The organism is Aeromonas sp. EERV15 (assembly GCF_900079845.1).
GTDB classification, from domain to species: Bacteria; Pseudomonadota; Gammaproteobacteria; order Enterobacterales; family Aeromonadaceae; genus Aeromonas; species Aeromonas sobria.
On record NZ_FKKY02000001.1, the window covers coordinates 229354 to 343250 of the forward strand.

The 113897-nt window shown below is 57.4% G+C and carries 111 protein-coding genes and 1 other annotated feature (2 of these 112 only partly in view); of the genes, 39 read left to right on the top strand and 72 right to left on the bottom strand.

Going from position 1 to position 113897, the window contains the following annotated elements:
- A protein-coding gene (locus tag BN4575_RS01025) for a GGDEF domain-containing protein (RefSeq protein WP_068976779.1) crosses the window boundary here: on the bottom strand, window positions 1-1249 show its 5' portion. The gene continues 32 nt to the left of window position 1, outside the view; 1249 of the gene's 1281 nt are visible here — the first part of the coding sequence; it begins with the start codon at window positions 1247-1249; its stop codon lies beyond the left edge, outside the window.
- Between the two features lie 118 nt (window positions 1250-1367).
- Window positions 1368-2204, bottom strand: coding sequence for a helix-turn-helix transcriptional regulator (locus tag BN4575_RS01030; protein ID WP_068976780.1), 837 nt, complete (start codon window positions 2202-2204; stop codon window positions 1368-1370).
- A 233-nt stretch (window positions 2205-2437) separates the two neighbouring features.
- Between BN4575_RS01030 and BN4575_RS01035 the strand changes: the two genes are divergently transcribed.
- On the top strand, window positions 2438-3337 hold the full coding sequence (locus BN4575_RS01035) for a DMT family transporter (protein WP_068976781.1): 900 nt from the start codon (window positions 2438-2440) through the stop codon (window positions 3335-3337).
- 76 nt (window positions 3338-3413) lie between these two features.
- On the opposite strand, the gene BN4575_RS01040 is transcribed toward BN4575_RS01035, so the two are convergent.
- The 4 genes from BN4575_RS01040 to BN4575_RS01055 are packed head-to-tail and all read right to left on the bottom strand — an operon-like array spanning window position 3414 to window position 8588.
- Entirely contained in the window at window positions 3414-4109 is a 696-nt protein-coding gene (locus tag BN4575_RS01040) for a response regulator (RefSeq protein WP_042020115.1), read from the bottom strand.
- A gap of 3 nt (window positions 4110-4112) precedes the next feature.
- Window positions 4113-5681 carry an ATP-binding protein gene (locus BN4575_RS01045; RefSeq protein ID WP_068976782.1) on the bottom strand — a complete coding sequence of 523 codons (1569 nt, stop codon included), beginning with the start codon at window positions 5679-5681 and terminating at the stop codon, window positions 4113-4115.
- Window positions 5682-5698: 17 nt separating this feature from the next.
- Window positions 5699-7249: an oxaloacetate-decarboxylating malate dehydrogenase gene (gene maeA / locus BN4575_RS01050; RefSeq protein ID WP_068976783.1), complete on the bottom strand. Its 1551-nt coding sequence runs from the start codon at window positions 7247-7249 to the stop codon at window positions 5699-5701.
- Window positions 7250-7271: 22 nt separating this feature from the next.
- A complete protein-coding gene (locus tag BN4575_RS01055; RefSeq protein ID WP_068976784.1) occupies window positions 7272-8588 on the bottom strand; it encodes a 2-hydroxycarboxylate transporter family protein in 1317 nt (438 codons plus the stop codon).
- Window positions 8589-9561: 973 nt separating this feature from the next.
- Here BN4575_RS01055 and BN4575_RS01060 point away from each other — a divergent pair.
- The 5 genes from BN4575_RS01060 to BN4575_RS01080 all read left to right on the top strand — a co-directional run bounded on the left by BN4575_RS01060 (window position 9562) and on the right by BN4575_RS01080 (window position 13981).
- Window positions 9562-10074, top strand: a complete 513-nt coding sequence (locus BN4575_RS01060; protein WP_068976785.1) for a MarR family transcriptional regulator — start codon at window positions 9562-9564, stop codon at window positions 10072-10074.
- Between the two features lies 1 nt (window position 10075).
- A complete protein-coding gene (locus BN4575_RS01065; RefSeq protein WP_068976786.1) occupies window positions 10076-11131 on the top strand; it encodes an HlyD family secretion protein in 1056 nt (351 codons plus the stop codon).
- A gap of 19 nt (window positions 11132-11150) precedes the next feature.
- Window positions 11151-12248 (top strand): DUF2955 domain-containing protein, encoded by a 1098-nt coding sequence (locus tag BN4575_RS01070; protein WP_256028854.1) that lies wholly within the window; start codon window positions 11151-11153, stop codon window positions 12246-12248.
- 404 nt (window positions 12249-12652) lie between these two features.
- Window positions 12653-13525: a beta-1,6-N-acetylglucosaminyltransferase gene (locus tag BN4575_RS01075; RefSeq protein WP_068976787.1), complete on the top strand. Its 873-nt coding sequence runs from the start codon at window positions 12653-12655 to the stop codon at window positions 13523-13525.
- Between the two features lie 99 nt (window positions 13526-13624).
- A complete protein-coding gene (locus BN4575_RS01080) occupies window positions 13625-13981 on the top strand; it encodes an MliC family protein (RefSeq protein ID WP_068976788.1) in 357 nt (118 codons plus the stop codon).
- A 57-nt stretch (window positions 13982-14038) separates the two neighbouring features.
- Here BN4575_RS01080 and BN4575_RS01085 read toward each other — a convergent pair whose 3' ends face one another.
- The 5 genes from BN4575_RS01085 to nrdD all read right to left on the bottom strand — a co-directional run bounded on the left by BN4575_RS01085 (window position 14039) and on the right by nrdD (window position 17837).
- Entirely contained in the window at window positions 14039-14431 is a 393-nt protein-coding gene (locus BN4575_RS01085; protein ID WP_068976789.1) for a TonB family protein, read from the bottom strand.
- 178 nt (window positions 14432-14609) lie between these two features.
- Complete coding sequence (locus tag BN4575_RS01090) at window positions 14610-14780, bottom strand: YqaE/Pmp3 family membrane protein (RefSeq protein ID WP_005343870.1); 171 nt, start codon at window positions 14778-14780, stop codon at window positions 14610-14612.
- A gap of 64 nt (window positions 14781-14844) precedes the next feature.
- Window positions 14845-15354, bottom strand: a complete 510-nt coding sequence (gene nrdG, locus BN4575_RS01095) for an anaerobic ribonucleoside-triphosphate reductase-activating protein (protein ID WP_068976790.1) — start codon at window positions 15352-15354, stop codon at window positions 14845-14847.
- A 53-nt stretch (window positions 15355-15407) separates the two neighbouring features.
- On the bottom strand, window positions 15408-15704 hold the full coding sequence (locus BN4575_RS21590; RefSeq protein ID WP_141689680.1) for a hypothetical protein: 297 nt from the start codon (window positions 15702-15704) through the stop codon (window positions 15408-15410).
- Between the two features lie 15 nt (window positions 15705-15719).
- On the bottom strand, window positions 15720-17837 hold the full coding sequence (gene nrdD, locus BN4575_RS01100; protein WP_068976791.1) for an anaerobic ribonucleoside-triphosphate reductase: 2118 nt from the start codon (window positions 17835-17837) through the stop codon (window positions 15720-15722).
- Window positions 17838-18284: 447 nt separating this feature from the next.
- Here nrdD and BN4575_RS01105 point away from each other — a divergent pair, with 447 nt between their 5' ends.
- Window positions 18285-19259 carry an ABC transporter substrate-binding protein gene (locus tag BN4575_RS01105; protein WP_068976792.1) on the top strand — a complete coding sequence of 325 codons (975 nt, stop codon included), beginning with the start codon at window positions 18285-18287 and terminating at the stop codon, window positions 19257-19259.
- A gap of 82 nt (window positions 19260-19341) precedes the next feature.
- Here the strand turns inward: BN4575_RS01105 and ligA are convergent, their stop codons facing one another.
- From ligA to BN4575_RS01120, 3 genes are all read right to left on the bottom strand, one after another.
- Window positions 19342-21348 carry an NAD-dependent DNA ligase LigA gene (ligA, locus tag BN4575_RS01110; protein ID WP_068976793.1) on the bottom strand — a complete coding sequence of 669 codons (2007 nt, stop codon included), beginning with the start codon at window positions 21346-21348 and terminating at the stop codon, window positions 19342-19344.
- 100 nt (window positions 21349-21448) lie between these two features.
- The gene (gene zipA, locus BN4575_RS01115; protein WP_068976794.1) at window positions 21449-22648 is read right to left on the bottom strand and encodes a cell division protein ZipA; all 1200 of its coding nucleotides are present in this window, start codon (window positions 22646-22648) and stop codon (window positions 21449-21451) included.
- A gap of 15 nt (window positions 22649-22663) precedes the next feature.
- Window positions 22664-26038: an AAA family ATPase gene (locus tag BN4575_RS01120; protein WP_068976795.1), complete on the bottom strand. Its 3375-nt coding sequence runs from the start codon at window positions 26036-26038 to the stop codon at window positions 22664-22666.
- Window positions 26039-26148: 110 nt separating this feature from the next.
- Here BN4575_RS01120 and cysZ point away from each other — a divergent pair, with 110 nt between their 5' ends.
- Complete coding sequence (gene cysZ / locus BN4575_RS01125) at window positions 26149-26913, top strand: sulfate transporter CysZ (RefSeq protein WP_068976796.1); 765 nt, start codon at window positions 26149-26151, stop codon at window positions 26911-26913.
- A 146-nt stretch (window positions 26914-27059) separates the two neighbouring features.
- Window positions 27060-27674: a trimeric intracellular cation channel family protein gene (locus BN4575_RS01130; protein ID WP_042020091.1), complete on the top strand. Its 615-nt coding sequence runs from the start codon at window positions 27060-27062 to the stop codon at window positions 27672-27674.
- Between the two features lie 209 nt (window positions 27675-27883).
- Here BN4575_RS01130 and BN4575_RS01135 read toward each other — a convergent pair whose 3' ends face one another.
- Window positions 27884-29314 (bottom strand): alanine/glycine:cation symporter family protein, encoded by a 1431-nt coding sequence (locus tag BN4575_RS01135; RefSeq protein ID WP_068976797.1) that lies wholly within the window; start codon window positions 29312-29314, stop codon window positions 27884-27886.
- A gap of 701 nt (window positions 29315-30015) precedes the next feature.
- On the opposite strand from BN4575_RS01135, the gene tal reads away from it, so the two are divergent.
- Complete coding sequence (gene tal, locus BN4575_RS01140; RefSeq protein ID WP_068976798.1) at window positions 30016-30966, top strand: transaldolase; 951 nt, start codon at window positions 30016-30018, stop codon at window positions 30964-30966.
- 158 nt (window positions 30967-31124) lie between these two features.
- Complete coding sequence (locus tag BN4575_RS01145) at window positions 31125-31307, top strand: DUF3545 family protein (protein ID WP_042020087.1); 183 nt, start codon at window positions 31125-31127, stop codon at window positions 31305-31307.
- 222 nt (window positions 31308-31529) lie between these two features.
- Here the strand turns inward: BN4575_RS01145 and accA are convergent, their stop codons facing one another.
- From accA to rpsB, 17 genes are all read right to left on the bottom strand, one after another.
- Complete coding sequence (gene accA / locus BN4575_RS01150) at window positions 31530-32480, bottom strand: acetyl-CoA carboxylase carboxyl transferase subunit alpha (RefSeq protein WP_042020086.1); 951 nt, start codon at window positions 32478-32480, stop codon at window positions 31530-31532.
- A 16-nt stretch (window positions 32481-32496) separates the two neighbouring features.
- Window positions 32497-35976 (bottom strand): DNA polymerase III subunit alpha, encoded by a 3480-nt coding sequence (gene dnaE, locus BN4575_RS01155; protein WP_042020085.1) that lies wholly within the window; start codon window positions 35974-35976, stop codon window positions 32497-32499.
- Window positions 35977-36014: 38 nt separating this feature from the next.
- Window positions 36015-36605, bottom strand: coding sequence for a ribonuclease HII (gene rnhB, locus BN4575_RS01160; protein ID WP_141689681.1), 591 nt, complete (start codon window positions 36603-36605; stop codon window positions 36015-36017).
- Window positions 36606-36701: 96 nt separating this feature from the next.
- Window positions 36702-37841 (bottom strand): lipid-A-disaccharide synthase, encoded by a 1140-nt coding sequence (gene lpxB, locus BN4575_RS01165; RefSeq protein WP_068976799.1) that lies wholly within the window; start codon window positions 37839-37841, stop codon window positions 36702-36704.
- Entirely contained in the window at window positions 37834-38625 is a 792-nt protein-coding gene (gene lpxA / locus BN4575_RS01170; protein WP_082186752.1) for an acyl-ACP--UDP-N-acetylglucosamine O-acyltransferase, read from the bottom strand. The genes lpxB and lpxA overlap by 8 nt, the downstream gene beginning before the upstream one ends.
- Before the next feature lie 5 nt (window positions 38626-38630).
- Window positions 38631-39092 carry a 3-hydroxyacyl-ACP dehydratase FabZ gene (fabZ, locus tag BN4575_RS01175; protein WP_042020081.1) on the bottom strand — a complete coding sequence of 154 codons (462 nt, stop codon included), beginning with the start codon at window positions 39090-39092 and terminating at the stop codon, window positions 38631-38633.
- A gap of 24 nt (window positions 39093-39116) precedes the next feature.
- Window positions 39117-40136 (bottom strand): UDP-3-O-(3-hydroxymyristoyl)glucosamine N-acyltransferase, encoded by a 1020-nt coding sequence (lpxD, locus tag BN4575_RS01180; RefSeq protein WP_068976902.1) that lies wholly within the window; start codon window positions 40134-40136, stop codon window positions 39117-39119.
- 3 nt (window positions 40137-40139) lie between these two features.
- The gene (locus tag BN4575_RS01185; RefSeq protein WP_042020080.1) at window positions 40140-40652 is read right to left on the bottom strand and encodes an OmpH family outer membrane protein; all 513 of its coding nucleotides are present in this window, start codon (window positions 40650-40652) and stop codon (window positions 40140-40142) included.
- A gap of 149 nt (window positions 40653-40801) precedes the next feature.
- Entirely contained in the window at window positions 40802-43339 is a 2538-nt protein-coding gene (gene bamA / locus BN4575_RS01190; protein WP_068976800.1) for an outer membrane protein assembly factor BamA, read from the bottom strand.
- A gap of 34 nt (window positions 43340-43373) precedes the next feature.
- Complete coding sequence (gene rseP / locus BN4575_RS01195) at window positions 43374-44726, bottom strand: sigma E protease regulator RseP (RefSeq protein ID WP_068976801.1); 1353 nt, start codon at window positions 44724-44726, stop codon at window positions 43374-43376.
- A complete protein-coding gene (ispC, locus tag BN4575_RS01200; protein ID WP_068976802.1) occupies window positions 44726-45919 on the bottom strand; it encodes a 1-deoxy-D-xylulose-5-phosphate reductoisomerase in 1194 nt (397 codons plus the stop codon). Before ispC ends, rseP begins: the two co-directional genes overlap by 1 nt.
- Window positions 45920-45986: 67 nt before the next feature.
- Window positions 45987-46844: a phosphatidate cytidylyltransferase gene (locus tag BN4575_RS01205; RefSeq protein ID WP_042020075.1), complete on the bottom strand. Its 858-nt coding sequence runs from the start codon at window positions 46842-46844 to the stop codon at window positions 45987-45989.
- 27 nt (window positions 46845-46871) lie between these two features.
- Complete coding sequence (gene uppS, locus BN4575_RS01210) at window positions 46872-47648, bottom strand: polyprenyl diphosphate synthase (protein WP_068976803.1); 777 nt, start codon at window positions 47646-47648, stop codon at window positions 46872-46874.
- Window positions 47649-47720: 72 nt separating this feature from the next.
- Window positions 47721-48278, bottom strand: coding sequence for a ribosome recycling factor (frr, locus tag BN4575_RS01215; protein WP_042020072.1), 558 nt, complete (start codon window positions 48276-48278; stop codon window positions 47721-47723).
- A 101-nt stretch (window positions 48279-48379) separates the two neighbouring features.
- Complete coding sequence (pyrH, locus tag BN4575_RS01220; RefSeq protein WP_042020071.1) at window positions 48380-49114, bottom strand: UMP kinase; 735 nt, start codon at window positions 49112-49114, stop codon at window positions 48380-48382.
- A 71-nt stretch (window positions 49115-49185) separates the two neighbouring features.
- Window positions 49186-50067, bottom strand: a complete 882-nt coding sequence (tsf, locus tag BN4575_RS01225; RefSeq protein ID WP_042020070.1) for a translation elongation factor Ts — start codon at window positions 50065-50067, stop codon at window positions 49186-49188.
- A gap of 104 nt (window positions 50068-50171) precedes the next feature.
- A complete protein-coding gene (gene rpsB / locus BN4575_RS01230) occupies window positions 50172-50900 on the bottom strand; it encodes a 30S ribosomal protein S2 (protein ID WP_042020069.1) in 729 nt (242 codons plus the stop codon).
- Between the two features lie 371 nt (window positions 50901-51271).
- Between rpsB and map the strand changes: the two genes are divergently transcribed.
- The 4 genes from map (at window position 51272) to BN4575_RS01250 (ending at window position 56294) form a co-directional block, all read left to right on the top strand.
- Window positions 51272-52060 (top strand): type I methionyl aminopeptidase, encoded by a 789-nt coding sequence (gene map / locus BN4575_RS01235; protein WP_068976804.1) that lies wholly within the window; start codon window positions 51272-51274, stop codon window positions 52058-52060.
- Window positions 52061-52146: 86 nt separating this feature from the next.
- Window positions 52147-54783 (top strand): bifunctional uridylyltransferase/uridylyl-removing protein GlnD, encoded by a 2637-nt coding sequence (gene glnD, locus BN4575_RS01240; protein WP_042020065.1) that lies wholly within the window; start codon window positions 52147-52149, stop codon window positions 54781-54783.
- Window positions 54784-54957: 174 nt separating this feature from the next.
- Entirely contained in the window at window positions 54958-55785 is an 828-nt protein-coding gene (gene dapD, locus BN4575_RS01245) for a 2,3,4,5-tetrahydropyridine-2,6-dicarboxylate N-succinyltransferase (protein WP_005338581.1), read from the top strand.
- A gap of 125 nt (window positions 55786-55910) precedes the next feature.
- Window positions 55911-56294, top strand: coding sequence for a DUF3461 family protein (locus tag BN4575_RS01250; protein ID WP_042020063.1), 384 nt, complete (start codon window positions 55911-55913; stop codon window positions 56292-56294).
- Between the two features lie 277 nt (window positions 56295-56571).
- Here the strand turns inward: BN4575_RS01250 and ptsG are convergent, their stop codons facing one another.
- The 7 genes from ptsG to BN4575_RS22020 form a co-directional block, all read right to left on the bottom strand.
- Complete coding sequence (gene ptsG / locus BN4575_RS01255; protein ID WP_068976805.1) at window positions 56572-58002, bottom strand: PTS glucose transporter subunit IIBC; 1431 nt, start codon at window positions 58000-58002, stop codon at window positions 56572-56574.
- A gap of 425 nt (window positions 58003-58427) precedes the next feature.
- Window positions 58428-59399 carry a MalM family protein gene (locus tag BN4575_RS01260; RefSeq protein ID WP_068976806.1) on the bottom strand — a complete coding sequence of 324 codons (972 nt, stop codon included), beginning with the start codon at window positions 59397-59399 and terminating at the stop codon, window positions 58428-58430.
- Between the two features lie 91 nt (window positions 59400-59490).
- Window positions 59491-60852, bottom strand: coding sequence for a maltoporin (locus BN4575_RS01265; RefSeq protein WP_068976807.1), 1362 nt, complete (start codon window positions 60850-60852; stop codon window positions 59491-59493).
- A gap of 542 nt (window positions 60853-61394) precedes the next feature.
- The gene (locus tag BN4575_RS01270; protein ID WP_068976808.1) at window positions 61395-61835 is read right to left on the bottom strand and encodes a flavodoxin; all 441 of its coding nucleotides are present in this window, start codon (window positions 61833-61835) and stop codon (window positions 61395-61397) included.
- Between the two features lie 103 nt (window positions 61836-61938).
- The gene (truC, locus tag BN4575_RS01275; RefSeq protein ID WP_068976809.1) at window positions 61939-62727 is read right to left on the bottom strand and encodes a tRNA pseudouridine(65) synthase TruC; all 789 of its coding nucleotides are present in this window, start codon (window positions 62725-62727) and stop codon (window positions 61939-61941) included.
- A complete protein-coding gene (locus BN4575_RS01280) occupies window positions 62724-63059 on the bottom strand; it encodes a YqcC family protein (RefSeq protein ID WP_042020055.1) in 336 nt (111 codons plus the stop codon). The genes truC and BN4575_RS01280 overlap by 4 nt, the downstream gene beginning before the upstream one ends.
- A 56-nt stretch (window positions 63060-63115) precedes the next feature.
- Window positions 63116-63262: a hypothetical protein gene (locus BN4575_RS22020; protein ID WP_172953935.1), complete on the bottom strand. Its 147-nt coding sequence runs from the start codon at window positions 63260-63262 to the stop codon at window positions 63116-63118.
- A gap of 21 nt (window positions 63263-63283) precedes the next feature.
- Here BN4575_RS22020 and BN4575_RS01285 point away from each other — a divergent pair, with 21 nt between their 5' ends.
- From BN4575_RS01285 to BN4575_RS01305, 5 genes are all read left to right on the top strand, one after another.
- Window positions 63284-64336, top strand: a complete 1053-nt coding sequence (locus BN4575_RS01285) for a DUF3549 family protein (RefSeq protein WP_068976810.1) — start codon at window positions 63284-63286, stop codon at window positions 64334-64336.
- 105 nt (window positions 64337-64441) lie between these two features.
- On the top strand, window positions 64442-64741 hold the full coding sequence (locus BN4575_RS01290) for a DUF3301 domain-containing protein (RefSeq protein WP_042020053.1): 300 nt from the start codon (window positions 64442-64444) through the stop codon (window positions 64739-64741).
- A gap of 73 nt (window positions 64742-64814) precedes the next feature.
- Window positions 64815-65051, top strand: a complete 237-nt coding sequence (locus BN4575_RS01295) for a DUF2789 family protein (RefSeq protein WP_068976811.1) — start codon at window positions 64815-64817, stop codon at window positions 65049-65051.
- An 84-nt stretch (window positions 65052-65135) separates the two neighbouring features.
- Window positions 65136-65432, top strand: coding sequence for a hypothetical protein (locus BN4575_RS01300; protein WP_068976812.1), 297 nt, complete (start codon window positions 65136-65138; stop codon window positions 65430-65432).
- A 3-nt stretch (window positions 65433-65435) separates the two neighbouring features.
- A complete protein-coding gene (locus BN4575_RS01305) occupies window positions 65436-66221 on the top strand; it encodes a Zn-ribbon-containing protein (RefSeq protein ID WP_068976813.1) in 786 nt (261 codons plus the stop codon).
- 94 nt (window positions 66222-66315) lie between these two features.
- On the opposite strand, the gene BN4575_RS01310 is transcribed toward BN4575_RS01305, so the two are convergent.
- A complete protein-coding gene (locus BN4575_RS01310) occupies window positions 66316-66864 on the bottom strand; it encodes a SecY-interacting protein Syd (RefSeq protein WP_068976814.1) in 549 nt (182 codons plus the stop codon).
- A 206-nt stretch (window positions 66865-67070) separates the two neighbouring features.
- On the opposite strand from BN4575_RS01310, the gene queF reads away from it, so the two are divergent.
- The 7 genes from queF to BN4575_RS01345 all read left to right on the top strand — a co-directional run bounded on the left by queF (window position 67071) and on the right by BN4575_RS01345 (window position 76237).
- Complete coding sequence (queF, locus tag BN4575_RS01315) at window positions 67071-67919, top strand: NADPH-dependent 7-cyano-7-deazaguanine reductase QueF (protein ID WP_068976815.1); 849 nt, start codon at window positions 67071-67073, stop codon at window positions 67917-67919.
- A gap of 170 nt (window positions 67920-68089) precedes the next feature.
- Entirely contained in the window at window positions 68090-70369 is a 2280-nt protein-coding gene (locus BN4575_RS01320; protein ID WP_068976816.1) for a tetratricopeptide repeat protein, read from the top strand.
- Window positions 70370-70452: 83 nt separating this feature from the next.
- Window positions 70453-72051, top strand: a complete 1599-nt coding sequence (locus BN4575_RS01325; protein ID WP_068976817.1) for a GGDEF domain-containing protein — start codon at window positions 70453-70455, stop codon at window positions 72049-72051.
- 148 nt (window positions 72052-72199) lie between these two features.
- Complete coding sequence (ppnN, locus tag BN4575_RS01330; protein WP_068976818.1) at window positions 72200-73555, top strand: nucleotide 5'-monophosphate nucleosidase PpnN; 1356 nt, start codon at window positions 72200-72202, stop codon at window positions 73553-73555.
- Between the two features lie 150 nt (window positions 73556-73705).
- Window positions 73706-74494 (top strand): flap endonuclease Xni, encoded by a 789-nt coding sequence (gene xni, locus BN4575_RS01335; protein WP_068976819.1) that lies wholly within the window; start codon window positions 73706-73708, stop codon window positions 74492-74494.
- A gap of 159 nt (window positions 74495-74653) precedes the next feature.
- Complete coding sequence (locus tag BN4575_RS01340) at window positions 74654-75661, top strand: isocitrate dehydrogenase (RefSeq protein ID WP_068976820.1); 1008 nt, start codon at window positions 74654-74656, stop codon at window positions 75659-75661.
- Between the two features lie 117 nt (window positions 75662-75778).
- Window positions 75779-76237 carry a hypothetical protein gene (locus BN4575_RS01345; RefSeq protein WP_068976821.1) on the top strand — a complete coding sequence of 153 codons (459 nt, stop codon included), beginning with the start codon at window positions 75779-75781 and terminating at the stop codon, window positions 76235-76237.
- A gap of 81 nt (window positions 76238-76318) precedes the next feature.
- Here the strand turns inward: BN4575_RS01345 and rlmM are convergent, their stop codons facing one another.
- The 6 genes from rlmM to dinB all read right to left on the bottom strand — a co-directional run bounded on the left by rlmM (window position 76319) and on the right by dinB (window position 82937).
- Window positions 76319-77413 carry a 23S rRNA (cytidine(2498)-2'-O)-methyltransferase RlmM gene (rlmM, locus tag BN4575_RS01350; RefSeq protein WP_068976822.1) on the bottom strand — a complete coding sequence of 365 codons (1095 nt, stop codon included), beginning with the start codon at window positions 77411-77413 and terminating at the stop codon, window positions 76319-76321.
- Entirely contained in the window at window positions 77406-77792 is a 387-nt protein-coding gene (locus tag BN4575_RS01355) for a DUF423 domain-containing protein (RefSeq protein WP_068976823.1), read from the bottom strand. The genes rlmM and BN4575_RS01355 overlap by 8 nt, the downstream gene beginning before the upstream one ends.
- A 51-nt stretch (window positions 77793-77843) precedes the next feature.
- A complete protein-coding gene (locus tag BN4575_RS01360) occupies window positions 77844-78473 on the bottom strand; it encodes an alpha/beta family hydrolase (RefSeq protein ID WP_068976824.1) in 630 nt (209 codons plus the stop codon).
- Entirely contained in the window at window positions 78466-79386 is a 921-nt protein-coding gene (locus tag BN4575_RS01365; protein ID WP_042019998.1) for a transcriptional regulator GcvA, read from the bottom strand. Before BN4575_RS01365 ends, BN4575_RS01360 begins: the two co-directional genes overlap by 8 nt.
- Window positions 79387-79669: 283 nt before the next feature.
- The gene (locus BN4575_RS01370) at window positions 79670-81811 is read right to left on the bottom strand and encodes a methyl-accepting chemotaxis protein (protein ID WP_068976825.1); all 2142 of its coding nucleotides are present in this window, start codon (window positions 81809-81811) and stop codon (window positions 79670-79672) included.
- 61 nt (window positions 81812-81872) lie between these two features.
- Window positions 81873-82937, bottom strand: a complete 1065-nt coding sequence (gene dinB / locus BN4575_RS01375; RefSeq protein ID WP_068976826.1) for a DNA polymerase IV — start codon at window positions 82935-82937, stop codon at window positions 81873-81875.
- 131 nt (window positions 82938-83068) lie between these two features.
- On the opposite strand from dinB, the gene BN4575_RS01380 reads away from it, so the two are divergent.
- A complete protein-coding gene (locus BN4575_RS01380) occupies window positions 83069-83275 on the top strand; it encodes a hypothetical protein (protein ID WP_042019992.1) in 207 nt (68 codons plus the stop codon).
- 111 nt (window positions 83276-83386) lie between these two features.
- On the opposite strand, the gene BN4575_RS01385 is transcribed toward BN4575_RS01380, so the two are convergent.
- Together BN4575_RS01385 and BN4575_RS01390 are read right to left on the bottom strand one after the other, a co-directional pair.
- On the bottom strand, window positions 83387-83947 hold the full coding sequence (locus BN4575_RS01385) for a DJ-1 family glyoxalase III (protein WP_068976827.1): 561 nt from the start codon (window positions 83945-83947) through the stop codon (window positions 83387-83389).
- Between the two features lie 38 nt (window positions 83948-83985).
- Window positions 83986-84951, bottom strand: a complete 966-nt coding sequence (locus BN4575_RS01390; RefSeq protein WP_068976828.1) for a ketopantoate reductase family protein — start codon at window positions 84949-84951, stop codon at window positions 83986-83988.
- Between the two features lie 199 nt (window positions 84952-85150).
- Between BN4575_RS01390 and BN4575_RS01395 the strand changes: the two genes are divergently transcribed.
- Window positions 85151-85633, top strand: coding sequence for a YajQ family cyclic di-GMP-binding protein (locus BN4575_RS01395; protein ID WP_042019988.1), 483 nt, complete (start codon window positions 85151-85153; stop codon window positions 85631-85633).
- Window positions 85634-85738: 105 nt separating this feature from the next.
- Here the strand turns inward: BN4575_RS01395 and BN4575_RS01400 are convergent, their stop codons facing one another.
- The 5 genes from BN4575_RS01400 to BN4575_RS01420 form a co-directional block, all read right to left on the bottom strand.
- A complete protein-coding gene (locus BN4575_RS01400; protein ID WP_068976829.1) occupies window positions 85739-86599 on the bottom strand; it encodes a nucleoside-specific channel-forming Tsx family protein in 861 nt (286 codons plus the stop codon).
- Between the two features lie 156 nt (window positions 86600-86755).
- Window positions 86756-88129, bottom strand: coding sequence for an AmpG family muropeptide MFS transporter (locus BN4575_RS01405; protein ID WP_068976830.1), 1374 nt, complete (start codon window positions 88127-88129; stop codon window positions 86756-86758).
- 178 nt (window positions 88130-88307) lie between these two features.
- Window positions 88308-88895, bottom strand: coding sequence for a peptidylprolyl isomerase (locus BN4575_RS01410; protein ID WP_042019982.1), 588 nt, complete (start codon window positions 88893-88895; stop codon window positions 88308-88310).
- Between the two features lie 2 nt (window positions 88896-88897).
- Entirely contained in the window at window positions 88898-89482 is a 585-nt protein-coding gene (locus tag BN4575_RS01415; protein WP_042019980.1) for a YajG family lipoprotein, read from the bottom strand.
- A 17-nt stretch (window positions 89483-89499) separates the two neighbouring features.
- The gene (locus BN4575_RS01420) at window positions 89500-90633 is read right to left on the bottom strand and encodes a methyltransferase (RefSeq protein ID WP_068976831.1); all 1134 of its coding nucleotides are present in this window, start codon (window positions 90631-90633) and stop codon (window positions 89500-89502) included.
- A gap of 203 nt (window positions 90634-90836) precedes the next feature.
- Between BN4575_RS01420 and BN4575_RS01425 the strand changes: the two genes are divergently transcribed.
- From BN4575_RS01425 to nqrM, 9 genes are all read left to right on the top strand, one after another.
- Complete coding sequence (locus BN4575_RS01425) at window positions 90837-91151, top strand: BolA family protein (RefSeq protein WP_068976832.1); 315 nt, start codon at window positions 90837-90839, stop codon at window positions 91149-91151.
- A gap of 437 nt (window positions 91152-91588) precedes the next feature.
- Window positions 91589-92932: a Na(+)-translocating NADH-quinone reductase subunit A gene (locus tag BN4575_RS01430; protein ID WP_042019975.1), complete on the top strand. Its 1344-nt coding sequence runs from the start codon at window positions 91589-91591 to the stop codon at window positions 92930-92932.
- A 3-nt stretch (window positions 92933-92935) separates the two neighbouring features.
- A complete protein-coding gene (locus BN4575_RS01435; RefSeq protein ID WP_068976833.1) occupies window positions 92936-94165 on the top strand; it encodes an NADH:ubiquinone reductase (Na(+)-transporting) subunit B in 1230 nt (409 codons plus the stop codon).
- Window positions 94155-94943, top strand: a complete 789-nt coding sequence (locus tag BN4575_RS01440; protein ID WP_042019969.1) for a Na(+)-translocating NADH-quinone reductase subunit C — start codon at window positions 94155-94157, stop codon at window positions 94941-94943. Before BN4575_RS01435 ends, BN4575_RS01440 begins: the two co-directional genes overlap by 11 nt.
- Window positions 94936-95568 carry an NADH:ubiquinone reductase (Na(+)-transporting) subunit D gene (locus BN4575_RS01445; RefSeq protein ID WP_042019967.1) on the top strand — a complete coding sequence of 211 codons (633 nt, stop codon included), beginning with the start codon at window positions 94936-94938 and terminating at the stop codon, window positions 95566-95568. The genes BN4575_RS01440 and BN4575_RS01445 overlap by 8 nt, the downstream gene beginning before the upstream one ends.
- A gap of 3 nt (window positions 95569-95571) precedes the next feature.
- The gene (gene nqrE, locus BN4575_RS01450) at window positions 95572-96168 is read left to right on the top strand and encodes an NADH:ubiquinone reductase (Na(+)-transporting) subunit E (RefSeq protein ID WP_042019965.1); all 597 of its coding nucleotides are present in this window, start codon (window positions 95572-95574) and stop codon (window positions 96166-96168) included.
- Window positions 96169-96200: 32 nt separating this feature from the next.
- Window positions 96201-97424 carry an NADH:ubiquinone reductase (Na(+)-transporting) subunit F gene (nqrF, locus tag BN4575_RS01455; RefSeq protein WP_068976834.1) on the top strand — a complete coding sequence of 408 codons (1224 nt, stop codon included), beginning with the start codon at window positions 96201-96203 and terminating at the stop codon, window positions 97422-97424.
- Window positions 97425-97427: 3 nt separating this feature from the next.
- On the top strand, window positions 97428-98465 hold the full coding sequence (locus BN4575_RS01460; protein ID WP_068976835.1) for an FAD:protein FMN transferase: 1038 nt from the start codon (window positions 97428-97430) through the stop codon (window positions 98463-98465).
- Between the two features lie 9 nt (window positions 98466-98474).
- Complete coding sequence (gene nqrM / locus BN4575_RS01465; protein WP_042019960.1) at window positions 98475-98699, top strand: (Na+)-NQR maturation NqrM; 225 nt, start codon at window positions 98475-98477, stop codon at window positions 98697-98699.
- A 71-nt stretch (window positions 98700-98770) separates the two neighbouring features.
- On the opposite strand, the gene BN4575_RS01470 is transcribed toward nqrM, so the two are convergent.
- From BN4575_RS01470 to BN4575_RS01550, 17 genes are all read right to left on the bottom strand, one after another.
- Window positions 98771-99310: a DUF3833 domain-containing protein gene (locus BN4575_RS01470; RefSeq protein WP_068976836.1), complete on the bottom strand. Its 540-nt coding sequence runs from the start codon at window positions 99308-99310 to the stop codon at window positions 98771-98773.
- Window positions 99311-99324: 14 nt separating this feature from the next.
- Complete coding sequence (locus BN4575_RS01475) at window positions 99325-99867, bottom strand: chalcone isomerase family protein (RefSeq protein WP_068976837.1); 543 nt, start codon at window positions 99865-99867, stop codon at window positions 99325-99327.
- Entirely contained in the window at window positions 99824-100042 is a 219-nt protein-coding gene (locus BN4575_RS01480; RefSeq protein WP_068976838.1) for a TIGR02450 family Trp-rich protein, read from the bottom strand. Before BN4575_RS01480 ends, BN4575_RS01475 begins: the two co-directional genes overlap by 44 nt.
- Window positions 100039-100518 (bottom strand): DUF2878 domain-containing protein, encoded by a 480-nt coding sequence (locus BN4575_RS01485; protein WP_068976839.1) that lies wholly within the window; start codon window positions 100516-100518, stop codon window positions 100039-100041. Before BN4575_RS01485 ends, BN4575_RS01480 begins: the two co-directional genes overlap by 4 nt.
- Before the next feature lie 2 nt (window positions 100519-100520).
- On the bottom strand, window positions 100521-101777 hold the full coding sequence (locus tag BN4575_RS01490) for an SAM-dependent methyltransferase (protein ID WP_068976840.1): 1257 nt from the start codon (window positions 101775-101777) through the stop codon (window positions 100521-100523).
- Window positions 101777-102529 carry a DUF1365 domain-containing protein gene (locus BN4575_RS01495; RefSeq protein ID WP_068976841.1) on the bottom strand — a complete coding sequence of 251 codons (753 nt, stop codon included), beginning with the start codon at window positions 102527-102529 and terminating at the stop codon, window positions 101777-101779. Before BN4575_RS01495 ends, BN4575_RS01490 begins: the two co-directional genes overlap by 1 nt.
- Window positions 102526-103785, bottom strand: coding sequence for an NAD(P)/FAD-dependent oxidoreductase (locus BN4575_RS01500; protein WP_068976842.1), 1260 nt, complete (start codon window positions 103783-103785; stop codon window positions 102526-102528). Before BN4575_RS01500 ends, BN4575_RS01495 begins: the two co-directional genes overlap by 4 nt.
- A complete protein-coding gene (locus BN4575_RS01505; RefSeq protein WP_068976843.1) occupies window positions 103782-104516 on the bottom strand; it encodes an SDR family NAD(P)-dependent oxidoreductase in 735 nt (244 codons plus the stop codon). The genes BN4575_RS01500 and BN4575_RS01505 overlap by 4 nt, the downstream gene beginning before the upstream one ends.
- The gene (locus tag BN4575_RS01510; protein ID WP_068976844.1) at window positions 104513-104941 is read right to left on the bottom strand and encodes a nuclear transport factor 2 family protein; all 429 of its coding nucleotides are present in this window, start codon (window positions 104939-104941) and stop codon (window positions 104513-104515) included. Before BN4575_RS01510 ends, BN4575_RS01505 begins: the two co-directional genes overlap by 4 nt.
- A 1-nt stretch (window position 104942) precedes the next feature.
- Window positions 104943-106379: a deoxyribodipyrimidine photo-lyase gene (gene phrB, locus BN4575_RS01515; RefSeq protein ID WP_068976845.1), complete on the bottom strand. Its 1437-nt coding sequence runs from the start codon at window positions 106377-106379 to the stop codon at window positions 104943-104945.
- Window positions 106376-107263: a MerR family transcriptional regulator gene (locus tag BN4575_RS01520; RefSeq protein WP_068976846.1), complete on the bottom strand. Its 888-nt coding sequence runs from the start codon at window positions 107261-107263 to the stop codon at window positions 106376-106378. Before BN4575_RS01520 ends, phrB begins: the two co-directional genes overlap by 4 nt.
- A 69-nt stretch (window positions 107264-107332) precedes the next feature.
- A complete protein-coding gene (locus BN4575_RS01525) occupies window positions 107333-108280 on the bottom strand; it encodes a YbgA family protein (RefSeq protein WP_005338692.1) in 948 nt (315 codons plus the stop codon).
- Window positions 108281-108460: 180 nt separating this feature from the next.
- The gene (locus BN4575_RS01530; RefSeq protein ID WP_068976847.1) at window positions 108461-109108 is read right to left on the bottom strand and encodes an autotransporter; all 648 of its coding nucleotides are present in this window, start codon (window positions 109106-109108) and stop codon (window positions 108461-108463) included.
- A 189-nt stretch (window positions 109109-109297) separates the two neighbouring features.
- On the bottom strand, window positions 109298-109870 hold the full coding sequence (locus tag BN4575_RS01535; protein WP_068976848.1) for a DUF3157 family protein: 573 nt from the start codon (window positions 109868-109870) through the stop codon (window positions 109298-109300).
- Between the two features lie 106 nt (window positions 109871-109976).
- Window positions 109977-110813 (bottom strand): hypothetical protein, encoded by an 837-nt coding sequence (locus BN4575_RS01540; protein ID WP_068976849.1) that lies wholly within the window; start codon window positions 110811-110813, stop codon window positions 109977-109979.
- Between the two features lie 79 nt (window positions 110814-110892).
- Window positions 110893-111171: a DUF6482 family protein gene (locus BN4575_RS01545; RefSeq protein WP_068976850.1), complete on the bottom strand. Its 279-nt coding sequence runs from the start codon at window positions 111169-111171 to the stop codon at window positions 110893-110895.
- An 18-nt stretch (window positions 111172-111189) separates the two neighbouring features.
- Entirely contained in the window at window positions 111190-111801 is a 612-nt protein-coding gene (locus BN4575_RS01550) for an HAD family hydrolase (protein ID WP_068976851.1), read from the bottom strand.
- Between the two features lie 170 nt (window positions 111802-111971).
- Window positions 111972-112093 (top strand) — a sequence feature (Phe leader region).
- 38 nt (window positions 112094-112131) lie between these two features.
- On the opposite strand from BN4575_RS01550, the gene pheA reads away from it, so the two are divergent.
- On the top strand, window positions 112132-113304 hold the full coding sequence (pheA, locus tag BN4575_RS01555) for a prephenate dehydratase (protein WP_068976852.1): 1173 nt from the start codon (window positions 112132-112134) through the stop codon (window positions 113302-113304).
- A 100-nt stretch (window positions 113305-113404) separates the two neighbouring features.
- Here pheA and BN4575_RS01560 read toward each other — a convergent pair whose 3' ends face one another.
- Both BN4575_RS01560 and BN4575_RS01565 read right to left on the bottom strand, forming a co-directional pair.
- Window positions 113405-113830: an LPP20 family lipoprotein gene (locus BN4575_RS01560; RefSeq protein WP_005349622.1), complete on the bottom strand. Its 426-nt coding sequence runs from the start codon at window positions 113828-113830 to the stop codon at window positions 113405-113407.
- Between the two features lie 10 nt (window positions 113831-113840).
- Window positions 113841-113897, bottom strand: the final stretch of a protein-coding gene (locus BN4575_RS01565; RefSeq protein WP_068976853.1) for a FlgO family outer membrane protein. It continues 564 nt past the right edge of the window; only the last 57 of its 621 coding nucleotides appear in the window; its start codon lies off the right edge, out of view; it ends in the stop codon at window positions 113841-113843.

Below are 113897 nucleotides of genomic sequence, written 5' to 3' on the forward strand. Positions count from 1 at the left end.
TTTTGGCCTGATAGAGCGCCTCGTCGGCGCGCTTGAGCAACAGCTCCAGCGGATCCCCCTCACGCTCGGCCACCCCGAACGAGGCGGTGACCCGCAGGGCTAAAGGCCAATGGGGATAGGCGGCCAGCATGACCCGGAGCCGCTCGGCCAAGCTGGCGGCTCGCAGTTTATCGTAGTGGAAGCAGACCAGCACGAACTCCTCCCCACCCCAGCGCACCAGATGGCAGAGTGCATCACAGTGGCGCAGGATTTCGCTCACCAGATGCTTGAGCACCTCATCCCCCACCGGGTGGCCATGGGTGTCGTTAATCTGCTTGAAGTGATCCACATCGAGATAGATAAAGGAGCAAGCCAGCTCGTCTATCTCGGCTAACAAGTGTTCACCCCCCAACCGGTTGAGCGCGCCAGTCAGCGGATCATAACAGGCAGCCTCACGGGATCTGCGGCTCTCTTCGCTCAGGGTGAGGTTAAGGGCCTCCATCTCCAGTCGGGCCTGATTGGCATGCTGCAAGCGCCGGGTCATCGAGAGCTGATGGATGACAAAGACCGCACAACCATAGAGAAACCAGACCAGCAGGATCAACCGATAAAAGAGGCTGGCCTCAAGCCAGGGGCCATGAAACTGCAGCTCTTCGACCACCACCCCGTGCTTGCCGGGTAGCATATCGGAACCCGCTACCACCTCGATGGCATAGACCCGAGTCAGATTCGCCCCCTGCTGATGCAGTGGCACATTGTAACGCTTGATCCACCAGGTCGCCGGGGTGAAGACATCCAGCGGCACCTCATGGGTCTTACCGTAATCCGCCTGACGGAAGATTATCTCGTTGAATTTGGGTGCCAACGGATCGCCGGGAGGATTGTACTCCGGGGCATAGTTGCGCAGGTAAAAACGCCAATCCTGCTCACCCTTCCCGGTAAACCCCAGACGCACCCGCAGCGTGCCAAACCGGGCAAGATTGATCCCCTGCGCCGGAGGGGTCAGCGTGAGGATTAGGCCGCAGCCAGGATAGCTTTCCTGGCGGGCAGACAAGACACATTGCACACCGGGATGGCCAGCCGCAGACGGGGCATAACGGGCCGACCCCGGCGCAGCATCCGCGTCCTGCTGCACTGTGATAGAGAGTGGCCACGCCTTGATATCCAGTACCCGCTCCGGACCAAACTCGAACAGCAAGATACAACAGCCGGTCAGCATCAGCAGACACCAGAACAATGACTCGGTAAAACGGGAACTGAACCTGGCCATGCTGACCCCATTACACCTTTTATGGATGCATCCATTCATTATTGACCAGCAATGATCTGTGCCAGCCACCATGAACGAACCTGAAAAGACCATTAACCTCAGTCAAATATTAATAGCATCAATATGTTAGCATCCCATCTGCTGGTTTACCCACCACTACTGGTGGATGCCGCCCGGCAGACTGCAGGCGATAACGTTGCGGCGAGCACCCCAACTCCCGGTTGAACATGGCGATAAAGGCCGAGGTAGAGCCGTAACCGAGCCGCCAGCTGATCTCCTGAATAGGCATGTCTCCCTTGAGCCAGGCCAGCGCCTTGAGTAGTCGCAAGCGCGACCGCCACTGACCAAAGCTCATCCCCAGCTCCCGCAGGCAACGCCGTGCCAGGGTACGCTCGGTGGTGTGCAGTTGCCCGGCCCACTGCGCCAGGGTGCGGGGATCGGCAGGATCGCTGTGCAGCACTGCCAGCATGGGGGCCAGCAGCTTGTCCTGACTCATCGGCAGGTAATTCTCCTGACTGCGGGTACGGGTCAGTTTTTCTACCAGTAACTCGGCCTGATGCTGATCCCATGCATCCGCCATATGGCCTATCTTGCGTTCACAAAAATCGGCCAGCAGGGCCCGGATTAACGGTGTGAGCAACAGCAGCCTTGGCTCTGGCGGCAGCTTGGCCGCCAGCTGGTGGCTGACGTAGATGGAGGTGTAATCGAGGGCCTGCTCGTTGTAGGAGGTGTGATCGAGATCCGCCGGTACCCAAATCAGGTAGTCGGCAGGGGCCACCAGCCGCTGCTCCCCCAGCACTATCTCCATGATCCCCAGACTGATCATATTGAGCTGACCCCAGGGGTGGGAGTGCAGCACGGTCGCGCTGTCGGCCAGCACCTGTTGATAACTGAAATAGAGCGGATTGGGGGCGGGCAGATCGACATCTACCGGCTGATAGTGATGGGTTGCCATCAGCACTCCTTGTCAGCAAGAGAGAGGAGAGTCATCGATGCAACGCCCCTCGGGCATGGCGTCTGGACAAGATAAGTGGCAACAACAAGGTTCGGGTGAAACCAACGCCATTGAGTCGGGATAAGCAGTATCAGAAAGAGTTGTCTTTTCTGCTGGGTCATCTGTCTGTTTTACGCTACTTGATAATATAAAGACAATAGTAGACTTGGCCTCCTGATAATAAGGAGCATTTAATGCGAGTCTTTTCCCCCCTTCTCTTTCCGCTGATGGCGGTACTGATCTGGGCTACCAATACTGTGGTTTCCAAAGCCGCCGCCAGTGTCATCGACCCGGCCGCCATCTCTTTCTACCGCTGGCTGATCGCCGCCCTGGCGCTGACGCCATTCTGCCTGCCCCAGTTGTGGCGCCGCCGCCACGAAATCCGCCCCTGGTTTGGCAAGCTGCTGGTGCTGGCCGCGCTCGGCATGGTGCTGTTCCAGTGTCTGGCCTATTACGCGGCCCACAGCACCTCGGCCACCAACATGGGGGTGATCGGCTCGCTCATCCCGATGCTGACCCTGCTGTTGGGGGCCATGTTCTTTAGCCAGCACCCCGGCAAGCAGGCACTGGCTGGCATGCTCATCTCCCTGTTCGGGGTGTTCTGGCTGCTGAGCAAGGGCCAGCCGCTGGCGCTGTTGCACGATGGCATCAATCCGGGGGACGGCATGATGTTGCTGGGCTCTGTCAGCTATGCCCTCTATGGTCTGCTGGTTCGCCGCTGGCATCTGCCGTTCGGCCCCTGGCTCAACCTCTATATGCAGATCCTGTTGGCGGTATTGCTGCTGATCCCGGTCGCACTCTGCGCCGACTCGCTGGCGGTGCCTGCCGAAGGGTGGGGTCTGGTGCTGTTTGCCGGGCTGATCTCCTCCCTGATCCCCCCCTACTGCTGGATGCGCGCCATCGTCTGCCTCGGAGCCGCCCGTACTTCGGTCTTTATGAACCTGCTGCCGCTCTGTACCGCGCTCATCGCCGTCATCAGTCTGGGGGAGCCGATCCACGGCTATCACCTGCTGGGTGGCGGTCTCATCCTGGGTGGGGTCATGGCCTCCCAGCTCAAGAGACGTGCGCCGGTGGCCGAACGGGAAGCCGCTTGAAATTGCACTGCGTCCAGAAACAACAAGGGAGCCAATGGCTCCCTTGTTGTTGCTGCAATGCTTGCCAGTGGGCGCCTCAGCCCGCCCGGCGCCAGCGGTAGCGCCGCTCCGGCCGACCCCGCTGACCATAGTTGAGATCCACATCCACCCGATCTTCCGACTCCAGATACTCCAGATAGCGGCGCGCCGTGGTGCGGCTGAGGGACAGCCGCAGCGCCACCGTATCGGTGGAGAAGACGTTGTCCGGTTCACCGGCCAGCAAATCCAGCACCTGACGCAGGGTGATGCTGTCGATCCCCTTGGGGGTGATACGCACCTCCTTGGGCTGGGAGCGGCCACCTTTGCCCAACAGCTTGTCGAGATCTTCCTGCTCCAGCCGTCCCCGTTCACCCAGCTTGCGGTGCAGTTGCAGGATCTCGTCCAGACTCTGCTGGATGCGAAACAGCCGCAATGGCTTGATGACGTAGTCATGAACCCCCAGATTGAGGGCCTGCTGGATGGTCTCTACATCCCGCGAGGCAGTCACCATAATGACGTAGGCTTCGCGGTTGTGGCTGCGCAGACGGCTCACCCACTCAAGGCCGGAGCCATCGGGCAGGGAGACATCCACCAGCAGCAGTTGGGGCACAGCACCGGCCATCATGGCATCGGCCTGGGCCAAAGTACCGGCCCGGCCCAGCAGCGCGAAGCCTGACGTAGCCGCCACCAGCTCTGCCAAGATGGCACCGATCCGATCATCATCTTCAATAACAAGCGTGATTATTGGGTCCATGGCTCACATTAATTGGTTTTTATTCAAGTAGATACCAAACAGGGTGGTCTGCTCGGCGGTTCGTCGCCATTCTATCACACCCTCACGTCGCCCCACGGTCTCCTTGACCAGGAACAGGCCAACCCCGTGATCACCACTCTGGCGGCTCACCCCGTAATCGAACAGATGATCGGCCAGCTCTTCATCCACCCCTTCGCCGCTGTCCTCTACCTCAATCACCAACCGCCGCCCCACATCGCACAGAGAGAGCAGCACCCGGGGCGGCCGCTGCTGCCGATTGCGCCAGGCCGCCTGCAGGCCGTTGTCCAACAAGTTACCAATGAGCGTGATGAGATCGGCCGAGACCGAGGCCGGATACTCCGCCAGCGCCGAGTCGGGATCGAGCTCCAGGGTCACCCCCAGCTCGCGGGCCCGGCTGAACTTGCCAAGAATAAGCCCCGCCACCGGTTTGTTGTCGATTAACCGCAGCAACTCCTGCAACATGGTCTGGCACGCTTCGTTCTCCTGCTGGATCAGCTCCACCGCCTGATCCACATGACCCAGCTGCAACAGGCCAGAAAGGCTGCTCAGCTTGTTGGCAAACTCGTGGCTCTGCATCCGCAGCATCTCGGCATACTGACGCAAGTGGGTCACCTGCACCCCCAGACTGGCGGCCACTTCAGGTCGGCTGAAGATCAGCAGCCGACCCGGTACCTTGCCCTGCACCGCCTGCCAGCGACCAACGAAGGACTCCCCCTGAATGGTGAAACTCACCTCCCCGGCTTCCTGATCCAGACAGGGGGCAAGCGGCGGCACCAGCTCCGCCAGTGACTGCCCCAGCAGAGCGTGACGCCCAGTGGCCGGCAACCGTAGCTGATAACTGGCGGTACTGTTGATCATGCTGATATGGCCGTGGCCATCAAGGGCAATCACCCCTTCGGTGATGTGCTCCAGCACCAGATCCTGCAGGGTGAAGCGCCGCACAATGGTCTCTGGCTCCAGATCCAGCAAGGTCTTGCGCAGCAGGTATTGCACCCAGAGCGCCAGCAGCAGGCCGCACCCCAGCACCGCTACTATGGCGCTGATAAGCAGGGCCACCCGCTCCATATAGATACCCTCCACCTGCTGCATCAGATAACCGACCACCACAGCCCCCATGGTGCGGCCATCCGCCCCCAGCACCGGCGAGAAGCAGCGGATCGCCAATCCCATGGTACCCCGATCCTTGGAGCAGTAGCTGCGCCGCTCCTGCAACGCGGGCCAGATATCCTCGCCACGGAACTTCTGCCCCACCAGCTCCGGCTTGGGATGGCTGAGACGACGACCATGTTCGTCGGTCACCACCATATAGGTGGCGTCGGTGCGGCTACTGACGCCCTCCATATAATCCCGCAGAGTAGGATCACCCCCCTTGCGCAAGGCTGCTACCACCCGGGTGTCGGCCGCCATGACCCGGGCCAGATCGCTCCCCTTCTCCTGCAGGTTGCTCTCCAGCAGATGGCGGATAAAGAGGGCGAGCAGACTACCCAGGATGAGGATCAGCAGCAGGGAGAGCCCGAGTGAAAGGGTGACCAGCTGATGGCGAAGTTTCATGCAAGAACCTTAAAACGTCAGGATGCGACCCAATAGTGCGGATGCCACCAGGTCTGGTCAATCAAAGGTGCCGGATCGCCACTAAAATCGGCCAATCCCTCCTCGCGGGCAACCAGTGCCACCGCGCTGGCGACCGCCCGGGCCACCTCCCCAACCTGTTCGATGGGGGGTAACAACCGCCCAGCCAGCAACGGATAGGCTCCGACCGCCCGCACTGCGGCCAGCAACATGCCATCGCTGATGCGGCGCGCCTTGACCGCGCAGGCCCCCAGACCAATACCCGGAAAGACATAGACGTTGTTGCACTGGGAAACCACCCGCCGATCCCCTGCCACAATCACCGGCGCAAAGGGGCTGCCTGTGGCCAGCAGAGCGCGGCCAGCGGTGGCCTCCCATACCTGCTCGGGTGTTGCCTCGGCGCTGCGGGTCGGGTTGGAGAGCGGCAGGATCACCGGCTGCTCGCACACCTCCCCCATCGCCTGCAACACCTCACGGGTAAAGAGGCCACCCTGGCCGCTCACCCCGATCAAGACCGCCGGGCGCACTTGGCGGATGGTCTCCAGCAGCGAGCTGTTGGCCTCCTCCACGGCGCGGGCAAATGGCTGCTGGGCACGGGTCAGAGTGGGACGATCGCCACAAACCACCCCATCCTGATCAAACAGCCAGACGCCATCGCTGCCCCCCGCCAGCTGGGCCAGCATGGCGGCGATGCCGCAACCGGCAGAGCCCGCGCCGACAATCAACACAGGGGCATCACGCAAAGAGGTGCCCGCCTGCTGCAAACCGGCCAGCACGCAGGCAGAAGCCACCGCCGCCGTGCCCTGGATGTCATCGTTGAACATGCAGAGCTCATCCCGATAGCGGGTCAGCAGGTTGGCGGCATGTTTGCCGGCGAAATCCTCAAACTGCAGCACAACTTGCGGCCAGCGTTTGCGAATGGCAGCCACCACCTGATCCATGAAGTGGTAATAGCTCTCGCCATCGATGCGCTGGGATTGCCAGCCAAGGTAGGAGTCATCCTCCAGCAGCTCGGGGTTGTTGGTGCCCACATCGACACAGAGCGGCAGGGTGCGCGCTGGGTTGATGCCGCCAGCAGCAGAGTAGAGCGCCAGCTTGCCGATGCAGATCCCCATGCCACCGATGCCGAGATCGCCAAGCCCCAGCACCCGCTCCCCATCGGAGATGACGATCACGTCCACCTCCTGCTCCACCGACTCGAGGATATCGTCCAGATCATCCCGATCGTGCCAGGAGAGGTAGAGGCCGTGGCTGCGCAGATAGAGGTCACTGTGGCGCTGGCACGCCTCCCCCACCACCGGGGTATAGATGATCGGCAGCAGTTCCGGCAGGTGGTGGCGCACCAGATCGTAGAAGAGCACCGGGTTGTCCTCCTGCAGCTGGCGCAGCAGCAGGTGTTGATCGAACGGGCTCTGCATGGCACTGACCAAGCGATAGATCCGGCGCCGCTGCTGGGAGAGGGACTCCTCTTTGTGGGGCATGCGACCGCGCACACCTTGGCGCTTGCGTTCTGCATAGGGCAGGCTGGTGCCCATCATGATGTCGTTCATGTCTGTTTCCTGTATTCGGTGATCACGCGATAAGAGAGATAAGGGCAGTGGCCAAAATCAGCATCACAGCACCGCCAAGACGAGAGGAGATCTGGGCAAACGGCATCAGCTTCATCCGCTGGGCCGCAGAGAGCACCGCCACATCGCCGGTGCCGCCCATGTTGGCCATGCAGAGCCCGCCAGTGATGGCCGCCTCGATGGGATAGAAACCGATCATCCGGCCCACCAGCGCCGCACCGAGGGCGCCACCGATCACGGTGACCATGACCAGCACGAAGTAGCTGATGGAGAAGGCGCTAACAAGCTCCGGAATACTGGTGTAGGCGACCCCGATCCCCACCAGCAGGGAGGGGGTAAGATTGCTCACCACAAACTGATACCAGTCGGCCGCCGCCTGCTCATAACGGCGCGGCAACAGGCCGCTCACCTTGATAAAGGCAACCGCCAGGATCATCAGGGCGAAGGGGTGCATGGGGATGAAGTTGCCCAGCAATGAACCCAACACGAACATGCTGGAGCTGATAAAGAGCCCCATCCCCAAACTCTGCAGGGTCGGTGCTTCCACCTGCTCGTCAGCAAGGCTCTCGCCATTATCCTTGATCATCAGCTTGCCGTTGCCGGTCAGGGAAGGGTAACGGCGACCGAGCCGCACCAGCAGGGAGCCCACCAGAATCGCCAGGGTATTGGCGATCACCACCGCTGGCACCATCCGTGACAACAGATCGGCACTGGACATCTGCATCGGGCCGGAGAGGATCTCTACCAGAGGCACAGCTCCCGCCCCCATGCCGCCCCCCATGATCGGCAGGCCAATCAGCAGCACGGCATTCTTGAAGCCATAGCCCATCAGGGAGCCGACGAAGCCAACACTCAACAGTGCCAGCGTCACGCCACCGAGGATCACCGGCAGATAGCGCATGGCAGCATTTTTCAGCAACGCACTGCTCATGCCAAACACCGAACCGGTCACCAGACTAGCGATAAAGAAGTTGAGAAAGCCCCCCTCCTTCATGAAGTTGGTGATGACCTGCCCCGCCTGCACCGGCAGCAGCTGATATTCAAACAGGGCGGCGCCGCCAAAGATGGCGAGAATGGTGCCGCCCCCCAGATATTCGCGGATCGGCATGATCCGCTCACCCAGCTCGGTCAGCAGGGTGCCCAGCACGAACATCAGTGCCAGCGCACCGACCATGCCAAGGGGCAATGAGCCATTCCAGCCGGAAAATAGAACGCAGGTCGCCAGCCCGAGAAATATAAAGAGCGGCATACCGGCAATTTGTTGGCCGCCCAGCAGGGCGGCCTTTTCTTGTGTGGTTTGTAGGGTCGAGAGGTTTTTCATTGTTATGTGCTCTGCGTGTGATTGTGGCTGCTACTTTATTGATCCCCCATCCCGCTGTCGGTTAGCCAGACTGCAAAGCCATATAAAAACATTAAAAACTTAAACATCATGACGCTGCCCGACCCCGTAATCCAATACCCTGCAAGTCACGGCGGCGATACCCGGCAAAGGGCTTGGGGGATAAATCGAGCGACGCGAATGACCGTTGTTTTATTGCAAAGTACTAATAGCGCCAGAATGGTCTGGTTATGTTGAAGCAATAACAGAGCCAGATGAAAAGCCTCGCGACCATGCCCTCCCATCAACCACCATGAGTGACATTCAGCGGGTTTAACCATAAGAACGAAGTGACTGTAACCGCTGGCTACACTGGGTTTTCAAGGCAAAGAGGGGGGGCGCGGCGGCAGGAGGGGAGAGCAAACGGAGATAATTAACATAACGATGAGCCAAGCCAGCGAATACCACAGCACTGGCTTGAACTCACAAGGCTTGCACACGATCAGGTCTATTCTGCCAACAACAGTGGAATATTGGCGGGGTCAAAATCATGACTGATATCGGTACTTCTGACAGTGCCCTCCCGATTCATCCCATGATGTGACTCTGCACCGTATTCCCCATCACTCAACAGCGTTTCAATTGCCAGATACACACATCCACTGTCATATCCATCCACAACCGGTTTCCCCTTATTTTATAACCCCATCAATATTAGCGGATAAAAAAAGCGCTGCTCGCTGAACCTGAAAATTTCATGAAAATATCCGCCGGATATCCTCCATTCATGGCGCTATCTCGGGAGCGATAAAAGAGCCACAAGCGGATAAGTGCCGCAAATAATATCAGGGGCTCGAATGCCACTTACCCACCCCGACGAAAGATCCGACCAGAAACATGATCCGAATCACACTATTTACTTAGCCTGCTAAACAAGTAGAATACTTAGCAGGCTAAGTACGTTAAGGATGAGAAGATGACGGATCTGGAAAGGTTGCGCGAGCTGTCGCTCGCCGAGCAGATAGCGCGGATGCACCGGCTATGGCGTACTGCCGCCGATCTGGAGCTGGCCCCCCTTGGCCTCACCCATCCCCGCTGGACCGCACTGTGGAAGCTCTCCCGCATGGGAAACCATGTCAGCCAGAAGACCCTGGCCGAAGCCCTCGAAATAGAACTGCCCTCCCTGATGCGCACCCTGGGCCAGCTGGAAGAGCAGGGGCTGATTGAACGCCACTGCTGCAGTCAGGACAAGCGGGCCCGCATCGTCTGTGTGACCCCGGCTGGCCAGACCCTGCTCGATCAGATCGCCGACCGCATCATGAATATCCGCCGGGAGCTGCTGGGGGGCATCGACGAACAGACCCTGCAACTGTTTGAAGCCACGGTGCAGCGGATCTCGGCCAACGCCATCAGCAAAATTGAACAGCACCACGACCGACAGGCAGGAGGCGATACAAGCCCTCCCGAGACCGACACAGAGAGAGAATAAGATGACCCCGGATCAACAATTTACCCGCTGGATCAAATGGTCCATGGCCGGCTTTGCCGCCCTTTTTGCCTATTTTCTGATAGCCGATCTGCTGATGCCCCTCACCCCTCAGGCGATGGCGACTCGGGTGGTGACCAAGCTGGCCCCCCAGGTGAGCGGCAAGGTGATCGAGGTCGCCGTGCACAACAACCAGCAGGTCAAGAAAGGGGATCTGCTGTTTACGCTCGATCCCGAGCCCTTCGCGCTGGCAGTGGAGCAGGCCCGCCTGGCTTTGGCACAGGCCGAACAACAGAACAGTGAACTTGATGCCGCGCTGACGGCCGCCGTTGCCGACATCAACGCCAAGGAGACCCTGGCCAACCAGAAGTGGCGCGAGGCTGAGCGCACCGATGCCCTGTTTCAACGCCATATGGTTTCGCTACAACAAAAAGATGAGGCTGACAGCACCCTGCGCAGCGCGCAGGCCAACCTGCGCGCCAGTCAGGCCAAACTGGCCCAGATCCAAGCCAGCCGTGGTGTGATGGGCGATGGCAACCTGCTGCTGCGCCAGGCCAGCAACAAGCTGGCGCAAGCGGAGCTGGCCCTCTCTTACAGCCGGGTCCACGCGGATCAGGATGGCACCATCACCAACCTGCAGCTCAAGCCGGGCAGTATCGCCAGCGCGGGCAACCCGCTGCTGGCGCTGGTATCGGAACAGGTGGATGTCATTGCCGATTTTCGGGAGAAGAGCCTGCGCCATGTCGGCGAGCAAACCCGCGCACTGGTCGCCTTCGATGGCGAGCCGGGTCAGATCTATTCTGCCCGGGTGAGTAGTCTGGATGCCGGGGTGAGTGCCGGTCAGTTTGATGCCAATGGTCGGCTGGCTGCACCGGTGGAGTCGGATCGCTGGGTACGGGATGCCCAGCGGATGCGGCTGCACCTTGAGCTGGACCAGCTCCCCGACCATCTGCCAGCCGGTGCGCGGGCCACGGTGCAACTGCTGCCGGACAATGCCCTGACTGCCATGCTGGCACGGGGCCAGATCCACCTGCTCAGCCTGCTGCACTATGTCTATTAAGCAAGTGTCTACTAACAACGTGTCTACTCATCACGCCATTCAGCCGTCGGCCAATACCGCCTCGGCCCACCCCAGCGGCGGGGCTGCCTCCCACCTCTGGTATCGGCCCCTCACTGGTAACGAGCTGCGCCAGTGCCTGCGCATCGCCTTTGGCTGCACCACGGGCTTTCTGCTCTGCAAGCTGTTTGGCTGGGGTTACGGGGTCTTCTACACGGTCACTCCCGTGCTGCTGCTGGGGATGGTGCCGGTGATGAATGGCCATGCAGCGCGCCAGCTGATCGCGGCGGCGGTGGTCTGTGGTGTGGAGGTCGGCCTGTTGGGAGGGCTGTTTGGCAGCCATCCGGCGCTGATGACCCCCATCGCCTTTCTGCTGTTTCTCTACCGTTTCGCCGCCATGTCGCGGGGTAGCCTGTTTCTGTTCGGGGCCAACGGGGTGCTGAGCCTCAGCATCATGCTGCACTTTGCCAGCTATCCGCAGACCGACCTCAACGATCTGATCCTCAACAATACCTGGGCGAGCGTGCTGTCAGTGCTGATCGCCTATCTGATGACCATGCTGATCCCCGATGTGGAAGCCAGACCCAAGCCCACCTCTGCCCCCAAGGCGCCGCACCGGATGCGCCACGAGGCGCTGCTGGGAGCCACGGTTGCCACCCTGTCGTTTCTGGTGTTTCAGGTGTTTGACCTGCGCGACTCCATGTCTGCCCAGGCCACCACCTTGCTGGTGCTGTTCCCCATGCACTGGAACGGCGCCCTCAGTTATGCCCGCAAACGGGCGATGGGCACCTTGCTGGGGGTCACCTTCGGCCTACTCGGCCAGCTGGTGCTCTATGACTGGTCAGGACAACTGTTGCTGGTCGCCCCGCTGCTGTGGCTCGGCGCCATGCTGTTCAGCCATGCCCACGTCAAGGAGGCAGGCGGCTCGGGGGTCGGCTTTGGCGCCCTCACCACCCTCGGCATTCTGTTTGGCCAATACCTCACCCCGGGTAACGATCTGGTGTTCAGCGCCCTCTACCGGGTGAGCAGCATCCTGTTTGCCATCGTCGTCACCCTGCTGGCCTGCTACCTCGTCCACCGGCTGCTCAACCGCTGCGAGGCGACCCGCTTTGGCTATTGATTTCCGGTCGGGATGTAGAGGCCAAACCCGGACTCCATTGAACAGTTTTCATCCGGCAGCGGCGATATATGACGCCGCCCGCCCGAACCGTGCTACTGTGCCCCCTCACTTACCGGCTGCTTGCGCTCTGCACCTGATGACAGGCTTGTCATGCAAAAGAGTCACCCGCCTGGGCACCCCTTGCCTCCCTCTCATCCTCAACCTGACGTTGCCAGATCGGCTGTATTGACCCGATGCCATAAGGCGCATCTCCCCCTGTCGCAGCCTGCTCTCACTGTTGCCATATGCGTTTCACTCTCTTTTATTGCGACAATGGTCAGCCCGACGGTAACCCGCTTCAAGCCATTCGCCTGAGGCTGCCTGCTGTTTGGCGCTGCCCTGCCGCCAACACAGGACACACCGCCATGATTGCCTACCTCATTCTGGTTCATCGCTATCCCGACCAGTTCAAGCGCCTGTTCAAGGCGATTTACCACGACAGTAATCACTACCTGATCCACGTCGATAAAAGCTCGGGCCCTGAGCTGCAGCAGGAGATCGCCGGATTCCTTAGCGACTATCCCAATGCCTCGCTGCTCGCGAGCAAGAATGCGCTGTGGGGAGGATACAGTCTGGTGGATGCCGAATTGCGCGGCATAGCGGCACTGCTGAAACAGGGTGTGGAATGGGAGTTCTTCATCAATCTGAGCGCCCAGGACTTTCCGCTGCGCACTCAGGAGCAAATCCACCGCTTCTTGCGCGACCACAGCGGCAAAGATTTCCTCAAAGTGCTCGATCAACGCAAACTGCGCCCCGATACCCTGCACCGCATCGATCACTATGTGACCGAGACTGAGCGGGAACTGATCTGTGAACAGGTCGCCACCCGCCCCTATCTGGAGGGGGTCATCCCCTACATTGGCAACCAGTGGATGATCCTGAGCCGCGCATTCTGTGAGTTTGTCAGCCACAGCCCCGAGGTGGATCGCTTCAAAAGCTTCTACCAGAACACCCTGATCGCCGATGAGGGGTTCTTCCAGACAGTGATCATGAACACCAGCTATCAGGGCCGCATCGTCAACGACGACAAGCGGGCCATCGACTGGATCCCCATGGGAGACATCAAGCTAAGGCCGCGGGACTATCTGGCGGAAGATGCCACGGCCCTGCTGCAAAGCGATCATCTGTTCGCTCGCAAGTTCGATGAGACCATCGACAGCCAGATCCTCGACATTCTGGAAGGGGTGCTGGCCCAACCGGTGGCAGATACCGCCCGAGCCGAGCCTGCGCTGGCGTGAGGCTCCGGACAACTACCGACGCAGACGCCAGAGCAGCCATTGCAGATCATCATCAAGCTGTTAGTCTCATGCTCGGATGACATAAATGGGACTGCAATCATGAAAAAAGCTCATATGATGACCATCGGCATGCTGGCGATCGGGGGGCTCGCTGGCTGTAATCAGGGTAATTCCCTCTCCGTCACCGGTGGCGAGCCGGTCAGCTACCAGTGCGAGCAGGGCAAGAAGGTGCAGGTGCGCTACTTCTCCCTCTCCGACGAGAGCCTCGGCTTTATCAAGTTGTCGCTGCCCGATGGCAAGGATTACACCCTGCCCCAGGCCATCTCGGCCTCCGGTGCCCGCTATACGGACGAGCATGAGGCCGTCTGGTGGAACAAGGGGAGTGAGGGCTTTGTCGAGATGCGTGACAAAAACGGTGAGTGGCAGACCGTCTATCGTGACTGCAAACAGCAATAAACGTAACCCCGGCCTGGCCGGGGTCTCTGTTTCGCTGGTATCAGAGTGCCGGGGGGATCAGTTGATCTCGATGTCGAAGCGGTTGATCACCTCGACCGGAATGGCATCCGGGTTGCCCTCTGCCGGGCTATAGCGGATCCGCGAAAGGGTCGCCAGCGCGCTCTGCTCCAGCTCGCCGGGGGGATCAGCGGCCACCACTTGCGGCTTGATTGGCGTACCGTTGGAGTCGATCTGGTAACGCACTTCCACGAATCCCTTGACTGGTTTGGCAGGCAATACCGGTTGATCATCACCGAACCATGACCACTTATTTTCCTGAATCCAGTAGCTGGAAAGCTGCTCAAGGGGGATAACGATCGGAGCGCGCTCGCGCGCCACCTCCTGACGGGATGAGCACCCCAACAACAGTGTCACTGCCAGACCTGACCATACTGCGACTTTCCACTTCATATAACGCTCCCTGTTCTTTGCCGGCTCTTGTTGCCGGACTGCAGGACGCTCAACGCGCGCCCCAATTGGTCAGTCACCCATCCTAACGAAAAAGTATTCGTATGAACATGAACAAAAGGGCCAACCCCGAGAGGTTGGCCCTTTTATCGTCAATGGGCTCATTAGTCAGCCGGTGGCATCAGCCGCGCTTGTCGCTCACCACCAGCCAGAGCGCATGGACCATGCCAGGCAGACCGCCCAGCAGGGTCAGCACAATGTTGATTAAAAAGTGCAGGCTAAAACCCACCTGAATAAAAGCACACACAGGGGGCAGGAAAATGGCCAACAGGATCTTGAGCAGATTGTTCATCTCGGCTCTCCTCGTCAATGATGTCGTCGAAACAGGGATGGGCTAACCATAAACATCCCGGTCTTCAACTGCAAACCAGACAGGGGATCCGCTCACCCGTTTCACGCCAGGCGTTGAGGTCGTGGATCTGCTGATTGCTGCTGCCACGCCACAGCAGACCCGGGTCCGCCAGCGCTTTTTCAAAGCGGCCATCCACCAACACATCCAGCAAGGCAACCAGCTCGCGCTGGGCAGCGGAGAGCTCGCCCAGCCGATAGCCGGTCCAGCACCAGATATCCTTGCCCGGACACTCGGCGCGCACCCGCTTCACCAGCGCCAGCACGTGGGGCACGTTGGCAGGGTGGAGCGGATCGCCGCCGGAGAGCGACAGACCTCGCCGTTTGATGCGGCTGTCGTTGAGATCCGCAATGATGCGATCGCTCATCGCCTCATCGAACGGCTGGCCGCCATCGAGCCGCAAGGTGCTCTGGTTATAGCAGCCCGGGCACTGATGCTCGCAACCCGAGACAAATAGGGTGGCGCGGGTGCCGGGGCCGTTGATCACATCGACCGGGTAGTACTGGTGGTAGTGCATCTCAATTTTCCAGTGCGCTATAAAATCGCAGTAAATCTGAAGCAGCTCATTCCCTAATCGTCAGAATCCATCTCTAGGTATGAAAAACCTTTATGCTGATAGAGTCTTAACACTGGTTTCGCATCACAAAACTCACAATCAAAATAGACCTTAAGCCCATCTCTTCTTCTACTTGGATTCCCTTCCAAAGTCGTATCAGTAGACATGCTCAAATGTTCAACCGTCACCTTTAAGCCTGTTGCAGCATCTTCTTCTCTAGAAAAGACCTCAACCTTCCTATGATGCAGATAATTGCCTCCACAACCGGGACATAAAAGTTCAAGGTCTATATTGCTAAATTTTGGTGTCACTCTAAGCCTCCTTGCTCACATATGTTTGACGCGGCGCTTCACTTCTTCCTGCTTGCCCGCATTGAAGGGGCGCGCATCCGGGCTGCCGAGGTAGCCGCAGACACGGCGGGTCACCGACACCTTGGCGGGGTCGTGGTTGCCGCAGCGCGGGCAGGTAAAGCCCTTGGAAGTGCACTCGAACTCGCCGGTAAAGCCGCAGTCGTAGCACTCGTCGATGGGAGTGTTGGTACCGTAATAGGGCACCTTGTCATAGCTGTAGTCCCAGACGTTTTCCAGCGCTTCCAGATTGTGCTGGATGTTGGGGTACTCGCCATAGCAGATGAAGCCGCCGCTGGCGATGGGCGGATAGGGCGCCTCGAAGTCCAGCTTGTCGTACGGGTTGACCTGCTTCTCCACATCGAGGTGGAAGCTGTTGGTGTAGTAACCCTTGTCGGTCACGCCGGATACCACGCCAAACTCTTTGGCATCGATGCGGCAGAAACGGGTGCAGAGGTTCTCGCTCGGGGTGGAGTAGAGGCTGAAACCGTAGCCGGTCTCGTCCTTCCACGCATCGGTCGCCGCCTTGAGACGCTCGATGATGGCGATCGCCTTTTGGCGCAGCATCTCGCTATCGAACAGATGGGTATCGCCGCCAAACAGGGCATTGATGGTCTCGTGCACCCCGATATAACCGAGCGAAATCGAGGCGCGGCCGTTCTTGAAGATCTCGCTGACGTTATCGTCTGCCTTCAGACGCACACCGCAAGCCCCTTCCATATAGAGGATCGGCGCAACCCGGGCCTTGACCCCGTCGAGCCGCTCGATACGGTACATCAGCGCCTTCTTGGCCACCCGCAAGGCAGCATCCAGACGATCCCAGAAGTCCGCTTCATCACGGGATTTCAACGCGATACGCGGCAAGTTGAGGCTCACAACGCCAATATTGTTACGGCCTTCGTGGATCAGCTCACCATTCTCCTCGTACGCGCCAAGGAAGGAGCGGCAGCCCATGGGGGTCTTGAAGGAGCCGGTTACCTTCACTACCTGGTCGTAGTTGAGGATATCCGGATACATCCGTTTGGAGGCACACTCCAGCGCCAGCTGCTTGATGTCGTAGTTGGGGTCCCCGACCTTATGGTTGAGGCCATCCTTGATGGCGAACACCAGTTTCGGGAACACCGCAGTTTTCTTGTTCTTGCCAAGGCCAGCGATGCGGTTGCTGAGGATGGCGCGCTGGATCAGGCGCGACTCCCAGCAGTCGCCCAGGCCAAAGCCGAAGGTGACAAACGGGGTCTGACCGTTAGCGGTGTGCAGGGTGTTTACTTCGTATTCCAGCGACTGGAAGGCGTCGTAGCACTCTTTCTCGGTGCGGGCCATAGCGTAGGCGTCCACATCGGCAATGCCCCACTCTTCGGCCACTTCACGGTGCTTCTGCCAGCTGATGGTCACATAGGGAGCCAGCACCTCGTCGATGCGGTTGATGGTGGTGCCGCCATAGATGTGGCTCGCCACCTGGGCGATGATCTGGGCAGTCACGGCAGTGGCGGTGCTGATCGATTTCGGGGTATCGATCTCCGCATTGCCCATCTTGAAGCCGTGGGTCAGCATCCCCTTCAGGTCGATCAACATGCAGTTGAACATCGGGAAGAAGGGAGAGTAGTCGAGATCGTGGAAGTGCAGATCACCGCTCTCGTGAGCCTGAACCACATCACGGGGCAGCATGTGGCTGGTGGCATAGTGCTTGGCGACAATACCGGCCAGCAGGTCGCGCTGGGTCGGGATCACCTTGGAGTCTTTGTTGGCGTTTTCGTTGAGCAGGGCGGCGTTGGTCTGCTCGACCAGACCACGGATCTCCTGCGCCAGACGACCGCGCGCCTCACGGGCCTGATCCCGATCGTGGCGATATTCGATATAGGCACGGGCGATGGCCTTGTCGTCGGAGGCCATCAGGTGGTTTTCGACCCGGTTCTGGATCTCGTGGATATCGACTTCACCACGCCCTTCCAGCTCCTGACTGACCGCGCTTGAGATACGCAGTGCCAGAGCCGAACTGGCCTGATTGACCGCGTCTGCCGCACGGCTGACCGCCTCTGCAATCAGCTGGGCATTGAATGGTGCGCGACATCCGTCACGTTTGATCACAACCGGTTTCATCGATTTTCCCCGTTAAAAGGCCAGGCAACCTGCCCTTGGCTCACCCTTGTTGGGCCCCCCTCCCGGCGTCTCATCCTGGACACAAATAAATTCAGCCGAGGCTTGACAAACCTGGGCTGAAGATAGGAAGGGAACAGCTTATGCACAGCTTAATAACACAACATATAGGGATTAAAAACGAATGCATGCCCATATGTGGTGTCTATTAGGCACCAAAGCGCCTCCTCATTTCTTGATCCAGAACAGGTTTTTCAGCGAGCGGGACAGTTCACGACCAACCACAAAAAGCTCCAATCGAATCAAACCTCAAGCGTGGTGCGGGCTGGCGTCCGATCCTGAGACCTGAAAAAAAAATCGCGTCTCGCTGCACCAATTTCGGGATGACAGTGCCAGCTAAAACCACACATACTGAGCAGGTACACACTATCCCTTGATACCGGAGCCGTTATGCTCAAGTCGCTGCTGTTACTGCTGCTGACCAGCCTATCTTTACCGCTCTATGCCGCCCATATTCTGGTGATCAGCAGTTACCATCCCGAATACCGCTGGGACCAGAGTTATAACAAAGGCTTGCTGGACGGATTAGATGGGGAACATCAGATTTCTCACTTCTATATGGATACCAAACGCCATCCGCGGGAGGAGTTTGATGAAATCGCCCAACGGGCCATCGACTTCTATCTCAAGAGCAAACCGGATCTGGTGGTACTGGGGGATGACAATGCCATCAACTATCTGGCCAACGAGATCGCCTCACTGGGCACCCCAGTGGTCTTTCTCGGCATGAACGAGAACCCCCGCCTCAAGGGCTTTGTCGGCCACCCCAAGATCACCGGCGTGCTGGAACGCCCCCTGCTCAAACGCAACATCAGCGAGATGAGCCAGCTGATGGGTGGTATCAAGAAGGCGCTGGTGCTGTTTGATTCCAGCAATGTCGCGCTCACTGCCATCGAGGATGAATTCAAGACCCAGACCGAACTGCGGGTCGGCCAAACCCGGGTCAATAGCCAGCTGATGGGCGACTACAGCCTCTGGCAGGAGGCGGTGCTCAACGCCAAGAAGAACGGCTATCAGGCGATCTTCCTCGGCCTCTACCACACGCTCATCGACGAGCAGGGCAAGCATGTGAGCGAACAGACGGTGCTGGAGTGGACCAGCGCCAACAGTCCGGTACCCGTTTTCTGCTTTTGGGAGTTTACCGTCGGCAAGGGGATGGCCATCGGCGGGCTGGTGCTGGACGGCCACGATCAGGGGATGCAAGCGGCCTCCCTGATCAACACCATACTGGCGGGCACCCTGCCCCGCACCCTCTCCCCGCGCGCGGCCCTACGCGGCGAGTATGTCTTCAGCAAGAGCGAACTGGCCCGCTGGCAGCTCACCGTGCCCGACAAATGGCGCCACAAGATCCTCTGGCGTGAGTGACCGCCCAAACAAAAAAGAGAACCCGGCCATGCCGGGTTCTCTTTTATCGGGTGCTGCGGTCAGCAGGCTTGGTGAGGGCTATTCAGCCCTGCAATGCCTGTTGCAGCTCCTCTTCGGTCCAGATGGTGATGCCGAGCTCCTGAGCCTTGATCAGCTTGGAACCGGCGGCTTCCCCCGCTACCAGCACATCGGTCTTGGCAGATACCGAACCCGCCACCTTGGCACCCAGCGCCTGCAGCGCCGCCTTGGCATCGTTGCGAGAGAGGATGGTCAAGGTACCGGTCAGCACAAAGGTCTTGCCAGCAAAGGGCTGCTCGCTTGCCTCTTTCTGCTCGATCACTGGCCAGTGGATGCCTGCGGCCAGCAAGGCCTCCAGCACCTCCACGTTGTGGGGTTGGCGCAAGAAGTAGTAAACATGCTTGGCTACCACGTCCCCCACATCGGCGACCGTTAGCAGCTGCTCTACCGAAGCGGCGCGCAGGGCATCCAGGGTGAGGAAGTGATTGGCCAGATTAAGCGCGGTCGCCTCCCCCACCTCGCGGATCCCCAAGGCAAACAGGAAGCGCGGCAGGGTGGTGCTGCGCGCCTTGTCGATGGCAGCGACCAAATTGAGCGCTGACTTTTGCCCCATCCGCTCAAGACCGGCCAACTGGATGGCGTTGAGGCGAAACAGATCGGCCGGGGTCTTCACCAGTCCCTTGTCCACCAATTGATCGACAATCTTGTCGCCGAGGCCATCCACATCCATGGCGCGGCGCGCCGCGAAGTGCTTGAGCGCCGCCGCACGCTGCGCCTCGCAGAACAAACCACCGGAGCAGCGGGCAACCGCTTCCCCTTCCAGCCGCTCGACCGCAGAGCCACAGACCGGACACTCGGTCGGGAACAGGATCGCGCGGGCATCAAAGGGGCGCTGCGCCTCCACCACGGCGACGATCTGCGGGATCACGTCACCGGCACGGCGCACGATCACCGTATCGCCGATCATCACGCCGAGACGCTCAATCTCGTCGGCATTGTGCAGGGTGGCGTTGGAAACGGTGACGCCGCCAACGAACACAGGTTTGAGTTTGGCCACCGGGGTCACGGCGCCGGTCCGGCCAACCTGAAATTCGACGTTCTCCAGCTCCGTCATCTCCTCTTGGGCTGGGAACTTGTGGGCGGTCGCCCAGCGCGGTGCGCGGGCGACAAAGCCCAGCTCCTCTTGCAGGGCGATGGCATCGACCTTGTAGACCACCCCATCGATCTCATAGGGCAGCTCGCCACGGCGGAGCAGAATGTCGTCGTGGAACGCCTGACAACCGGCGGCCCCCTCTTTGAGCTTCACCTCAGCGCTGAGCGGCAGCCCCCACGCTTTGAGCTGATTGAGACGACCAAAGTGGGAGTCGCCCAGCTGATCGCCACCCACGCCAACCCCGTAGGCATAAAAGCTCAGGGGACGGCTGGCGGTAATGCGCGAATCGAGCTGACGCAGGCTGCCAGCAGCCGCGTTACGCGGGTTGACGAACACCTTCTCGCCAGCAGCCAGCGCCTTGGCGTTCATCGCCTCGAAACCGGCCTTGGGCATAACAACTTCGCCACGCACTTCCAGCCGGGCGGGCCAGCCAGTACCACGCAAGACCAGCGGAATGGCCTTGATGGTACGCACGTTTTCGGTGATCTCCTCACCGGTGGCGCCATCACCCCGGGTGGCAGCCTGCACCAGCTGACCATCCACATAGAGCAGGCTTACCGCCAGACCATCGAGCTTGGGCTCGCAGCAGAAGGTGAAACGCACCTCACGCTTGAGGCGATCGCTCATCCGCTGCTCGAACGCCTGCAGCTCTTCGCTGCTGAATACGTTGTCCAGACTGAGCATGGGGATCTCGTGGCGCACCTGACTAAAAGCAGTCAGCGGCTGGCCGCCGACCCGCACGCTGGGTGATGCCGGGGTTTTCAGCTCGGGGTGGGCCGCTTCAAGTTCAAGCAGTTCGCGCATCAGGCGATCGTATTCGGCATCCGGTACTGTGGGGTTATCCAGCACATAGTACTGATGACCATATTCGGTAAGCAGTTCACACAATTGACGGTGGCGGGAGAGGGTTTCGCTCATGGAGAAGTCTCGAGGTGTGATTGAAAATCCAGCCAGGGGTAGAAATAAAAATGCGGCACCTGGGTACCGCACTTTTTATTCATTCGACCCGTATGGCGTATTAGTCGCGACTGGCCTCATAGGTAGCCAGTTCGTGACGGTAGCGGGCGATGGTTTCATCGCTCAACGGGCTACGATGCATATCCGTCAGCATGGCATCGAGATCGCTGGCCAGCTGGTCAGCCGCCTGCAGCATATCTTCGAACGCAAAGGCGGTATTGCTACGCAGCGGCAGTTGCATGAACAGCGACACGCCCGGGGTAGTAAATTGCTCCATCCGATACGGATTGAAGGTACCCGGCTTGACCATATTGATCATCGAGAAAAGCACTTCACCCTTGCCATTGGGATCTTCGTGACGGTGGAAAATATCCATCTCGCCGAATTTGAAGCCCAACGCCATCAAAGAGGCCAACAGGGTTGCCCCTTGCAGATCATGACCCGGACGGCCCATCAGGTTGATGACATAGACATCCTGCCAAATTTTCTCAACCGGTTGCGGCGCCATGCGCGGCTCTTCGACTACCGGAGCGGGAGCAACATAGACCGGCTCTTCATATACCGGCTCAGGCGCCACATAACGGGGCTGCGGCTGATATTGCGGCTCGGGGGCACGGAGCGGTTCTGCACGCACATTTTCGCTGCGCACACTCTCGGTACGGGCAGTCTCGGTTCTGGCTGCCTCGCTACGAACCCCAAAGGTCGGGGCGGTAGCATAAGCAGGCTCGACCAGCGGTTCGTCATCCAGTGACTGGATCATCGGTTCGCGCTGGGGACGAGTACGGTGTACCGGGGTGCGGCGGATCACCTGAGCGGGCTTGCGCACCGGGGCTGCAGGCACCTCGTCGGCAAGCTCTGGCAGAGGCTCGTCAAATTCGTCCTCTTCTTCCTGATACACAGGGGGTGGCGGAACCGGACGGGCAGCAGGCTTGCGAAGCACTGGCGGCGGCAGATCCTCTTCCTCGTCTTCATCATCAAACGCAGGAACAGTGGCACGACGAGCGAGCTCCGGCTGGCGGCTCTCTTCGCTGTGCAATTTGGGTTCGGCACGACGGCCAGCAGCGACCACGCGCACCTGGCCGATGCCATCGCTGTCGAAGCTGTCGTTATCACGATCCCGTGATTTCGAGTCCATTCGTCCGGCCGGTTTCTCTTTGATCGGCGCCTGACGATTCTTTTTGTTGCTCCACAACCCGTGAATGAGCAATGCCGCAATAGCAATACCGCCCAGGGCAACCAAGATGTAACGCAATTCCTGCATTAGCTGCTTCTCTTTCTAGTTTTGCTCAGCCAAAGCGACGGCGGCACCAATATCGACCGACACAATGCGAGAAACCCCGGGCTCTTGCATCGTGACGCCAACCAGCTGCTCAGCCATCTCCATGGAGACCTTATTATGACTGATGTAAACGAACTGTACTGTGCTCGACATCTCTTTGACAAGAGAACAGAAGCGACCGACGTTCACTTCATCGAGCGGTGCATCCACCTCATCCAGCAAACAAAATGGTGCTGGGTTGAGTCTGAAGATGGCAAAAACCAGCGCAAGCGCGGTTAACGCCTTCTCCCCCCCGGAAAGCAGGGCAATGGTAGCATTCTTCTTACCCGGAGGTCTCGCCATGATGCTCACTCCAGCCTCCAAAAGATCATCGGAGGTCAACTCAAGCCAGGCGCTGCCCCCACCGAACACTTTCGGAAACAGGGATTTTAAATCTTCGTTGACCTTATCGAAAGTATCCCGGAACCGTATTTGTGTCTCTTTATCAATTCTTTTAATGGCTTGGCTCAGTGTTTCCAGCGCTTGTTCGAGATCCTGACACTGGTTTTCCAGGTAAGTTGCCCGGGTTTTCGCCTCTTCATACTCCGCCAGCGCTGCCAAATTGATGGCGCCAAGTGCCTCCACTTGCGCCTCCAGGGTCTGGATCTCCTGACGCAATTTGCCCCGATCGGCGGCAATCAGTACCGCCTGATCGAGATCCACCAACCTGACCCCCAGCTCTTCAAACTGTTCGTGCAGCCCTTGCCGACGGGTGAGGTTGCGTTCTCGCTCCAAACGCAGGGTCGCCAGTTTCTCCTGCAGGGTCACCAGCTGCTTGTGATCTCGACTTCTGGCCTGCTCCAGCTCGCTCAGCTGACGCTCCAGCTCGCTCAAGCGTTGCTGGCAAGCCAGCTGCAGCGCTTCCAGACTGCGTTGGTCTGCCAGCAACGGGCCCAGATCAGGCCCAGCATCACTCGCAGGCCCCTTAAGCCCGGCCAGATCCAGCCCAAGCCTTGCCAGCTCCTCTTGGCCCAAAGTGAGCAACTGGCGCAAGTTAACCAGCTCCAGCTGCAAACGCTGGCTGGCAGCCTGTTGCTGTTCGCGGCGCAAACGCGCCTCCTCCACCGCCCGCTCGCAGCGGGTCACCCGCTCCTGAGCGGCCTGCAACCCTTGGGTCAGCGGTTCCCCCTGCTCCTGCAACTCGGCAAGGCGCGCCTCATCGAGCTCCAGTTGCTCGCGGGCGCTGGCCAGCCGCTCAGCCTCCTCGGCCTGCTCCTGATCGAGCCGGATCAGCTCTTCGCCAAGCTGGCCCAGCCGCTGCAACCGCTCCTGCCGCTGGCCTTGTTGCAGGCTCCAGGCTTCCCGCAGTTGTTGCCATTTTTGCTCCTGCTCGCGCAGAGTTCGCTGCGACAACTCCTGGGCACTGGCGTGTTGCGCGCGCCTGGCATCGGCAGCAACAAGTTGCTCAGCCAGTTGCGTCAGCCCCGCGACAACGTTCTCCTGCTCGGTATGCAACCGCTCACGCTCCCCCAGCAGCGCCATGGTGCCGAGCGCCGCGCCCTGCCCCAGATCTGTCCAGTTGGGACCGAACCAGTCGCCCGCACGGGTCAGCAGTGACTCACCGGCGGCAAGGGTATGCTGGCGGGCCAATGCGGCCTCGCGGCTTTCGACCAGCCAGATAGCATTGAGGAAGGCGGGAATGTGCTCGCCGCCCAGTTGCGCCGCCAGAGTGCCGGCAACCGCCGGTTGCGCCGGGCCAATCCAGAGTCCTTCTTGAGCCAGATTGCACTCGTCAGCAGGGGTGGCGGTCAGCCAGCGGCCAAGCACCTTGTCGAGCGCCGGTGCCCACTCGGGAGCAACCTGCAGCCGATCGGCCAGGGTCGCCCCCTCCATCTGCTCGCCGAGGATCTGGTCCAGCGTCCCCTGCCGCGCCTGCAGCTCCCGTTGCAGGCCTAGCTGCTGGCCATGATGCTGCTTGAGTTGCTCATGGGCTTCGACGACCAAGGCCAGCTGCTCGGTCAGCTCGCCGGTGGCGGCCCGCGTCAGCTCCAGCTCGCCACTCAAGGCATCGAGGGCCGGTTGCAGATCGTTAGCCTCTGCGCCAAGGGGGCCGGAGCGCTCATCTTCCAGTTTGAGACGGGCCAGCCGGGTCTTGGCTTGCAGCTCCTGCAAACCACCCAACCGGGCACGAGTCTGGTTGAGTTGGCCCTGTAACAGGGTCACCTGCTGCTGCCACTGCTGCTGGGATTGACGGGCCCGCTCCAGTTCCTCGCTGGCCTGCTGGCGGGTCTCCTGCTGTTCGGTGAGCAACTGCTCACACTGCTCCAGCCGGGCGTCTTCCTGCTCGCCGCGCAATACCCCTTCGGTCAACTGCTCCTGCTGGCTGGCAAGCTGCTCCTTGCGGGTGGCGATCCGCTCGCCCAACGCTTGCGCACGAGCTTGCCAGTCACGCCCCAGTTCGCTCTGGTGCAGTTGCTGTTGTTCCAGCCGGGCGATGGCTTGCCCCCCGAGAAATATCTGTTGCTGGCGGCTCGCCTGCTCGGCTTGCGCCTCTTGTCTGGCGACCGACAGGGTGACGTGGCGCCCCTCGTCGGCGGTGCGCTTGGCATCCAATGCGGCCAACGCCTGCTCGGCCTGCGCCAGCTCGGCTTTCGCCTCGCCCAGACGGGTCTCCAGCGCCCACAACTCGGAGCCGATAAGCTCGGCGCGCGCGGCGCGTGAACGGCTCTTGAGCTGCTTATAGCGCTCGGCCGTTTCGGCCTGGGATTTAAGGTGATCGAGACGAGCGCCCAGCTCGCCGCGAATATCGCCGAGCCGCTCCAGATTCTCGCGAGTGTGGCGAATCCGCTGCTCGGTTTCGCGGCGTCGCTCCTTGTAGCGAGAGACGCCAGCCGCCTCCTCCATAAAGAGCTTGAGGTCGGCAGGGCGCGACTCCACCAGTCGACTCACGGTGCCCTGCTCGATGATGGCGTAGCTGCGGGGGCCAAGACCGGTGCCAAGGAAGAGGTCGGTCACATCCTTGCGGCGGCACTTCTGGCCGTTGATTTGGTAATAGTTGGAGCCGTCACGCAGCACTTCGCGGCGCACCGAAATTTCGGTAAAACGGCCAAATTCACCGGGGACCCGATTATGGGGATTGTCGAACACCAGTTCGACCGAGGCGCGACCATGGGGGCTGCGATTGATGGAGCCATTGAAGATGACATCGGTCATGTTCTCGCCACGCAGATGGCGGGCAGAGCTCTCTCCCAGCACCCAGCGCACCGCATCGATCACGTTGGATTTGCCACAGCCATTAGGGCCCACCACGGCAGTCATGTCTGCCGATAATTCAATGCGGGTCGGCTCGACGAACGACTTGAAGCCGGCGAGTTTGATCAGTTTCAGACGCATGGCGACCTGTATCAGTGGCGAAATAAAAGGAAGGCGGGCAGGCGACTTTACCAAATCAAAGGGATGTTTGTAATATGCTGGCTGTTCTCCCATGCATAGATGGAGCTCACATGAGCCAATCCCCCCATATGGTCAAAGAGTCAATCAGTGGTGCAGACTACTTCCTGCGCGGTTTTTCCCTGATCCGCCAACCGGGCATCCGCACCTTCGTGTTGATCCCGTTGTTAGTCAACTTCGTGCTGTTTGCCGGGGCCTTCTATGCCCTCCTGTTGCAACTTGACGGTCTGTTCGCCTGGCTCCATCAGCAGATCCCGGCCTGGCTAGACTGGCTCGATTACCTGCTGTGGCCCATCGCGCTCATCACCATCCTGGTGGTCTTCTCTTTTATCTTCAGTTCGGTCACCAACTGGATCGCCGCCCCGTTCAACGGCCTGCTGGCGGAAAAAGTGGAGCAGATCCTCACCGGCCAGCCCGCCAATGACAGCGGCATGCTGGATATCGTCAAGGATGTGCCGCGTACCTTCGGCCGTGAATGGACCAAACTGAAGTATTACCTGCCCAAGGCCATCGGCTGCCTGATCCTGTTTTTCATCCCGGTGGTCGGCCAAACCCTGGCGCCGGTGCTCTGGTTCCTGTTCAGTGCCTGGATGATGGCAATCCAGTATGTGGATTATCCGTTCGACAACCACAAGATCGACTTCATCACCATGCGCGATGCCTTGAAGCAACGCCGTGGCAAGAGCCTGAGCTTCGGCGCCCTGGTCACCCTCTTCTCCGCCATTCCGGTGGTAAACCTATTTGTGATGCCCGTCGCCATCTGTGGTGCTACCGCCATGTGGGTCGATCACTACCGTCAGGAGCAGTTGGGGCGCTAACCCTTGAACGTTGATTAGAAAAAGGCATCCTAAACGGTGCCTTTTTACTATTTAGCATGAATTAAATTCATGTATAGGTTGGATTACTTGTCCCATATAACACGAGTAGGTAGGATACGGGCCTTTCTCGTACCCTGGAATATCTCATGTTACATGCTCTCTTCTTGATCGGCCTGGTAGCCGAAGGGATGACAGGCGCGCTGGCCGCGGGCCGGCGACGGATGGATCTGTTTGGTGTGGTGATCATCGCCTCGGCGACGGCCATCGGGGGCGGTACCATTCGCGATGTGCTGCTGGGCCACTATCCGCTGCTCTGGATTGAACACCCGGAATATGTGCTGCTGGTTGCTGCCGCGGCGATGGCGGGAGTGGTCTCGGCCCCCTTGATGCGCTATCTCGGCAAGCTGTTTCTGGCGCTCGATGCGCTGGGGCTGGTGGTGTTCTCTATCTTTGGCGCTGCCCGTGCGCTGGAGATGGGCCACGGAGCCGGTATTGCCTGCATCATGGCGGTGGTGACCGGGGTATTTGGCGGGGTGCTCAGGGATCTGCTCTGCCAGCGGATTCCGCTGGTGTTTCGCCGCGAGCTCTATGCGGCCATTTCACTGATCACTGCCGCTCTCTACTGTCTGGCGCTGGATCAGGGCTTGCCGACCAACTGGGCAGCTTTCGGCTCCATCGGCATCGGCTTTGTGCTACGACTGTTGGCGGTACGCTTCAAGTGGGGACTGCCCACCTTCAACTACCAGTACGCGACCCACTGAGTACGCTGGCTCCTGGCGAGGCGGTATGGATTGCGAGCAACAAAAAAGCGCCCGAGTGGCGCTTTTTTCATGAGCATATTGATGGCTATGCCCCCATTACCTGTTGCACTCAGCCCTTGCAACCGCCCAGCTAATCGGGACATAGCCAATAAACAGGGGGCGCCATCCGAGCCCCCCCCCCCCCCCCCTTTCATAAACGTTGCAGATTATTATTTTTGGGGTGGATTGTCCCAAATCCCCGCTTCCAGCTGGGAGCGGATCTCCGGGTATTTGTTGGCATCGAAGGTCGGTACCTTACCCAGTCTGAGCTGATCGTTGTAATCCTTGGCCAGCTTGATCGCCACACCAGAGAGCAGCAAGATCGCCACCAGGTTGACGATGGCCATCAACCCCATGGAGACATCGGCCATGGCCCACACAATCGGCAACTCACCCACGGCACCGAACATCACCATCCCCAGCACGAACACCCGGAACAGCATCAGGCCACCCTTGTGGTTGTGCTCGAGGAACACCAGATTGGTCTCGGCATAGGAGTAGTTCGCCACGATAGAGGTGAACGCGAAGAAGAAGATGGCTGCCGCAATGAAGATATTGCCGCCGTTGCCAATCTGGGAAGAGAGTGCCCGCTGGGTCAGCTCCACCCCTGTCACACCGGAACCCGGCTCAAACTGACCGGACATCAGGATGATGGCGGCGGTACAGCTACAGATGACGATGGTGTCCATAAAGACCCCCAGCATCTGTACATACCCTTGAGAAGCCGGGTGCGGCGGATAGGGCGTCGCTGTCGCGGCGGCGTTGGGGGCAGAACCCATCCCCGCCTCGTTGGAGAAGAGACCGCGCTTGATGCCGTTGATCATCGCCTGGGAGATGGCATAACCCATGGCGCCTGAACCCGCCTGCTCAATCCCGAAAGCGGACTTGATGATCAACATGAAGACATGGGGCAGCTCGGTGATATTCATCGCCACGATCACCAGCGCCAGCAGGATATATGCCAGCGCCATCACCGGCACCACCAGCTCGGCAAAACGGGCAATGCCACGAATGCCGCCGAAGATGATGAGGCCGGAGAGTACCACCAGTGCCAGACCGCTGACCCAGTCAGGAATACCGAACGCCACCTTCATCGCCAGACTGATGGAGTTGGCCTGCACCGCATTGAATACCAGACCGAACGCGAGGATCAGACAGAGCGAGAACAGCACCCCCATCCAGCGCATGCCAAGGCCCTTCTCCATGTAATAAGCCGGGCCGCCACGGTAGTTGCCATCCTCATCCTTAACTTTGTAAAGCTGGGCCAAGGTGCTTTCGACAAAGGCGGTCGCCATGCCGATAAAGGCGATCAGCCACATCCAGAAGATGGCACCGGGGCCACCCAGATAGATGGCAACAGCCACACCGGCCAGGTTACCAGTGCCCACGCGGGCGGCAAGACTGGTGCAGAGCGCTTGAAAAGAGGAGATGCCAGCATTGTCAGATTTACGGCTGTTTTTCAGCACGGAAAACATGTGGCCAAAGTGACGGATCTGGATAAAACCCAGTCTGAAAGTGAAAAAGATCCCGACCCCGATCAGCAGGTAGATGAGCACAGCTCCCCACATCAGGTCGTTTAGCATCGCAATCAAGGTGTCCATAATTCTCTCGTTGTTATTCACATCCATGGCCAGTCTGCGCTGACCGTTTTCTGTCTGTTGTTTAATTAGCGTTTCGCTAAAGGGGCGGAATCTAGCACAGCGGGAGAGCCCGGAATAGTGATCCCGATCACTCGGGACACAAAAAACGAACGGTAAACGCTCATAAAGCGCCATTTAAATCGCAAACTTTCAACAAATCCAATAATTTAATCAGGCACGCCAGGGTAGAGCCTCATAAGAAAACCATTTTTATCTCGCGCTGATGAGTTATTCACAAAGGCAAACGCTTGCCTGAAATGGCTTTCAAACGGGGATATTTTGCCAAACGTTTTCCTAGTAATAAAATTACAAGTAGGTGATGTAGTAATTTATGTGATCGGCGACACAAATATGAATATTGGCTAAAAAAGTTCATCTGCAAGCAAACCGGGAACGCCCCGCAGAAAAACACAAAAAACCTTATTAATCATATAGTTTCTGGCACTAAAACGGGATGACCCAACCGCGTGGATATTTAACAACCAAGCGCCCCTATTGCAGGATGCACCACATAAGTATTAATTAGGCAGGCAATGACGATGGGTCACCCCCATCGCGCTTTTCTGAGCCTGAGGCATCAAGATCCTGTAATTTTATTTCAGAACCACCGTCTCAAGCCCGCAACCCAGGGATGACTCCCTCATTAAGAGATGATATTCGCTATGGCCGATAAATTAACCCAGCTGAAAGCCCTGACCACTGTTGTTGCCGACACCGGTGATATCGAAGCCATCAAACGCTATCAGCCCATCGATGCCACCACCAACCCCTCTCTGGTTCTGAAGGCCTCCGAGATCCCCGAGTACGCTCCGCTGATCGAAGACGCCATCAAGTGGGCCAAAGCCCAGAGCCAGGACAAGGCACAGCAAATCATCGACGCGGGCGACAAGCTGGCCGTCAACATCGGTCTGGAAGTGCTGAAGATCGTTCCGGGCCGTATCTCTACCGAAGTCGATGCCCGTCTCTCCTTCGATACCGCTGCCAGCATCGCCAAAGCACGCAAGCTGATCCGTCTTTACAACGAAGCGGGTATCAGCAACGACCGCATTCTGATCAAGCTGGCCTCCACCTGGGAAGGGATCCGCGCCGCCGAGGTACTGGAGAAAGAGGGTATCCAGTGCAACCTGACCCTGCTGTTCTCCTTCGCCCAGGCTCGTGCCTGTGCCGAAGCCGGTGCCTTCCTGATCTCCCCGTTCGTGGGTCGCATCCTCGACTGGTACAAGGCCAAGCACAACCGTGACTACACCCAAAGCGAAGATCCGGGCGTCGTCTCTGTCACCGCCATCTACGACTACTACAAGCAGCACGACTACCCGACAGTGGTAATGGGCGCCAGCTTCCGCAACACCGGCGAGATCCTGGAACTGGCTGGTTGTGACCGCCTGACCATTGGCCCAGCGCTGCTGGAAGAGCTGAGCAAAGCCGAAGGCGCCGTGGTACGCAAGCTGAACTACACCGGTGAGCGCAAGGCAAAACCGACCCCGATGACCGAAGCCGACTTCCGCTGGGAACTGAACCAGGACGCCATGGCCCACGAGAAACTGGGTGAAGGCATCCGCATGTTTGCCATCGACCAGGGCAAGCTGGAAACCATGCTGGCAAGCCGCCTGTAATCGGTTCATTTTTCTGGTAAAACCGGGTGCCTGGTAAGGCACCCGGTTTTTTTTATCGACTTTTCCAACCTTGTCATAACCCCGTAAAGAAAACGTTTTACTTTCAACTTCGTTATGTTATACGGGTGATGAAAACGATAAAAACCAAGGAGGGAGCCATGGAAATGTTCAACTTCGATTATGACGAGGTAGTTGAGCTCGGTTCACGTAGCCGCGGGACAACGGGAAAGAAACGTAAATGGCGTGAAATCGAAGCGCTCAAAGACAAACAGCGCTTGCAGAAGGAGCTGCAATCTATTGATATCGCGTATGAAGGTCTGACAGACGAGTTTCAACTGTAACAGCACCTGACACCGACAAAAGCGCCCCTATCAACGGGGCGCTTTTTTATGTCTGCTGGGTAACATCCAATCCCTCTCACACAGGCCTGCTGCAGCTGTCATGAAACACTGACAAACGGGTGACAAGCCACCCGCAACATTGAGCAGGATGGGCGGCTGCCAGTAATAAAAAACCCCCGTTGATAACGGGGGTTTCTGTGCTTGATGTGCTAACGGCAGAGCTTAACAGTAACCGTAGCCCAGCAGGCGCTGGTAGCGCTGCTCCAGCAGTTGCTCGGTATCGAGCGGACGCAGGGCATCCAGATCCTGCTTGATGCGCGCCTTGAGATTCTTGGCCATCTTTGCCACATCGCGGTGAGCACCACCCAGAGGCTCATCGATCACATGGTCGATCAGCTTGAGCTCTTTCAGACGCGGGGCAGTAATGCCCATGGCTTCAGCCGCCACCGACGCCTTGTCGGCGCTCTTCCACAAAATGGAGGCGCACCCTTCCGGCGAGATGACGGAGTAGGTGGAGTACTGCAGCATATTGACGCGATCACCCACGCCGATAGCCAGGGCACCACCCGATCCACCTTCACCGATCACGGTGCAGACCACCGGCACAGTCAGGCCAGCCATCACTTTCAGGTTGCGGGCAATCGCTTCGGACTGGCCACGCTCTTCTGCCCCCACACCCGGGTAGGCACCCGGAGTGTCGATAAAGGTGATGATCGGCATCTTGAAGCGCTCGGCCATCTCCATCAGACGCAGGGCCTTGCGGTACCCTTCCGGACGCGGCATACCAAAGTTGCGCTTGATCTTCTCTTTGGTCTCGCGACCTTTCTGCTGACCAATCACCATCACCGGCTCGCCATCAAGACGGGCGATGCCGCCAACGATAGCCTTGTCGTCGGCATAGGCGCGATCACCAGCCAACTCATCGAAGTCAGTGAAGATGTGCTCGATATAATCGAGGGTGTAAGGACGCTGAGGATGACGCGCCATCTGGGATACCTGCCAGGCCCCCAGATCGCTGAAGATCTTCTTGGTCAGCTCTTCGTTTTTCTTCTCCAGCCGGCGAATGTCGTCGTTGAGATCGACAGCACTGTTGTGCTCACTCACATGACGGAGTTCATCAATCTGCGCCTGCAGCTCGGCAATCGGCTGTTCAAAATCCAGAAAAAGACTCATAGGGCCTATAGATCCTCTAATCAAAAACCAATTCCACCCGCTCTCGTCCAAGCAGGACGCGCAAGTCATCTATCAGTTGATCGGTGGGCGTCACCCGCCACTCGGTACCGAGCGTCAATCGCACCCGGGAACCGGGGCGACGATAGTTTACCTGAACCGGACAGACTCCGGCACGGGCGGGCTCCAAAATCTCGCACAAACGCGGGAAAAAGCGATCATCAATTCGCTGTTCATCGAGGGAGATACGAATTGCTCTGGCAAAACGCTCCCTCGCATCGTTGATATCCAGTAATTCACGGGCCGACATTTTAAGGCCACCGGAGAAGTCATCAAAGCTGACCTGTCCAGAAACCACCAAAATACGGTCTTTTTGCATCAATTCTTCATATTTTTCCAGCGCTTCACTGAACAGGGTCACATCAAGGCGACCGGAACGGTCGTCCAGGGTGAAGATCCCCATCTTATTACCGCGCTTGGTCACCATGCTGCGCGCCGCAATCACCAGCCCCGCCGCCGTGGTCACGGTATCGCGGGAGGTAGGATGCAGATCGCACAGGCGACCAGAGGTATAACGCCGCAACTCGCTGCTGTACTGGTTGATGGGGTGGCCGGTGAGATAAAGCCCGAGGGTCTCGCGCTCCCCTTCCAGCCACACCTTGTCAGGCCAGTGCGGCACGTTGGCAAACGCCTTCTTGACGTCGTCAATCTCTTCGGTGAGCACGCCGAACATATCAACCTGACCGACAGCTTGCGCCTTGGCGTGTTGCTCGGCAGCGCGCATCGCCTCCTCCAGCGTCGCCATCAGGGCGGCACGGTGGGGGCCGAGCCGATCCATGGCGCCAGAGTAGACCAGCTTTTCCATCACCCGTTTGTTGATCTTCTTGATGTCGACCCTATTACAAAAGTCGAACAGATCACGAAACGGGCCATCCTGATCGCGAGCGCTGAGAATGGCATCGATAGGGCCTTCCCCCACCCCCTTCACAGCCCCAATACCGTAGACGATATGGCCATCTTCGTTAACGCTAAAGCGGTAGCGACCGGTGTTCACATCCGGCGGTATCACGGTCAGCCCCATCCGCTGGCACTCGTCCACCAGGGTCACTATCTTGTCGGTGTTGTCCATGTCGGCGGTCATCACCGCCGCCATAAACTCAGCCGGGAAGTGGGTCTTGAGCCACAAGGTCTGGTAAGAGACCAGCGCATAGGCGGCGGAGTGGGATTTGTTAAAGCCGTAGCCGGCAAACTTCTCCACCAGATCGAAGATCTTCACCGCCAGCTCGCCATCAACACCGTGTTTAATGGCCCCTTCCTCGAAACCGGCGCGCTGCTTGGCCATCTCGGCCGGATTTTTCTTACCCATAGCCCGGCGCAACATGTCGGCGCCACCCAGGGTATAACCCGCCAGAGTCTGGGCAATCTGCATCACCTGCTCTTGATAGACGATGATGCCGTAGGTGGGCTCGAGTATCGGCTTGAGGCTCTCGTGCTGCCATTTTTCATCGGGATAAGAGATAGCTTCCTGGCCGCGCTTGCGATCAATGAAGTTATCCACCATGCCTGACTGCAGCGGGCCCGGTCGAAACAGCGCCACCAGAGCGATCATGTCTTCAAAACAGTCTGGCTGCAGCCGTTTGATCAGATCCTTCATGCCACGGGATTCCAGCTGGAATACCGCGGTGGTCTCGAACCGCTGCAACAGGGCGAACGACTTTTTGTCATCGATGGGAATGGCGGCGATATCCACCGGCGGTTTGCCCTCTTTGGCAAGGCGCGGGTTGATCATCCCCAAAGCCCAGTCGATGATGGTCAGGGTACGCAAGCCCAAGAAGTCGAACTTCACCAGTCCGGCGTACTCCACATCGTTCTTGTCAAACTGGGTAACCGGGTGATTGCCCGAATCATCGCAGTAAAGCGGCGCAAAATCGGTGATCTTGGTGGGCGCAATCACCACGCCACCGGCGTGCTTGCCGGCGTTACGTACCACCCCTTCGAGGCGCCGTGCCATGTCGATGAGGTCTTTGACCTCCTCATCCTGCTCATAGAGCTCGGGCAACTTGGGTTCTGCCTCGAACGCCTTGGCGAGCGTCATGCCCGGATCAGGCGGAATGAGCTTGGAGATCCGATCGACAAAACCGTAGGGGTGGCCCAGCACCCGGCCCACATCCCGCACCACCGCTTTGGCCGCCATGCTGCCGAAGGTGATGATTTGCGACACTGCATCCCGGCCATACATCTCGGAGACGTGCTCAATCACTTCGTCGCGTCGATCCATACAGAAGTCGACGTCGAAGTCGGGCATGGATACCCGCTCGGGGTTCAAGAAACGTTCGAACAGCAGGTCAAATTCCAGCGGGTCGAGGTCGGTGATCTTGAGGGCGTACGCCACCAGAGAACCCGCCCCCGAGCCGCGGCCAGGCCCCACAGGAATGCCGTTGTCCTTGGACCACTGGATAAACTCCATCACGATGAGGAAGTAACCCGGGAAGCCCATCTGATTGATCACTTTCAGCTCGATATCGAGGCGCTCATCGTACTCGCCACGCTTGGCGGCCCGTACTGCGGGATCTGGGAACAGAAATTCTAGACGTGCCTCAAGCCCCTCTTGCGACTTGGCCACCAGAAAATCTTCGGTGGTCATATCGCCGGTCGGGAAGTTGGGCAGGAAGTATTCGCCCAGACGCACAGTTACGTTACAACGCTTGGCGATCTCGACCGTGTTCTCCAGCGCCTCAGGGATGTCGGCAAACAGCTCGCACATCTCCTCCTGACTACGCAGGTACTGCTGGGGGCTGTAACGGCGCGGGCGACGCTTGTCCATCAGGGTGTAGCCATCGTGGATGGCAACCCGGATCTCGTGGGCATCGAAGTCCTCGGCGTTGAGGAACACCACCTCGTTGGTGGCCACCACCGGCAAGGCGAACTCGGTGGCAAGGGCCACCGCCATGTGCAGATAGGCCTCTTCGTCGGGGCGACCGGTACGCAACAGTTCAAGATAGTAAGCATCGGGAAAATGGGCTTGATAGAAAGCCAGCGACGACTCGGCCATCTGCCGGTTGCCCTTGAGCATGAACTTGCCTACATCTCCCTCACGGCCACCGGAGAGAACGATCACCCCCTTGGCGTGATCTGCCAGCCAGGCTTTGTCGATGACCGGACGCCCTTGCACATGACCACGCTGATAACCATGGGAAATAAGCAAGGTGATGTTCTGGTAACCGTCATTGTCCATGGCAAGCAGGGTCAGACGAAACAGCTCATCTCCCAGCTCATCGCTCTGCACCAGAAACTCGGCACCGACGATGGGTTTGATCCCCTTGCCGTGGGCCGAGCCATAGAAGCGCACCAGACCACACATGTTCATCTGGTCGGTCAGTGCCAGTGCCGGCATTTTGTTGGCCGCAGCAGCCCCGACGATGGGGCCTATCTTCTGCAGCCCATCGACCATAGAGAAGTCGGAGTGGACCCGCAGGTGGATAAAACGGGGTTCAGCCATCGTCATACCTTCTCGTTGCTCAAGCTAAATTGCATGGTCTACTCGATCCCCAGTGCGCGGCGCACCGGTTTAAAACTTTTACGATATTGCGGCAAAGGGCCAAGCCTGGCCAGAATGGCGAGATGCTCAGGGGTAGGGTAGCCCTTGTGGCGGGCAAAGCCATAGTCGGGATGACGGCTGTCCAGCTCGGTCATCTCGCCATCGCGGGTCACCTTGGCCAGAATGGAGGCGGCGCTGATGGCAGCCACCAGGCTATCCCCCTTGACCACGGCGCGCGCTTCCATCGGCAAGTCAGGGCAGCGATTACCATCGATAAAGACCAGCTCGGGCGTCACCTTCAGCCCAGCCACGGCACGCTGCATCGCCAGCATGGTGGCATGCAGGATGTTGAGCTGGTCGATCTCCTCCGGGCTGGCACGACCGATGGCCCAGGCCAGCGCCTTCTCCTTGATCTCGTCAAACAGGGCAAGACGTTTCTTCTCGGAAAGCTTCTTGGAATCAGCCAGCCCGATGATCGGATTGGCCGGATCAAGAATGACCGCAGCGGTCACCACGTCACCCACCAGCGGGCCGCGGCCCACTTCGTCCACACCGGCAACCAGCTTGTCGTCAGGAATATCGATCATCATCTTGCCACCTTGAATCAAAACAGGCCCCGCAGGGCCTGGCATAACGTCGACGATGTGCCGCTGCGACGCGCAGCACAATCGGCCGTCTGGAGAGGGTTATCTACCGAGCAACTCGGCTACCGCGTCGGCGGCCTGCAGATCCGCATTGCAGCGAATGCGCTGGTGCAACTCGGTGAAGGTATTGACCAGTTGGCTATTGTCATGCTCAAACAACTTGCTCACTTCAACCACCAGGTTTTCAGGGGTGCACTCGTGTTGCAGCAACTCGGGCACCAGCATGCGACCCGCCAGCAGGTTGGGCAGCGAGACAAACTCGGTCTTTACCAAGCGCTGGGCCAGCCAGTAGCTGAACGGTTTGAGCTTGTAGCCCACCACCATCGGCTTTTTCACCAACATGGCTTCGAGCGCGGCAGTGCCGGAGGCCAGCATCACCACATCGGCGGCGATCATCGCCTCGCGCCCCTGCCCCTCTAACAACACCATGTCGAGATCCGGCGCCAGCTCGGCCTTAATGGCCATAAACTGCTCACGTCGTTGCTGGTTGACCAGTGGCACCAGAAAACCGAGATCAGGATAACGTACCGTCAGGTGCTTGCACGCTTCAAGAAACAGGGGGGACATAAAGCCCACCTCGGCGCTGCGACTACCCGGCAACACTGCCAGCCAACGGCGATTGGCATCGATTCCCAGATGGCGGCGAACCGCGGCCTGATCCGGCACCAGCGGAATATCATCCGCCATGGTGTGGCCAACAAAGCGACAAGGGGCATCGAAACGGTCGTAGAAGGCTTTCTCGAACGGCAGGAAGGCGAGCACCATGTCGGTGGCGGCCTTGATCTTGTGAATACGGTTCTGGCGCCAGGCCCACACAGAGGGGCTGACATAGTGAACCGTCTTGATACCGGCGCGGCGCAGTTTCAGCTCCACCCCGATATTGAAATCCGGTGCATCCACGCCGATGAAAATATCGGGCGGATTGGCAATAAAGTGGCGCAGCAGCTCGCGACGGACCTTGAGGATGCGTGGCAGACGACCAAGTACCTCGGTGATCCCCATGACGGAGAGCTCTTCCATCTCGAACAGCGCTTTGACGCCGAGGGCCTGCATTCGCGGCCCGGCGATCCCTTCGAACTGCGCATCCGGATAGCGCGCTTGCAGCTCGCGCACCAGACCGGCGGCCAGAATATCGCCGGAGACTTCTCCGGCGACGATACCGATGCGAACGGGATCAGGCACGGATAATCCCGCGCTCGTTATCTTTGAGGAAATCGACGTACAGCTGAACCGCCGGTTCACTGGCCGCCATCTCGATCAACACCGGCAGCACCTCTTCGATGGTCTTGCCAGAGCGGAAGATCTCTTTGTAGGCGCGCTTGACGGCGGAGATCGCCTCTGGCGAGTAACCACGGCGACGCAACCCTTCGGAGTTGACGCCAAACGGCTTGGCATAGTTGCCCGCCGCCATCACATAAGGCGGTACGTCTTTGTTCAGGGCGGCGCAGCCACCGACAAAAGCGTGGGAGCCAACACGGCCGAACTGGTGGATGGCAGAAAGCCCACCAAAGATCACGAAGTCACCGATCACCACATGGCCCGCCAGAGTGGCGTTGTTGGCGAAGATGCAGTTATCACCGATGATGCAGTCATGGGCAACGTGAACGTTGACCATAAACAGGTTACCACTGCCCACCTTGGTCAGGCACTGATCCTGAATGGTGCCACGGTGGAAAGTGCAGTTCTCGCGAATAACGTTGTTATCGCCAATCTCGAGAAAGGTGCGCTCGCCAGCGTACTTCTTGTCCTGGCAATCCTCACCGATGGAGGTGTGCTGGAAGATCTTGTTACCGCGACCAATCTTGGTCGGGCCCTTGATCACCACATGGGAAGCGACCCAGGTGTTATCGCCGATTTCAACCTCGGCACCGATGACAGAAAAGGGGCCAATTTCAACCCCTTTACCAATCACGGCAGACTCATGGACGATAGCAGTATCGTGAATGATGGCAGTCTGGTCGATCACGTGTATTAAACCTCGCGTTTTGCGCACATCAGTTCGGCGGTACAGACCACTTCACCATTGACGGTGGCAACACCGGTGAATTTGGCAATGCCGCGACGCTCTTTCAGAAACACCACATCCAGCACCAGCTGATCACCGGGGCCGACCGGACGCTTGAAGCGAGCGTTATCGATTGAGGCGAAGTAATAGAGTTCGTTGGGCGACGGTTTGCCCACCATGGTAAAGGCCAGGATACCGGTGGCCTGCGCCATCGCTTCCAGGATCAATACACCGGGGAATACCGGCTTGGCCGGGAAGTGCCCCTGGAAGATCGGCTCGTTGAACGAGACGTTCTTGATGGCACGCAAGGTTTTGCGCTCATCACTGATTTCGTAATCGTCAACCCTGTCCACCATCAAAAATGGATAACGGTGGGGCAGCAATTCCATAATTTCCTGGATCCCCAGGCTCTTCTTTTCAGTAGTCAAAACAGCACCCTATGCCAATCGTGATTATTCTTGAACCAGCTTCTTCTCAAGCTTGCTTAACCGCTTGTGCATCTCTTCGATACGCATCACCCGGGCGGCGGTCTTGCGCCACTCTTTATTGGGTTGCAGAGGAATACCTGAGGAGTAGACACCGGGCTCGGTGATGGGTCGCATTACCATGGACATACCGGTAATAGTGGCCTGGTCGCAGATCTCCATATGCCCGTTAAAGACAGCAGCGCCGCCAATGATACAGTATTTGCCGACCTTGAGACTACCAGCCATAGTGGTCGCACCCGCGATGGCGGTACCGTAACCGATTTCGACGTTGTGAGCGATCTGGCACTGGTTATCGATGATAACGTTGTCGGCGATACGGGTATCTTCCAGCGCACCGCGGTCAATGGTGGTACAAGCACCAATCTCGACCCGATTACCGATGGTCACACCACCGATTTGGGGGATTTTGATCCACTCGCCACGTTCGTTGGCATAGCCGAAACCATCGGCCCCGATCACTGTGCCGGATTGAACCAGACAGTCGGTGCCCATAGTGACATTGTGATAGAGGGTCACATTGGCCCATAGCCGGGAGCGTGCTCCCAGCCGGGTCTGTTGACCAACAAAACAACCCGGACCAATGCGTACATCATCTCCCAGCACCACGCCAGATTCGATCACTGCATTGGCCCCGATGGCCACTCTCTCGCCCAGCTGCACATCCGCCGCAATCACCGCGCTCGGATGGATATCCGTGGCCGGTTGCGGGGTGGTGTCCAGCAGTTGGGCTACCTTGGCAAAGCCCACATAAGGGTCTTTGAGCACCAGTGCATGGGTGGGACAAAAGGGCAAATCCGCCTCTGTAATAAGCACGGCGCTCGCCTTGCTCTGCTCCAGATAATGCCGGTATTTTGTGTTGGAAAGGAAGGTAATCTCACCCTTCCCGGCCTTTTCCAGTGTCGCTACCTTGCAGATTTCCACGGTTCCATCGCCATGGATCTCGGCCCCCAGTTGCTGGGCCAGCTGTGCGAGAGTGAATGCCATCAATTAGTTGCTCTTGCTTACCTGAGAAATAACCTGACCAGAGATGTCCAGCTTGCTGGCGGCGAACGGGGCGGCATTGCGCTCCAGCACCAGATCGTAACCATTGCTCTTGGCGATGGAATCGATGGCAGCCTGTACCTTGGTCAGGATCTTGTTGCGCTCTTCAGACTGACGGCGACCGTTGTCCTGTTCAAACGCCTGACGCTTCTGGTTGAACTCCATCTGCAGCTTGGCCAGTTTCTCCTGATTCTGCTTCTTCTGCTCGGCGCTCATGAAGGCTTCATCTTTGCGGAACTTTTCAACCAGCTTCTGGCCATCCTGTTCCAGCTTTTGCAGCTCACGCATACGCGGCTCGAATTCGCCTTTCAGCTTGGCGGCTACCGCTTCACGCTGGGGCAGCTTTTGGAAAACTTCACCCATATCAACCACGGCGATCTTGGTCTCAGCGAAGGCAGAACCCATGCCGGCAGCCATCAGTGCAAAGCTCAAACCAGCTACTTTCAACGCTTTATTCACACTTACTCCTTGTTCCCTCATGGTGAGGGCTACCTGATTTACCTGATTATGCAAGCGGCGTTAAGACCGTCTTGTTACCTGCTGAGGCACGCATAGCGCGCGTCCCATCATTACATGCCCCCACCCCATGGCTGGGGGCGATACACGATTTAGAAGGTACGACCGATGTTGAAGGAGAAGACTTCGGTGCGATCCCCCTCGTATTTCTTGATTGGCTTGGCCAGGGCGAATACCAGCGGGCCCATCGGCGACAGCCACTGCAGGGAGACACCGGCAGAGACCCGAATATTGCCTGGGCTGGAGTAGTCCTGGCTCGTATAATTGCAGTCAAACCCATCTGCACATGAGTATGCCCCATTGGCAAAATCGGTGCTCCAGACGGTGCCTGCATCAACAAAGGCAGTGGTACGGATCTGCGGACGATAGGTCTCGGAAACGAACGGGGTTGGGAAAACCAGCTCCAGTGATGCAACAGCCAAGGCGTTGCCCCCCACCGAGGTATCTGAACCTTCGTATTTACCCGTAGCCTTAGGGGGTTCGCATGTGGTCTGACCATTAACTACCGTACAGACCGGCTTGTTGTAAACGCCATAGATCGCCTTGGGACCGATTGTATTGCTCTTGAAGCCGCGCACCGTATCGAAACCACCGGCATAGTAGTTCTCGAAGAACGGCAGCATGGAGTCGTCGCCATAACCATTGCCGTAGGAGACGCGCCCCTTGCCGATCATCACCCAACTGTGATCTGCATCGAGCGGGAAGTAGTGGGCATCTTCGGCAGAGAGCTTGTAGTACTGCAACTCCATGCCCGGCACGGTCACCTTGGCGTTAACTCGCTGACGCTCACCGGCTGTCGGGAACATCCCCTTGTTCAGGGTGGAGCGGGTCCAGCCAGCGGTCACATCGACGGTGACGAAGTCGAGGTTGGCACCATCTTGCGAATAGGCATTCCAAAACTGATCCATCTGCACCGACTGACGGTTATCGTTCCACTGATCCCAACAGTAGTCGGGATTACTTTGGTTCTCATTTACACACTGTTGATAGTTCTGGGCGTTGAACGATGGACGGCTCAGCTTGGTGCTCTCGATACCGGTACTGAAGTCCAGCCGGTTGAATTCATTGACCGGGAAGCCGCTAGATAGACGGAAACCGATGGTCTCGTTCTCATAAGAGACGATATCGGCATCATCGGCACGGAACTGGTTGTAGTAGACCCGGCCACCCAGGCTGACACCATCCACGGTGAAGTAGGGATCGTTGTAGCTCAGGTCAACGTTCTTGGAGTAGTCGTTGGTGCTGGCGTTGATAGAGACCTTTTTGCCGGTCCCCATAAAGTTGTCCTGGGAGATCCCCGCCTGCAGGCTCAGACCTGACTCGGTGCCGTAACCGATACCGGCGTTAATGGAACCGGCCGGCTGCTCCTTGACCTTGAAGTCCAGATCGACCAGATCGTCGTTACCCGGTACCCGCTTGGTATCCACTTCCACACTCTCGAAATAGCCAAGACGGTTGAGACGGCTCTTGGACTGCTCGATGTTGTCGGAGGAAAGCCAGGTGCCTTCCATCTGGCGCATCTCACGGCGCAGCACCTGATCTTCAGTGGTGGCGTTGCCGTTGAAGTTGATATTGCGCACGTAGACACGGGGGCCCGGTTCCACGTTGACAATCAGCTCCACTTCTTTGGTCTGGTCGTTAACTTGCGGGAAGGTAACCACTTTCGGATAGGCATAGCCATAACGGCCGAGGAACTTGGAGAGCACCTCTTCGGTGTGAGTCACTTGACTGGCGGAGTAGGTGCTGCCAGCAGTGATTGGGATCAACCCTTTCATCTCGCTGCCGCGATCGATGAGATCACCCTTGATTTGCACGCCAGAGACCTTGTACTGCTCCCCTTCCTTGATGTTGAGGGTGACATAGACCCCCTTCTTGTCCGGGGTCATGGAGACCTGGGTGGACTCCTGGCTAAAGCGGATATAGCCACGATCCATGTAGTAGGAGCGCAGGGTCTCGATATCACCGGCCAGTTTCTGCTTCTGATAGCGCTGATCGGCGGTGAAGTTCCACCAGGGCACTTCGTCGCGCAGGGAGAGTTGGGCAATCAGCCGCTCTTCTGCAAACGCGCTGTTACCGACGATGTTGATCTGTTCGATCTTGGCCGCTTCCCCTTCCACGAAGGTGAACTTGAGGTCGACCCGGTTGCGCGGCAACGGGGTGACGATGGCCTTGACCTTGGCGGAGTATTTGCCCACGCCGTAGTAGAAATCTTCCAGCCCCTTCTCGAGGGAGGTAAGCACGGTGCGATCAAGCGGATCACCCACACGGATACCGGAGGACTCCAGACTCTGGGTCAGTTGCTCCTCTTTGATATCCTTGTTGCCGGCAAACTCGATGCTGGAGATGGTTGGACGCTCCTTGACCATCACCTGCAATACTTGGCCATCCCGATAAACCTTCACATCCTCGAAGTTACCAGAGGAGTAGAGTTTTTTGATGGCGCTGGCCAGGGCCATGGAATCGACGGTATCGCCGACCCGGATCGGCAGATTCAACAGTGCGGCACCCAGAGTCACCCGTTGCAAACCGTCGACCTGGATATCTTGCACCACAAAAGAGGCAGGGGCCGCCTGGGCCAGGAAACTGGCACCCAGCAGGCAACTCAACACCAATGCTTTTTTAACAGCCATTTTGTTCTTATGTGTCCTTGTTGATGCTCTGGCCTCAGAGGCGAGCGAAATCGTTAAACAGCGCAATGCCCATCAATAACATCAGAATGGCGGCGCCAATCCTGAAACCCACTTCCTGTATTTTGTCTGATACCGGCTTGCCGGTGACCGCTTCGATCAGGAAATAGACCAGATGACCACCATCGAGTACCGGTAAGGGGAACAAGTTGATGATCCCCAGATTGACGCTGATCAGCGCCAGAAAACTCAAGAAATAGACCAGACCATAATCGGCACTGCTACCAGCGCCTTTGGCAATGGAGATGGGACCACTGAGGTTATCCAGCGACACTATGCCAGCAACCAGCTTGCCAATCATGTCAAAGGTGAGGGTGATCAGACTCCAGGTCTTGTCAGCCCCCTGCCACAGCGCCTCTAACGGCCCATACTGTAACAGAATTCGATATTCATCCGGTAATGGAACCAGTTGCGGCGAGAGACCGACGAAACCGACCATTTGACCCTGTACCTTCTTGGTATCCGGGGTCACGGTCACGGCCAGATCACTGTTATTGCGCTCGACCACCACTTGCAACGGTTCACCTGGTGCCTGTTGCACCCGTTCGACAAACTGGGCCCAAGCAGTGATCGGCTCATCACCAACCTGCTTGATGCGATCGCCGACCTGCAGCCCAGCCTTTTCACTGGCACTGTTGGCCACCACGGCGGCGACCACCGGCAGCACTTTGCCACTGAGGGGGACTATCCCCAAACTGCCGATGGGCGACTCTTTATCCGGATCAAAGGTCCAGCTAGCCAGTGACAACACTTTGTCAGTGGTATAGCTGGTATCGGGTGACTGCACCTTGAGGGTGACAGCATCGTCCCCAAGATGGCTGATAAGGGCGTAGGTGACGCTCTCCCAGTCACCGGTCTGCTCATCACCGACCCCGACAATTTCCATCCCGGGCAACACGCCAGCCTCGGCCACGATGGAGGCAGGGCGAACCTCGCCAATCACCGGCTTGACACTCGGCACCCCGATGAGAAACATCAGCCACAAGGCAAACAGGGCGAACACAAAGTTGGCAAACGGGCCCGCCGCGACAATCGCCATCCGCGCCCAGACACTCTTGTGGTTGAAGGCGTACTGCTCGTCACCGGGCTTGAGCTCATCGACCCGGCCATCAAGCATCTTGACGTAACCGCCAAGGGGAATGAGTGCCAGCACATACTCGGTGCCATCTTTGCCCATCCGGCGCCAGATAGCCTTGCCAAAGCCGATGGAGAAGCGCTCAACGCGAACACCGCAACGGCGGGCAACCCAGAAATGGCCAAACTCATGAACCGCAACCAATAAGCCAAGGGCGATAACAAAAGCACCAATATTCCACAAAACTCCGCCCATCAGCCAAGCTCCTCAATCAGGTTGTGAGCACGGGCTCTGGCCGCACCATCCAGGGCAAACAGATCATCGAGCGAACTGACGGCACTGCTTTCCAGCGCCAGCATGACGGTTTCGTTGATCCGGGCTATCTCCATAAAACCGATACGCCCGGCCAGGAAGGCGGCAACAGCCTCTTCGTTGGCGGCATTGAGCGCAGTAGTCGCCGCTTGCCCCTTCTGGCAGGCATTGATGGCCAGCGCCAGACAGGGGTAGCGATCGTAATCAGGCCGGATAAAGCTGAACTCTCCGACACTGAAGAAATCCAAAGGTTCCACACTGGAGGGGATGCGATTGGGGTAAGCGAGTGCATGGGCAATGGGGGTGCACATGTCAGGGTTGCCAAGCTGGGCCAGCACAGAGCCATCCTTGTACTGCACCATGGAGTGGATCACCGACTGCGGGTGGATCACTACCTGGATCTGCTCGGGGGCGGCATTGAACAGCCAGCGCGCCTCGATATATTCGAGCCCCTTATTGATCATGGTGGCGGAATCCACCGAAATCTTGGCCCCCATCGACCAGTTGGGGTGCGCGATGGCCTGCGCTGGCGTCACCTTGGCCAGCTCGCCGATCTCGGTGTAACGGAACGGGCCGCCGGAACCGGTCAGCAGGATCTTGCTGATCCCTGCCGCCGCCAGATCGCAAAAACCGGGTTCACGCTGCACTGCCGTCGGCAGGCACTGAAAAATTGCATTGTGTTCGCTGTCGATAGGCAGCAGTTCAGCGCCGTACTCACGCACAGCGTTCATAAAGAAAGCACCGGACATCACCAGCGCCTCTTTATTCGCGAGCAGGATCCGCTTGCCAGCCCGCACCGCCGCCATGGTCGGCGCCAGACCTGCGGCACCGACGATGGCCGCCATCACGCTGTGGGCATCGGGGTGAGCCGCCACATCGCAAAGAGCAGCAGCGCCTGACATCACACGGGTGGCACTGCCGTGGGTCTTGAGGCGACTGGCCAGTTCACGGGCAGCCTCTTCATCGACCATCACCGCAAAACGGGGAGCAAATTCGAGGCAATCCCGCAGCATGGCATCCACGCTGCGGGCAGCGGTCAACGCCAGCACTTGCCAACTGCCCGGATTATGGCGCAGCACCTTGAGGGTACTCTGACCGATGGAGCCGGAAGCTCCCAGAATCACCAGGTTGCGCATCAACACTCCTGCGTCAATAACAGTTCAATAGCGCTCTGTGCACGCGACACCATCAGCAAGCTGAACATCAAAACTCCTGACCAAGTAGCAGATAACTGAGCAGAAATACCGGCAGGGCAGCAGTCAGGCTGTCGATCCGGTCGAGAATACCGCCGTGACCAGGCAGCAAGGTGCCAGAATCTTTAATGCCCGCTTCCCGCTTGAACATACTTTCCGTCAGATCGCCGAGCACCGACGCCAACACCGCCAGCAGGGAGCAAAACAGAATAATCCCCATCTTGGCAGGCACAAACCCCATCCACCAGGTCACACCGATGGCCAGCAGGCTGGCGGTGAAGAGGCCACCACACATTCCTTCAATGGTTTTACCCGGGCTGACGGCTGGTGCCAGCTTGTGTTTGCCAAACGCCTTGCCGAAAAAATACGCGCCAGAATCTGCCGCCCAGACCAATCCCATCACGAACAACAGGATCCAGGCCCCCATCATGGGGTCATGGTAAAAGTTGTAACCACGAATGGCGACCAGCGACCAGAAGAAAGGCACCAGGGTCACCAGACCAAACAGCGACTTGAGCCAAATCGACTCTTTCCACAGTTTGGCGCTCTGGGGATAGCGCAGCACCAACAGCAGACCCAGCAACCACCAGCTGGCCGCAGTCCAGAGCACTCCCATTACGATGGGATGCAAGTGAGGTGCCCAGAGTTGCTCAACCGGCAACCAAAAAAGGCTGGCACCGAGTAACAGGCAAAACACTATGGGTAACCATTGCTGCGGGGTAGCAAAGACAAACCCGCTCCATTCACGACTGGCCAACAAAAACACCAGCGCAGCCAACAGGGCAAAAAATTTCAATGGCAGAAAGAAAAGCGCCCCCAACACCAGGGGGATCAACATCAAAGCAGTAATAATTCGTTGTTTTAGCAAAAGAAACCTCTCTCTTGGGAGCGGGGTTTAGCCGGTCTGCTGCTCGGCGATCAATTCCCGTATCTGTTCACCCGTACAGCCAAAGCGACGCTCGCGGGCCACGAAGGAGGCAACTGCCTCACTGAACTCGGCCTCGTTGAAGTCAGGCCACAATACCGGGGTAAAATAGAGCTCGGCATAAGCGAGCTGCCATAACACAAAGTTGCTGATGCGATGATCACCACCGGTACGGATCAACAGGTCCACCGGCGGTAAATCGGCCATGCAAACCTCGCGGGTCAACATGGACTCATCAATATCATCGGCAGCCAGTTCACCGGCTGCCACGGCCTTGGCCAGCCGGCGGGCCGCTTGAGCGATATCCCACTGGCCGCCATAGTTGGCCGCAATATTCAGGGTCAAGCCCTTGTTATTGGCGGTCAGGGCCTCCGCCTTGGCGATTTTGGCCTGCAACCGCTCACTAAAGCGAGCAGTATCACCAATCACCTTGAGCCGGATCCCGTTGTTGTGCAGTTTCTGCACTTCCCGGCTCAATACCGCGATGAACAGCTCCATCAAGGCACTCACTTCCCCCGCCGGACGACGCCAGTTTTCGCTGGAGAAGGCAAACAGGGTCAGCGCATCTATTTTGGCCCGCGCGGCAAAGGTGACGGCCTCGCGCACCGACTTGACGCCCGCCTTGTGACCATAAACCCGCATCTTGCCACGGTTTTGGGCCCAGCGGCCGTTACCGTCCATGATGATGGCCACGTGACGGGGCAAAGACGAGTTGGCACAATCACCCAACGCAGCCAAAAGTGACATGTAATTCTCCTACAAAGACAAAAGCGCCGTGCAGGGGCACTACACGGCGCTCGTAATATACCTTTCGAAGGCTTAGATTTCCATTAGCTCCTTCTCCTTTACGGCAAGGGCCTCATCGACCAGCTTGACGTAGGAGTCGGTCAGCTTCTGGATCTCTTCCTGGGCACGACGGTCGTCATCCTCGGAGATCTCTTTGTCTTTCAGCAGCGCTTTCAGATCAGCGTTGGCATCACGACGGATGTTGCGCACCGCAACACGGGCATTTTCTGCTTCGCCACGAACGATCTTGGTCAGGTCGCGACGACGCTCTTCAGTCAGCGCAGGCAAAGGAACGCGCAGGGTCTGGCCATTGCTGGACGGGTTCAGGCCCAGATCAGAGGTCAGGATTGCCTTCTCTATCGCCTGGATCATCGAGCGGTCAAAAATGGAGATGGAGAGGGTGCGAGCATCTTCCGCAACCACGTTGGCCAACTGCTTCAGCGGAGTGGCAGAACCGTAGTACTCAACCTGAATACCATCCAGCAAGCTTGGATGAGCGCGGCCAGTGCGGATCTTGGACATCTGGGTCTTGAGCGACTCTACGCTCTTGCCCATACGGTCCTTGGCATCGTTTTTAATCTCGTTGATCACAGTGATTTTCCTTTTGGCGAACGAGCCGTCACACGGCTCGTGTCTATCTTATTTACTGACGTGATGGATAGGATAAGAGCGCCTGGTGGCTTGCCGTTATCTTACTTACCAACGTGGTGGATCAGCGTGCCTTCCGGCTCACCCATGATAACCCGGCGCAACGCACCCGGTTTGTTCATGTTGAACACCCGGATCGGTAAATTGTGGTCACGCGCCAGGGTAAACGCAGCAAGATCCATTACCTTGAGCTCTTTTTCAAGAACTTCATCATAACCCAGTTCATGATACAGCACGGCATCCGGATTCTTAACCGGATCCTCGTTGTATACACCATCGACCTTGGTGGCTTTCAGCACCACGTCAGCTTCGATCTCGATACCACGCAGGCAAGCCGCAGAATCGGTGGTAAAGAAGGGGTTGCCAGTACCGGCAGAGAAGATCACCACTTTGCCGGCGCGCAGCTGGCTGATGGCCTCGGCCCAGCTATATGAATCACAGACGCCCTGCAGGGAGATGGCCGACATCAGACGGGCATTCACATAAGCACGATGCAGGGCATCACGCATGGCCAGACCGTTCATCACGGTAGCCAGCATACCCATGTGGTCGCCCACCACGCGGTTCATGCCCGCTTTGGCAAGACCGGCACCACGGAACAGGTTGCCACCACCGATGACCAGACCGACCTGAACACCCAACTCAACCAGTTCCTTGATCTCTTGGGCCATCCGCTCCAGCACCGCTGGATCAATGCCAAAACCCTCGGATCCTTGCAGGGCTTCACCACTCAACTTCAGAAGAACACGTCTGTATGCAGGCTTGGGATTGGTACTCATGTCACTGATTCCTGGTCATATAAAGACCGCGACATAAGTCGCGGTCTGGGGAAACGGAAAAACCGGTTCGATTAAGCCTTCTGAGCGGCCGCGACTTGAGCTGCTACTTCAGCAGCGAAATCGTTCTCTTGCTTCTCGATGCCTTCGCCCACTTCGAAACGGGTGAAGGAGACAACGTCAGCGCCTTCTTTCTTCAGCAGCTCGGCAACGGTCATGGAAGGATCCTTCACGAACGGCTGACCAGTCAGGGAAACCTCACCGGTAAACTTCTTCATGCGGCCTTCAACCATCTTCTCGGCGATCTCTTTCGGCTTGCCAGAGTTGATGGCGATGTCGATCTGAATTTCGCGCTCTTTGGCAACGACGTCAGCAGACACGTCTTCAGGCTTGACGAACTGTGGGCTGTTGGCAGCAACGTGCATGGCCAGATCTTTGGCCAGCTCGCTGGAACCACCGGTCAGCTTGGTGATAACACCAATGCGGGAACCGTGAACATAGGTACCCAGGTTGTCACCTTCAACCAGCATCACGCGACGCAGGTTCATGTTCTCACCGATCTTGGCGATCAGGTTGGTAACGGTCAGCTCGACGGATTCGCCGTTACCGAAGTCAGCAGCTTTCAGCGCATCGATGCAAGAAATTTTCTGAGTTGCAGCGATATCAGCGATCTTCTGGCCCATTGCCATGAAGCTGGCATCTTTGGCGACGAAGTCGGTTTCGCTGTTCAGCTCGATCATGGCAGCGATGTTGCCTTCGGTACGGGCGAAAATAACGCCTTCAGCAGCGATACGACCGGCTTTCTTGGCGGCTTTGGCCTGACCAGATTTACGCATGTTTTCGATTGCCAGCTCGATGTCGCCATTGGCTTCAGTCAGTGCTTTTTTGCAATCCATCATGCCAGCGGCGGTGCGCTCGCGCAGTTCTTTTACCAGGGCGGCGGTAACGATAGACATTCCAGTTTCCTCGGTCTTCAATTGACAAGAAACAGGGGCCACAAGGGCCCCTGCTAACCAATTTACATCAGCTTGGTTAATAAGGGCTTTACAGTCCTTATCACTTACTGAGCTTCAACGAAGCCATCTTGTTCAGCTTGAACAACGATGTCCTGCTCGCGAGCTTCCAGTACGGTGTCAGCAGCAGCATTCAGATACAGCTGTACGGCACGGATAGCGTCGTCGTTACCCGGGATGACATAATCAACGCCGTCCGGGTTGGAGTTGGTATCAACGATGGAAACGACCGGGATACCCAGGTTGTTGGCTTCTTTGATAGCGATGTGCTCGTGGTCGGCATCGACAACGAACAGAACGTCAGGCAGGCCACCCATGTTCTTGATACCACCCAGGCTCTTCTCCAGCTTTTCCATTTCGCGAGTACGCATCAGCGCCTCTTTCTTGGTCAGCTTTTCGAAGGTACCGTCCTGGCTCTGGATTTCCAGATCTTTCAGGCGCTTGATAGACTGACGAACGGTTTTCCAGTTAGTCAGCATACCGCCCAACCAGCGGTGGTTTACATAGAACTGGTCGCAACGCTCAGCGGAATCTTTGACGGCTTCAGCGGCGGCACGCTTGGTACCAACGAACAGTACCTTGCCTTTCTTGGCAGCTACGGAGCTGATGAAGTTCATAGCATCGTCAAACAACGGAACGGTTTTTTCCAGGTTGATGATGTGAACCTTGCTGCGGGCACCGAAGATGTAGGATTTCATTTTCGGGTTCCAGTAACGAGTCTGGTGACCGAAGTGAACGCCGGCTTGCAGCATGTCGCGCATAGAAACTTTAGCCATTTTATACCTCTGTATTGGGGTTAGGCCTCCACACATCCCATATAACCGACCCGTTAAGGCACCCCGGTATATGTGTCGATGTGTGTGTGTTATTGATTAAGGGTGATGAAATGCGGACGCAAGTTCCCCATTCCGGCGCGCTTTATACCATAACTTTGCTCGAGACACCACCAAGTGACCACCAAAACAGGTGTAAAAATGGATCCCGCCCGAACAGGCTGCAGTGCCGATTTGACGTTGTGATGACAATCACACTGGAAGTACGCGGGGGTTGCGGATAAAATTTTGCCCTGATTGCAAACGCATCTATTTTTCATTACCTGTCCTGTCTGCCGTGTTCGGCACCAGCGGCAGGCCGCAAGAGAGATCCCATGTCCATTAAAATCAAGACACCGGAAGAGATTGAAAAGATGCGCGTTGCCGGCCAATTGGCCGCCGATGTGCTGGTCATGATTGCGCCCCATGTCAAAGCTGGCGTCACCACCGATGAACTGAACACCATTTGCCACGACTATATGGTTGACGTGCAGCAGGCGGTTCCGGCCCCGCTCAACTACCACGGCTTCCCCAAATCCATCTGCACCTCGGTCAATGATGTGATCTGTCACGGCATTCCGAACCACAAAAAATTGCGTGATGGCGACATCATCAACCTGGATATCACTGTCATCAAAGATGGCTACCACGGTGATACCTCGGCCATGTTTGTGGTGGGCGAGACCACCCCGCTACGCAACAAACTGTGCAAGGTCGCACAGGAGAGTCTGTACGCTGCCATCAAGAAGGTGCGTCCGGGTGCCTGCATCACCGAGCTGGGTGCAGTGATCCAGCCTATCGTCGAGCAGGCTGGTTTCTCGGTGGTACGTGACTATTGTGGCCACGGCATCGGTAGCGATTTCCATGAAGAGCCGCAGATCCTGCACTACCGCAACAGCGGCAAGCTGGAGCTGAAAGCGGGCATGTGCTTCACCATCGAGCCTATGGTCAACAGCAAGAAGTATCACTGCAAGGTCAATCCGAAGGATGGCTGGACCGTGACCACCAAGGATGGCGGCGACTCCGCCCAGTGGGAGCACACCCTGCTGGTGACCGAGGATGGCTGTGAGGTGCTCACCCTGCGCCCCGATGACACTATCGACCACATCATCAAACACAGCTAACATCGAACCCCGGCCCTGAACTCCCAAAGCGCCGGGGTTTTTACTTCTGTTTCAGCCATTTGCCTGCCACTTGCGTGTGAGATGCCATGGACGCCAGCCTGCTTTCCCCCCATTTGTTGCCCGATGATCAGCTCACCCGCGACAACTGCAAAGAGTATCTCAGCCGCTTTCTCGTTTGGTTGCACGCCCGTTTCGATGCCGGTGACAATATCATCGAGCTGGTCGCTACCCGCTCCGAATATATGGATCAGCTGCTCATTCGGCTGTGGCAAAAGTTCGGCTTCGACAAGAGCGAGCTGACCCTGATTGCGGTGGGGGGCTATGGCCGTGGTGAGCTGCACCCCCACTCCGACATCGACCTGCTGCTGCTCTATGAAGAAGAGGAGTTGGACGAGGTGCTGGGCTTGCGGATCGGTGAGTTCATCACCTTGCTGTGGGACCTCAAGCTGGAGGTGGGTCAGGCCGTGCGCAACGTGGCCGAGTGCCTTGAACAGGGCCGCGCCGACATCACTGTGGCCACCAACCTGATCGAGGCCCGTTACATTACCGGCCGTAAAGAGGGTTTCTTGCAGCTCAAGCAGGCGACCAAACCCCAGCACTTCTGGCCGAGCGAAGCTTTTTTTCGCGCCAAACGGCAGGAGCAGGCGGAGCGTCATCGGCAATTTCTCGGCACGGCTTACAAGCTGGAGCCCGATCTCAAGAGCAATCCGGGCGGTCTGCGGGATATTCAGACCCTGGCCTGGGTCGCCCGCCGCCACTTCGGTGCCACCACCTTGTTCGAGATGACCAGCCACGGCTTTCTCAACCGCGCCGAGTACCGCGAGCTGCTCGACTGCCAGAATTTCCTGTGGAAGGTGCGCTTTGCCCTGCACATGGCCATCAACAAGGGGGATAACCGCCTGCTGTTCGATCGCCAGCGCACCGTGGCCCAGATGCTGGGGTTCGAGGGGGACGGCAACAGCCCGGTCGAACAGATGATGAAGCGCTTCTACCAGACGGTGCGGCGGGTCTCCGAGCTTAACGAGATGCTGCTGCAGCTGTTTGACGAGGCGATCCTCGGCAACACCGCCATGGATGTACGCCGCCTATCTGACGAGTTCCAGATCCGTGGCCGCCTCATCGATGCGGTGGATGCGGAGCTGTTTAGCCGTGAACCGGCCGCCATCTTGCGCCTCTTCTACCAGATGGCCCAGCATCCCGAGATAGCGGGTATTCACTCGGCCACCTTGCGCCAGCTGCGCGAGGCGCGCCGCAAGCTCAACAACTGGCTACAGGATTTGCCTGATTGCCGCCGCCTGTTTATGGCGCTGCTGCGCCACCCCAACGGCATCGGCCTGCCGCTGACCCTGATGCACAAGTACGGCATCCTTGCCGCCTATCTGCCGCAATGGAACCTGATCGTCGGCCAGATGCAGTTCGACATGTTCCACGCCTACACGGTAGATGAGCACACCCACCGGCTGCTCAAGAACATTAACCAGTTTCCCAATCCGGCCAGTCGCCAGAGCCACCCGCTCTGCCACGAGGTATTCACCCGGCTGCGCAAACCGGAACTGCTCAGCATCGCCGCCCTGTTCCACGACATCGCCAAGGGGCGGCGTGGCGATCACTCGGAACTCGGCGCCGTCGATGCGCTGGAGTTCTGCCAGCTGCACGGTCTGGATCGCTACGAGAGTCGACTGGTCGCCTGGCTGGTGCGCCACCACCTGTTGATGTCGGTCACCGCCCAGCGCCGCGATATCTACGACCCCGACGTGGTCACCGATTTTGCCCAGAAGGTGCGCGACGAGCAGCATCTTGACCTGCTCTACTGCCTCACCGTGGCCGATATCTGCGCCACCAACGACACCCTGTGGAACGACTGGAAGGGCACCCTGCTGCGGGAGCTCTACTTCGCGACTCAGAAGGCGCTGCGCCAGGGGCTGGAGAACCCGCCCGACATGCGGCTGCGCATTCGCGAAAACCAGCGTCAAGCCAAGCAATTTATGGCGCAGCGGGATGTACCGGAAGAGGCGATCAACCAGCTCTGGGCCGATTTCAAGGCAGATTACTTCCTGCGTCACAGCCCGGAGCAGATCGCCTGGCACTGCCGCCACATCATCGAGCATGGCGACAATCCGGCGCCGCTGGTGATCATCGGCAAACACCCGACCCGCGGTGGCAGCGAGGTGTTTATCTACTGCCGCGATACCCCGAATCTGTTTGCCACCGTGGCCTCGGCGCTCGATCAGAAGAACCTCAACATCCACGACGCCCAGATCATGAACTCGCGCAGCAACTTCGTGCTCGATACCTTCGTGGTGCTGGAGCCGAGCGGCGAACCCATCAGCCCCAACCGCACCGCCACCATCAAGAAGGCGCTGGAGAAGGCGCTGCAGGAACCGGGCAAGCTGGTGCTGCGCAACAAGCCGCTGTCGCGGCGCCACCGCCAGTTCAGCGTACCGACCCGGGTGGTCTTCCTGCCTCATAAAGGGGAAAGCCGCCACACCCTGATGGAGCTGACCGCCCTCGATACCCCCGGCCTGCTGGCCCGGATCGGCGCGGTATTCCAGCAGTGCGGACTGTCGCTGCATGCCGCCAAAATTGCCACCTTTGGCGAGCGGGTCGAGGACTTTTTCAGCCTGACCAGCCTCGATGGCGAGCCATTGACCACCGAGCAGCAACAGCAGTTGGAAGAGCGGCTGGTACACCAGCTCAACCCACAGCAGTCGGTGCTGGATTAAGCGGACTGTGATTCGAAAGAGGCTGGTTATCGGGCGTTTTTTGCCATGCCAAACAAATGGTTGGCGCACACTCGATGAAGAAATGGTCGCTGGCCGGAAGAATTCCGGTCAACCCCTTAAAAACAGTCGGAAAAGTGTGATACAACAAACAGAATTTTTTAAAGGAAACCTGTCATGACCGAGTTGCAACAGATCATTGAAGCGGCCTTCGAGCGCCGCGACACCATTACTCCGGGCTCCGTGGATAGCGCCACCAAGTCCGCCATCCTGCAAGCCATCGACCTGCTGGACTCCGGCAAGGCGCGGGTTGCCGAGAAGATCGCCGGTGAGTGGGTTGTCCATCAGTGGTTGAAGAAAGCGGTACTGCTCTACTTCCGCATCAACGACAACGGCATCATCAAGGGCGACGATGCCCAGTACTACGACAAGGTTCCCCTCAAGTTCTCCAACTACACCGCCGAACAGTTCAAGGAAGCGGGTGTGCGCGTGGTACCGCCGGCAACGGCCCGCAAAGGCTCCTTTATCGCCCCCAATACCGTGCTGATGCCCTCCTACGTCAACATCGGCGCCTTCGTTGATGAAGGCACCATGGTCGATACCTGGGCCACCGTCGGCTCTTGCGCCCAGATCGGTAAAAACGTCCACCTCTCCGGCGGAGTCGGCATCGGCGGCGTACTGGAGCCGCTGCAGGCCAACCCGACTATCATCGAAGACAACTGCTTTATCGGTGCCCGCTCCGAAGTGGTTGAAGGGGTGATCGTCGAGGAAGGTTCCGTGATCTCCATGGGCGTCTTCATCGGCCAGTCTACCCGCATCTATGACCGCGAAACCGGCGAGATCCACTACGGCCGCGTACCGGCTGGCTCAGTAGTCGTCTCCGGCTCCCTGCCCTCCAAGTGCGGCAAGTACAGCCTGTACGCTGCGGTGATCGTCAAGAAGGTCGATGCCAAGACGCGCGCCAAAGTCGGCATCAACGCTCTGCTGCGCTCCATCGACGAGTAATAAGCGTTGCTGTGATGAAAGGGCGCCTGATGGCGCCCTTTTGATTTTGGCGCCCCTGTCACAGGCAAGCCATCAGGCTTCGGTTAAGATTGACGGGACAGGATCGTTTCAACCGAGGAAGCCTGATGTACGAGAATCTGAAGAGCCTGGGGATCCAGGAGCCCACCTCCGTCGACAGCTACACCCTGCGCCAGGAGGCCAACCACGACATCCTCAAGATCTACTTCAAGAAGCAGAAAGGGGAGTTCTTCGCCAAGAGTGTCAAATTCAAGTACCCCCGCCAGCGCAAAACCATGCTGGTCGACTCCGGTACCCATGAGTACAAGGATGTCACCGAGATCAATGCCAACCTCAAGTATGTGGTGGATGAGCTCGACAACCTGACTCAAGGCGTCCATCAGCAGGCCGATCCGGATATCAAACAAAAGATCCTGCGCGATCTGCGCCATCTGGAAAAAGTGGTACAGAACAAAATCAAAGATATTGAGCGGGATCTGGAGAAACTCTAACCCCTGCCCCACGATTATCCGAGCGCCACTCTGGCGCTCTTTTTATTGGCGAGCACTTTCATTGGCAGACTCGGCCTTTGCACACTCACGACCAACAGGATAAGCCAGTTACAACCAGCCTGTGCCTGCCCCCCCCCCAGAATCATAAGGTCAGTTGTTGGCAGGCCAATCCTTGCCTCTGTGCAGATCGAACAGCGCCAAGTCGCTGGGCGGCAGAAATAGCAAGAGGGAGGCTTTCGCCTCCCTCTTCAAACACGCAGATATTCAGGCAACAGAATTAGTTGCTCTTAATCCAGATGTCCATATCGGTTTTCAGGTTGTCGGACTTGGTACCGAAGATGGCTTGTACGCCGGAACCAGACACGACCACACCGGCAGCACCCAGTTTCTTCAGACCAGCCTGGTCAACCTTGGCAACATCGTTCACGCCAACACGCAGACGGGTGATGCAAGCATCCAGAGAAGCGATGTTCTCTTTACCACCGAAGGCGGCAACCAGTGCAGCAGACAACTCGTCTTTGCTTTGGCTAACGGTCTCTTCAGCAGTTTCGTCTTCACGACCTGGGGTTTTCAGGTTCATGGCACGGATAACGAAGCTGAAGACTATGTAGTAGATGGCAGCGTAAACCAGACCCAGACCTACCAGCAGCAGCATGTTGTCGGCACGCGGAGATTGCACCACGAAGTCGATGAAGCCGTTGGAGAAGGTGTGACCATGTACCACGCCCAGGGAGTTGGTCAGCACATAGGCCAGACCAGCCAGTACAGCGTGGATTGCGTAAAGTACCGGAGCGATGAACAGGAAGGAGAATTCAATCGGCTCGGTGATACCGGTCAGGAAAGAGGTCAGGGCGGCAGAGGCCATGATACCAACGATCTTGGCGCGGTTTTCCGGCTTGGCAGCGTGAGCGATAGCAAACGCAGCAGCAGGCAGACCGAACATCTTGAACAGGTAGCCACCAGCCAGCTGACCAAAACCGTTACCGGCAGCGCGGGAAGCGTCATCAGCAGTCAGGAAGCAGGTCATGATACCGTGAACAGTTTCACCGGCAGCGTTAACACAGGTACCAGCCTGATAGAAGAAAGGCACGTTCCAGATGTGGTGCAGACCGAACGGGATCAGTGAACGCTCAACTACGCCGTAGATACCGAAAGCCAGTACCGGGTTCTGGTTGGCAGCCCAGTCAGAGAAGGCACCGATGGCAGCGCCAACTGGCGGCCAAATTACCGACAGGATCACACCCAGGCCGATAGATACGAAACCTGTGATGATGGGTACGGCACGCTTGCCCGCGAAGAAGCCCAGATACTCTGGTAGCTGGATCTTGTAGAAACGGTTGAACGCCCAGGCGGCGACACCACCGGCGAGGATACCGCCCAAGACACCGGTGTCGATCTTGTCAACACCCATCACTGGCGCCATCACGGACAAGGTAGCGGTCATGATACCGTAGCCAACGATGGCTGACAGACCGGAAACACCGTCGTTATTGGTAAAGCCGAGGGCCACACCGACGGCGAACAGCAGGGCCATCTGACCGAATACAGAGCCACCGGCCTGTTCCATCAAATGGGAAACAATTTCTGGCAACCAGCTGAAGTTTGCAGCACCGACGCCGAGCAGAATACCTGCTACTGGCAATACGGATACCGGCAACATCAGCGATTTACCAACCTTTTGCAGATTAGAAAACGCATTTTTCATCATGTGTGTATGCTCCTGAATGGATCGTCTTCCCTGAACGATTTATCTGGATGAGATAGCAATATTTACATCCAAACATCTTCGAGTCGGGTTTGTTTATTTTGACCATCAGAATATAACCCAGCGAGTCGTAAATTGCTGCTTTCGAAGAAGGGGGAATATTGAATTTGGAGGGGAGATCACAACTTGTCTAAAGGCTAAATAACCATAAAATTATAAGTTAAAAACCCTCATGATTACTCTATTACAAATAAATATAAACTACAGTTTCTGATTGTATTTTACTTAAACCAATTAAGTCGCAATGATTCAAAACGTAACCAAGTGTAACTGACTGGTTTTATTTATTACAGTCTACCGATTAAAAAGGCCTCCAACAAGGGAGGCCTCTTCATAAATATATTGTGCTAACAGAGAACACTGAAACACTATTTTTGCGAGCGTTTTACCGCATCGACAAACACCGCTTTCGCTTTGGTTGAACCGGCCCGCTCGGCCTCGTTAACCAGCTTCATCGCCTTGTCGATATCCCCCGCCTTGACCGCTTTTTCGATCTGGCTCTGATAGAAGGCTTCGGTTTCATTCAGCATGACAGGAGCAGGCTTGGCAGCAACAGTAACGGCAGCAGTCGTGGTGACAGCGGCTGTTGCAGTGATCCCCGCAGCCTGTTGACCTTGGCTCATGGCAACCTTGTCGGCATATTCGGGTTTGAATACAGCTTCAAGGCCACTTCCTTTTGCCATGTCTTTTACTTTGATCTGCACCAGCCCCCAAGGAGAATGCGGGATCACCGGATCCTTGATATCTGGCTCCACGGTACCATTAGCTCGAGCAAAAGCTTTTGAGGGGTGTAGGATTGTGGTGCTACCAGCGAGCTGATCCGCGGACGCATAGACGATCATGTATGTTTCGCTGGCAGGGTTGCCAGGCATGCTGCGGTCAACAAAGATACGCCCTTCGATACGGTCGTTATCGAGCAAGTGAGCAGGCTGATAACTGAATACTGACTCACCTAGGACGCGAGTCACCTTGAACTCGGAATCCAGCATAATGACCTTGGGAACCATCACGGTTTTGCTCACCTGTGATGCCAGGCTGATCGCCAGATTACCGGTGTTGGTCGGCAGGCGATAAGCCGCAAAGTAACTCATCCCCTCATCAAACTGAAAAGTGGGTTGCTTGCCATCAATGGCCAGCAAGGTCTCACCTTCAGACAAGGGGGCATAACTGAAATCTTTAAATACCACACAGCAGCTTGAGGCTTTGGCCAACGCTTGCTTGGCTTGATCTGCATCGCTCAAGATCGAGCCATGCTCTTGCAGAGGAACCACCATGTTCCCGGCACAACCGGTTAGTAGCGCAGTAATTACGGCTGCGATAGACATTTTTACCCGTTTCATTTTTCTTATCTCCATAATCCGGTGGCCGTGATCCGGCGAAACAAAACTGCCCCCATAAGGGGGCAGTCACTAACTTAACTTAAACTTTTGCTTACCACCAAGCTTCTGCTTGAACACCAACTTGGTAGGTGTCTTTGGAAGTATTGCCTTCGAAGACTTTCTTGTCTTCGTCGTTAGCCAGGTAGGAGGCGAACACACGGATTTCCGGACGGGCCCAGAAGCTGGAACCGGCAGACCAGGCTTGTGCCAGAGTCAGCTTGTAACCGGAATCATCTTCGGTAGTACCGTTGGTGGACTTGTTCTTGTCCTTGAAGTAACCACCTTCAAAGATGGTCTTGTTGAAGTCATCCCACTTGTACATCGGGCGAACAACGGCAGACATGGTTTCATACTTGTCGTTGGTATCCCACATCTCGTTGCCTACACCGTAGACCAACTGGTGCCCCATCTCCCAAGAGTTACCCATCGGGATCACACCCCAGTTGATCAAGCGATAACCATCAGCACCATCTTTGGCTTCAGCACCGTACCAGGAACCATCACCGTAGAAAGCCATGTTTTTGGAGTAGCCTTCGGTACCGTATTGCAGCACAGTCTTGTTAAAACCACCCAACACGCCTTGAGTCAGCTCAGCTGTCAACATGACACCATTTTTCGGGTCTTTTTTCAGCGCTTTCTGATCATTGGTTTCATTAACCAGAGCGTAATCTACGCCCAATTCCAGAGAAGCTTCATTCCACAACGGGATGCCGGCATAACGCAGGTCCAGGGTGTTGACATTCAGATCTTCGTTCTTGGTATAAGTAGACTCTTCAATGTAATTACCAGTCTTATTACCATTGGCATCCAAAACATCTTTCTTGGTTACGCCGGTTTTGGTGTACTCGCCGAATACATCTTTTGCACTGCGGTCATTACGTACCCATGCGAAAGAGACTTTACCCGGACCAGCCTGGATGCCTTCGATACCAGCGCCAGCACCGGAGATGTTCCAGTAGTAGAAGTCGGAAATGTGGATGTCATGGCGTTGATAGTAACGCTTACCAGCCCACAGGGTTGCTTCAGGTGCAAAGTTCAGCAGGCCTTTAGCTTGTACGTTGAACTGACGCAGAGCGAAGTCGGAATCACCGTTGCACTGCTTGGCATCAAAGTTACAAACGGTACCGGTACCTTCCCAGTCGTTGGAACCGTTGGAGGTCATGGCAAACATGGAGTCAACATAGAAAGTCTTGCCATCTTTGTTGAAAACTTCCTGACCCAGCTGAACTTCACCATAAGTATCGTTTTCGTTACCCAGACGGCCAACTTTATTGACGTTGTATTTGACCATGTCGCCATCGCCAGAAACACCGACACCGGAACGCATGTAACCGTGGAAATCTACGGCAAAGGCGGCTTGGGAAGCCAGGGCGGCAGTAACAGCTGCTGCAATCGGGAGCCACTTCATTTTCATTGTCATATTCCTTATTTCCCGCAGTGAGGAGTGTGATCCTTAATATTTAACTTCTTATCACCACGTAATCCTGTTGGTGATAACCGAGGTCGATTATAGGGAGTGGGGCACACCACAAATATGAGCAGACTCACAAAATGGCGACAAATCGCTCGGCAAACGATCGCCACAACACCAGCCAGCAAAAAACCAACAATCAATGCAACGAGTAACCAATAAAAACACAAACCAAGCAATCCCAATAAACTTGAAAGCGTTACCAACAATTAATTCGCGGCAGAACCAAAGTCGTTATTTTACGATTGAATGACAAAAACATGACTGAGATCGCTTTCAAGATTGAACTTTTATTTGGACGACGGGTCCGCGGTGCGCTTGAAACCATTACGCCGATGGAATACAAAAAGGGGAAAATATCCATCCGCCACTATCGACAATAAGAATGGGAAATATGCTTGCTGAGTGAGATGACATTTGTGCAAATAACAATCCCCTGCCGGGTAAAGATCAGGGGATTGATATGGCTCTATTTCAGAGAATATTCAGGGTTGAATATCCCAGTTTTGCAACCAGCCGAGCGCCACCCGTTCGGGTTCATCGTGCAGGGTGGCATCCAGTTCCAGTGGGGGGACAACCCGCGCGGCCCCCAGTTCCTGCAGCAACCCGTCGAGGTGGCGGCCAGCGCCGCAAAAATGGGTGTAGCTGCTGTCCCCCATGGCAATCAGGGCATACCGCAACCCCTTGAGCCAGGGCGCATTGTCAGCGAGCTCAGTGGCAAAGGGTTGCAGGTTGGGCGGAATATCCCCCTGCCCTGTGGTGGCACTGATCAGCAATAAAAAACGGCTGGGGTCGATGTCCGTCAGCCGTGCTTCTTCATACAGAGTGCAGTGATGGCCCTTGCGTTCCAGCTCATCTGCCAGCGTCTCGGCCACCAGCATGGCTGCGCCATAGACACTCCCTACCACGATATCGATCTGTGCCATTTTCTGCTCCCTGCTTTAGTCGCTATCTTGAGCAACGCTCTTGAGCAACTCTATCAGCAAGCTGGCGTCAGATGCCACCCGATAGGGGCCGGGTAACAGGGGTTTAGTAATCGCTCTCGCTGGCGGGCCAGCCCAGTTCCGCAAAAAGCTGCAACAGCTGCGGGCCAAGGGGGGCCTGAATACGCATCGGTACCTTGAGCACCGGATGGGTAAAGCTTAAGGTGCGGGCCACCAGCAGCAGTCGCTCACAGCCATACTGCTCGCGATAGAAACGGTTATGCCGGCCATCACCGTGGCTGGTGTCGCCAACAATGGGATGGAACAAGTGAGCCATGTGGCGACGCAGCTGATGCTTGCGGCCGGTTTTCGGGAACAATTTGACCAAGCTGTAGCGACTGGTGGGGTGCTTTTTGGAGACCGCGTGAGGCAGCTCGACCTGATGCAGGCGACGGAAGGTGGTGACGGCATCTTGCGCCGGACGATCGGGGGCGCTCATGGCATCGGCAATTTTATCGAGCTGCTCCTTGAGGGGATAGTCGATCACCCCCTGCTCGGGCGCCCAGCCCCGCACCAGCGCCAGATACTCTTTGTGTACCTGACGATGGGTAAACGCCTCGGTCAGGGTTCGCGCCACAGCGGGACTGAGGGCAAACAGCAGTACCCCGGAGGTGGGGCGATCGAGCCGGTGCACCGGATAGACATGGCGACCGCCGATCAGATCCCGGGTCATCTGCATGGCAAAACGGGTCTCCGCCTTGTCGAGCCAGCTGCGGTGCACCAGCAGACCAGAGGGCTTGTTGACTGCCACCAGCCACTCATCCTGATAGAGCAGGGTTAATTTGAGTGATGGCTCTTCCACGACTGGCTCAGCGGTCACGGCTGCAACACTCATTGCTCAGCCACTTTGCCGGAGAGCAGCAGATCGAAGCGGGCGATCAGGCGCAGCAGCGCTTCTGCCTCGACCAGATCGTTTTTATAGACTTCGCTGGCCATGGGATAGAGGGAGACGCTGGTCGGTAACGGTGCCTGCAGCATCACCAACTGCTCCATGCGCGGGATCAGCACAAACTGCAGCCACTGGTCAAAGCTCAGGGTATCGACACAAAACGGCAGAGTGCTTGCCAACGCATCGTCAGCGGGATGTTCAGCTTGCCAGCGTTCGAGGCGTTGCAATTCGGCGGTGAGTTCCCCCAACAGGCCGGCTACCAGCAAATATTGATTCATCTCGTACTCATCCTCATTACCACAGAGTGATCCGGTATGGCTGGTAAGATGCCAGCTCAAGCGACGACCTTGGTGGCCAGCTGCCGGTAAAAAAGGGCGCTACTATACACCGCCCCCCGCAGCGCTGCCATGCTGATCTCTGCCGTATCCAGCGACTGCTGCCACTGGCTATCCACGGCAAGGGCCTTATAATCGGCCCGCATCACCCTTAGCTGGATCTCACCATGTCTGCGACGCCAACGCCCATCAATACCCCCATCAATACTCTGACCGAATTTTTGACCCAGGCTGGCACCCAGTTCCAGCTGTTTGACATGGGCCGCCAGGTGCGGCCACTGGCAAGCGATACCTTTGTCCGCATCGAACAACAGCAGGAACCCTACCCCTGGCCGCTACAACAGCACGCTTGGCTTGGCGTGCACTTCTTCCAGCCGAGCGAATCGCGCCACTACCTCTGGTTCCTCAAGTTTGCCCTCGATGAGCGCGGCCTGCTGATGTCAAACGGCCCCAAGCTGTTTATGGATCAGGTGGTGGAGACCCTGGGCTACCAGCTCACCGGCGAGCTGGATGAAGAGAAGGCCCAGCGCCTGGCTGACAATCCCTACACCTTCCGCCCGGCAGAGGCCAAGATGGCCAGTCTGCACGCCAAGCTGGCCCGCCAGCTGGAGCAGGCACCGTCAGCCTATTTCGATGCCCTCTGCCACTATCTGGCCGCCCCCAACGACAGCGGTTGGCAAGCGCTGGGGCTGCAGGGCTTTGCCGATTTGGCCGAACGGCTGCATGACGAACGCAATCTGGCGCTGGTCTGCAAATCGTTGCCCAAACTGCCACACGAGCCGCTCTATGCCTTGTGCCAGAGCCTTGAAAACGCCCCACTACCACCGGCAGTACAAGGGGCCTTGCTTGAGCGGATCGGCAAGGAACAGGAGTGCGCCTCCCCCAATCCAGAGACCCTGGCCTATCTGTGCCGCGCCATGGCCTCCTGCCCCGGTAGCACCTTGCGCAGCAACAAACTGCTGACTCTGCTGCAAACCCAACCGAGCCCGGCACTGCTGCTCGCCATTGCTGGTCGACTCTGGACCGATCTGAAAGATGCCAATCTGCTCAGCGACTATCTGGAACAGCTGGCACTGCAACCGACCCAGTTCTTCAATCAGGTTTTTGCCGAGTTGGTCACTTTACCGGCCCTGCGCAATGATATGCTGGCCAGACTGCGCGACCCCGACCGTAGCGATGCGCTGGGCAAGGCCATTGGCCGCCTGTTTGCTTCAGCCTGATCCCCTGGCACCACGGGGAATGGCGACGGAATAAAAAATAACAAGGAAACCGGGTGTGCCAAACAGGACTCCCGGTTATCGACATCACGATAAGGAAGCCCGCCTATGGGAGATATGCTCGCCATTTTGTTGCTAATTGCCGTTGCCGGTCTGTTCTGGCTGCAACGCCGTCAGGCTGAATTGGCCTGGCAATATATGCGCCGCTACTGCCAGCACCATGATCTGCAACTGCTGTCACTGGCCCGCAGCCGTCGTGAGTTGGCGCGCCATCCCCTGCGGCTGCTGACCCACTACCAGTTTGAATTTTCCAGTGATGGCGAGAGCCACTATCAGGGCACCCTCAAGATGCAGGGTCTGCACGTCGTGGGAGTCGATCTACCACCACATCGCATGCCCTCTGTCTGATCCCCCGTCTCGTCTCTGCGCCAAGGGGGCGCGCCTGACTATAATCTCAGCAATGAGTTAAGGGAGAGACGAGATGGAACCCCTTGTCCACGATCTGCCAGCCCTGTTTGCCCAGCTCGGGATGGCCAACGACGAGTTGAGCCTGCACCGCTTTGTGCACGACCATCACCTCGACAATCAAACTCTGCTGCCGGAGGCGAATTTCTGGAGCGCCGCTCAGGCCAGCTTTCTGCGCGATGCCCTGTGGCACGACTCCGACTGGTGCGAGGCGATCGACCTGCTCGATGTGATGCTGCGCCAGCCCCGCTAAGCCGCCCACCCCTTTCCTCCCCAGCCGGCTTTGGTTAAGATCCCGCCCCGATATCGCCCTCCCCTTCTCACCCAGAGCATGCTTATGTCCGCCCACGAGATCATCCGAATTGCCAACGAGTTGGCCGCCAAAGGGTTCACCCCCACCACCGCAATGGTCAAAGCGCGCTTAAGCCAGCCGGTGCCGATGGCCGAGTTGCTGAAAGTATTGAGCCAGTGGAAGCAGCAGCCAGCCGCGTCTCACGAGCGTGAGAGCCTACCGGAAGTTGCGCCCCAGCCAGCACCTGAGCTCACCCTGCAACAGCTGAGCGAGCAGCTCGCGCGCATCGAACAGAAGGTGGATCGGCTGACCGACCTGCTCATCCAGCAGGGACAGCGCTGAGCCATGTATATCGTCGAACTCTGCTTTGAGTGCTACCGCGATACCTCCCTTGGCGAGGCCGAACGGGCCATCGTCAACTACCTCGACATGCTGCGCTATCAGGGCCAGATCCTCGGGCGGGAGTTCCCCACCAGCATGCAAGAAGGCTATTTCGTCAGCCGGGTGGTCTGCCCGGAGCAAGATAGCCTGCACCCGGACAACCAGAGCGATCAGGTAAAACTGGCTGAACAGCAGCTCAATCAGGCCGGACTGCTGGCACCGAAACTGCAGTTGCAGGGGGCAGATTTACTTTCAGACAGTACCGACCCTTGTGGCGAGCAGGGTGAGCGGCCGAGCTGGATGCTGCTCTACACCAGCTTTTTGCACACCTGTTCACCGCTGCGCTGTGGCGATCACTTCGCCCCCATCCCGCTCTACCAATTACCCGCCGTCGCCAATGGCGATCAGAAACAGATCATCAAGTGGCAGGAGGATTGGGAAGCCTGCGATCAGCTGCAGATGAACGGCTCCATCGCCGAACATGCGGCGCTGCACGAGATTGGCGAGGTGGGCAGCCGCCTCTACCGGCGTGGTAGCGATCTTGCCAAGCGGCTGGAAGTGCTGAGCGGCATCCCCACCTACTACTACCTCTACCGGGTCGGTGGTCTGAGCGCCGCCGAGGAGAAGGCGCGCCCCTGCCCCAGCTGTGGCGGTGAGTGGGCGCTGGATGCGCCGCTGCACGAGATCTTCGACTTCAAGTGCGACAGCTGCCGACTGGTCTCTAATCTATCTTGGGATTTCAAGGATTGAGCCTCGCTCGCACGGGCATCGACTCACTCCGCTAACAAAAAGGCCTTGCCATTCGGCAAGGCCTTTTTCATTGACCAACAGGTAACGGGCGCGCTTATTGCGGCAAGGTCTCCAGCCGCTCAAGAAACGCGGGCAGAGAGGGGGCCAGCGGCAGGCGACGGCCAGAATCGAGCCACTCCAACCACACCTGACCACTCTCGTTATCCAGTGAGATGAGCGTCATCTCGTTGCGGGTGGTGGCAATAAAGATGGAGGGGGCGCGCTTGAGCTTGCGCAGCATCAACAGGTGGCCAATGAGGTTCTCCCTGAGCAGGTCGAGATCCGCGTCGTTCCATGGCAGGATCAGTTCAAGGCGCAGCCCCTTGAAGAGGCAGGGGATGGGGCGGCTGAACCAGTGACCAAACAGGGCGATGGCACCGGGGTGAATCGTCAGCTCAAGGGCTGCGGCCATGGCGGTAAAATCGGCAGGCTCGGGGCGATGGTGCGGGCGCCAGGCCACCCGACCATCAGCGGGCTCACCAAGCTGGCAGGGGGAACGCCAGTCCGCCTCCCACTCGCACAAGGGCAGGCCTCTTCTGGCCTCGCCATCCCGTTGCCAGCGGGCAAAAAAGTGCTCCAGGGCAGACAAAACTTGATCCGACATCGAAAATCCCCACAATTGCTGGCAAAGTCCGCTATTGCACCATCAATCAGGGTGACAGACAAGGCTGCCCGACCACAGCCGTTCGACGCCCGATAACGGGGCATGCTTCATCCCTTACCAGCTCAAAATCGCTTGGTATCAGTGCAATAGCCCCATTTCACCTTCCGTTCATCCACGCTTTATGAGCACATTACGTGAGTAAATCTGTGAACAAACAAGATAGATACGCCGGGGCCAGCGCCCTGACCGGCCTGAGCCTGGGCCAGCAAGCCGACTACATCAGCCAATACACCCCCTCCCTGCTGCAGCCGGTGCCCCGCAGCCTGAACCGGGATGACCTCCAGCTGGGCGATGCCCTGCCCTTTAGCGGCTGCGATGTCTGGACTCTCTACGAACTCTCCTGGCTCAATGCCAAGGGCAAGCCGATGGTTGCGCTCGGTGAGGTGACCATTCCGGCCACCAGCATGAATCTGATCGAGTCAAAATCCTTCAAGCTCTACCTCAACTCGTTCAACCAGACCCGTTGCGACTCCATCGATGCGGTGGCTGCGATGTTGACCAAGGATCTGAGCGCCTGTGCGGGGGAGACCGTCAAAGTCACCCTGTTCCCCCTCGATCAGGCACCGCATCAGATTGCCCTGCTGCCCGGCGAGTGCATCGATGAGCAAGATATCGAGGTAGACAACTACCAGTTTGACGCCGCCCTGCTGCAAGGGGCGGCTGGCAGCGAGCAGGTAGAAGAGACCCTGCACAGCCACCTGCTCAAGTCCAACTGTCTGGTGACCAGCCAGCCAGACTGGGGATCTGTGGTGATCCGCTACAAGGGGCCCAAACTCGATCGGGAGAAGCTGCTGCGCTACCTCATCTCGTTTCGCCAGCACAACGAGTTCCACGAGCAGTGCATCGAGCGGATCTTTATCGACCTCAAGCACTACTGCCAGCCAGCGCAGCTCACCGTTTATGCCCGCTATACCCGTCGCGGCGGTCTGGATATCAACCCGTTCCGCTCCGATTTTGAAGTGGTGCCTGCCAACCTGCGCCTGATCCGTCAGTAACCACTGACTGCGCGGATGGGGCCAGATACTGGCCCCTCTATCCCCCTGGTGCCCCCGGCCACGCGGGGCGAACAGTGACAGGTGCAACCACAACCTGCCCACAGTAAACACTGGACTCGCAGGGGGAGGCTTGGATAACATGCCTTCACCTCCGCGCCGTCCATAATCCAATGAATCAACTGTTTTTTCTGGCCATGATGATGTCTTCTCTGTCCGCCCCCAATCTGGACCTGGACCGAGAACAGCTATCTATCGATCTGCAGCAAGCACAATCAATGGTACTGACCGACCCAGCCAAATGTGTCCAGATCACCTCAGCCTTCCTGACCCGCGCGGCCAATAATTCTCAGCAAATCATCAACAATCGCCAAGAGTTTGGCTATCGAGAGCCGATCCTGAGCTATAGCACGGTTGCCCAGACTATCGGGGCTCACCTGCTCAAGGGGGAGTGTCTGCTGCAACTGGGCCAGTACCAGGCTACCCAGCAAGCGCTCGATCAAGCGATGGCACTGGCTGACAAAGAGCAGCAACCAGAGCTCAAAGCCCACGGCCTGTACCTGAAAATTCGCAGTCAGGGACTCCGTCAAAATAGCCAAAGCACCAGCCACAGCTTGCTTGCCGAACTGGAAACCCTGCTGGCGAAACCCAATCTAAAACAGAGTCGGTTGCAGGTGTATAGCCGCCTGCAACGCACCAGCTACGATATCGACACTCAACATTTTGATGATGCCAAAGCCCATTTGGCCGAAGCGCGGATCTGGGCAGCCAAAACCCCCGATCCCCTTGCCAGCGCCTGGGTCAGTGCCATCAGTGGTGACCTTTATCGCTCGCTGCAACAGCCACAACTGGCGCTGGGGGAATATATTGATGCCCTGCAGCAGGCCAAGAACCTCAGTGATCCGCTGTTTCTCGGTCTGCTATCGAACCAGATCGTCAAACTCTATCAGCAGGAGCATGAACCGCAGAAAGCGCTGCAATATGCCAATGAGGCGGCCAACTATTTTCACTCCATCGGCAACCCGTCGCTGCTTTGTGACTCCCTGATGGTGCTGGCGCGACTCAACCGTGATCAGGGCGACCTCAATATGGCGCTGGTCTATTTTTTCAATGCGCTGGACTTGCTCAATGACGAGACGAGTCGGCCAAAAAGCTCGCTGCTCAAATACGAGATCGGCAAAACCTATCTGCAGAGTGGCAATCTCTCGCTGGCCAGCAACTACCTCAACGCCGCACGTCAATCCCATGAGCTCAATGATGCCAAAGAGCCACTGATCGACACCCTGCTATTACTCGGTGAGCTCTATCTCAAGAAGCAGGAAGCGGCCATCGCCATCTTGCAGCTGGAAAACGCGCGAGCACTGGCCAACCAGATTGGCGATACCCGTCGTCAGTTCGAGGTATTCCGCCTGCTCTCGCTGGCATATGAACAGAAAGGGTATGTACGCCAAGCCCTCGACAGCTACAAACGTTTCCACCGGTTGGGTGAAGAGGTGCGCCAACAAGAGATTGCCCTGGAACAAGCCGCAATCCGTGATAACTATGTCCAGGTCGAGCGGGTACAACATATCAAGGAACTGGAGCAGCAACTTAACCACAGCAAGCACCAGCAGGAACGCTATCTCTGGTCAAGCATCACCACCAGCCTGCTACTGGCGCTCTTTATCTACCTCTTCTTTACCCTCTGGCTCAAGTTGCGTACCACCCGCCTGCAACTCAAACGAACCGGGGAGGCCTTGCTGATCGAGCCACGATCCGGGCTAGCCAACTGGCAACGATTGATGAACCGCTGGCCGAGGGAGATGGCCAAACGCCAGCTGAAATCAGATCGCTGGTATCTCAGTGAACAGCCCTCCAGCGAGTTTGATGACAAGCTGCATTATCTGCTGTTCCGCGTCCCCTTTCTGAGCAACACGCTCGAGCAGCATGGTTATCAGGCCAGCAGCGAGATTGAGCTGGCGTTTGGGGCTTATGTCGATACCTTAACCCCGCAAGATGGCCGTATCTATGACCTGCGGGAAGGGCACCTCCTTTATGTCGTACCGCAGCGCCATGTCGCCAACCTGCATCAGTTGGCCAGTGACCTGCTACTCGCTATCTCAGCCTTCCCGTGTCACTACCTACTCGATCGCCGGGTAAGCCTGGGGATTGTCAGTCACCCCTTCCTGCCCAAGGCGGCAACAGCGCTTGATCACAATGGCCTGTTTGATCTCTGTTACCTTGCCCTGTCGGGAGCCATTCAGCTCAGTGAAAAACACCAGCAAAACGCCTGGCTGGAGCTCGCCGCCATCGATTGTCAACAGGCAGCATTTTTTAATGGGGATGTGTGGCAATGCGGCCTGATGGCAATTGACAAGGGGCTGGTAAAAGTCAATTCTTCTCATGAAAAGCAATGGGTTAATTGGCATCAGCTTGCAAGGAAGCAAGTCATTGATGACCGACCAGCAATATAGATAACAGCCAGAGCTCGACACCGGGTTTTACTACTGTTGCTATCAAACACCAAAAACAATAATGACAACAGGGCGACCTGATAATGAATGACATCGCTGCCGTAGCAGGACAATTAGCCAGGCTCAGGGAATCCCTTCAGCAAAAACAGCTGGAACTAGACGGTGTTCTCTCTTTCTCCGATGCTGAGCGGGCTCGCGGCATCCTGTTTATCAACAAGTTGATGCTCTCCTGCCGTGGCTTCGATCGTGAACTGGACAACCGTTTCGCCAAACTCAAATCCAAACTCGATAGCAATCCGGCCTTCACCGCGTTAGAAACCGATCTGCTGGCCATTGAAAAATTGCTGCAACAACACAGTAATGCGCTGGAAGAGTCGATAACCCTGACCCAGAGCGCCATCGAACTTGGCTCCAAACAGCTGAAAACCATCAAGGGCTTCCCCGAAGATACCCGCAAATCCCTCAAGGAATTTCTGGCCAGCCCGACGGGCTATGGCATTGCCGATCATCAGCGCAAGGTGATCAAATTGCTGGAGTTTTACCAGCAAGCAATCAAGATCCAGCTACTGCCCTCCGCTACCGAGCAATCAGCCGCCAGTCATCCCTCCGGTAACGACATCACGCCGGATCCAGATCCCTTTGATCTTAAGGATCACGCTCGCATTGCCGATGAGCTGCAGCGGCTGATCACCGAACTCGATTTTGCCGGATCCATCGGTGAAAGCCTGGCGGATATCCGTCGCCAACTGCTGGTCGGGGTCAATCCCGGTCTGTTGGCCGAAACCTGTTTGCAGGTGATCGAACTTATCATCGAAGGCACCCGTGAGGAGCGCACAGCTTCCCGCGCGTTCCTGAGCTCCCTCAACGAGAGTCTGTCAGCAGTCCATGTCGGGTTTACCGAGTCACTCGATGAAGGCCGGGCGCTGCAAAATGAGACCACGGAAACGCGCAAAGCGCTGGTCAACCAGCTGCAGGCTATCGACCATTCGCTGGCTCACCAACACACCTTTGATGCACTCAAACAGGCCATCTCCGGCCATATGGGTGCCATCAATTTGCTGTTGCAAGATCGCGATAACACAGCCACCAGAGAGCGCCATCTGCTCACCCGCCTCTCGAGCATGGAGTCCAAGTTGCGGTTGATGAAGGATGAGACAGCCGAATACAAAAAGCGGCTGACCATCCAAAAACACAAACTGTTCCTCGACAGCCTGACTCAGGTCCACAACCGGGCCGCACTCGATGAACGGCTTGAGCAGGAATACAAACGTTGGCTACGTTACGGCAGCCCGCTATGCATGGCGATCATCGACATCGACCACTTCAAGAACATCAATGATAACTACGGCCATCTGGCCGGCGACAAAGCTTTGAAAGTGGTCGCCAAGGCCCTGCAAAGCGCCCTGCGTGATACCGATTTTATTGCCCGCTTTGGTGGAGAAGAATTTGTCGTGCTGCTGCCCAACATCAACCCAGACAAATTTCAAACCCCCCTTGAAACCTTGCGTCAGACCATCAAGAGCATCCCGTTCCGTTTTCGTGATGCCAAGGTAGAGATCACCATCTCTATCGGTGCCACCCTGTTCAAGGAGGGTGATAATCCGTCCGATGTATTTGAGCGAGCAGATCAGGCGCTCTATCACTCCAAACACGGCGGACGAGACCAGGTGACACTGGCCTGATCGGTGACTAAAAAAACAGCGATCAGTCCCCCCCCTATTTCCCTCACCCCACCCTTGCCACTACTATCAACTTCAGGGGATGCAACATGGCGTCCCCTTTTCTCCCCAGGGAAAAACACAACGATAACAAGATGAGTAAGGGGAACCTATGATTACGCACATCAATCCCGTCGGCAGCATGGACTTGCTGTCGCAGCTTGAGGTGGACCGCCTCAAGCAAACTGCCTCCAGCGATATCTATCAACTGTTTCGCAACTGCTCGCTGGCAGTGCTCAACTCCGGTAGCCATACCGACAGCTCCAAGGAGATCCTGGAGCGCTTCAAATCGTTCGATATTCATGTGATCCGGCGCGAACGCGGGGTCAAGCTGGAGCTGTTCAATGCTCCCGAGCACGCCTTCGTTGATGGCGAGATCATCCGCGGCATTCAAGAGCATCTGTTCTCGGTACTGCGCGATATTCTCTATGTCTCCAATCAGCTCGAATCCAACCGCCTGGTCAACCTGACCAACTCTACCCATATTTCCAACGTGGTGTTCGCCATCCTGCGCAACGCCAAGGTGATCCTGCCGGGTGCCGATCCCAACCTGATCGTCTGCTGGGGTGGTCACTCCATCAATCAAATTGAGTATCAGTACACCCGTGCAGTGGGCAGCGAACTGGGGTTGCGCGAACTCAATATCTGTACCGGCTGTGGCCCCGGCGCCATGGAAGGGCCGATGAAGGGTGCAACGGTTGGCCATGCCAAGCAACGGGTACGTAACGGTCGCTACATAGGTCTGACCGAACCCTCGATCATCGCCGCAGAACCGCCCAATCCCATCGTCAACGAGCTGGTGATCCTGCCGGATATTGAAAAACGGCTGGAGGCCTTTGTCCGTCTGGGCCATGGCATCATTATCTTCCCGGGTGGGGTCGGTACCGCCGAAGAGCTGCTCTATCTGCTTGGCATCATGATGCACCCAGCCAACGAGCGGCAGCCGATCCCGATTATTTTGACTGGCCCGAAAGAGAGCGAAGATTACTTCCGTGCTATCGATGATTTCATCAAGGCCACCCTGGGTGAACCGGCGACCAAGCTGTATCGGATTATCGTGGGCGATGCACCGGAAGTGGCTCGCACCATGAAAGAGGCGATGCCGAAGATCCGTGAATATCGCAAATCGGTCGGTGATGCCTACTCCTTCAACTGGTCGCTCAAGATTGAGCCGGAATTCCAGCTACCGTTTGAGCCGGATCACGCCAGCATGGCCGGCCTGGATCTGCATCGCAATCAACCGCCGCAACTGCTTGCCGCCAACCTGCGTCGGGCCTTCTCAGGCATAGTCGCTGGCAACGTCAAGGAAGGGGGCATTCGCGCCATCGAGAAAAAGGGCCCCTTCAAGCTGCATGGTGACAAGGAGCTGATGCACCTGATGGACAAGCTACTGGAAAGCTTCGTTAAACAGCAGCGAATGAAGCTACCTGGCAGCCAGTATGTGCCCTGCTACGAGATAGTGCGCTGACGATCGTCAGCAAGCAGGCATCGCAATACGAAGGGAGGGGCGCACTGGCGCCCCTCCCTTTTTACTCTCTGGCGTGCGGATTACACCGAAAAACTCCCATCAAGCCAAGCAGTTGCTACAATAGCGCGTCCTGACTGCCAAGAGTGCCCCATGCCACACCTGCTTATCATCGATGCCCTCAACCTCATTCGCCGTCTGCATGCGGTGCAAACCCAGCAGGCGCTGACACCGGCCCAGGCGCTGGTTGCCACCCGTGCCAACCTTATCAATACCTGCCGTAAGCTGCTCGCCAATAGCGAACCGACCCATGTTATAGCCGTGTTCGATGGGGAGATACACAGCTGGCGCAAAGGGGTTTATCCGGCCTACAAAGAGGGGCGCACCCCCATGCCCCCCGAGCTGCGTGAAGGGCTGGCGACCCTGCAGGATGCCTTCTGGGAGTGTGGGGTCGATGCCCTGCTTTCCGAGACCGATGAGGCGGATGACCTTATCGCCACCCTGGCCTGCGGCATCGCCAGTCACGGCCATCAGGCGACCATCATCTCCACCGACAAGGGGTTCTGCCAGTTACTCTGCCCGCAGATCCAGGTTCGCGACTACTTCAACAAACGCTGGCTGGATGCGGCCTTCGTCCAGCAGCAATATGGAGTGGAACCGGCTCAACTGGTCGACTTCTGGGCTCTGACCGGTATCAATGGTTCCAATATCAAGGGGGTACCCGGTATTGGCCCCAAAACCGCAACGCAATTGGTGCAACAATACGGGAATTTAACGGCCATGCTGGCCGCTTGCCAGCAAGAGGACGCCAGTAAACTCCTGCTCAAGTTGCGCCAGCATCAGGAGGATGCCTTGCTAGCCCAGCGGCTGGTGCGCTTGCAACGGGATATCGTGCTGGGGTTCAACCTGCGGGACATCCGTTACCCGCCTCAGCCAGGGTGAATTACCGAAGAAAAATGCAGGCAAGGGCGCGAACCATGACGAGACTCACCCTCGCTGTTGATGAAAATGAGTAGAATGTAAAGGAATGTGGTTGGTTTGCTGAGTAAATGCTATAAAGCAGCCCCATCCTCCCCTATACCCTGGAAGTGGAACCCTCTCATGTCCAAAAGAAAAATTACCGTGGTCCCCGGCGACGGCATCGGCCCCAGCATCATCGAATCAGCCATCCAGATCCTGACCCATGCGGGCTGCGATTTTGAATACGAATATGCGGATGCCGGTCTGGTTGCCCTCGAAAAACATGGTGAGCTGCTGCCCCAGGCAACCCTGGATCTGATTGAGAAGAATAAGGTCAGCCTGAAAGGGCCATTGACCACGCCGGTCGGTGGCGGTTTTACCTCGATCAACGTCTCCCTGCGCAAGAAGTTCAACCTTTACGCCAACGTACGTCCGGTTATCTCCTTCAAGGGCACCAAAAGCCGTTACGAGAACATAGATATCATCACGGTGCGCGAGAACACCGAGGGAATGTACTCGGGTGCCGGTCAGAAGCGCAGCGATGACAACAAGAGCGCCGAGGCGATGAGCATCATCACCCGCGATGGAGCCGAGCGCATCGTCAAGTTCGCCTTCGAGTTGGCTCGTCAGGAAGGGCGCAAGAAGGTCACCATCATCCACAAGGCCAACATCCTCAAATCGACCTCTGGCCTGTTCCTCGAAGTGGCTCGCGAAATCGCCAGCCACTACCCGGATATCCAGAGCGAAGAGATGATCGTCGACGCCGCCTGCATGAATCTGGTGATGTATCCGGAGCGTTTCGACGTGATGGTCACCACCAACCTGTTCGGTGACATCCTCTCGGATCTCTGCGCCGGTCTGGTGGGTGGTCTGGGTATGGCACCGGGTGCCAATATCGGCGATGGCGCAGCCATCTTCGAGGCGGTGCATGGCTCTGCTCCCGACATCGCGGGCAAGAACATTGCCAACCCGACCTCGGTGATCCTCGCCTCCATCCAGATGCTGGAGTACCTCGGCATGCAGGATAAGGCGGAGCGGATCCGCGAGGCAGTACGAGCTACCATCGAATCCGGTGATCGGGTCACCCGCGATCTGGGCGGTAGCGCCTCCACCAGTGAATTCACCCAGGCGATCATCGATCGACTGTGAGTTAATCCATTGATTTAAAAAGGGAGCTTCGGCTCCCTTTTTTATATCTCCTACTCCTTTCCCGGATACTGGACAGCAACTATGTTCTAAAGATACGGATAGCAAGGAGGCTTGTTTATGAACGGAGGTGGGCTCTATCTGATCCCAGTTTGGCTACTGCTCAGTAGCAGTGTCGGGGCATTCGAATTGACTCAAAAGAGTCAAAGCCCCAGGCTGCCACTGCAAGATAAACGGGCCGCTACCGAAGTCTGGCGTTCCAGCCTGGATACCAACGACCTGCTCAAGGCCCCCAAAGCCCTCTCGTTTGGCATCGAGGTGTCTACCGATAGCGTTGGTAATCAGAAAATCACCTCCTACCCGCAACTTAATCTGACCCCGGAGAAGAGCGTCAGCCTGTCAGTCGAGCGCTTTCGACCCAAGGTCAAATTCAAGGCAGGGGGGATGCATACTTCCGTCAGATTACGCGGTGATGGGCTCAAAATGCAGTTCAGCCCGCTCGATAAGACCATTCCGCTGCAAATAGAGTTAAAGCTGACCGATGATGAATCATCCCTGCGCCTGGATTACCGCTTCTGACGGAACTCCCATCCCGCCAAGCAAAAAAAACCGACCGCATCACTGCGGTCGGTTTTTTTGATCAGCCTCTCGCGAAGGAGCTTACTCCTTGGCTTGCAGCTTGGAGATCCAGTACTTGTTATAAACATGCACGGTGATCTCTTCACGATCGTGATAGAGCTGCTTGGCCTGGATCACAAAGGCGTTATCGATCTCTTTAAGCATGCCACGCAACACCTCAATGTTGTGTACCGCTTCGGCATAGCGCTTCTTCATCGGCAGCTTTAGGTTAAACATCGCTTCTTGACAATCATTCTCACGGAACCAGTCCGCGATCATGTGGACGACCCGCGCCGGTTTCTCAACCATGTCGCACACCAGCCAGTAGGTATTCTTCTTGCTCGGACGCCAGACAAAACCATCATCGCGCAGGTGCTTGACCTGACCGCTATCCATCAGGGATTGGGCCATTGTGCCGTTATCCACTGCGGTTACCATCATGCCACGACGTACCAGCTGATGGGTCCAGCCACCCGGGCAAGCGCCCAGGTCCACTGCCTTCAGGCCGGAGCAGAGGCGCAACTCCCACTCTTCACGGGGAACAAAGACGTAAAACGCCTCTTCCAGCTTGAGGCTGGAGCGACTCGGTGCATCCGGCGGACAACGCAGACGCGGGATCCCCATGTGGAATTCGGAGTTGTTGAACGAGTAGGAGTAACCCAGCAACAGGTGATCGTTAGCCATGAAGAAGGCGTGGAACACCGGACGGTGCGGCGTCTCCTTCTTGGTCAGGCGATCATTGCTACGCAGCGCCTGACGCAGCGGCACAGTGAACTTGCGGCAGAAAGCTGACAGCTCTTTCGCTTCGTTGGTGTCAGCGGTCTCAACCCGTACATCACCACAAATGGTGTATTCACTGGTCGCTTCAATGATCGGTGAAATCCGATCGGAGACATCCAGATCCTTCAGCTCGTGGGTCACCACTAGCATCTGACGAATAAAGATAAGCTCTTTGAATGGCAGTTTGCGGGCCAACAGATCGGCCTGCTCCTCATCATACAACTCGAAGATCACATAACCGCTGTCGTCCTTGACCCGGGCAAAACCGTAGCACTGCATGCTACTGGCACGCTCGGTGATCTCTGCCGCCGCCTCTTTCTCAAAACCGGGGCGGCAATAAAGCAGCAGATTATTCATTTTTTCCTCCAAGACGACAGCCAGCCCATATCAGAGCTACCCATCCCAACATAAAACAGAGGCCACCAGCCGGGGTGATAAGCCCCAACCCTTTGCTGCCAAGCAGCACCATGGCGTAAATACTGCCGGAGAATCCGAAGATCCCCAGCACAAATGCGGTGCCAGCCAGGTTAATCACCTTGCTGCGCACGCCACAAAAGCCCAGTACCAGCAGGGCCAATGTGTGAAAAAACTGGTATTGCACGGCGGTATTGAATGCGGCCAACAGCGCGGGGGTAGTACCGCTCGCCGCCAGACCGTGAGCACCATAAGCGCCCAGCATGGTCCCGGTCAGGCCAAAAAAGCCCGCTAGAACAAGCCAATGTCGGTGGATCTGCATCCTCATTATTCCTGTCTTGTCAGGCCCGGCACATCAACCATCACCACTTGGCTACCCGCGCAGGGCAACAAAGTGCTTGATGGTATCCGCGGCATACTGCATGTTTTCCTGCTCGCTCACACCGCTGACTTTTCGTGGTTTGAAACCATGATCGCCATCGGTCAACCAATGGACCGATACGTTGGGTGAGAAGGGGAATTCTGCCAGTTCGGCGCGACTGCCGAAGGTGTCGCGTTCTCCCTGCAACAGCAGAGTAGGTACCTTTATTTGCTTGAGCACGTCCCCCCGCCAGCGGTCAGGCTTTGCCGGGGGGTGGAAAGGATACCCGAGAATGAGCAATCCTGCAGCATTCATCGCATCGCCACCGTCATGATATAACTCGGCGGCCATCCGTCCCCCCATCGACTTACCTGTCAAAAATAGCCGTGGATGAGCAAACTCCCGCACCATCTGGCGCCAATGCTCGAGTAACAGCGGCTGCCTGTCCGGCGGGCGGCGCTTGCCATCTTGTGCCCGTTTGGTCATGTAGGGGAAGTTAAAGCGCACCACTTCGATCTCGGGCCCCGCCAGCAGGCGTGACAGCTCCGCAAGAAAAGCATGATCCATCCCCGCGCCAGCGCCATGGGCCAGCAAAATGCGAACGGGGGCATCAACGGCCCCCTCCCTCAGCACATCAATCATCGCCGAGCAACGCCCTGCGCCGGGCTTCTTCCTGCTCCACCAGCTCCAGCATCCAGTCGCGGAAAGCAACGATCTTGCCCTGATCAGACTGTTGTTCCTGGCACACCAGGTAGAAGGCATTCTTGCTCACCAGCACCTGCTCAAACGGACAGATGAGACGACCCGCTTCGATCTCTGGCTGAGCCAGCACACTGTGGCCAAGGGCTACCCCCTGACCGTGGATAGCGGCCTGGATCACCATGGTCGAGTGGCTGAAAATAGGCCCCTGATTGACGTTGGGGGCATCGATATCGAGCTGGCGGAACCAGGCCTTCCAGTCGCGGCGTGAGGTATCGTGCAACAAGGTATGACGGATCAGGTCATCCGGTGTCCGGAGCGGCTTGGGCCCGGTCAGCAGCAAGGGGGAACAGACCGGGATCAGGTATTCGGTGTGCAATTTGTCGCACCGCAGGCCGGGCCAGTTGCCGCGCCCGTAATAGATGGCGACATCCACATCGTCAGTAAGCGCCCCTTCATCGAGGTCGACCGCCTTGATCCGCACATCGATATCCGGGTGACGCTCGCTGAAGCGCACCAGTCGTGGCACCAGCCACTGGATGGCAAAACTCGGCTGCAAACTGACGGTCAGCGCCCCCTTGGCGCTGCGGGCCAGCAACTTGTCGGTCGCCTCCGAGATGGAGGTAAAAATATCTTTGATGTCGAGAAAATAGCCCTGCCCCTCTTCGGTCAGCAACAAGGAGCGATTTTTACGGCGAAACAACTTGATACCAAGATACTCCTCCAGCGCCTTGATCTGATGACTGATGGCAGCTTGAGTCACAAACAACTCTTCTGCTGCGCGGGTAAAGCTTAAGTGGCGAGCCGCTGCTTCAAACGCCTTGAGGGCATTAAGCGGTGGTAAACGACGAGACATGACACCAGCCGACGATGAGTTTTTCTAATGGGGCGCATTATAATTTGTCGGTTGCGGGCAGACCAGTGAATAAACATAATTCGCCCAGCAATCAGTCGTCATATGGCTCACATTTTCTACTACATGTTGGTTTACATGTGTTTTTCGTGAGTCTTTCGACTGTGATTGTGGTGTTGTGTTACTTCCTCTGCGGGAAGAGGGGCTCAAATCTTCTCGATTTGACCCCGTCTGTCATCTGAATGTGTTTGGCGCCTCCAGTCGGATGGCGCCTTTTTTCATCCCTTTACACTTTGAACTGCCCCACCAACTGCTGCTGTTTATCTGCCAGTACCGACAACTCCCGACCATTTTCGGCAGAGGTCGCCGCTTCGGCACGGATGGTATGGCTCACATCGCGAATGTTGCTGACGTTGCGATTAATCTCGTCTGCCACCCGGCTCTGCTCTTGGGCTGCACGGGCAATCTGCTCGTTCATTTGATGGATGGTGGAAACTGACTGGATGATCTGCTCTAGCACCTGCACCGAGAGGTCCACCTTGGCGAGGGTCTCGTCCGCCTGAGCATGGCCATCGCGGATCGCCTTGACCACGGCGCCGGTACCGGATTGCAGCAGGCTGATCAGAGTCTGGATCTCGACGATGGCATTCTGGGTGCGACCTGCCAGATTACGCACCTCATCAGCCACCACCGCGAAACCACGGCCCTGCTCACCGGCCCGCGCCGCCTCGATCGCCGCATTCAATGCCAGCAAATTGGTCTGCTCGGCAATCCCCTGGATCACGATAAGGATGTCATTGATGTTGTCACTGTTGGCGGCGAGCCGTTCCACCACCGGCTGGGCATCGTTGATGATGTTCATCAGCTTGCGCATCGCTGCCTGGGTATCTGCGACCACATATTTACCCTCTTGCGCCGCAGCATCTGTGGTGTTGGCCGCCGCAACTGCAGAGCTGGCATTACCGGAGACCTGCAGCGCCGTGGCGCTGAGCTCTTCAAATGCGGTCGCCACCAGATCGATCTCCTGATACTGGGCCTGCATACCACTGCTGGTGCGCTCGGCAACTTGCGCCGCCTGCTCGGCACTGCTGCGGGTGCCGGCAACCGTATCAATCACCTGACTGATGGTGGATTGCAGCTTGTTGAGGAAACTGTTGAACCACTTGGCCAACTCGCCAATTTCGTCTTGTCGCTGGATCTCGATACGCTGGGTCAGATCCCCCTCACCGGTAGCGATGTCCTTGAGACGGGCCACCACGGCGTGAATAGGGGCCACTATCTGGCGCGCCATCAGCCAGATAAAAATCAACGCCACCAGTGAAATCAGCACCCCGATCATCAGCTGCGAGACCACGCTACGATTGGCCTCACTGGCAAGATCATCCTGCAGTTGCTGGGCCGAAGCGAGCACCACGGCCCTTGGCAACTCGATATAGATACCCCATTTACCGTCGGTACCCCGCATCGATACCGGCATAAAGGTTTGCAACAGGGCACCATCGCTGCTCCAGCGACTCAGCTCTTGTCCCTGGCTGAGCCACCCTTTCAGCTCGGTGGCCAACCCTTGATACTGCTGACCCAATCCGCGCCCCAGGGTCACCTCAAACTGATCCGCCCCCGCCACTCGCCCCTCATGGCTCACCAGCAATATCTTGCCTTGGCCGTCATAGAGCTCCTTATCCATCGCTGAAACCAGATTTTGCAAAGTGCTCAGGGAGATATCGACCCCGACCATTCCCAGCAATGTCCCCTGATCAAGCAAGGGTGCGGTGACCGAGGTGATCAAGACTTTTTTGTCGCCAACATCGTCCAGATAGGGCTCCAGCAAACAGAGTCCGCGGGAGCGGATACTGCAGCGATACCATTCGTTTTCGACCCCGCCAGCAGCGGTAGGTGTCTCGTCAGCAAGCACATCCTCGTTCTGCACCTCGGCAACCAGCTTGCCATTGTCATAGGCCCAGTAGGAGGAGAACCGTCCCTTGTCGTTGGCGCCAAGTTCGGTCGAGCCCTGATAATTGCTGTCCTCTCCATCCAGCTGGTCAGGCTCGAACACCGCGTATACCCCGAGCAAATTGGTGGATGAGGCGGCAGCATCGTGTAACTGCTGATTGATGGCACTGCGCAGCGCCTCCGAATGAACAAAGTTGTCGGCCGCATTCTTGCGCTGGAACAACACGCTCTCGGCCAGCAAACTGGCCCGAAAATAGGCCTCATCGAGATAGCTGGTCACCTTGGCCGCCTGTTCGGAGCCCATCGCCTTCATCCAGTTCTCGGCTGACTGCTGAGCATCCTGCATGGTGGCTTGTCGCACCTGTTGCTGCATCTTGTCCGCGTTATATATCGAGGAAGCGACCAGCGCAGCAGCGGTGACCAATAGACAGCAGCCAGCGATCAGGGTAATCCGGCCCTGGACAGAAAGTGCGCTCATGCCAATGTTCCTATGTAAGAGAGAGCGATATGGGTAGATTATCGACTTTATAAACAAAAACTTAACCATCCCACAGCAAATCCAGTGATAGCTGGTTAACCTCCCCCTCTTTTGGCAACCCCACCACCAGCCCCAGCAAGCGCACCGAACGCCCTTCCGCACGCAGCAGACCCTCTTTTAGCAAAGGGATAAACAGGCTGGCCTGATAGCCGCCTTGGCTGCGATAGACAGTAGTCTGATGGAAGTCGGCAAATTTTATTTTAATCCCCTGTCCCATCACCTGCTCGGCACAACAGGCAGCCTGGAAACGCCGCTCCAGCTCCGGCAGCAACTGCTGCAATACCGTCAAGCAAGCCTCCTCGTTCGACAGATCGCTTGCCAGCGTGGTCTCCACTCCGATGGTTTTGCGGATCCGGTGCGCCTGCACCGGCTGCTCATCCAGACCCCAGATCCGGGTCGTAAGCATCTCGCCCAACTTGCCAAAACGGCGGCACAGCTCGTCGGCAGGCAAGGCTCGCGCATCCTCACAGGTGTAAAGCCCCTGCGCCTCCAGCCGCTCGGCAGTCTTGCGACCGACCCCGGGCAGTTTGCCAAGGGGCAACTGGCAGACAAACTCCGCCACCTCATCGGGGCGAATGACAAACAACCCATCAGGCTTGCGCTGCTCCGAGGCGAGCTTGGCCAGAAACTTGTTCGGTGCCACCCCGGCCGAGGCGGTCAGGCCCAGTTCGCTGACAATGGCCTGACGGATCTCCTGGGCCATCAAGGTGGCACTGCCGCCGCAGCAGGTGCTATGGGTCACATCGAGATAAGCCTCGTCCAGCGACAGCGGTTCCACCAGATCGGTATAACGGAGGAAAATAGCCCTGAGCTGGCGGGAGATATCTTTGTAAACCGCCATTCGCCCGGGGATCAGCACCAGCGGCGGACAGAGCTTTTTCGCCAGTGCGCTCGGCATGGCGGAGCGCACCCCGAAGCGGCGCGCTACATAGTTGCAGGTCGAGATGACGCCACGCCGCTCGGAGGCACCACCGATGGCCAGCGGCACCTCCCGCAGTGAGGGGTTGTCCCGCATCTCCACGGCGGCAAAAAAGCAGTCCATGTCGATATGGATGATCTTGCGCATACCACTGTATAAATAAACAGACATAGCATCATCTTACCCCAAGGACAGCAGTAGCTCTATCTCTCTCATTGCGGCTAGAATAATAGACTCCAAGGAGACCTTTATCATCACAATGACAAGGAGCGTTCGGGATGAAATATGTTTGGCTGGGACTCTGTTTACTGCCGATGGCTGGCATCAGCAAGAACAACCCGACGGCAGAGTGCCGCTGGCTGTACGACCGGATTGAGATACTGGAACAGGCTATCAAGAAAGGGGACACGCTAGGTACCGAACAGGAGTTGTCGCGCTGGCGCGGGGAGTTCGAGAGCAAGCAATGTAAACAGTACGACTACTGAGCCGGACAAGATGGCGTGATCGACAACGGCTGATAACAAACGGGCCCCGGTCAAGATGACCGGGGCCCGTTTTTCAAAGCATGGCTAACTTGATTCATCAGCAGAGTGCGGTCAGGGCAGCACCATGGGGCCTGCCACCGCCATCGCCAGCTCATCCCCGCGCAGCACCCGTACCAGTTCGAGAGTAAACTCGATGGCACTGCCCGGCCCCTGACTGGTAATAAGGTGATGAGCCTCATCCCTGACCACCCGCTCACGGGACAACAACGATGTCGGTAGTTGGGGCTGAAAGGCGGGATGACAGGTGACGATGGCGCCATCCAGCAGGCCGTGATGTTGCAACACCACCACGGGGGCGGCACAGATGGCAGCGCGCCAGCGGCCAAGTACTGCCTGCTCTTTGAGCAGGTCGATTGCCAGCGGGGTATCGCGGATCACTTCGCTGCCGGGCAAACCGCCAGGCACTACGATAGCTTCAAAGTCCCGACTGGTCAGCTCGTCGATGTGACAATCGGCCACCAGTTGTACTCCGCGCGAGGCGCGGATCTGCCGTAACCCGGCAGGACAACAAGAGGCCAACACTACCTCGATGCGAGCACGCACCAGGGTATCAACGATGGCAACTGTCTCAATCTCTTCAGACCCAGGGGCCACCAGCACCAGTACACTCACTTCAGCCTCCTTGCAGCTTGCTCTGCCGTGTAAAAAGGTCAGACTGCCTGACTCTTCTCTTTGATCGCCTGATAGAGCCCCTGATTGACCGGTGCGGCGATACCATGCTTGGCCGCCTTGCTCAGCAGGAAGCCGGTGATGGCCTCAATCTCGGTCTCTCGTCCCAGCTCCATATCCTGATACATGGAGGAGTAGTTGTCGGCAGTCAACTCGACCACTGTCATCGCCCGGCGCTGCAGCTCTTCAGCCGTGGTGGCAATACCTTCGGCGCACATCACATCCGCCACTTCCACGCAGATCTGCTGCAGGACATCGGCAAAACGGGGGCCAGCCAGCTCGCCGTTTTTCAGCTTGTAGAGCGCAGTAAGCGGATTGATGGCACAATTTATCGCCAACTTTTGCCACTGACGAGCCAAAACATGCTCATCCCAGCCGGCCTGACCGAGGGCAACAGCAAGATCATCCGCCAATCCGGCATAAGCCTTGGCAGCCTCATTGATCGGGCCAAGCCAGGTTTCACCCTTGCCAGTATGGCGGAAGACAAAATGGCCGCAGCGCATGGCACCATGGCTGGTGACCCCGGCAATCACCGGATTGTGCGGGAACATCTCGACTACCTGCTCGGCAATCCCCATCCCGTTGTGCAGCAGCACAATCGGTACCGCGGCGTCCAGTTTACCTGCCAGCGGCGTCAGAGCGGCAATAACCTGGCTGGCCTTGGTCATCACCAGCAGACGCTTGATCTTGCCGGGTTTGCTGACAAATCCGCGCTCGATATTAAGCAGTTGCACCTGCCCTTCCAGCGAGGTGAAATCGGTCCCCGGATGGAGCGTGGACTGATGGTGATCGCGCAACAAGACACGGGTTGATTGGCCGCTGATGGTCAACAGGGAGGCAACCACGCCGCCGAGGGCGCCGCATCCCAACAGTGACCACTGCGGGATAACAGGTGGAATAACAGCAGGGGTAGCAAGCTGTCGGGAACTCTTAAATCCGCTTGGCATGATGTGACTCTGTCAGGGTAAGGGTTGCATTCCTCTCAACCTGTTACCGAAGGAAATTGAAGATATCATGAATGGACACTAACGGGTCCACCCGTTCTGTGCGCAGGGGATTCTAGCAGAGCGGCCCTATCAAAATCAGCAAATTTGCCGATTTTCTGGTAGATTTGCCCACCTATAGCGCAACATGAGGAGCCCTGAAATGCCGTCATTCGATATTGTCTCAGAAGTCAAAATGAACGAGGTGTTGAACGCCGTCGAGAACGCCAATCGTGAACTGGCGACCCGTTTCGATTTTCGTGGTGTTGAAGCCAGCTTCGAGCTGAACAAAGAAGAAGTAAAGTTGGAGGCTGATGCCGACTTCCAGCTCAAGCAGATGGTCGAGATCCTGCGCGCCGCCCTGCTCAAGCGCAATATTGAGAACAGCTCGATGGAAGCTGGGGACAGCGTTCACTCCGGCAAGCGCTTCCACCTGACCGTCAAGTTCAAGCAGGGGATCGAAAAAGAGATCGCCAAGAAGCTGGTCAAGCTGATCAAGGACTCCAAGATCAAGGTGCAAGTTGCCATTCAAGGGGATGAAGTGCGCGTCACCGGCAAGAAGCGTGACGATCTGCAAGAAGCCATGGCACTGGTGCGTGGCGCCGAGCTGGGTCAACCGATGCAGTTCCAGAACTTCCGCGATTAATTTATCCACTCAGCCGTGGCGCACTCATTGACTCGTGCCACGCTATAAATCGCAGCCATAAAAAAACCGGAGCAAATGCTCCGGTTTTTTGTACCCCAAGTTCTATTAAAACTTGTAGGTAGCGGAGAAATAGTGACCAAAGCCTGTAGTTTTCAAAGCATCACTATTCTGAATACCATAAGTATCGTTGAAATACTTCAGACCATAACCAACAGCATAACGATCGGAATGCCAGTAGATACCATGGAAGGTATTAGTCCCATCAGTGGAACTTCCTTCAGCATCAAACAAATGATCAAGGTAACCCTGATACGCCATGAAACTACCATTGGAGAAGGTATAGAAAGGCTTAAACCAGGTAATAGAGAACTGATATCCATTCCAGCCCTCACCGCTAGTGTCGAATTTTGTGCCGTTCTTTTTATCCGTGTCATCTTTACGTGGGATATTGTAAATACTGCCACTTTCGTTGACATGGCGCTTGTAAAGGTTCATGCCCATTTTACCAAACCAAGGCACTTCAACATCAGTACCCAAACCAACAAAAGATTCAAAAGAACCGTGGCTCCCGCCTGCGTTAAAGAGAGATGCAACATACAGTTCTTTGATAGGGCCAACTGAAAGGTCTTTACCTGTCAGAGCATCAATAGACATGCGAGGTGCAAACTTGATGAAGAGGTTCTCTTTGTCATGTTTGTCACTGTGTTTTGAATCAAAGATATCGAAAACATCGACGTAACCATACAGGTCAAAAATACCGGAACGACCACCGAACTCCATTTCGAAATAAGTGTCGTTGTAACCATCAGGGCCATGTGGCATCTGGTCAATGGTATGCATTACGTTGAACTGCATCCATTTAAAATCATTCTTGTGGATATCACCGCTGTAATCAGCAGCAAAGGCCGGGGTAGCGGCAGCAGCCAGCAGACCGGCAGCGATAAGCGTCTTGGTAAATTTGGCCATTTTATTGGTCTCTTGTACGTTAGTTGAGGTTTTCCGTAGCCTGCCCACAAGGAGCGAGAGCAATTCTAATCAAATAAAATAGGGGTAGAAACAACTTCTCGGGAACTTTATCCGGAAGTGTGAATCTAATCACCCCGCATTTTACGCAAACGCTTGCTATTTGTCAGTAGCAGATAGCAACTGATTCCCCTTTCTGGCTACCAAAACAATCAACAGTAACACCGGCAAGCCGAGCACACTGGTCGCGACAAAGAAGGTACTGTAGCCAATCTGCTCCACCACCTGCCCCGAGAAACCGGCCAGCAACTTGGGCAATAGCAACATCACCGAGCTGAACAAGGCGTACTGGGTCGCTGAAAACGCCACATTGGTCAGACTGGAGAGATAGGTCACGAAAGCCGCGGTTGCAATACCGGCGCTGAGGTTATCCAGCGAGATGATCAGGGTCAGCAGCTCCAGGTTGTGGCCCACCTGATGAAGCAGGGCGAACAGCAAATTAGTGCTGGCGGTGAGCAATGCGCCGAGAAATAGAATACGCAAGGTACCAAAACGCATCACCAGTATTCCCCCCAACGCGGCACCGACCAGGGTCATGATGACTCCAAATACCTTGGTGATACTGGCCACTTCGGTTTTGCTGAACTGCATATCCACGTAAAAACTGTTGGACATCACCCCCATCACCACATCAGCCACCCGGTAACAGGCGATCAGCGCCAAAATAAGCAGCGCCGAGCTACCATAGCGACGGAAAAAATCGGCAAACGGACACCAGACCGCTTCGTAGCCCCAGGCCCCCGCACTCGCCAGCAGAGCAGGCCAGCCTTTTTCCAGCAGCAGCGCCTTGCGCTCGGCCTGTTGCTCACCCTGCCCCGCCAGATCGATATCCGGTTCGTGACAAAACAGGGTGGTAATAACCCCGAGCGACATCAGGCCCGCCATCACCAGATAAGTAATTTGCCAGCCACGATAGTCATAACCGCTATTGCTGCCAAACCAGGCCGCCAGCGCCAACGCACCCGCGCCTGCCATGATCATCGCCAGCCGGTAACCGGTCATATAAGAGGCAGCCATCGCTGCCTGCAGCCGCTCGGGGGCGGACTCGATACGATAGGCATCAATGACAATATCTTGTGTCGCCGAGGCAAAGGCTACCAGCAGGGCAAACATCGCCAGTTGAGCCAACCCGGTCTTGGGATCGCAGAACGCCATGCCAACCAGCGCCGCGGCGATCAGCAACTGGGAGAAGAACATCCAGCTACGGCGACGACCCAGCAGTCTCGAGAGCAGCGGCAGCGGCATACGATCCACCAGCGGTGACCACAACCACTTGAAACCATAGGCCAGTGCAACCCAGCTCATGTAACCGATATCGGTCAGACTGACATCGGCTTCGCGCAACCAGAATGAGAGGGTACCGAACACCAGCAACAGCGGCAGGCCCGATGAGAAACCCATAGCAAAGAGAATAAATACCCGAAATTCGAGATAAACGGCGAGGGACTCTCTCCAGCTTGGTTTGCGGACCATGTTTAACTACCTGACGACTTTGGAAAAGTGCGCCATTTTGGCAGGTTGATGGCCGATAGCCAAGGCGAGCAAAGAGATCGGCGCAAAGAAGCCCGGATAGAGAAAAGGCACATCTCAAGCGGGATGTGCCTTGCATGGAGCATGACGGGATCGCAGTGACGAACCGCGTCCGGCGAGGTTACTTGCCGGCTTTCTTGTCGACTTTCTTGTCCGCCGCAGTTTCAGCCAGTAGCACCACCTTCTTCAGAATGATGGGGCTGGTTGGCACATCGTTGGCGCGCAGAATGGAGCTGTAACCGGTCTGCACCTGAGCCAGCTTGTCCAGCACATCCATCCCCTGTACCACCTGACCAAACACGGTATAACCCGCAGCGCCACCGGCGTTGAGGTTGTTGTTGTCGACCAGATTGAAGTAGAACTGGCGAGTGGCGCTGTCGACCGATTGGGTGCGGGCCATGGCAATGCTGCCGCGTTTGTTGGGCAGACCTCCACGAGACTCGTTGATCACGGGGTCAAAGGTGGGCAGTTGCTGGAACTGCTGGTTGTAGCCGCCCCCCTGCACCACAAAGTCCTGGATCACCCGGTGGAACAGGCTGCCATCGTAACTGCCATCAGCCACATAACGCAGGAAGTTCTTCACCGTCTGGGGGGCTTGTTTGGACGCCAGCTCCACCACGATATTGCCGTGGTTGGTCTCCAATCTCACTTTCGGGCCAGCAAATGCCAACGGGGCGATCAACATGGCCAGTAACCAGAGTTTTTTCATCATCAGACCCCTGCACCGCTCGGTTGACCTTTCAGGTAACCACGCAGCGCGTCATCCGCCATGATCTGTTGCAGCACGCTGCCCAGTTGCAGGTTCAGGGTCGATTCCAGATCGGCCATGCCCGGCTCGCTCGGGCTCTCCTTGCTGGAGGACATGTTGAACTGCTTGGTCAGACGGTTGCCCTGGAAATCAGCGATCACCTGCAGGCTGACGCGGGACTTGGTGACATAGGTAAAGGTCTTCTCTTCCACGTTGACCGCCGCATTGGAGATCACCAGTGTCAGGTTGGTGGTGCCACTGTTGCCCACTTCCAGACCCTGGCTGCGCAGCCCTTCGGCCAGCCGCTCGGCCATCAGCAGATTGAGCGGGCGTTCGCTATTGACCAGCACCGGCGCTTTCTCTTTATGTTTGATGGAGAAGACGTAGGCAGCCTCACGCTTGTCTACCCCTTCCATGGTAATGCGGTTGCCAGAGTAGTATTGTTGGTTGGCGGGGATCACCTGCGGATTGAGCAGCGCCGTCTCCGGCCAATGAGTGGCACACCCGCCCAGCATCAGGGCGGCCAGCAGCAAGAGTGACTTTTTCATCATGGTTTCCTTTGGCTTTAGCGTTTGATGGCTTTCAAAATAACGAATTTGCTGTTCGACGCAACGACTTGTGCGTTGGCAAACAAGCGTTTGAGTTTGTTGTGATAGTCCAGATGACGGTTGCCTACTATCCAGAGTTCACCCCCTTGAGGCAACACCCGGTGCGCATCACTGAACATCTGCCAGGCGATATGATCGGTGATCGCCTGCAGCTGATGGAAGGGGGGATTGCAGAGGATCCGATCTGCCGAACCGACCGCCACCCCGTCGAGACAGTTGTTGACCATAAAGCGGGCACGCGGCAGTGCATCGGGCAGATTGTGCTCGACGTTCAGCTGTGCCGAAGCGACCGCCATATAGGATTCATCGATAAAGGTCACCTCGACCTCGCTGTCTTTGGCCAGCAGCGAGAGGCCCAGCACCCCGTTGCCGCAACCCAAATCGATCACTTTCCGCGCACTGTTGATCGGTAAATTGTCCAGCATAAAGCGGGCACCGATATCGAGACTGGTGCGCGAGAAAACGTTGGCATGGTTGTGGATCAGCATGTCGGTCCCCTCCAGCGGCCAGACGGTCAGGAACGGATTGGTCAGCGCGGGTTGCTCTGCCTGCGGCTCGCAGTGAATGAGGCGCGCCTTTTTCCAAGCCAGCGAAGTACGGGTCGGCCCCAGATACTTTTCGAACAGCTTGAGCGTGGAGGTATGAATATCCTTCGCCTTGCCAGCGGCGATGACGCGGGTTGCCGGTGTCACCACCTGACGCAACGCCAGCAGTTGCTGCTCCAGCAGCGCTTGGTATTTGGAGACCTTGATCACCACCAGCACGGGGGCATTCGGCAGCGGTGCCAGCCCATCCTGCAGCGTTATCCCGTCAGCATCGAGTCCGTTGTCGGCCAGATTGGCCAAGGTCGCCCGTTCGCTGATATAGGAGTCGGTGACGCAGCAAGGGGAGTGAGGATGCAGGTATGCCGCCAGCGCCCCGAAGCCGTCATTCATGATGACCACCGGGCCCGCCTGCTCGAGGGGAGATTCAGCCAGGGTGTTGATCAGATATTCGTCAGCCGCATCCCAGGCTTGCAGGGTCTCCTGACTCTGGCGCGGATAGCGGTAGAGCATGAGCTGGCAGTGGGGAGTGTCGAGAAGGGTTTGCATAGGAAGAGTCCAACCTCGGCTTGGTTCGTGTATACAGGCGCCAGGGGTGACGCAAAGTGGCGCTATTCTAGCGAGGAGCAGAAATTTCACCAGTTCGATGCGCATCAAGCGGGCGAACGACGGCGATTTCTCCCTTTCGGGGGCTTATTCCATACCGCAACTGCCGCTAGAATGGCCCGACATTCACTCTGGAAGCAGACCCGATGACTATCCAACAACTGATTGCAGCCAAGCTGACCGCCGCCCTCTCCCCGACTCTGCTGGAGGTGATCAACGAAAGCCACATGCACCGTGTGGAACCGGGTTCAGAGAGCCACTTCAAGGTGGTGATCGTCTGCGAGCAATTTGCAGGGCAACGGCTGCTGGCTCGCCATCGCCAGGTCAATGCCATTCTGGCCGATGAGCTGGCAGGCGCTGTTCATGCACTGGCTCTGCATACCTACACAGAGAACGAGTGGCAGGAGAAGGGCAATGCCCCCCGTACCCCGAGCTGCGTTGGCAAGCCGTCCCTCTTCTGATCAAAGCGCAGCCCTCATCCCCCCCACTGGGGCGCGCCACACAAAAATGTAACAACTTTCCCCAATTAGACCGTAAAAGGCTACATCTAAAGGGGTGTTTTGCAGGGTGATCACTTTTGTTGATAGCTGAGATAACAACAAATACCCCTATCGAGGTATCCAAATAAAAAAACCTTTAAAACCACGACTTACAAGGCATCAGAGGCTTATTCATTGCAGGTTAATTTTGTGATGGCACGGGGATTTTGCCCATTTTGCATGGCAGAAAATGCACCTTAAGTGGTAAACTCAAGCGCTTTTGAGTGACCTTGCATGTTGAATAATTGTTAAGCCTGAATATTTGGCGTGACCACAGCAGCGGCTCATTCAACCACCCGTCGTGATGTATTTCTCGGCGCTAACCAACCTCTCTTCCCGTAACGGTAGTGCAATTGAGTATGATTACAATCAAAAGAGGACTGGACATCCCCGTGCTGGGTGCGCCAGAGCAAGTAATCTACGATGGCCCCGCCATCACCCGTGTTGCGACACTGGGCGAGGAGTTCGTGGGGATGCGACCTACTATGTTCGTCAAAGTAGGTGATCGCGTCATCAAAGGTCAGGATCTTTTTGAAGATAAGAAGAATCCGGGCGTTAAATTCACAGCTCCCGCCACCGGTGTGGTTTCAGAAATCAACCGTGGTGCCAAACGTATTCTCCAGTCTGTGGTCATCGACCTCGACGGATCTGATGAACAGGTGACCTTTGAGCATGTTGCTTCTGCCGAGCTGGCCAAGCTCGAGCGCAGCAAGGTGCAAGAGATCCTGATCACATCAGGTCAATGGACTGCATTGCGTACTCGTCCATTCAGCAAAGTGCCGGCGGTAGGCTCTGCCCCGCGCGCCATCTTTGTTACTGCTATGGACAGCAACCCGCTGGCCGCCAGTGCCGAGCTGATTATCAAGGAACAGCCCCAGGCATTCCTCGATGGTCTGGCCGTCCTGACCCGCCTGACCGACGGTAGCGTCTATGTCTGTAAAGGCGAAGGCAGTCTGCCCCACTCTCCGCTGGCTCAGGTCAAGGAAGAGATCTTCGTCGGGCCACACCCTGCCGGTTTGCCAGGTACCCATATCCACTTCCTGGATCCGGTCAGTAGCACCAAGGTGCAGTGGCATATCAACTATCAGGATGTGATCGCATTCGGCAAGTTGTTCACCACAGGTCAGATCTGCACCGACAAGGTGATCGCGCTGGCCGGTCCGAACGTGCTCAAACCGCGTCTGCTGCGTACCCGTTTGGGTGCCTGTATCAGCCAGTTGACCAACAATGAGCTGCGTGCCGACGAAAACCGTGTCATCTCCGGATCGATCCTCAGTGGTGCCAAAGCCGAAGGGGTTCACGACTACCTGGGCCGTTATCACAATCAGGTCTGTGCATTGGGTGAAGGTCGCGAGAAAGAGTTCCTTGGCTGGATCAACCCCAGCGCCAACAAGTTCTCGATCACCCGCACCACCCTCTCTCACCTGATGAAGGGCAAGCTGATCAACTTCACCACCACTACCAACGGTAGTGACCGCTCCATGGTACCGATTGGTAGCTATGAGCGGGTGATGCCACTCGACATCCTGCCAACCTTGCTGCTGCGAGACATGATCTCTGGCGATAGCGATGGTGCGCAAGCACTGGGCTGCCTGGAGCTGGATGAGGAAGATTTGGCGCTCTGTACCTTTGTCTGCCCTGGCAAGACAGAGTACGGCCCAGTCTTGCGTGAGTGCCTGACCAAGATTGAACTGGAAGGTTAAGCAATGAGTTTCAAGCAACTTCTTGAAAATATGGAACACCACTTCGAGCCGGGTGGCAAGTACGCCAAGTACTACGCCCTGTTCGAAGCGGCGTACACCCTGTTCTACACCCCGGGTACCGTTACCCGCAATGCTGCCCACATCCGTGATGCGCTCGATCTGAAGCGTATGATGATCATGGTGTGGCTGGCCGTGTTCCCGGCGATGTTCTGGGGCATGTTCAACGTCGGTAACCAGGCGATTGCCGCCATTGCCCATATGGGCTCCGCTGCTGGTGCCAGCAGCTGGCAATATGCGCTGGCGACCATGCTGGGCGCCTCCCTCGATCCGGCTGTCGCCGGTATCGGCAGCAAGATGCTGATCGGCGCCACCCACTTCTTCCCAATCTACCTGACCGCATTCCTGGTCGGTGGCTTCTGGGAAGTGCTGTTCGCCATGGTGCGCAAACACGAGATCAACGAAGGCTTCTTCGTCACCTCGATCCTGTTTGCCCTGATCGTGCCGCCAGAGCTGCCCCTGTGGCAAGCTGCGCTGGGTATCACTTTCGGTGTGGTAATGGCCAAAGAAGTGTTCGGTGGTACCGGCAAGAACTTCCTGAACCCGGCTCTTGCGGGTCGTGCGTTCCTGTTCTTCGCCTACCCGGGCCAGATCTCCGGTGATGCAGTCTGGGTTGCCGTTGACGGCTTCTCCGGCGCGACTGCCCTGAGTCAGTGGGCTCAAGGCGGCCAGATGGCACTGATCCACGGTGCAACCGGCCAGGCTATCAGCTGGATGGACGCTTTCCTTGGTAACCTGCCAGGTTCCATCGGTGAAGTCTCTACCCTGATGATCCTGCTGGGTGCCGCCATGATCGTCTACATGCGGATCGCCTCCTGGCGCATCATTGCAGGTGTGATGATCGGTATGATCGCTACCTCCCTGCTGTTCAACGTCATCGGTTCCGATACCAACCCCATGTTCAGCATGCCGTGGCATTGGCATCTGGTACTGGGTGGCTTCGCCTTCGGTATGGCCTTTATGGCGACCGACCCTGTCTCCGCAGCCTTTACCAACAAGGGCAAGTGGTGGTATGGCGCATTGATCGGCGTCATGGTGGTGCTGGTTCGTGTGGTCAACCCTGCATTCCCGGAAGGCATGATGCTGGCCATTCTGTTTGCGAACCTGTTTGCTCCCCTGATGGACCACTTCGTCGCTCAGGCAAACATCAAGCGGAGGATTGCTCGTGGCGTTTAATAAAGATTCAACCCTCGGCACCATCAGCGTGGTTACCGGCCTGTGTCTGGCCTGTTCCATCGTGGTATCCGTTGCCGCTGTTGGCCTGCGTTCTACCCAGCAGGAAAACAAGGCGCTCGACAAACAGAGCAACATTCTCGCCGTCGCCGGTGTGGATGTGAGCGAGGTTGCCAAGCGTGACCTGGCCAAGCTCTACGGCGAGAAGATTGAAGCTCGTCTGGTGGATCTGACTACCGGTGAGTTTGTTGATGGCGATGCTGACAACTTCGATAGCAAGCTGGCAGCCAAAGATCCGGCCAAGAGCATCCGCCTCGCTACCGCGGACGACAAAGCCAGTCTGCGCCAGATCTCCAGGCTGATCCCGGTATTCTTCGCCAAAGACAGCGAAGGCAAGATCGACAGCATCATCCTGCCCGTCTACGGTCAGGGTCTGTGGTCGACCATGTACGCCTTCGTTGCGGTAGCTGCTGATGGCCAGACCATCAAAGGCATCACCTACTATGACCACGGTGAAACCCCGGGTCTGGGTGGCGAGATCGAAAACCCGGCCTGGCAGGCACTGTTCAAGGACAAGAAACTGTTCGGTGAGGATGGCATGCCGGCGTTGCGCGTCATCAAGGGCCATGCTCCGGAAGGTTCCGAGCATGATATCGATGGTCTGTCCGGCGCTACCCTGACCGGTAACGGCGTTCAACATACCTTCGACTTCTGGATGGGTCCCAAGGGCTTTGGTCCTTTCCTGGCCAAGGTTCGTGCAGGAGAAATCAACAATGGCTGACAAGAGCGAAATGAAGAAGTTGCTGTTGACGCCGGTGCTTGGCAACAACCCCATCGCCTTGCAGGTGTTGGGTGTCTGTTCTGCACTGGCGGTTACCAGCCAGATGAAGACAGCGTTTGTAATGACCCTGGCGGTCATGGCGGTCACCGCCTTCTCAAACCTGTTTATCTCTCTGATCCGCAATCACATCCCGAACAGTGTCCGGATCATCGTCCAGATGGCGATCATCGCCTCACTGGTTATCGTGGTTGACCAGGTGCTCAAGGCCTATGCCTATGACATCTCCAAGCAGCTGTCGGTATTCGTGGGTCTGATCATCACCAACTGTATCGTGATGGGTCGTGCCGAAGCCTACGCCATGAAGAGCGCCCCGCTGCCCTCCTTCCTGGATGGTATCGGCAACGGTCTGGGTTATGGCGCTATTTTGCTGAGCGTCGCAACCGTTCGTGAACTGCTGGGCTCCGGTACCTGGTTCGGTTTCGAACTGCTGCCGCTGGTGAACAATGGTGGCTGGTACGTGCCAAACGGCCTGCTGCTGCTGCCGCCGAGTGCATTCTTCATCATTGGTCTGATCATTTGGGGCGTTCGCACCAAGGATCCCAAGCAGGTGGAGGCGAAGGATTAAGGTATGGAACACTATCTGAGTCTGTTGATTAAATCGATCTTCATCGAAAACCTGGCACTATCCTTCTTTTTGGGGATGTGTACCTTCCTGGCGGTGTCCAAGAAGGTAAAGACCTCTATGGGTCTTGGTATTGCCGTTATTGTTGTGCAGACCATCGCGGTTCCGGCCAACAACCTGATCTACAACTACGTGCTTAAAGATGGTGCTCTGGTATCCGGTCTGGATCTGAGCTTCCTGAGCTTCATCACCTTTATCGGTGTGATTGCGGCACTGGTACAGATCCTGGAAATGGCGCTGGACAAGTACTTCCCTGCGCTCTACAACGCGCTTGGCATCTTCTTGCCACTCATCACCGTGAACTGCGCCATCTTCGGTGGCGTCTCCTTCATGGTGCAGCGTGACTACAACTTCGTCGAATCTGTAGTTTACGGTGTAGGGTCAGGGGCAGGCTGGATGCTGGCAATCGTTGCGCTGGCAGGTATTCGCGAGAAGATGAAGTACTCTGATGTTCCGCACGGTCTTCGTGGTCTGGGCATTACCTTCATCACCGCTGGCCTGATGGCTCTGGGCTTCATGTCCTTCTCTGGTATCTCCCTGTAATCGGCTTTCCTGCAATCAGAAAGGAACGATAGATGGAAATTATTTTGGGTGTGGTCATGTTTACCGTGATCCTGCTGGCACTGGTGGCAGTCATTCTGTTCGCCAAGTCCAAGCTGGTGACTGCGGGCGATGTGACAATCAGCATCAACGGTGATCCTGCCAAGGCTGTTGTAGGCCCTGCTGGCGGCAAACTGTTGGGCGCTTTGGCCGGTAGCGGTATTTTTGTCTCCTCCGCCTGTGGCGGCGGTGGCTCCTGTGGCCAGTGCAAAGTACGGGTGAAATCCGGTGGTGGCGACATTCTGCCGACCGAACTGGATCACATCAGCAAGGGCGAAGCTCGTCATGGCGAACGTCTGGCCTGCCAGGTCACCGTGCGCTCTGACATGGATATCGAACTGCCGGAAGAGATCTTCGGGGTGAAGAAGTGGGAATGTACTGTTATCTCCAACGATAACAAGGCCACCTTCATCAAGGAGCTCAAACTGCAGATCCCAGATGGTGAAACAGTACCATTCCGTGCTGGTGGCTATATCCAGATCGAAGCCCCTGCTCACCATGTGAGCTACAAAAACTTCGATATTCCCGAGGAGTATCGTGGTGACTGGGATCGCTTCAAGATCTTTGAACTGGAGTCCAAGGTCGATGAGCCGATCATCCGGGCCTACTCCATGGCCAACTATCCGGAAGAGTTCGGTATCATCATGCTGAACGTGCGTATCGCTACGCCGCCGCCGAGCAACTGGACCGCCCCTCCGGGACAGATGTCCTCCTACATCTTCAGCCTGAAGGCTGGCGACAAGGTGACCATCTCCGGTCCATTCGGTGAGTTCTTCGCCAAAGAGACCGATGCCGAAATGGTATTCATCGGTGGTGGTGCAGGTATGGCGCCGATGCGTTCCCATATCTTCGACCAGCTGCGTCGCCTGAACTCCAAGCGCAAGATGAGCTTCTGGTACGGTGCCCGTTCCAAGCGTGAAATGTTCTATGTCGAAGATTTCGACATGCTCGCGGCCGAGAACGACAACTTCAAGTGGAACGTCGCCCTGTCTGATCCGCAACCGGAAGACAACTGGGATGGCTACACCGGCTTCATCCACAACGTGCTCTATGAGAGCTATCTCAAGAACCACGAAGCACCGGAAGATTGCGAGTTCTACATGTGTGGACCTCCGGTGATGAACGCTGCCGTCATCAACATGCTCAAAGATCTGGGCGTTGAAGACGAAAACATCCTGTTGGATGACTTTGGTGGTTAATCCATGCACAGTGTTGTAAAGACCTGGCTAGCCTTCGGGCTAGCCTTTTTCTTGACTGGGTGCGGTCAGGAAACGGTCCAAACCAAACCGGAGATCCACATCACCGGTAGCACCATGGGCACTTACTACTCCATCAAAGTGGCTGATGGCGTCATCAGTGATCCCGCCAAATTACAGGCTGAAGTCGATGTATTGCTGGAGCGGGTCAACGACCAGATGTCGACCTATCGCCCCGATTCCGAGCTGTCGCGCTTCAACCAGCATCGCAGTGCCACCCCGATCGTGGTCTCCCGTGATACGGCGCAAGTGGTGACAGAGGCGATTCACATTGGCCGTGAGAGCCAGGGGGCGCTGGACGTCACCGTTGGCCCGCTGGTCAATTTGTGGGGCTTTGGCCCGGACAAAAAGCCAACCAAGATCCCTTCTGACGAGCTGATCACCCAAACCCGCCAAAAGACCGGTCTGGGTAATCTGCATGTAGTGACCTCGGTGGATGCCGATACCCTGCAAAAAGATATTCCGGACCTCTACGTCGATCTCTCCTCTATTGCCAAGGGCTTTGGAGTAGACAAGGTAGCCGAGTATCTGGAACACCTCGGTAGCCGCAACTATCTGGTAGAAATTGGTGGTGAACTGCGGATCAGTGGTGTCAACAGCAAGGGACATCCCTGGCGCGTCGCTATCGAGAAGCCCACTGCGGGCTCCGGCACGGTGCAAGAGGTGATCATTCCTGGTCATAACGGCGTGGCTACCTCTGGCGATTACCGTAACTACTACGAGCTGGATGGCCAGCGCTTCTCTCACACCATAGACCCACGCACCGGCAAGCCGATCCAGCACCGGCTGGTATCGGTCACCGTCATCCACCCCTCCTGTATGACCGCAGATGGGCTGGCGACCGTATTCATGGTGATGGGAACCGAGAAGAGCCTGGCGTATGCCAAAGAGCGAGGCTTGGCGATCTTCGTGATCACCAAAACGGACGACGGCTTTGAAGAGGCCTACTCCGATGCCTTCAAGCCCTATCTGGTCAAGAAGTAAGAGGTACAGATGCAGATTTTTCTGATCACCTTCGGGGTCTTCATGCTGGTGATAGCCGCCATGGCTATCGGTTACATCTTCCAGAAGAAGACCATCTCCGGCTCCTGTGGTGGCCTGGGTACGGTCGGCATCGAAAAAGAGTGCGATTGCCCCGAGCCTTGCGATAACCGCAAGAAGAAGATGGCCAAAGAAGAGGCCCGTCGCAAGATGTTGGAAGATAACCGCATCATCTGATCCGGCCTTCCTTGCGAAACAAAAAGCGCGCCATCGGCGCGCTTTTTCATAGAGGTAAAGTTCCTTAATCGTCAGGGCTGGCGCTCGATGTAGAGGATCACCTCACCAAGGTGGATGCCAAATTTGCTAATTGCAGCACGATTAATCAGACGATCCTCATCCAGCAGATACATCCAGTCATCGAAACTCACCCGCACTACCTCGCCATCCGGCAGAGCCAGATCAAGCTGGTAACGCCAGTTGAGGGCAAACCCTTCCGTCTTGCCTACCGCCTCCCCCACCACGTCGGAAGCGGTACCACGCCAGTGACCATCATCCCCCTTGCTCAGATACCAGGTGCGGGTCTGCTGACGGCCATCATCGAAGTAGAACTGCTCGAACAGCTCCCCCTTACCCTCTTGCCAGCTCCCCACCATCTCGACCCGAAAGCGACTGGTCACTTCGCCGCTACGGTCGGTCACTAGGCCGTGAGCCACCAGCTTGCCGTTGAAGAAACGGGCAAGATCCCAGTTCGGCCCTTGGCCACGATAGTCATTGAGACTGGCGCCACAGCCGCTCAGCAATAGCAGGGGCAATAACAGCAACCAGCGGTATGCACGATAGAAAAACATCAGAGACTCCATGTTCAGGGTTGGCCACGCAGGCGGCGGGTCAGGGCGGGATCGCGGCTGTTGTCAGCCAGCCAGATGGCGAGGAAAGCAGCCGAGAATTGCGGATCAGCCAGGGTGCCGAGGGGCTTCTCCTGCCACCAGAAGTGGCCTGCGCCACCCTTGTCGACATAGAAGCTGAGCTGGTCACCTGCCTGCACATCTGGCCACAGCGCCGCAAGCTGACCGAGCCAGCGCTGACGCTCTACGTCAGTGCCAAGGCCGAGCCGCTGCCACTCGGCGGCGGTGGCATTCAGCAGATCTTCCCGCTCGATGGATCTGGCATAGGTAAGGATTAGAGCCTGTGGATATTGGCCCAGCTGATAGCGGCCACTCTGGCTGTAGAGGGTGGCATCGTAGAGCTTGAACCAAAGCCAGTTCATCTCCCCCTGTCCGACCGGGCGCAGCTGTTGCCAGGGTGCCGCAGAAGCCTGCACGGTCGTTGCAATGAGTAAAGTCAGCGCCGCAAGCAGTGGGCTAATTCCACCCCATATGCCAATGGTTGGGGTCTTCCAGTTCATGCCAGTCCATCTCCTGTTCTTGCAAGGTGTTGATATCCTGCACCACCACCTGCACCAGCTGCCCTTGCGCGTCACGCTGGCAAGCAACGACCAGATAGTGGCGGTCTGTCAGCTCGTGCTGGCTCTCTTTGGTCCATTTGGAAAACAACAAGGTGTCGCTCGAAAAGGTGTTCATGTTGGCTCACCCTCCAGTTTGACCATTACCCACAGCAGTACGGGTAACCACCACATCCAGATCACTGTCAGCACTGCCGCGCTGATCCAGATGCCCCAGGGTAAGTGTACTGCCCCCATGGCGGCACCCGCCACATAGGAGAAGGCGCCCCCCACTATGCCAAACAGCGCCTGCTGCCAGCGGGGCAAGCGCAGCAGCCAGCGCATGCCATGAGCCAAGGACAGAGCAAAACCGAGCCAGAGTAGCACCAGCCAAAGGGGAAAACCGGCGGGAAACTGGAACAAGCCGAGCTGCCAGAGCAGCAGATCAAGCAGACACCCGGCAAGCGCCAGGGGCAACAGCCGCAAATCATCCTTGCGGCTGGGCGAGAAGAGAAAGTGCAGCAGCAACATCACCAGCAGCGGGCCCGGTTGCTGCCATTTCACCGCCAGCAACCAGTATAGGTTGAACCCCAACAGATGGGCCCACTGCCACATGATTAGTGACCGCTCACTGGCAGTGAACCTGACCAACCAGACGGCCCCGGCTTGGCCGCTTCCAGCTGCACCAGACTGATCGCCCGCTCCCAAAATCCCCCCTCGCAATAGGCGAAGTAGAAGTGCCACAACCGGATGAAATCCTGGCTATAGCCCAACTTGGGCAGCTCGGGGGCCAGCGCCAGAAAGCGCTCGCACCAGTGGGCCAACGTACGGGCATAGTGATGGCCGTGATCGTGCAACCGCACCAGCTGCATGTCGGTCTCTTTGGCAATCAAGCCCGCCATCTGGGATGCACTCGGCAAGCAGCCACCGGGGAAGATGTAACGCTGGATGAAATCCACGCTGCGCAGGTACTGGGCATGACGCTGATCGGCAATGGTGATGGCCTGAATGAGCAGGCGGCCACCGGGCTTGAGCAGCCGTGATAGCTGGCGGAAATAGTCGGGCAGAAAGGCATGGCCGACCGCTTCGATCATTTCGATGGAGACCAGCTTGTCATAGGAGCCCTCCAGCTTGCGGTAATCCTCCAGCAGTAATGTGATGCGATCCCCCAGCCCCTCCCGCGCGATCCACTCCTTGGCATAGTCATGCTGGGCCTGAGAGATGGTAGTGGTCGTCACCCGACAACCGTAGTGACGGGCGGCATAGACTGCCAAGCCGCCCCAGCCAGTACCGATCTCCAGCAGATGATCGTGCGGCCCCAGCTCGAGCCGCTCGCAGATGGTATGCAGCTTGGCCTGCTGCCCCTGTTCCAAGGTGGCCTCTGCGGTTGGATAAATGGCACTCGAATACTGCATATGGCTGTCGAGAAAGCCCTGATAGAGGGCATTGCCCAGATCGTAGTGGGCGGCGATATTGGAGCGCGATCCAGTCAGGGTATTGCGATTGAGCCAGTGACGCGCCTTGTTGAAGGGGAAACTCAACCAGCTCAGGCGCCGCTCCAGGCTGTCCAGCAGGGACATATTACGGGCCAGCAACCGCACCAGTGCTACCGGGTCCGGGCTGGTCCACAGCCCCTCTACCCAGGTCTCACCAGCCGCTATGCTGCCCCCCAGTAACAGGCGACGATAGAAGGCGGGGTCCTGCACCACCAGCTCGGCATGCAGATCGGTGCCTGCTACCCCGAAGCTGTGGCGCTCACTACCGTCTCGCAGGATCAGTTGACCATGGCCGAGGCGCACCAGCAGCTTGAGTAGCAACTGCTTTGCCCCTTTTTCAATGAAAGAGGCTGATTGTGTGGCTTGCACTAATTCCATTAGCGAGTCTCCGGATGACTAAAAATGGGGGTTCGTTTGATAAAAAGACGCAGGGCCTGCCAGTAGATCCCGAGCAGCACCTTCAGGGTCATCCACGGCCAGCGCACCAGCAGCGCCATCAACCCCTTGCGTGACAGCGGCTCACGGCTCAGTGCCAGGGTCGCATCAAACAACTTTGCCTCGCCGGATACGGGATGACTCTCGATGTGGATCAGCGTCTCTTGTGCCGGGGGGCGAATACGCCAGTGGTAACGCATGGCCAGCCCCATAAAGGGGGATACATGAAAATCCTTGTCATGGGGCGTCAGCGCAGCCAGATCCAGCAGATAGTAGTGGCGCTCGTTCCAGGGGGTGTTGGAGACCTCCGCTAGCAGATAGCGCGCCTCTCCTTGCCGGTAGCAGAAGTAGAAGTTGACCGGGCTGAAGTAAAACCCCAAACAGCGCACATTGCCAAGCAGCAGCACCCGCCCCTCGGGGTCGCCATCTCCACCCAGTTCTCTCACCTTCTGCCACACCGCCTGCTTGAGGTTACCCTGACTGCCTTTGAGGTAATCATCACGATGAAAGGAGAGCAGCCCCGCCCGCTCCACGCCGAACCAGCGCCCCTGATCCAGCGCAGCGATCTCATCCAGATCCAGCCCCAGCATAAACAGGCTATAGGAGAAGGCATGCGCCCGTGGTGCAAAACGGCGATGGCGCACTGATCCTTGCCAAATGGCACTGATGGTCTGTTCAGCCGCAGTGGTACTCATAGACTGGCCCCAAAGCGTTCGGCCACATCCAGCGCGCTATGCACCCCGTCTTCATGAAAACCGTTGTACCAATAGGCGCCGCAAAAATGGGTGTGGCGCTGACCGCAAATCTCGGCGCGCCGCTGCTGGGCTGCGATGGACCCCTGATTGAACACCGGATGGTGGTAGACAAAGCGACGCAACACCTTGCTCTCATCCACCTTGCCCTGCGGGTTGAGGCTGACACAGAAGGGTTCTGGGGATTCAACACTCTGCAAGATGTTCATGTTGTAGCTCACCAGCGGTCGCGCCTCGTCATTGCCATCGAGCTGATAATTCCAGCTGGCCCAGGCTTTCTTGCGGCTCGGCAAACAGCCCGCATCGGTGTGGAGCCAGACATCGTTCGCCTGATAAGTCATGTCACCGAGAATGGCTTGCTCCCCTGAACTGGCATCTTGCAACAGGGCCAGCGCCTGATCGCTGTGACAGGCGAGGATCACTTCATCAAACGACTCCTCACCATAGCTGCTCTGGATCACCACACCATCAGCCACCCGTCTAATACCCTGAACCGGACAAGCGAGCCGGATCTGTTGCTGCCAACCCGCAGTAAGGGGGCCGATATATTCCCGCGAACCGCCCGGAATGACATACCACTGGGGGCGATTGGCCACATCCAGCAAGCCGTGGTTGGCAAAAAAGCGCAAAAAGAAACCCAACGGAAAGGCGCGCATATCCGCCAGGGTCGAAGACCAGATCGCCGCCCCCATGGGCAGGATGTAATGACGGGCGAAGTAATCGCTAAAATCACCGGCCAGCAAAAAATCCCCCAGGGTCAACTGATCGCTATTCCCTTCGAGTTGCGCATCGGCCAGCCACGCGCGAGCATCCCGGTTAAACCGCAGGATCTCGCCAACAAAACGGTAAAAACGCGGGCTTAGCAAATTGCTGCGCTGGGCAAACAGGGTATCGAGGTTGTGACCGTTGTATTCAAGCCCCTCCGGGCTTTTGACTGAAAAGCTCATCTCGGCGGGTTGCCGTTCTACCCCGATCCGGGCCAGCAACTTCAAAAAATGGGGATAAGTACGGTCATTAAACACAATAAAGCCGGTATCGATGGCGTAGTTACGACCCGCCAGACTCACATCAACGGTTGCGGTGTGGCCACCCAAGGTTGGCGCTGCCTCAAACAACGTAACATCGTGCAACTTGTGCAGTAAAAAACCGGCGGAGAGACCGGAAATTCCGGAGCCTATGATGGCTATCCTTTTCTTCATTTATTGTGTCCTTTCGAAGTAAGCGAACCACCGAAACGCAGCCACAATCCCACCGGCAGCGCCCCAAGCAGGCGCAGCAACCAGATGAAACGGCGGGGAAAATGGATCTGATGGTGACCCGCAGCAAGCCCGTCCATGATAGTGCGGGAGGCCTGCTCCACGGTCACCAGACAGGGCATGGGAAAATCATTCTTCGCGGTGAGGGGGGTTTTTACAAAACCGGGGCGGATCAGGGTCACGCCGATCCCCCTCACGGCAAGATCCAGGCGCAAGGTGGCGGCCAGATAATCAATCGCCGCCTTGGAGGCGCCGTAGGCTTGCGCTCTTGGCAAGGCTAACCAGCTGACAGAGGAGCTGACCAGCGCCAGCCGTGCCCCCCGATGCAACAGCGGTAAAAACGCGTCAAGAGCATAGCCGGTAGCAATGAGATTGGTCTCGATCACCCGGGCGAACAGGGCGCTGTCAAAGCCCTCGGCAACATCCATGTATTCACAATTTCCGGCATTGAGGATCAGCAAGTCCAATGGCGGCAAACTGCTAGCCAGCTCTTTCATGGCAGCCAGGTCACGGGCATCAAATTGCAGCGGGGTGATGCCCGCTTGCGCCAATTCCTGTAACCGCTCACCATCCCGGCCACAGCCCCACACCTGCCACCCGGCCTGCTGGTAATCCAGCGCCAGTTGACGACCGATCCCTGAGCTGGCACCAGTGATCAATACGCGTCCATTCATGAACCCAATCTCCCTCTGATCGCTCGTACCACTGAGCCCAGTAGCGGCAACTGCTCGTAGAGCATTGCGCCAAGATCAAAATAATCACGGTGCATCACTACCTTACCAAGCTTGTCAAAGGTGAGTCGAGTGGCACCTTCTACCGTGACAGTCTGACCGCTGGCCAGCCGCGGATGCGAAAAACGCATTATCCAGCTGATCCATGCCTCCTGCCCTTGCTGCTGCTGACTGGTGATCTCGAAGCGGCAGTATGCGAGGCGCTGGTACATTGCAGCAAAATAGTCAGCAAGCGCTGCCAGCCCGTCGATACGATGGGCCGGATCGACAAAAATGACCTGCTCGGCATAGATCTCTGGCAAGCGGTGCAGTTGCTGCTTGTCCAGTTGCTGATAGAGCGCAATAAAGCTGGCCAGCGGATCCTTCATCCTATTTCTCCTGATTTCGAAACATCTCGATGGCTCTCACCCGGGCAACCGCGTGATCCACCATGGGTGCCGGATAATCCTGTCGCCCTTTGAGTCGTAGCCAGTCATGGGGCTGATGCACATAAGGCGGGGGAGTATCGGCAAGTTCAGTTACCCAAGTACGGATAAACTCCCCTTGTGGATCAAATCGTTGCCCCTGAGTGGTGGGGTTAAACACCCGGAAATAGGGCGCCGCATCGGCGCCGGTTCCCGCCGCCCACTGCCAGCCACCGTTGTTGGCCGCCAGATCCCCGTCGATCAGCTGACTCATGAAGTAATCCTCCCCGAGCCGCCAGTGGATGTGGAGATCCTTGGTGAGAAAGCTCGCCACTATCATCCGCAGCCGGTTGTGCATCCAGCCGGTGGCGTTGAGGCAGCGCATCGCCGCATCGACGATGGGGTAGCCGGTGCGCCCCTCGCACCAGGCGGCAAAGGCATCCGGATCCCAGCTCCATGGCAAGGCCGCCGTCTCCGCCTTGAAAGGGCGATTCATCGAGAGGGTCGGGATCAGCACCAGCAGGTGGCGATAGAACTCGCGCCAGATGAGCTCATTGAGCCAGACAAAGCCGGGCTGGGCCTTGGACTGGGGCCGATAGCCGAGCCGCTGCTGGAGGGCAGCCACGCACTGACGGGGGCTGATGATGCCCGCCGCCAGATAGGGGGAGAGCACGGACGTGCCCGCAATGGCAGGGAAATCACGGTTCTCGCCATAGTCGAGCACAGCCTGTTCCAAAAAAGCGTGCAGACGGCGCAGGGCTTCGCCCTCCCCCACCGGCCAGCGGGGATCTGCCGTCAGCTCGCCGAGCGCTTCATCAACCCACTCCCGCTCGGCGAGCGGCTGCCACGGCAACGGCTCGCCGCGCGCGGCAGGGGCGCGGTGAATGACAAAACCCTCCTCATCAAGGGCCTTGAGCCAGGCGCGGCTGAAGGGGGTAAAGACCTTGAACATATCGCCAGAGCCGGTCCGCACCCGCCCCGGCGGCAGCACGCAGCAACCGTTGAGCCAGTGGCAACTCACTGCCTGCTCTGCCAGCACGGCGGTGACGGCGTGATCGCGGCGCTGCTCGTCGATCTCGATAGCCTGATTGGCGTAGAGCCGGGTCACCCCCAACTCGCGGCTTAAGTCAGCCAGCGCCGCGGGCACCTCGGCAAAGGTCTCCACTCGCAACAGATGGAGCGGGATGCCGAGCGCCGCCAGCTCACGGCCCAACACATCCACCTGCGCCAGCATAAAGCGCTGACGGATGGGTGCCATCTTGTGCTGCCGCCATTGGGTGGGGGAGATGATAAAGAGCGCGGCGACTGGCTCATCACCGACGCAGGCACTCTTGCCACAACAAGCGCGCAGCGCCGGGTTGTCGGCAAGGCGCAGATCATTGCGCAACCAGACCAGTTTCATGGTTTTTTCCTCCCGCGTCCGCTGGCGCTACCCGCAGCAGGCGTCTGCGCCATCAGCTCGGCAAGGCTCGCCTGCCAACCGTTGGCTTGCAGCCACTCGCCATCGTAGAGACGCCCCAGCTCGCCAAACAGACGCGTACCGGCGGGCCATCCGGCGGCCAGATCCTGCTTGCCAAGCCCAGCTCCCAGCAGCACCAGCCAAGGGGTAACGGCACGCCCCTCAAGCAGGCTGGCATGGCGCGGCTCCACCGCACCCAGCAGTTGCACCTCATAGCCCTGACCGATCAGCTCGTAAGCGGCCCACACCAGATCGAGGGGGCCGACCTGTCCCCAGCTCGCCAAGGTGATCGGCACGCCCTTCTCCTGCTCGATCAGGTGGCGGGCGAAGCGGGTATGGAGCCAGCCCAGCCACACCTGTTGCAGCAACTCGCCATCGGGCCGTTCACGCCACAGCCCCAGCAGCCGCTCCACCAGTGGTTGCAGTACCCGGCTGCGCACCAGCTCGAACGGGTAGCTAGCCAGCAGATCGTTAAGCTCGGACTCCACCTTGCGCTGGTTGAAGGCGAGCAGCGCCTGACTGAACTGCTCCAGGGTTTGCTGCCAGTGATCGCTCACCGGTTCGGAATGGGGTTCGCTCAGGAGCCCCTTCACCTGCCCGATACTCACTCCCCGCTCCAGCCAGCTCAGGATCTCGCCGATTTGGAGGATATCCTGCTCGCTGTAGAGGCGGTGGCCCTTTTCGGTGCGAGCCGGTTGCACCAGACCGTAGCGGCGCTGCCAGGCACGCAGGGTTACGGCGTTGACACCGGTGAGACGGGAGACCTCGCGAATGGGGTAGCTCCCCTCATCAGCGAGAGGAGCAACTTCTTGCGATAAATCAGACATGACAACGTCCATCAAACAGAGGGGTAAGGCTCCCCGGCGCAAACCATGCGCCGGGGCAACAGAACGGATTCAGAGCCCGTAACGCAATTTCAGCGTATCGGGGTGCGGATTGAGATAAACCTGCTCGGCGAGATAGGGGTTGGGGTACTCGCGCAGGTAGTGACGGATCAGGGTGAGCGGCACCAGCAAGGGGAAGATGCCGGTGCGGTACTTGTCGATGGTATCGGCAAGCTCCTGCTTCTGGGCCGGGGTCAGCACCCGCTTGAAGTAGCCCTGCAGGTGCATCAGCACATTGGTGTGACTGCGGCGGTTTGCTCGCAGGGTTAGCGCCGTCATCAATCCCTTGATGTAGTTGTCTGCCACCTCCTGCAAATTAGTGGACTTGCCCAGATTACCGAGCAACTTGCCGAGGATGCGGTAGTGGGTGGTGGCGTGGGAGAGCACCAGATACTTGTAGCGGGAGTGGAAGCGGATCAGCGCAGAGGCGGTAATGCCGCGGGCGCAGAGTTGCTGCCAGTCGTGGTAGGCAAAGACCCGCAGCACGAAGTTCTCGCGCAGGATGGGGTCGCACAGGCGGCCATCCTCTTCGACCGGCAGCAGGGGGTTGGCCTCCATCAACGCCTTGGCAAACAGGCCGATCCCCTCCTTGGCACTCCCCTCGTTGTTGGCGCCATAGACCTTGACCCGCTCCATACCACAGCTGGGGGATTTGGCACAGAGGATATAACCGGAGATAAAGTCGAGCTGGCGAGCTTTCTGCTCGCTAAAAGCGATCAGCTTTTCTGTGACATCGAAGCTACCGTTGCTCGCCTCGGCACGGATCTCGCCGTTGCGCTTGACCAGCCGGATGGCGGCGCGAGGCGCCCCGAGGCCAATAGCCATCTCGGGACAGACGGGGTGATAGTCAAAGTGAGCGCCAAGATCCCGTTCACAGAAGCTGGAGCGCTTGTGGCCCCCATCGAAACGTACCTCTTGTCCCAGCAGGCAGGCACTGATACCGACTTTAATCTTGTACATGATGACGCTCCTTGTATAAGCATTGATTCAGTTATAGCAGTTATACAAAAAAATGAAAGTTGTATAACTATTTGCGACTGATACGACACAAGGAGAAAAAGAGGATCACCGGAAAAAGAAAAAACCCATGGCGAACGCCATGGGTAAAAATCAAGACACTACGGACTACGGGAAGGAGGATTAGAAGCTGTACTTCACACCCAGGCTGGAGATGGAACCTTTTTGCAGATCCCAGTTGCGATAGGTGTAATCGGCAGTCAGCGCCCAGTTCTGGTTGAGCTTGTAGGCACCGCCCACCTTGAAGTCGTGCATATCGTCGGTCATGTTGGCGTAGCGATAAGCGGTGGAGAGCTCGACATTGCCGATGTCGTAGCGCAGACCCACTTCACCATACATGCTGCCGCTGCTCTTGCGGCTCACTAGATCCCAGCCCTTGACGTCATAGGCCTGCTCGCGCTCCATGGTGTAACCCATCAGACCGGTTTCACCGTAGAGGTTCAGGCCGGTACTGAGCGGGGTGAAGACACCGATACCCAGGCTGCCGATCCCCATGCTGTCATTGCCGTGCTGGGCAGAGGTGCCCTCTGAGAGCAGACGGCCGTAGAAGTTGTTGGCGAACGATTTGGAGAGATCCAGCGTCACGCCACCAAAATCGCGAGTGCCCTGATTGCTGGTATCACGGGGAAAGGCCAGGCCGTTGTTCAGATAATCGGATTTGGTGTGCGCCCAGGTGGCAGAACCCTTGGCGTAGCTGAAGGCATCCTGCGCCATGGCGGAAGTAGAGGCAAACCCGGCCAGAACCAGAAGAGAGACAGTTGCTTTTTTCATGATGATAACTCCATGTGATTGGGCCCGTTGCTAGCGAGCTGGTATGGAGTCATTGTGCGGCCAGGTTCCCGGCTTGCCGAGCTGCAAGCTGTTGCAGAACCATGTCAGATGTAAGCAGATATTGCTGGGAGTGTCAGCGGCAACAAGTTGCCGGCCCAAACGGTTTGCATGGGCCGGAACAGCGGAAAATCAGCGGAAGACCACCTCGTCAATTTCGACCCGCACCAGCGGCTGACCGGTCAATCCGGCAGGACGGGGGATCTCGATGGCCAGCGACGGACGGGCTTGCCCCTTGCGCAGATAGGTCTCCGGCAGGCGGTTCTCGGCAACCCAGAAGCGGGCCTCCTGACGGCTCAGCTGCACCCCGTCAGCACTGAACAGGGTCACCATGCCGCGCACACCCACCACATTGCGGCTGCCGGTATTGCTCACCATAAAGGTCAGCGCCAGCGGGTCAGACCCTTCGATCTTGTCCAGCTTGACCACCACACCGTCGCGCGCCATCTGGGCGAGCAGTTCCGGATTGGCCTTGGCCTGATCGGTCAGTACCGGGGCGGCTACCGCTACCACGGCCCCCGCCTTCCCATCAGCCGCTACGCCTAGCACCGGTTCTGCCGGTTTGACCACCAGATACTCCCAGGTGAAGTCATCGTTGAGCTGAACCTGCCGGCCATCGGGCAGCGTCACCTGAGAGAGGGGGGCGGCCTGTACCAGCACGGGTGAGAGGCACAGGGCAATCAGCAGACGGGAGAAGGGTTTCATAGGGCGAAGCTCGGTAACGGGTGAAAGGGCGACAGTATAAACAGTCCCGTCGCCCCTTGCCTATGACAGCACTCACGTTCTGACGCCCCGGTCGTTCGCCTGCAGGCTAGATGGCGATCTCGTGCCGCTCTTGCTGCGCCATATCCAGGGTCACCAGATCGAACTCGGTCCCCTTGAGGGCAGACAGAATATCCGATTGCATATCAAAGGCCTGCGCACGCTGATGCTCGGGCAGGCGCACCCGGGCCAGAGTGGTGGTGCAGTCGCACAGGGTATGGAAAAAGACCTGCGCCTCGTCCAGCCCCATGTCGGCCAGCATCTGCTCGGCCTGATCCACCATCCGCAGATAGCGCTGCTCCAGCAGCCGTGGATTGGCGAAGCGATTACTGAGGCAACCGTTGCTCCCCTTGCCCCAGCGACCGAGCTGACGTTTGTGGAAGCCATAGCGATAATCGCGACGCATCAAGCCGTTGTCAGCAAAAAACCAGATGGTATTGGCAGGCAGGGAACCGAACTGGGTCAGATAGTCGTCACGCTCCTCCACCGCTGCGGGGATCAGCAGCGGCAGGTGAGACCACTCTGGACGGGTCTGCACATGCTCATAAATGCGGCGAACCGGATCGATCAATCCTTCCATATGTGGCAGGCGATCACAGAAGACGATCTCATCGCTCTTGACGATCCAGTGGTCGATGCCATAGCGCTGGCAATAACGCTTGGCACGGGCCACTTCGCTACGACTGCGAGTCGGATTATCGAGGGTAATAGCGTGGATCTTGACGCCAGCGGCGCGGCACAGATCGATGCTGTAGCAGGATTCCAACCGTCCCGAAAAAGAGACAACCAGCTCGTCAAAACTTGCCAGTCGCTCAATCAATAGCTGTTCCCTGGCTTGAAAAGAGTGATCATATCCCTGATTCAGTACAACAACATTGGCACCCATTAAACAGCTCCGGATGATGAACAGGTGCGCTATTGTGGGGTAAACAAGCTGAATAGACCCTTAAAGAGTCTGGTTAACATTAAAACTTGATGATTATTTCTTGCGGGCCTGCCGTCATCTCTTCAGTTTGAGGGTCATAAATTCGCAAACGAGCCTGATACACCTGATGAGCCCGCAAAAAACCCTGAGCTTGATCCAGCGAGGTGAAGGTCAGGTGCCCTCCCTCGCTGTCGGTCAGGCAGAGGCTCTCCCCTTCCGCCTCGATGCAAAGCTGATAACCGCTGCCATCCTTGCAGGCGATGATCAAGGTCGCCTCGGGATAGTGACTCAACCAGTTGCGAAACCGGCCATGCTCCATAGTGCTCCCACAGGGGCATCACCCCTTGCCGGTGGTGGGCAAACAGCCCAGCTCACCCAGTTGCTGACGGCAACTCGCCGCGTCGGTGAAGACGATCCCCCTGATGCCCAGGGCCTCTGCGGCCGCGATGTTGGCGGGACTGTCATCGATGAAGATGCACTCTGCCGGTTTCAAATCGAACGATACCAGCAGATAGCGATAGATATCCGGCTCAGGCTTCATCATTCGCACCCGCGCCGATACCACCTTGCCGCTGAAGCAGCGCCAGAAATCCTGATGCTGCTCCAGCCAGTCGATGCTGGCGTGGCCCATGTTGGAGAGGGCATACAGGGTGTGCCCCGCTCCGTGCAACTCGGCTATCAGGGTCAGCATAGCGGGATCTGGCAAGAGCGATGCGGGAACCGCCTGCAAAATGGCCAGATTCTCCGCCGCCGAGAGGCCGGTGCGCGCTTGTGCTTCGCGGGCCATGGTGTGCAGTGACATGGTGCCTCTGTCCACCTCCAGCCAGTCCGGGTGGTTAAAGAGCTGTTCCGCCAACTGTTCGGCCCCCTGCGGGCCACGCACCGAACTCACTATGCCCACCGGATCCCAGCTCACCACCACCCGTCCCAGATCGAAAATAATGGTCATCCGCTTCACCTCCCTCATCCTTTGAATGTTATTCAAACGGAATCGATATATCCCGTTTACACGCCGTTTTCTTAACCGGATACCCTGCCCCCATCCCCGCCCGCGGGCAAGTTTTACTTGCATCAGACCGCCAAATCCCTTAATGGTTAGGGCGTTACAATCAGGACTTTGACCATGCAGCCAACATTCTTCTTTGCTTTCTCGTTTATCCGGCCCGCTTGAGGGAAGGCCTGTCGTCGTGTGAGCAGCAAGCAAAGACGAATCGAGCCTCCCCTAGCGGAGGCTTTTTTTTGCATTAATATCAATCGATTACTTGGATAGGGAACAATCATGGCAACGCTCGACGAGATCAGACAAGACATCACCCGGTTGGATCAGGAGCTGCTTGCCCTGCTGGCGAAACGCAAGACCCTCAGCATCGAGGTGGCCCGTGCCAAACAGGCCAATCCCCGCCCCATCCGTGACCACCAGCGGGAGCAGGAGCTGCTGGTCGCCCTGATCCAGAAAGGGCGCGTGCTGGGGCTGGACGCCCAGTACATCACCCGCATCTATCACACCATCATCGAAGATTCTGTGCTCTCCCAGCAGGCCTATCTGCAGAGCCTGCTCAACCCGGAGCAACAGGAGCCGATGACCAGCGTCGCCTATCTGGGGCCGCGCGGTTCTTACTCAAGCCTCGCCGCCCGCAAATATCTGGCGCGCTACAAGGATCAGGTGATCGAGGTGAACTGCCAGAATTTTCGCGAAGTGCTGGATGCGGTGGAGTCAGGCCGTGCCGCCTTTGGCGTGCTACCCATCGAGAACACCAGCTCGGGCTCCATCAACGAAGTCTATGACGTGATGCAGCACACCAGCCTCTCCATCGTCGGCGAGCTCACCTACCCCATCGAGCACTGCATCCTCACCGCCGTGCCGACTGAGCTGAGCCGTATCAAGACCTTCTATGCCCACCCGCAGGTGTTCCAGCAGTGCTCTCACTATCTGAGCAAGCTGGAAGGGGCACGCCACGAGATCTGCGACTCCTCCTCCAGCGCCATGATGAAGGTAAAAGAACTGGCCAGCCCCGAGGCTGCCGCCATCGGCAGCGCCGCCGGTGGCGAGCTCTATGGCCTGGACGTACTGGCCGAGCATCTTGCAAACCAGAAAGAGAACTACAGCCGCTTTATCGTGGTGGCACGCAAGCCCATCGACGTGGCGCCGCAGATCCCGGCCAAGACCACACTCATCATGTCCACCTCCCAGAAACCGGGTTCGCTGGTGGAGGCGCTGCTGGTACTGCGCAACCACGAGATCAACATGACCAAGCTGGAATCCCGTCCGGTGCAGGGCAACCCGTGGGAAGAGATGTTCTATCTGGATGTCTCCGCCAATCTGCAGACCCCGGCGATGCAGGCCGCACTGGTGGAGCTGACCAAGATCACCCGCTATATCAAGGTGCTTGGCTGCTACCCGAGTGAGGATGTGAAACCCACCGCAGTGCCGCCGGTGCTGATGGGGAGCTAAACAGCCCTGAATGACCAAACCAGAACGACAAAAGGCGAGCACTATGCTCGCCTTTTTTTGATGCCTGTGTTGATGCCTGTTTTCAGGTCAGGCAATCAACTCAGAACTGACCGGCCATCAACTGATTGATGTTGTAGAGGGCGCGGGTATCGAGCTCCATCTCGGTGGCATAGGTGTTGCCGCGCGGATAGGAGGCAACCACCCGGGCACCGCGCACTACGCCCGCCACCGACACATCCAGCGAGTTGGAGGTCTGGGTCAGATCGCGGTAGCTACTCTGGCCGCGCACCTGCTGGCCATTGAGCTGCTCGGCCAGCTCGCGATAAGCATCCATCTTGGAAGCGCGAATGGCTTGCAGCATCTTCTCCGACTGGGAGGGGCCAGGCTGGATGTCGATCACCGCATAGCCCACCGCCTTGAGCACCGGAAAATCATCGGGCTTGCCACCCTGGGTGTAATCCACCACCCGGTTGTAGCTGCAACCGGTGAGCAAGAGTGCCAACAGGCAACCAAACAGGATCTTCATGACTCGCTCCTCACGGGGTCAGGTTGACCAGATGACCGCCCGGCCTAGCCTGACTGTCACGCATCAG

Bases quoted from the DNA above. Each gene is read 5' to 3' on its own strand.
- tsf (WP_042020070.1), bottom strand. From the start codon at position 50,067: ATGTCTATCGTTACCGCCGCCCTGGTAAAAGAACTGCGCGAGCGCACC.
- BN4575_RS01250 (WP_042020063.1), top strand. From the start codon at position 55,911: ATGTACGAGAATCTGAAGAGCCTGGGGATCCAGGAGCCCACCTCCGTC.
- BN4575_RS01370 (WP_068976825.1), bottom strand. From the start codon at position 81,811: ATGAGCGCACTTTCTGTCCAGGGCCGGATTACCCTGATCGCTGGCTGC.
- BN4575_RS01380 (WP_042019992.1), top strand. From the start codon at position 83,069: ATGAAATATGTTTGGCTGGGACTCTGTTTACTGCCGATGGCTGGCATC.
- BN4575_RS01415 (WP_042019980.1), bottom strand. From the start codon at position 89,482: ATGAAAAAGTCACTCTTGCTGCTGGCCGCCCTGATGCTGGGCGGGTGT.
- BN4575_RS01295 (WP_068976811.1), top strand. From the start codon at position 64,815: ATGGAACCCCTTGTCCACGATCTGCCAGCCCTGTTTGCCCAGCTCGGG.
- pheA (WP_068976852.1), top strand. From the start codon at position 112,132: ATGGCAACGCTCGACGAGATCAGACAAGACATCACCCGGTTGGATCAG.
- BN4575_RS01090 (WP_005343870.1), bottom strand. From the start codon at position 14,780: ATGAACAATCTGCTCAAGATCCTGTTGGCCATTTTCCTGCCCCCTGTG.
- BN4575_RS22020 (WP_172953935.1), bottom strand. From the start codon at position 63,262: ATGCGGGCCGATTATAAGGCCCTTGCCGTGGATAGCCAGTGGCAGCAG.
- BN4575_RS01560 (WP_005349622.1), bottom strand. From the start codon at position 113,830: ATGAAGATCCTGTTTGGTTGCCTGTTGGCACTCTTGCTCACCGGTTGC.
- BN4575_RS01120 (WP_068976795.1), bottom strand. From the start codon at position 26,038: ATGCGTCTGAAACTGATCAAACTCGCCGGCTTCAAGTCGTTCGTCGAG.
- BN4575_RS01145 (WP_042020087.1), top strand. From the start codon at position 31,125: ATGGAAATGTTCAACTTCGATTATGACGAGGTAGTTGAGCTCGGTTCA.
- phrB (WP_068976845.1), bottom strand. From the start codon at position 106,379: ATGAAACTGGTCTGGTTGCGCAATGATCTGCGCCTTGCCGACAACCCG.
- BN4575_RS01035 (WP_068976781.1), top strand. From the start codon at position 2,438: ATGCGAGTCTTTTCCCCCCTTCTCTTTCCGCTGATGGCGGTACTGATC.
- BN4575_RS01460 (WP_068976835.1), top strand. From the start codon at position 97,428: ATGCACAGTGTTGTAAAGACCTGGCTAGCCTTCGGGCTAGCCTTTTTC.
- bamA (WP_068976800.1), bottom strand. From the start codon at position 43,339: ATGGCTGTTAAAAAAGCATTGGTGTTGAGTTGCCTGCTGGGTGCCAGT.
- BN4575_RS01520 (WP_068976846.1), bottom strand. From the start codon at position 107,263: ATGTCTGATTTATCGCAAGAAGTTGCTCCTCTCGCTGATGAGGGGAGC.
- BN4575_RS01430 (WP_042019975.1), top strand. From the start codon at position 91,589: ATGATTACAATCAAAAGAGGACTGGACATCCCCGTGCTGGGTGCGCCA.
- rpsB (WP_042020069.1), bottom strand. From the start codon at position 50,900: ATGGCTAAAGTTTCTATGCGCGACATGCTGCAAGCCGGCGTTCACTTC.
- BN4575_RS01290 (WP_042020053.1), top strand. From the start codon at position 64,442: ATGGGAGATATGCTCGCCATTTTGTTGCTAATTGCCGTTGCCGGTCTG.
- tal (WP_068976798.1), top strand. From the start codon at position 30,016: ATGGCCGATAAATTAACCCAGCTGAAAGCCCTGACCACTGTTGTTGCC.
- lpxD (WP_068976902.1), bottom strand. From the start codon at position 40,136: ATGGCATTCACTCTCGCACAGCTGGCCCAGCAACTGGGGGCCGAGATC.
- BN4575_RS01365 (WP_042019998.1), bottom strand. From the start codon at position 79,386: ATGTCTCGTCGTTTACCACCGCTTAATGCCCTCAAGGCGTTTGAAGCA.
- BN4575_RS01085 (WP_068976789.1), bottom strand. From the start codon at position 14,431: ATGAAGTGGAAAGTCGCAGTATGGTCAGGTCTGGCAGTGACACTGTTG.
- BN4575_RS01400 (WP_068976829.1), bottom strand. From the start codon at position 86,599: ATGGCCAAATTTACCAAGACGCTTATCGCTGCCGGTCTGCTGGCTGCT.
- BN4575_RS01265 (WP_068976807.1), bottom strand. From the start codon at position 60,852: ATGAAAATGAAGTGGCTCCCGATTGCAGCAGCTGTTACTGCCGCCCTG.
- nrdG (WP_068976790.1), bottom strand. From the start codon at position 15,354: ATGCACTACCACCAGTACTACCCGGTCGATGTGATCAACGGCCCCGGC.
- BN4575_RS01300 (WP_068976812.1), top strand. From the start codon at position 65,136: ATGTCCGCCCACGAGATCATCCGAATTGCCAACGAGTTGGCCGCCAAA.
- accA (WP_042020086.1), bottom strand. From the start codon at position 32,480: ATGAGTCTTTTTCTGGATTTTGAACAGCCGATTGCCGAGCTGCAGGCG.
- BN4575_RS01390 (WP_068976828.1), bottom strand. From the start codon at position 84,951: ATGCCAAGCGGATTTAAGAGTTCCCGACAGCTTGCTACCCCTGCTGTT.
- ppnN (WP_068976818.1), top strand. From the start codon at position 72,200: ATGATTACGCACATCAATCCCGTCGGCAGCATGGACTTGCTGTCGCAG.
- BN4575_RS01030 (WP_068976780.1), bottom strand. From the start codon at position 2,204: ATGGCAACCCATCACTATCAGCCGGTAGATGTCGATCTGCCCGCCCCC.
- BN4575_RS01305 (WP_068976813.1), top strand. From the start codon at position 65,436: ATGTATATCGTCGAACTCTGCTTTGAGTGCTACCGCGATACCTCCCTT.
- nqrF (WP_068976834.1), top strand. From the start codon at position 96,201: ATGGAAATTATTTTGGGTGTGGTCATGTTTACCGTGATCCTGCTGGCA.
- BN4575_RS01055 (WP_068976784.1), bottom strand. From the start codon at position 8,588: ATGAAAAACCTCTCGACCCTACAAACCACACAAGAAAAGGCCGCCCTG.
- zipA (WP_068976794.1), bottom strand. From the start codon at position 22,648: ATGCAGGAATTGCGTTACATCTTGGTTGCCCTGGGCGGTATTGCTATT.
- BN4575_RS01280 (WP_042020055.1), bottom strand. From the start codon at position 63,059: ATGAATCAATATTTGCTGGTAGCCGGCCTGTTGGGGGAACTCACCGCC.
- truC (WP_068976809.1), bottom strand. From the start codon at position 62,727: ATGAGTGTTGCAGCCGTGACCGCTGAGCCAGTCGTGGAAGAGCCATCA.
- cysZ (WP_068976796.1), top strand. From the start codon at position 26,149: ATGAGCCAATCCCCCCATATGGTCAAAGAGTCAATCAGTGGTGCAGAC.
- BN4575_RS01355 (WP_068976823.1), bottom strand. From the start codon at position 77,792: ATGCAGATCCACCGACATTGGCTTGTTCTAGCGGGCTTTTTTGGCCTG.
- nqrM (WP_042019960.1), top strand. From the start codon at position 98,475: ATGCAGATTTTTCTGATCACCTTCGGGGTCTTCATGCTGGTGATAGCC.
- BN4575_RS01540 (WP_068976849.1), bottom strand. From the start codon at position 110,813: ATGGGTGCCAATGTTGTTGTACTGAATCAGGGATATGATCACTCTTTT.
- BN4575_RS01490 (WP_068976840.1), bottom strand. From the start codon at position 101,777: ATGGAATTAGTGCAAGCCACACAATCAGCCTCTTTCATTGAAAAAGGG.
- BN4575_RS01530 (WP_068976847.1), bottom strand. From the start codon at position 109,108: ATGAAAAAAGCAACTGTCTCTCTTCTGGTTCTGGCCGGGTTTGCCTCT.
- BN4575_RS01445 (WP_042019967.1), top strand. From the start codon at position 94,936: ATGGCTGACAAGAGCGAAATGAAGAAGTTGCTGTTGACGCCGGTGCTT.
- BN4575_RS01525 (WP_005338692.1), bottom strand. From the start codon at position 108,280: ATGTACAAGATTAAAGTCGGTATCAGTGCCTGCCTGCTGGGACAAGAG.
- BN4575_RS01345 (WP_068976821.1), top strand. From the start codon at position 75,779: ATGAACGGAGGTGGGCTCTATCTGATCCCAGTTTGGCTACTGCTCAGT.
- BN4575_RS01435 (WP_068976833.1), top strand. From the start codon at position 92,936: ATGAGTTTCAAGCAACTTCTTGAAAATATGGAACACCACTTCGAGCCG.
- maeA (WP_068976783.1), bottom strand. From the start codon at position 7,249: ATGAACGACATCATGATGGGCACCAGCCTGCCCTATGCAGAACGCAAG.
- BN4575_RS01470 (WP_068976836.1), bottom strand. From the start codon at position 99,310: ATGTTTTTCTATCGTGCATACCGCTGGTTGCTGTTATTGCCCCTGCTA.
- BN4575_RS01065 (WP_068976786.1), top strand. From the start codon at position 10,076: ATGACCCCGGATCAACAATTTACCCGCTGGATCAAATGGTCCATGGCC.
- BN4575_RS01080 (WP_068976788.1), top strand. From the start codon at position 13,625: ATGAAAAAAGCTCATATGATGACCATCGGCATGCTGGCGATCGGGGGG.
- BN4575_RS01495 (WP_068976841.1), bottom strand. From the start codon at position 102,529: ATGAGTACCACTGCGGCTGAACAGACCATCAGTGCCATTTGGCAAGGA.
- BN4575_RS01545 (WP_068976850.1), bottom strand. From the start codon at position 111,171: ATGGAGCATGGCCGGTTTCGCAACTGGTTGAGTCACTATCCCGAGGCG.
- BN4575_RS01360 (WP_068976824.1), bottom strand. From the start codon at position 78,473: ATGATTGATGTGCTGAGGGAGGGGGCCGTTGATGCCCCCGTTCGCATT.
- BN4575_RS01310 (WP_068976814.1), bottom strand. From the start codon at position 66,864: ATGTCGGATCAAGTTTTGTCTGCCCTGGAGCACTTTTTTGCCCGCTGG.
- pyrH (WP_042020071.1), bottom strand. From the start codon at position 49,114: ATGAGTACCAATCCCAAGCCTGCATACAGACGTGTTCTTCTGAAGTTG.
- rnhB (WP_141689681.1), bottom strand. From the start codon at position 36,605: ATGATGATCGATATTCCTGACGACAAGCTGGTTGCCGGTGTGGACGAA.
- nqrE (WP_042019965.1), top strand. From the start codon at position 95,572: ATGGAACACTATCTGAGTCTGTTGATTAAATCGATCTTCATCGAAAAC.
- glnD (WP_042020065.1), top strand. From the start codon at position 52,147: ATGGACGCCAGCCTGCTTTCCCCCCATTTGTTGCCCGATGATCAGCTC.
- BN4575_RS01480 (WP_068976838.1), bottom strand. From the start codon at position 100,042: ATGAACACCTTTTCGAGCGACACCTTGTTGTTTTCCAAATGGACCAAA.
- BN4575_RS01045 (WP_068976782.1), bottom strand. From the start codon at position 5,681: ATGAAACTTCGCCATCAGCTGGTCACCCTTTCACTCGGGCTCTCCCTG.
- rlmM (WP_068976822.1), bottom strand. From the start codon at position 77,413: ATGAATAATCTGCTGCTTTATTGCCGCCCCGGTTTTGAGAAAGAGGCG.
- map (WP_068976804.1), top strand. From the start codon at position 51,272: ATGTCCATTAAAATCAAGACACCGGAAGAGATTGAAAAGATGCGCGTT.
- BN4575_RS01270 (WP_068976808.1), bottom strand. From the start codon at position 61,835: ATGGCACAGATCGATATCGTGGTAGGGAGTGTCTATGGCGCAGCCATG.
- BN4575_RS01260 (WP_068976806.1), bottom strand. From the start codon at position 59,399: ATGAAACGGGTAAAAATGTCTATCGCAGCCGTAATTACTGCGCTACTA.
- uppS (WP_068976803.1), bottom strand. From the start codon at position 47,648: ATGTCACTTTTGGCTGCGTTGGGTGATTGTGCCAACTCGTCTTTGCCC.
- BN4575_RS01135 (WP_068976797.1), bottom strand. From the start codon at position 29,314: ATGGACACCTTGATTGCGATGCTAAACGACCTGATGTGGGGAGCTGTG.
- BN4575_RS01425 (WP_068976832.1), top strand. From the start codon at position 90,837: ATGACTATCCAACAACTGATTGCAGCCAAGCTGACCGCCGCCCTCTCC.
- dapD (WP_005338581.1), top strand. From the start codon at position 54,958: ATGACCGAGTTGCAACAGATCATTGAAGCGGCCTTCGAGCGCCGCGAC.
- BN4575_RS01075 (WP_068976787.1), top strand. From the start codon at position 12,653: ATGATTGCCTACCTCATTCTGGTTCATCGCTATCCCGACCAGTTCAAG.
- BN4575_RS01420 (WP_068976831.1), bottom strand. From the start codon at position 90,633: ATGCAAACCCTTCTCGACACTCCCCACTGCCAGCTCATGCTCTACCGC.
- BN4575_RS01325 (WP_068976817.1), top strand. From the start codon at position 70,453: ATGAATGACATCGCTGCCGTAGCAGGACAATTAGCCAGGCTCAGGGAA.
- ligA (WP_068976793.1), bottom strand. From the start codon at position 21,348: ATGAGCGAAACCCTCTCCCGCCACCGTCAATTGTGTGAACTGCTTACC.
- BN4575_RS01405 (WP_068976830.1), bottom strand. From the start codon at position 88,129: ATGGTCCGCAAACCAAGCTGGAGAGAGTCCCTCGCCGTTTATCTCGAA.
- BN4575_RS01550 (WP_068976851.1), bottom strand. From the start codon at position 111,801: ATGACCATTATTTTCGATCTGGGACGGGTGGTGGTGAGCTGGGATCCG.
- nrdD (WP_068976791.1), bottom strand. From the start codon at position 17,837: ATGAAACCGGTTGTGATCAAACGTGACGGATGTCGCGCACCATTCAAT.
- BN4575_RS01320 (WP_068976816.1), top strand. From the start codon at position 68,090: ATGAATCAACTGTTTTTTCTGGCCATGATGATGTCTTCTCTGTCCGCC.
- BN4575_RS01060 (WP_068976785.1), top strand. From the start codon at position 9,562: ATGACGGATCTGGAAAGGTTGCGCGAGCTGTCGCTCGCCGAGCAGATA.
- dnaE (WP_042020085.1), bottom strand. From the start codon at position 35,976: ATGGCTGAACCCCGTTTTATCCACCTGCGGGTCCACTCCGACTTCTCT.
- ispC (WP_068976802.1), bottom strand. From the start codon at position 45,919: ATGCGCAACCTGGTGATTCTGGGAGCTTCCGGCTCCATCGGTCAGAGT.
- BN4575_RS01485 (WP_068976839.1), bottom strand. From the start codon at position 100,518: ATGTGGCAGTGGGCCCATCTGTTGGGGTTCAACCTATACTGGTTGCTG.
- xni (WP_068976819.1), top strand. From the start codon at position 73,706: ATGCCACACCTGCTTATCATCGATGCCCTCAACCTCATTCGCCGTCTG.
- BN4575_RS01505 (WP_068976843.1), bottom strand. From the start codon at position 104,516: ATGAATGGACGCGTATTGATCACTGGTGCCAGCTCAGGGATCGGTCGT.
- BN4575_RS01040 (WP_042020115.1), bottom strand. From the start codon at position 4,109: ATGGACCCAATAATCACGCTTGTTATTGAAGATGATGATCGGATCGGT.
- BN4575_RS01535 (WP_068976848.1), bottom strand. From the start codon at position 109,870: ATGAAACCCTTCTCCCGTCTGCTGATTGCCCTGTGCCTCTCACCCGTG.
- BN4575_RS01475 (WP_068976837.1), bottom strand. From the start codon at position 99,867: ATGAACTGGAAGACCCCAACCATTGGCATATGGGGTGGAATTAGCCCA.
- BN4575_RS01510 (WP_068976844.1), bottom strand. From the start codon at position 104,941: ATGAAGGATCCGCTGGCCAGCTTTATTGCGCTCTATCAGCAACTGGAC.
- BN4575_RS01285 (WP_068976810.1), top strand. From the start codon at position 63,284: ATGTCTGCGACGCCAACGCCCATCAATACCCCCATCAATACTCTGACC.
- ptsG (WP_068976805.1), bottom strand. From the start codon at position 58,002: ATGATGAAAAATGCGTTTTCTAATCTGCAAAAGGTTGGTAAATCGCTG.
- dinB (WP_068976826.1), bottom strand. From the start codon at position 82,937: ATGCGCAAGATCATCCATATCGACATGGACTGCTTTTTTGCCGCCGTG.
- BN4575_RS01340 (WP_068976820.1), top strand. From the start codon at position 74,654: ATGTCCAAAAGAAAAATTACCGTGGTCCCCGGCGACGGCATCGGCCCC.
- BN4575_RS01410 (WP_042019982.1), bottom strand. From the start codon at position 88,895: ATGAAAAAACTCTGGTTACTGGCCATGTTGATCGCCCCGTTGGCATTT.
- rseP (WP_068976801.1), bottom strand. From the start codon at position 44,726: ATGGGCGGAGTTTTGTGGAATATTGGTGCTTTTGTTATCGCCCTTGGC.
- BN4575_RS01130 (WP_042020091.1), top strand. From the start codon at position 27,060: ATGTTACATGCTCTCTTCTTGATCGGCCTGGTAGCCGAAGGGATGACA.
- BN4575_RS01500 (WP_068976842.1), bottom strand. From the start codon at position 103,785: ATGAAGAAAAGGATAGCCATCATAGGCTCCGGAATTTCCGGTCTCTCC.
- BN4575_RS01395 (WP_042019988.1), top strand. From the start codon at position 85,151: ATGCCGTCATTCGATATTGTCTCAGAAGTCAAAATGAACGAGGTGTTG.
- BN4575_RS01105 (WP_068976792.1), top strand. From the start codon at position 18,285: ATGCTCAAGTCGCTGCTGTTACTGCTGCTGACCAGCCTATCTTTACCG.